This is a genomic window from Rhizobium sp. BK538, from assembly GCF_014197575.1.
GTDB lineage: Bacteria > Pseudomonadota > Alphaproteobacteria > Rhizobiales > Rhizobiaceae > Rhizobium.
The window spans coordinates 1-115030 of sequence record NZ_JACIFT010000011.1 but is presented as its reverse complement, the minus strand read 5'-3'; the positions used below and the strand labels follow the sequence as shown (position 1 = coordinate 115030).

The 115030-nt window shown below is 59.1% G+C and carries 105 protein-coding genes, 1 tRNA gene and 9 pseudogenes (1 of these 115 cut by a window edge); 56 read left to right on the top strand and 59 right to left on the bottom strand.

The window, feature by feature from the left end; translation table 11 throughout:
• Both ettA and FHX09_RS15385 read right to left on the bottom strand, forming a co-directional pair.
• Positions 1-757, bottom strand: partial view of an energy-dependent translational throttle protein EttA gene (ettA, locus tag FHX09_RS15390; RefSeq protein WP_007802357.1) — the start only. Its footprint begins 893 nt before the window's first position; the window shows 757 of its 1650 coding nt (coding positions 1-757); its start codon is at positions 755-757; its stop codon lies off the left edge, out of view.
• Between the two features lie 193 nt (positions 758-950).
• Complete coding sequence (locus FHX09_RS15385; protein ID WP_184450348.1) at positions 951-1685, bottom strand: ribonuclease; 735 nt, start codon at positions 1683-1685, stop codon at positions 951-953.
• Between the two features lie 157 nt (positions 1686-1842).
• Between FHX09_RS15385 and FHX09_RS15380 the strand changes: the two genes are divergently transcribed.
• Genes FHX09_RS15380 through FHX09_RS15365 form a run of 4 tightly spaced genes read left to right on the top strand, consistent with a single transcriptional unit; the run spans position 1843 to position 6621 of the window.
• Positions 1843-2772 (top strand): alpha/beta hydrolase, encoded by a 930-nt coding sequence (locus FHX09_RS15380; protein WP_183720470.1) that lies wholly within the window; start codon positions 1843-1845, stop codon positions 2770-2772.
• A 16-nt stretch (positions 2773-2788) separates the two neighbouring features.
• Positions 2789-3745, top strand: coding sequence for a DMT family transporter (locus FHX09_RS15375; RefSeq protein ID WP_132590685.1), 957 nt, complete (start codon positions 2789-2791; stop codon positions 3743-3745).
• An 18-nt stretch (positions 3746-3763) separates the two neighbouring features.
• Complete coding sequence (locus FHX09_RS15370; protein WP_183720476.1) at positions 3764-4966, top strand: CaiB/BaiF CoA-transferase family protein; 1203 nt, start codon at positions 3764-3766, stop codon at positions 4964-4966.
• Positions 4963-6621, top strand: a complete 1659-nt coding sequence (locus FHX09_RS15365) for a thiamine pyrophosphate-binding protein (RefSeq protein ID WP_183720479.1) — start codon at positions 4963-4965, stop codon at positions 6619-6621. Before FHX09_RS15370 ends, FHX09_RS15365 begins: the two co-directional genes overlap by 4 nt.
• A 38-nt stretch (positions 6622-6659) precedes the next feature.
• Here FHX09_RS15365 and FHX09_RS15360 read toward each other — a convergent pair whose 3' ends face one another.
• The 3 genes from FHX09_RS15360 to FHX09_RS15350 all read right to left on the bottom strand — a co-directional run bounded on the left by FHX09_RS15360 (position 6660) and on the right by FHX09_RS15350 (position 8325).
• Positions 6660-7004: a RidA family protein gene (locus FHX09_RS15360; RefSeq protein ID WP_007802370.1), complete on the bottom strand. Its 345-nt coding sequence runs from the start codon at positions 7002-7004 to the stop codon at positions 6660-6662.
• 73 nt (positions 7005-7077) lie between these two features.
• Positions 7078-7416 (bottom strand): TIGR01244 family sulfur transferase, encoded by a 339-nt coding sequence (locus FHX09_RS15355; RefSeq protein WP_007802372.1) that lies wholly within the window; start codon positions 7414-7416, stop codon positions 7078-7080.
• Between the two features lie 69 nt (positions 7417-7485).
• The gene (locus tag FHX09_RS15350) at positions 7486-8325 is read right to left on the bottom strand and encodes a DUF4432 family protein (RefSeq protein ID WP_132590679.1); all 840 of its coding nucleotides are present in this window, start codon (positions 8323-8325) and stop codon (positions 7486-7488) included.
• Between the two features lie 230 nt (positions 8326-8555).
• Between FHX09_RS15350 and FHX09_RS15345 the strand changes: the two genes are divergently transcribed.
• Positions 8556-9911 (top strand): L,D-transpeptidase, encoded by a 1356-nt coding sequence (locus tag FHX09_RS15345; RefSeq protein ID WP_183720482.1) that lies wholly within the window; start codon positions 8556-8558, stop codon positions 9909-9911.
• 70 nt (positions 9912-9981) lie between these two features.
• Here FHX09_RS15345 and FHX09_RS15340 read toward each other — a convergent pair whose 3' ends face one another.
• From FHX09_RS15340 to FHX09_RS15315, 6 genes are all read right to left on the bottom strand, one after another.
• Positions 9982-10695, bottom strand: coding sequence for a ParA family protein (locus FHX09_RS15340; protein WP_245505486.1), 714 nt, complete (start codon positions 10693-10695; stop codon positions 9982-9984).
• A gap of 230 nt (positions 10696-10925) precedes the next feature.
• A complete protein-coding gene (locus tag FHX09_RS15335; protein ID WP_007802381.1) occupies positions 10926-12077 on the bottom strand; it encodes an iron-containing alcohol dehydrogenase in 1152 nt (383 codons plus the stop codon).
• Positions 12074-13459 (bottom strand): aldehyde dehydrogenase family protein, encoded by a 1386-nt coding sequence (locus FHX09_RS15330; protein WP_007802383.1) that lies wholly within the window; start codon positions 13457-13459, stop codon positions 12074-12076. The genes FHX09_RS15335 and FHX09_RS15330 overlap by 4 nt, the downstream gene beginning before the upstream one ends.
• Positions 13460-13563: 104 nt before the next feature.
• Entirely contained in the window at positions 13564-14931 is a 1368-nt protein-coding gene (locus FHX09_RS15325) for a glutamine synthetase family protein (RefSeq protein ID WP_132590675.1), read from the bottom strand.
• Positions 14932-15075: 144 nt separating this feature from the next.
• Positions 15076-16623: an amino acid permease gene (locus tag FHX09_RS15320; protein ID WP_007802387.1), complete on the bottom strand. Its 1548-nt coding sequence runs from the start codon at positions 16621-16623 to the stop codon at positions 15076-15078.
• A gap of 126 nt (positions 16624-16749) precedes the next feature.
• On the bottom strand, positions 16750-17523 hold the full coding sequence (locus FHX09_RS15315; protein WP_132590673.1) for an N-formylglutamate amidohydrolase: 774 nt from the start codon (positions 17521-17523) through the stop codon (positions 16750-16752).
• 175 nt (positions 17524-17698) lie between these two features.
• Here FHX09_RS15315 and FHX09_RS15310 point away from each other — a divergent pair, with 175 nt between their 5' ends.
• The 6 genes from FHX09_RS15310 to FHX09_RS15285 all read left to right on the top strand — a co-directional run bounded on the left by FHX09_RS15310 (position 17699) and on the right by FHX09_RS15285 (position 23193).
• The gene (locus FHX09_RS15310; protein ID WP_132590671.1) at positions 17699-18571 is read left to right on the top strand and encodes a MurR/RpiR family transcriptional regulator; all 873 of its coding nucleotides are present in this window, start codon (positions 17699-17701) and stop codon (positions 18569-18571) included.
• Positions 18572-18752: 181 nt separating this feature from the next.
• The gene (locus FHX09_RS15305; protein WP_007802394.1) at positions 18753-19856 is read left to right on the top strand and encodes an ABC transporter substrate-binding protein; all 1104 of its coding nucleotides are present in this window, start codon (positions 18753-18755) and stop codon (positions 19854-19856) included.
• Between the two features lie 74 nt (positions 19857-19930).
• A complete protein-coding gene (locus FHX09_RS15300) occupies positions 19931-20824 on the top strand; it encodes an ABC transporter permease subunit (protein ID WP_007802396.1) in 894 nt (297 codons plus the stop codon).
• Positions 20821-21609, top strand: a complete 789-nt coding sequence (locus FHX09_RS15295) for an ABC transporter permease (RefSeq protein WP_007802398.1) — start codon at positions 20821-20823, stop codon at positions 21607-21609. The genes FHX09_RS15300 and FHX09_RS15295 overlap by 4 nt, the downstream gene beginning before the upstream one ends.
• Before the next feature lie 13 nt (positions 21610-21622).
• Entirely contained in the window at positions 21623-22684 is a 1062-nt protein-coding gene (locus FHX09_RS15290; protein ID WP_007802400.1) for an ABC transporter ATP-binding protein, read from the top strand.
• A gap of 203 nt (positions 22685-22887) precedes the next feature.
• A complete protein-coding gene (locus FHX09_RS15285) occupies positions 22888-23193 on the top strand; it encodes an NIPSNAP family protein (protein WP_132590670.1) in 306 nt (101 codons plus the stop codon).
• 54 nt (positions 23194-23247) lie between these two features.
• On the opposite strand, the gene FHX09_RS15280 is transcribed toward FHX09_RS15285, so the two are convergent.
• From FHX09_RS15280 to FHX09_RS15260, 5 genes are all read right to left on the bottom strand, one after another.
• Positions 23248-24249 (bottom strand): ABC transporter ATP-binding protein, encoded by a 1002-nt coding sequence (locus tag FHX09_RS15280; protein WP_132590668.1) that lies wholly within the window; start codon positions 24247-24249, stop codon positions 23248-23250.
• Between the two features lie 12 nt (positions 24250-24261).
• Positions 24262-25344 carry a Gfo/Idh/MocA family oxidoreductase gene (locus FHX09_RS15275; protein WP_132590666.1) on the bottom strand — a complete coding sequence of 361 codons (1083 nt, stop codon included), beginning with the start codon at positions 25342-25344 and terminating at the stop codon, positions 24262-24264.
• Positions 25341-26183: a carbohydrate ABC transporter permease gene (locus tag FHX09_RS15270; protein WP_007802408.1), complete on the bottom strand. Its 843-nt coding sequence runs from the start codon at positions 26181-26183 to the stop codon at positions 25341-25343. Before FHX09_RS15270 ends, FHX09_RS15275 begins: the two co-directional genes overlap by 4 nt.
• 10 nt (positions 26184-26193) lie before the next feature.
• On the bottom strand, positions 26194-27141 hold the full coding sequence (locus FHX09_RS15265; RefSeq protein ID WP_007802410.1) for a sugar ABC transporter permease: 948 nt from the start codon (positions 27139-27141) through the stop codon (positions 26194-26196).
• Between the two features lie 186 nt (positions 27142-27327).
• Positions 27328-28587 carry an ABC transporter substrate-binding protein gene (locus FHX09_RS15260; RefSeq protein WP_132590664.1) on the bottom strand — a complete coding sequence of 420 codons (1260 nt, stop codon included), beginning with the start codon at positions 28585-28587 and terminating at the stop codon, positions 27328-27330.
• 526 nt (positions 28588-29113) lie between these two features.
• Between FHX09_RS15260 and FHX09_RS15255 the strand changes: the two genes are divergently transcribed.
• The 3 genes from FHX09_RS15255 to FHX09_RS15245 are packed head-to-tail and all read left to right on the top strand — an operon-like array spanning position 29114 to position 31684.
• Positions 29114-29998 carry an N-acetylglucosamine kinase gene (locus FHX09_RS15255; RefSeq protein ID WP_184450346.1) on the top strand — a complete coding sequence of 295 codons (885 nt, stop codon included), beginning with the start codon at positions 29114-29116 and terminating at the stop codon, positions 29996-29998.
• A complete protein-coding gene (locus tag FHX09_RS15250; RefSeq protein ID WP_184450344.1) occupies positions 29995-30759 on the top strand; it encodes a GntR family transcriptional regulator in 765 nt (254 codons plus the stop codon). Before FHX09_RS15255 ends, FHX09_RS15250 begins: the two co-directional genes overlap by 4 nt.
• A gap of 49 nt (positions 30760-30808) precedes the next feature.
• A complete protein-coding gene (locus FHX09_RS15245; protein ID WP_132590660.1) occupies positions 30809-31684 on the top strand; it encodes a protein phosphatase 2C domain-containing protein in 876 nt (291 codons plus the stop codon).
• 89 nt (positions 31685-31773) lie between these two features.
• Here the strand turns inward: FHX09_RS15245 and metH are convergent, their stop codons facing one another.
• Positions 31774-35547: a methionine synthase gene (gene metH, locus FHX09_RS15240; protein WP_132590658.1), complete on the bottom strand. Its 3774-nt coding sequence runs from the start codon at positions 35545-35547 to the stop codon at positions 31774-31776.
• 172 nt (positions 35548-35719) lie between these two features.
• On the opposite strand from metH, the gene FHX09_RS15235 reads away from it, so the two are divergent.
• Both FHX09_RS15235 and FHX09_RS15230 read left to right on the top strand, forming a co-directional pair.
• Complete coding sequence (locus tag FHX09_RS15235; protein ID WP_184450342.1) at positions 35720-36979, top strand: AGE family epimerase/isomerase; 1260 nt, start codon at positions 35720-35722, stop codon at positions 36977-36979.
• Between the two features lie 163 nt (positions 36980-37142).
• Positions 37143-38396 (top strand): D-arabinono-1,4-lactone oxidase, encoded by a 1254-nt coding sequence (locus tag FHX09_RS15230; protein ID WP_183720533.1) that lies wholly within the window; start codon positions 37143-37145, stop codon positions 38394-38396.
• A gap of 119 nt (positions 38397-38515) precedes the next feature.
• On the opposite strand, the gene FHX09_RS15225 is transcribed toward FHX09_RS15230, so the two are convergent.
• The 7 genes and pseudogenes from FHX09_RS15225 to FHX09_RS15195 form a co-directional block, all read right to left on the bottom strand.
• A complete protein-coding gene (locus tag FHX09_RS15225; RefSeq protein ID WP_132590654.1) occupies positions 38516-39007 on the bottom strand; it encodes a heme-degrading domain-containing protein in 492 nt (163 codons plus the stop codon).
• Positions 39008-39094: 87 nt separating this feature from the next.
• Entirely contained in the window at positions 39095-39706 is a 612-nt protein-coding gene (locus FHX09_RS15220) for a flavin reductase family protein (protein ID WP_183720497.1), read from the bottom strand.
• Between the two features lie 3 nt (positions 39707-39709).
• Positions 39710-40453: an aspartate/glutamate racemase family protein gene (locus FHX09_RS15215; protein WP_183720500.1), complete on the bottom strand. Its 744-nt coding sequence runs from the start codon at positions 40451-40453 to the stop codon at positions 39710-39712.
• Between the two features lie 5 nt (positions 40454-40458).
• Positions 40459-41280 (bottom strand): ABC transporter permease, encoded by an 822-nt coding sequence (locus FHX09_RS15210; protein WP_007802433.1) that lies wholly within the window; start codon positions 41278-41280, stop codon positions 40459-40461.
• A gap of 1 nt (position 41281) precedes the next feature.
• Positions 41282-42112 (bottom strand): annotated as a pseudogene (locus tag FHX09_RS15205) (ABC transporter permease); the annotation flags it as partial.
• Between the two features lie 157 nt (positions 42113-42269).
• Complete coding sequence (locus FHX09_RS15200) at positions 42270-43568, bottom strand: PotD/PotF family extracellular solute-binding protein (RefSeq protein WP_132590648.1); 1299 nt, start codon at positions 43566-43568, stop codon at positions 42270-42272.
• A gap of 30 nt (positions 43569-43598) precedes the next feature.
• Entirely contained in the window at positions 43599-44681 is a 1083-nt protein-coding gene (locus tag FHX09_RS15195; RefSeq protein WP_132590647.1) for an ABC transporter ATP-binding protein, read from the bottom strand.
• A gap of 268 nt (positions 44682-44949) precedes the next feature.
• On the opposite strand from FHX09_RS15195, the gene FHX09_RS15190 reads away from it, so the two are divergent.
• On the top strand, positions 44950-45663 hold the full coding sequence (locus tag FHX09_RS15190; protein ID WP_132590646.1) for a GntR family transcriptional regulator: 714 nt from the start codon (positions 44950-44952) through the stop codon (positions 45661-45663).
• A gap of 51 nt (positions 45664-45714) precedes the next feature.
• Here FHX09_RS15190 and FHX09_RS15185 read toward each other — a convergent pair whose 3' ends face one another.
• Both FHX09_RS15185 and FHX09_RS15180 read right to left on the bottom strand, forming a co-directional pair.
• A complete protein-coding gene (locus tag FHX09_RS15185; protein ID WP_007802444.1) occupies positions 45715-46098 on the bottom strand; it encodes a hypothetical protein in 384 nt (127 codons plus the stop codon).
• A 247-nt stretch (positions 46099-46345) separates the two neighbouring features.
• Entirely contained in the window at positions 46346-47026 is a 681-nt protein-coding gene (locus tag FHX09_RS15180) for an SIMPL domain-containing protein (protein WP_245505485.1), read from the bottom strand.
• A gap of 218 nt (positions 47027-47244) precedes the next feature.
• On the opposite strand from FHX09_RS15180, the gene FHX09_RS15175 reads away from it, so the two are divergent.
• The 3 genes from FHX09_RS15175 to FHX09_RS29915 all read left to right on the top strand — a co-directional run bounded on the left by FHX09_RS15175 (position 47245) and on the right by FHX09_RS29915 (position 48213).
• Positions 47245-47320 (top strand) — tRNA-Ile (locus tag FHX09_RS15175).
• Positions 47321-47346: 26 nt separating this feature from the next.
• A complete protein-coding gene (locus tag FHX09_RS29920; protein ID WP_246699451.1) occupies positions 47347-47601 on the top strand; it encodes a hypothetical protein in 255 nt (84 codons plus the stop codon).
• A 93-nt stretch (positions 47602-47694) separates the two neighbouring features.
• Positions 47695-48213, top strand: a complete 519-nt coding sequence (locus FHX09_RS29915; RefSeq protein WP_246699450.1) for a hypothetical protein — start codon at positions 47695-47697, stop codon at positions 48211-48213.
• 250 nt (positions 48214-48463) lie between these two features.
• Here FHX09_RS29915 and FHX09_RS15165 read toward each other — a convergent pair whose 3' ends face one another.
• Both FHX09_RS15165 and FHX09_RS15160 read right to left on the bottom strand, forming a co-directional pair.
• Positions 48464-48730: a helix-turn-helix domain-containing protein gene (locus FHX09_RS15165; protein WP_097661065.1), complete on the bottom strand. Its 267-nt coding sequence runs from the start codon at positions 48728-48730 to the stop codon at positions 48464-48466.
• 10 nt (positions 48731-48740) lie between these two features.
• Entirely contained in the window at positions 48741-48959 is a 219-nt protein-coding gene (locus FHX09_RS15160) for a helix-turn-helix domain-containing protein (protein ID WP_097661063.1), read from the bottom strand.
• A 95-nt stretch (positions 48960-49054) separates the two neighbouring features.
• Here FHX09_RS15160 and FHX09_RS15155 point away from each other — a divergent pair, with 95 nt between their 5' ends.
• From FHX09_RS15155 to rlmJ, 6 genes are all read left to right on the top strand, one after another.
• Positions 49055-49465, top strand: a complete 411-nt coding sequence (locus tag FHX09_RS15155) for a helix-turn-helix transcriptional regulator (RefSeq protein WP_184450340.1) — start codon at positions 49055-49057, stop codon at positions 49463-49465.
• Positions 49466-50035: 570 nt separating this feature from the next.
• On the top strand, positions 50036-52066 hold the full coding sequence (locus FHX09_RS15150; RefSeq protein WP_184450338.1) for a class I SAM-dependent DNA methyltransferase: 2031 nt from the start codon (positions 50036-50038) through the stop codon (positions 52064-52066).
• Positions 52063-53979 (top strand): restriction endonuclease subunit S, encoded by a 1917-nt coding sequence (locus tag FHX09_RS15145; RefSeq protein WP_246699449.1) that lies wholly within the window; start codon positions 52063-52065, stop codon positions 53977-53979. Before FHX09_RS15150 ends, FHX09_RS15145 begins: the two co-directional genes overlap by 4 nt.
• Positions 53976-54593 carry a hypothetical protein gene (locus tag FHX09_RS15140; RefSeq protein ID WP_184450336.1) on the top strand — a complete coding sequence of 206 codons (618 nt, stop codon included), beginning with the start codon at positions 53976-53978 and terminating at the stop codon, positions 54591-54593. Before FHX09_RS15145 ends, FHX09_RS15140 begins: the two co-directional genes overlap by 4 nt.
• A complete protein-coding gene (locus FHX09_RS15135; RefSeq protein ID WP_184450334.1) occupies positions 54590-57592 on the top strand; it encodes a type I restriction endonuclease in 3003 nt (1000 codons plus the stop codon). The genes FHX09_RS15140 and FHX09_RS15135 overlap by 4 nt, the downstream gene beginning before the upstream one ends.
• A 126-nt stretch (positions 57593-57718) precedes the next feature.
• Positions 57719-58555 (top strand): 23S rRNA (adenine(2030)-N(6))-methyltransferase RlmJ, encoded by an 837-nt coding sequence (gene rlmJ, locus FHX09_RS15130; protein WP_184450332.1) that lies wholly within the window; start codon positions 57719-57721, stop codon positions 58553-58555.
• On the opposite strand, the gene FHX09_RS15125 is transcribed toward rlmJ, so the two are convergent.
• On the bottom strand, positions 58549-58842 hold the full coding sequence (locus FHX09_RS15125) for a hypothetical protein (RefSeq protein ID WP_097661042.1): 294 nt from the start codon (positions 58840-58842) through the stop codon (positions 58549-58551). The two genes, rlmJ and FHX09_RS15125, sit on opposite strands and share 7 nt — an antisense overlap.
• 245 nt (positions 58843-59087) lie before the next feature.
• Here FHX09_RS15125 and FHX09_RS15120 point away from each other — a divergent pair, with 245 nt between their 5' ends.
• From FHX09_RS15120 to FHX09_RS15110, 3 genes are read left to right on the top strand one after another with little or no spacing between them, the layout of a single operon-like run.
• Positions 59088-60980 carry a ribonuclease H-like domain-containing protein gene (locus FHX09_RS15120; protein WP_184450331.1) on the top strand — a complete coding sequence of 631 codons (1893 nt, stop codon included), beginning with the start codon at positions 59088-59090 and terminating at the stop codon, positions 60978-60980.
• On the top strand, positions 60959-61999 hold the full coding sequence (locus FHX09_RS15115) for an adenylosuccinate synthetase (protein WP_184450329.1): 1041 nt from the start codon (positions 60959-60961) through the stop codon (positions 61997-61999). Before FHX09_RS15120 ends, FHX09_RS15115 begins: the two co-directional genes overlap by 22 nt.
• Positions 61996-63111 carry a hypothetical protein gene (locus FHX09_RS15110; protein ID WP_097661036.1) on the top strand — a complete coding sequence of 372 codons (1116 nt, stop codon included), beginning with the start codon at positions 61996-61998 and terminating at the stop codon, positions 63109-63111. The genes FHX09_RS15115 and FHX09_RS15110 overlap by 4 nt, the downstream gene beginning before the upstream one ends.
• Before the next feature lie 49 nt (positions 63112-63160).
• On the opposite strand, the gene FHX09_RS15105 is transcribed toward FHX09_RS15110, so the two are convergent.
• The 8 genes and pseudogenes from FHX09_RS15105 to FHX09_RS15080 form a co-directional block, all read right to left on the bottom strand.
• Positions 63161-64420: a type II toxin-antitoxin system HipA family toxin gene (locus tag FHX09_RS15105; RefSeq protein WP_184450327.1), complete on the bottom strand. Its 1260-nt coding sequence runs from the start codon at positions 64418-64420 to the stop codon at positions 63161-63163.
• Positions 64417-64647 (bottom strand): helix-turn-helix transcriptional regulator, encoded by a 231-nt coding sequence (locus tag FHX09_RS15100; protein ID WP_184450325.1) that lies wholly within the window; start codon positions 64645-64647, stop codon positions 64417-64419. Before FHX09_RS15100 ends, FHX09_RS15105 begins: the two co-directional genes overlap by 4 nt.
• Before the next feature lie 208 nt (positions 64648-64855).
• Entirely contained in the window at positions 64856-66706 is a 1851-nt protein-coding gene (locus FHX09_RS15095; RefSeq protein WP_184450324.1) for a type IV secretory system conjugative DNA transfer family protein, read from the bottom strand.
• A 68-nt stretch (positions 66707-66774) separates the two neighbouring features.
• Positions 66775-67107, bottom strand: a complete 333-nt coding sequence (locus FHX09_RS29910; RefSeq protein ID WP_246699456.1) for a hypothetical protein — start codon at positions 67105-67107, stop codon at positions 66775-66777.
• Between the two features lie 3 nt (positions 67108-67110).
• Positions 67111-67611, bottom strand: coding sequence for a hypothetical protein (locus FHX09_RS29905; protein WP_246699455.1), 501 nt, complete (start codon positions 67609-67611; stop codon positions 67111-67113).
• 31 nt (positions 67612-67642) lie between these two features.
• Positions 67643-68077: pseudogene (locus tag FHX09_RS29900) on the bottom strand (relaxase/mobilization nuclease domain-containing protein); the annotation flags it as partial.
• Positions 68078-68355: 278 nt separating this feature from the next.
• Positions 68356-68838, bottom strand: a complete 483-nt coding sequence (locus tag FHX09_RS29460) for a MobC family plasmid mobilization relaxosome protein (protein ID WP_210301555.1) — start codon at positions 68836-68838, stop codon at positions 68356-68358.
• Positions 68835-69596, bottom strand: coding sequence for a helix-turn-helix domain-containing protein (locus FHX09_RS15080; RefSeq protein ID WP_184450320.1), 762 nt, complete (start codon positions 69594-69596; stop codon positions 68835-68837). The genes FHX09_RS29460 and FHX09_RS15080 overlap by 4 nt, the downstream gene beginning before the upstream one ends.
• A 294-nt stretch (positions 69597-69890) precedes the next feature.
• Here FHX09_RS15080 and FHX09_RS15075 point away from each other — a divergent pair.
• Positions 69891-70367 (top strand): annotated as a pseudogene (locus FHX09_RS15075) (DNA-3-methyladenine glycosylase I); the annotation flags it as partial.
• A gap of 354 nt (positions 70368-70721) precedes the next feature.
• Here the strand turns inward: FHX09_RS15075 and FHX09_RS15070 are convergent.
• The gene (locus FHX09_RS15070; RefSeq protein WP_348649173.1) at positions 70722-71309 is read right to left on the bottom strand and encodes an alpha/beta hydrolase; all 588 of its coding nucleotides are present in this window, start codon (positions 71307-71309) and stop codon (positions 70722-70724) included.
• Entirely contained in the window at positions 71288-71593 is a 306-nt protein-coding gene (locus FHX09_RS15065; protein WP_132595341.1) for a MarR family winged helix-turn-helix transcriptional regulator, read from the bottom strand. Before FHX09_RS15065 ends, FHX09_RS15070 begins: the two co-directional genes overlap by 22 nt.
• Positions 71594-71638: 45 nt before the next feature.
• Here FHX09_RS15065 and FHX09_RS15060 point away from each other — a divergent pair, with 45 nt between their 5' ends.
• Positions 71639-72763 (top strand): IS630 family transposase, encoded by a 1125-nt coding sequence (locus tag FHX09_RS15060; RefSeq protein ID WP_184450318.1) that lies wholly within the window; start codon positions 71639-71641, stop codon positions 72761-72763.
• A 264-nt stretch (positions 72764-73027) separates the two neighbouring features.
• Here FHX09_RS15060 and FHX09_RS15055 read toward each other — a convergent pair whose 3' ends face one another.
• Both FHX09_RS15055 and FHX09_RS30490 read right to left on the bottom strand, forming a co-directional pair.
• Complete coding sequence (locus FHX09_RS15055; RefSeq protein ID WP_184450316.1) at positions 73028-74791, bottom strand: adenylate/guanylate cyclase domain-containing protein; 1764 nt, start codon at positions 74789-74791, stop codon at positions 73028-73030.
• 189 nt (positions 74792-74980) lie between these two features.
• Positions 74981-75154 (bottom strand): hypothetical protein, encoded by a 174-nt coding sequence (locus tag FHX09_RS30490; protein WP_348649172.1) that lies wholly within the window; start codon positions 75152-75154, stop codon positions 74981-74983.
• A 324-nt stretch (positions 75155-75478) separates the two neighbouring features.
• Between FHX09_RS30490 and FHX09_RS15050 the strand changes: the two genes are divergently transcribed.
• Positions 75479-75757 carry a CrpP-related protein gene (locus tag FHX09_RS15050; RefSeq protein ID WP_184450314.1) on the top strand — a complete coding sequence of 93 codons (279 nt, stop codon included), beginning with the start codon at positions 75479-75481 and terminating at the stop codon, positions 75755-75757.
• On the opposite strand, the gene FHX09_RS15045 is transcribed toward FHX09_RS15050, so the two are convergent.
• Positions 75751-75930 (bottom strand): hypothetical protein, encoded by a 180-nt coding sequence (locus FHX09_RS15045; RefSeq protein ID WP_007789327.1) that lies wholly within the window; start codon positions 75928-75930, stop codon positions 75751-75753. The genes FHX09_RS15050 and FHX09_RS15045 overlap by 7 nt on opposite strands.
• Before the next feature lie 561 nt (positions 75931-76491).
• Between FHX09_RS15045 and FHX09_RS15040 the strand changes: the two are divergent.
• Positions 76492-76706 (top strand): annotated as a pseudogene (locus tag FHX09_RS15040) (cold-shock protein).
• Between the two features lie 192 nt (positions 76707-76898).
• Here the strand turns inward: FHX09_RS15040 and FHX09_RS15035 are convergent.
• Both FHX09_RS15035 and FHX09_RS15030 read right to left on the bottom strand, forming a co-directional pair.
• Positions 76899-77189, bottom strand: coding sequence for a hypothetical protein (locus FHX09_RS15035; RefSeq protein WP_245505597.1), 291 nt, complete (start codon positions 77187-77189; stop codon positions 76899-76901).
• A 92-nt stretch (positions 77190-77281) separates the two neighbouring features.
• Positions 77282-77638: a c-type cytochrome gene (locus tag FHX09_RS15030; RefSeq protein WP_245505598.1), complete on the bottom strand. Its 357-nt coding sequence runs from the start codon at positions 77636-77638 to the stop codon at positions 77282-77284.
• A 154-nt stretch (positions 77639-77792) separates the two neighbouring features.
• Between FHX09_RS15030 and FHX09_RS15025 the strand changes: the two genes are divergently transcribed.
• Both FHX09_RS15025 and FHX09_RS29895 read left to right on the top strand, forming a co-directional pair.
• Positions 77793-78155, top strand: coding sequence for a hypothetical protein (locus FHX09_RS15025; protein ID WP_184450313.1), 363 nt, complete (start codon positions 77793-77795; stop codon positions 78153-78155).
• Positions 78145-78349 (top strand): annotated as a pseudogene (locus FHX09_RS29895) (hypothetical protein). Before FHX09_RS15025 ends, FHX09_RS29895 begins: the two are co-directional and overlap by 11 nt.
• Before the next feature lie 214 nt (positions 78350-78563).
• Here the strand turns inward: FHX09_RS29895 and FHX09_RS15020 are convergent.
• Entirely contained in the window at positions 78564-79181 is a 618-nt protein-coding gene (locus FHX09_RS15020; RefSeq protein ID WP_184450311.1) for an isoprenylcysteine carboxylmethyltransferase family protein, read from the bottom strand.
• 34 nt (positions 79182-79215) lie between these two features.
• On the opposite strand from FHX09_RS15020, the pseudogene FHX09_RS15015 reads away from it, so the two are divergent.
• Positions 79216-79365: pseudogene (locus tag FHX09_RS15015) on the top strand (Tn3 family transposase); the annotation flags it as partial.
• 735 nt (positions 79366-80100) lie between these two features.
• Here the strand turns inward: FHX09_RS15015 and FHX09_RS15010 are convergent.
• The 3 genes from FHX09_RS15010 to FHX09_RS29890 all read right to left on the bottom strand — a co-directional run bounded on the left by FHX09_RS15010 (position 80101) and on the right by FHX09_RS29890 (position 81621).
• Entirely contained in the window at positions 80101-80442 is a 342-nt protein-coding gene (locus FHX09_RS15010; RefSeq protein WP_007789316.1) for a DUF2147 domain-containing protein, read from the bottom strand.
• Positions 80443-80602: 160 nt separating this feature from the next.
• Complete coding sequence (locus tag FHX09_RS15005; protein WP_184450309.1) at positions 80603-81112, bottom strand: universal stress protein; 510 nt, start codon at positions 81110-81112, stop codon at positions 80603-80605.
• 62 nt (positions 81113-81174) lie between these two features.
• Complete coding sequence (locus tag FHX09_RS29890; protein WP_246699447.1) at positions 81175-81621, bottom strand: hypothetical protein; 447 nt, start codon at positions 81619-81621, stop codon at positions 81175-81177.
• Between the two features lie 39 nt (positions 81622-81660).
• Here FHX09_RS29890 and FHX09_RS15000 point away from each other — a divergent pair, with 39 nt between their 5' ends.
• Genes FHX09_RS15000 through FHX09_RS14985 form a run of 4 tightly spaced genes read left to right on the top strand, consistent with a single transcriptional unit; the run spans position 81661 to position 87360 of the window.
• Positions 81661-83370: a protease modulator HflK gene (locus FHX09_RS15000; RefSeq protein WP_246699446.1), complete on the top strand. Its 1710-nt coding sequence runs from the start codon at positions 81661-81663 to the stop codon at positions 83368-83370.
• On the top strand, positions 83367-84377 hold the full coding sequence (locus FHX09_RS14995; protein WP_132595128.1) for a protease modulator HflC: 1011 nt from the start codon (positions 83367-83369) through the stop codon (positions 84375-84377). The genes FHX09_RS15000 and FHX09_RS14995 overlap by 4 nt, the downstream gene beginning before the upstream one ends.
• A gap of 2 nt (positions 84378-84379) precedes the next feature.
• A complete protein-coding gene (locus FHX09_RS14990; protein ID WP_132595129.1) occupies positions 84380-85420 on the top strand; it encodes a protease modulator HflK in 1041 nt (346 codons plus the stop codon).
• Complete coding sequence (locus FHX09_RS14985; protein WP_132595131.1) at positions 85417-87360, top strand: heavy metal translocating P-type ATPase; 1944 nt, start codon at positions 85417-85419, stop codon at positions 87358-87360. The genes FHX09_RS14990 and FHX09_RS14985 overlap by 4 nt, the downstream gene beginning before the upstream one ends.
• Positions 87361-87678: 318 nt before the next feature.
• Here the strand turns inward: FHX09_RS14985 and FHX09_RS14980 are convergent.
• Positions 87679-88179 (bottom strand): annotated as a pseudogene (locus tag FHX09_RS14980) (acyl-CoA dehydrogenase family protein); the annotation flags it as partial.
• A gap of 18 nt (positions 88180-88197) precedes the next feature.
• Between FHX09_RS14980 and FHX09_RS14975 the strand changes: the two are divergent.
• The 5 genes and pseudogenes from FHX09_RS14975 to FHX09_RS14955 all read left to right on the top strand — a co-directional run bounded on the left by FHX09_RS14975 (position 88198) and on the right by FHX09_RS14955 (position 90841).
• Positions 88198-88629, top strand: a complete 432-nt coding sequence (locus tag FHX09_RS14975) for a substrate binding domain-containing protein (RefSeq protein ID WP_246699445.1) — start codon at positions 88198-88200, stop codon at positions 88627-88629.
• 156 nt (positions 88630-88785) lie between these two features.
• Positions 88786-89204 (top strand): annotated as a pseudogene (locus FHX09_RS14970) (EVE domain-containing protein).
• Between the two features lie 152 nt (positions 89205-89356).
• Positions 89357-89794: a curlin gene (locus FHX09_RS14965; RefSeq protein WP_183719323.1), complete on the top strand. Its 438-nt coding sequence runs from the start codon at positions 89357-89359 to the stop codon at positions 89792-89794.
• Positions 89795-89858: 64 nt separating this feature from the next.
• Positions 89859-90254 (top strand): curli-like amyloid fiber formation chaperone CsgH, encoded by a 396-nt coding sequence (gene csgH / locus FHX09_RS14960; RefSeq protein ID WP_132595139.1) that lies wholly within the window; start codon positions 89859-89861, stop codon positions 90252-90254.
• Between the two features lie 173 nt (positions 90255-90427).
• A complete protein-coding gene (locus FHX09_RS14955; RefSeq protein ID WP_183719321.1) occupies positions 90428-90841 on the top strand; it encodes a curlin in 414 nt (137 codons plus the stop codon).
• Between the two features lie 534 nt (positions 90842-91375).
• Here FHX09_RS14955 and FHX09_RS14950 read toward each other — a convergent pair.
• From FHX09_RS14950 to FHX09_RS14940, 3 genes are all read right to left on the bottom strand, one after another.
• Entirely contained in the window at positions 91376-91885 is a 510-nt protein-coding gene (locus tag FHX09_RS14950; RefSeq protein ID WP_246699444.1) for a hypothetical protein, read from the bottom strand.
• A gap of 254 nt (positions 91886-92139) precedes the next feature.
• Positions 92140-95292, bottom strand: coding sequence for a multidrug efflux RND transporter permease subunit (locus tag FHX09_RS14945; protein WP_007789269.1), 3153 nt, complete (start codon positions 95290-95292; stop codon positions 92140-92142).
• 34 nt (positions 95293-95326) lie between these two features.
• Positions 95327-96517 carry an efflux RND transporter periplasmic adaptor subunit gene (locus FHX09_RS14940; protein ID WP_132595223.1) on the bottom strand — a complete coding sequence of 397 codons (1191 nt, stop codon included), beginning with the start codon at positions 96515-96517 and terminating at the stop codon, positions 95327-95329.
• A 396-nt stretch (positions 96518-96913) separates the two neighbouring features.
• Between FHX09_RS14940 and FHX09_RS14935 the strand changes: the two genes are divergently transcribed.
• From FHX09_RS14935 to FHX09_RS14920, 4 genes are all read left to right on the top strand, one after another.
• On the top strand, positions 96914-97690 hold the full coding sequence (locus FHX09_RS14935; RefSeq protein ID WP_183719342.1) for a DUF2092 domain-containing protein: 777 nt from the start codon (positions 96914-96916) through the stop codon (positions 97688-97690).
• Complete coding sequence (locus FHX09_RS14930; RefSeq protein ID WP_183719318.1) at positions 97687-98016, top strand: hypothetical protein; 330 nt, start codon at positions 97687-97689, stop codon at positions 98014-98016. Before FHX09_RS14935 ends, FHX09_RS14930 begins: the two co-directional genes overlap by 4 nt.
• 98 nt (positions 98017-98114) lie before the next feature.
• On the top strand, positions 98115-99203 hold the full coding sequence (locus FHX09_RS14925; RefSeq protein ID WP_348649171.1) for a DNA topoisomerase IB: 1089 nt from the start codon (positions 98115-98117) through the stop codon (positions 99201-99203).
• Between the two features lie 128 nt (positions 99204-99331).
• Positions 99332-100141, top strand: a complete 810-nt coding sequence (locus FHX09_RS14920; RefSeq protein ID WP_184450303.1) for a Ku protein — start codon at positions 99332-99334, stop codon at positions 100139-100141.
• Between the two features lie 21 nt (positions 100142-100162).
• Here FHX09_RS14920 and ligD read toward each other — a convergent pair whose 3' ends face one another.
• From ligD to FHX09_RS14900, 4 genes are all read right to left on the bottom strand, one after another.
• Entirely contained in the window at positions 100163-102676 is a 2514-nt protein-coding gene (ligD, locus tag FHX09_RS14915; protein WP_184450301.1) for a DNA ligase D, read from the bottom strand.
• Positions 102677-102678: 2 nt separating this feature from the next.
• On the bottom strand, positions 102679-103506 hold the full coding sequence (locus FHX09_RS14910) for a Ku protein (protein WP_184450299.1): 828 nt from the start codon (positions 103504-103506) through the stop codon (positions 102679-102681).
• A gap of 10 nt (positions 103507-103516) precedes the next feature.
• Positions 103517-103786 (bottom strand): hypothetical protein, encoded by a 270-nt coding sequence (locus FHX09_RS14905; protein WP_007789260.1) that lies wholly within the window; start codon positions 103784-103786, stop codon positions 103517-103519.
• A gap of 149 nt (positions 103787-103935) precedes the next feature.
• Positions 103936-104292 (bottom strand): hypothetical protein, encoded by a 357-nt coding sequence (locus FHX09_RS14900; protein ID WP_132595233.1) that lies wholly within the window; start codon positions 104290-104292, stop codon positions 103936-103938.
• Positions 104293-104573: 281 nt separating this feature from the next.
• On the opposite strand from FHX09_RS14900, the gene FHX09_RS14895 reads away from it, so the two are divergent.
• On the top strand, positions 104574-105590 hold the full coding sequence (locus FHX09_RS14895; protein WP_210301553.1) for an NAD-dependent epimerase/dehydratase family protein: 1017 nt from the start codon (positions 104574-104576) through the stop codon (positions 105588-105590).
• Positions 105591-105914: 324 nt separating this feature from the next.
• Here FHX09_RS14895 and FHX09_RS14890 read toward each other — a convergent pair whose 3' ends face one another.
• On the bottom strand, positions 105915-106940 hold the full coding sequence (locus tag FHX09_RS14890) for a substrate-binding domain-containing protein (RefSeq protein ID WP_184450297.1): 1026 nt from the start codon (positions 106938-106940) through the stop codon (positions 105915-105917).
• A gap of 313 nt (positions 106941-107253) precedes the next feature.
• Between FHX09_RS14890 and FHX09_RS14885 the strand changes: the two genes are divergently transcribed.
• The 6 genes from FHX09_RS14885 (at position 107254) to FHX09_RS14860 (ending at position 113437) form a co-directional block, all read left to right on the top strand.
• The gene (locus FHX09_RS14885) at positions 107254-108519 is read left to right on the top strand and encodes an ABC transporter substrate-binding protein (protein WP_007789254.1); all 1266 of its coding nucleotides are present in this window, start codon (positions 107254-107256) and stop codon (positions 108517-108519) included.
• 85 nt (positions 108520-108604) lie between these two features.
• A complete protein-coding gene (locus FHX09_RS14880; protein WP_184450295.1) occupies positions 108605-109591 on the top strand; it encodes a sugar ABC transporter permease in 987 nt (328 codons plus the stop codon).
• Positions 109591-110421, top strand: coding sequence for a carbohydrate ABC transporter permease (locus FHX09_RS14875; RefSeq protein WP_184450293.1), 831 nt, complete (start codon positions 109591-109593; stop codon positions 110419-110421). The genes FHX09_RS14880 and FHX09_RS14875 overlap by 1 nt, the downstream gene beginning before the upstream one ends.
• Before the next feature lie 12 nt (positions 110422-110433).
• A complete protein-coding gene (locus tag FHX09_RS14870) occupies positions 110434-111462 on the top strand; it encodes an ABC transporter ATP-binding protein (protein ID WP_132588714.1) in 1029 nt (342 codons plus the stop codon).
• Positions 111463-111533: 71 nt separating this feature from the next.
• On the top strand, positions 111534-112319 hold the full coding sequence (locus tag FHX09_RS14865) for a ThuA domain-containing protein (protein WP_132588715.1): 786 nt from the start codon (positions 111534-111536) through the stop codon (positions 112317-112319).
• A gap of 11 nt (positions 112320-112330) precedes the next feature.
• Positions 112331-113437, top strand: a complete 1107-nt coding sequence (locus FHX09_RS14860) for a Gfo/Idh/MocA family oxidoreductase (protein ID WP_007790161.1) — start codon at positions 112331-112333, stop codon at positions 113435-113437.
• A 60-nt stretch (positions 113438-113497) separates the two neighbouring features.
• Here the strand turns inward: FHX09_RS14860 and FHX09_RS14855 are convergent, their stop codons facing one another.
• Complete coding sequence (locus tag FHX09_RS14855) at positions 113498-114658, bottom strand: aminotransferase (protein WP_184450291.1); 1161 nt, start codon at positions 114656-114658, stop codon at positions 113498-113500.
• A 91-nt stretch (positions 114659-114749) separates the two neighbouring features.
• Positions 114750-114920, bottom strand: a pseudogene (locus tag FHX09_RS14850) (helix-turn-helix domain-containing protein); the annotation flags it as partial.
• Between the last annotated feature and the right edge of the window lie 110 nt (positions 114921-115030).

The following is a 115030-nucleotide window of genomic DNA, read 5'->3' as shown; positions in this document are numbered from 1 at the left end:
CCTCCTGCTGCATGCGCTTCGCCTTCGCCTGCAGGTAGGCCGAATAATTGCCTTCGTACGGGATACCACGGCCACGGTCGAGCTCGAGGATCCAGCCTGTGACGTTGTCGAGGAAGTAGCGGTCGTGGGTAATCATCAAGACGGCGCCCGGATATTCGCGCAGGTGCTTTTCAAGCCAGGCGATGGTCTCGGCGTCGAGGTGGTTGGTCGGTTCGTCGAGCAGCAGCAGATCAGGCTGGGCGAGCAGCAGGCGGCAGAGTGCGACGCGGCGCTTCTCGCCACCCGAGAGCTTTTCGACCGAGGACTCGCCGGGCGGGCAGCGCAGCGCGTCCATCGCCATTTCCACCTGGCTTTCGAGGTCCCAGAGGTTCTGGCTGTCGATGACATCCTGGAGCTTAGCGCCCTCTTCCGCCGTCTCGTCGGAGTAGTTCATCATCAGCTCGTTGTAGCGGTCGAGGATCGCCTTTTTCGGCGCAACGCCTTCCATGACGTTCTCAAGGACCGTCTTGGAGGCATCGAGCTGTGGTTCCTGCGCGAGGTAACCGAGCGTTGCGCCGTCGGCCAGCCATGCCTCGCCAGTATATTCCTTATCGAGGCCCGCCATGATGCGCAGCACGGTCGACTTACCAGCACCGTTCGGGCCGAGAATACCGATCTTGGCATCCGGATAGAAAGAAAGGTGGATGTTCTCCAGCACCTTCTTGTTGCCGTAAGCCTTGTTGAGGCCGGCCATATGGTAGATGAACTGACGTGCCATTGATAATTCGCTCCGCGGGGGATTTAAGTTTTGCCGCTATGTAGGCGAATTGCGCCAAAGGAGCAACGCGCGACGGCCAAAATCCGGAGGCTTTTGCGACCGTCGTCGGGATCGGAACCTGGCACGCTGTTCTGTTAGTCGCCTCGTATGGCCTAAAGGTCGACAGACCGGCCTTGGTTTTCGGTGAGCGGGATCAAAAGCCGGCGGCGTCCACGACGCCCTCATTGCAGCCGAACGACGTCCGCCCTGCCCCTTGGATAAGGTCGCGCAGGCTCGTTTCGCCATTCGATGTCGCGGCTTCCGAAAGACCGATCGTGAGTTCGCTGATGACGCGGTTTCCGCCGGCACGCCGGCAGCTCATCTTGACGCGATCTCCGGCGCCAGCGCCAAAGCTTTTATCAAATACGGCCTTGATCGCCTCCGCCGTCAGCGACTTGCCGATATTGGCCGCGAACAGATCGCGGACCGCCGAAGCATTGAGCTCGTCGATCAGCCGGACAGACGTGGCGAAATAGTCGTCGGCACTCAGCTTTGTGCAGGTACCGTGTTTGATCCACTCATGCCGCTCCAGGCCGGATTGCGTTCCAGGCATCGCCTTTGCGAGTGCGGTCTTGGTCGCAGCAGACAGCTCCACCACCGGCAGCTTGTTCCAGTCGCCGTCCTTGTCCGCGGCGCGCAGGTCGCCGGAGACGTCGCAATAATCCTTGCGCATCGGCCATAGCCCGTGCAGCGAGAAATTGGTCGCATCGAACCTGTCCTTGGTCTGGCTGCTGCATTCCGGTTTGCGCTGGTTGGTTTCGCAAAAGGCAGGCTGCCAGCTGGCAGCCAGAATGAAGCGCGTTCTTCCAGCGCCATCCTGGGCTCCCGCAAGGCCGGCTGCCGCGATCGCAATCAGGAATACTGCCATACGCAGAAATGGATTGCTCATTTTCATCCCCACAAGGAACAATTCATGAACAAGAAATCACGCCGGCTTTATTTTCACAACCCTCAATCCGTAGGATGCGAAAATCCGGTCGCATAAATATTTGGATGTGTTGCATTTCCCGGGCGATCTGATCTTCTCCCGCCAATGGGAGGATATGATGTTTGCAGATACGCAACGCCTTGAAACGGCGAACGCTTCGCTTGGATTTCATCACGAACCGGCGCAATCCGAGGTACGCGGAATTATCCTTGTCTCCCATGGACTGGCCGAGCATTCCAAGCGTTACGCCCGTTTTGCGGTGGCGATAGCGGCTCGTGGCTACCATGTCTTTGCCTTCGATCACCGTGGACATGGCGAGACGACCGCGGCCGACGCACCGATCGGGCGTTTTGCGCGCAAGGAAGGCATCCGGCAGGTGATCGATGATGTCGGTTCGGTCCGCGACCACGCCGTGACGCAGTATCCCGGTCTACCCGTCATTCTTTTCGGACATTCGATGGGAGGCCTCATTGCGCTTAACGCGGCGCTCACCCATCCGGAGAAATATGACGCCCTCGCGGTCTGGAACTCCAATTTCAACCCCGGCATATCAGGACGGGCCGCGCAAGCGATCCTGCTCGCCGAACGTGCACTGAAGGGCTCTGATGTTCCGAGCGGCATCCTGCCGAAGCTCACCTTCGGCACCTGGGGCAAATCCATCGCCGGCCGTCGAACCGACTTCGATTGGCTAAGCCGCGATCCTGCCGAAGTCGACAAATATATCGCGGACCCGCTGTGCGGCTTCGATGCCTCGGTGTCACTCTGGCTCGATATTTTCGAACTGACGTTTCGCGCCCCGCGAATGACGCATCTGGAACGACTGCCGAAGCAGACGCCGATCCATCTTGTCGGCGGCGGGCAGGATCCGGCAACAGATGGCGGAAAAGCGGTGATCTGGTTGTCAAACCATTTGAAAGCCCGTGGCTTCTCCCGTATCACGACGCAAATATATCAGGACATGCGCCACGAAACGCTGAATGAAATTGGAGCGGACGCGGCCATCGCTGCATTCGCTGACTGGTGCGACGAAGCGATCGCAAGATCCTGAACCGAAGGATTTCGCGATGGACAATGGCATCTCTTCCCGCCCCGCAGCCGCTTCGGAGGTGTCGACCGGCATTCTGTTGATGTTCCTGTCGGTGCTTGTATCCCCGATCATCGACATCTTTTCCAAGCTCGCAATAGCTACGATTCCCGCGGCAGAAATCACGGCCGCGCGCTTCGTCGTGCAGGCCCTCTGCATGCTGCCGATCGTCATCTGGCGCGCAAGCTGGAAGACCTTTTCCTGGCGCGCCAACATCTTTCATGCCATCCGAGGCGCCATCATAACCATCTCCATGGTCTCCTTTGTTACGACGCTGAAGTACATGCCGGTTGCCGATGCGATCGCGATTTTCTTCGTCGAACCCATCATACTGACGATCCTGAGCAGCATCTTCCTCAAGGAGACAATCGGTTGGCGCCGCTACACTGCCTGCGGCGTCGGATTTTTCGGCGCGATGCTGATCATCCAGCCAAGCTTCCAAGAGGTCGGCTACGTCGCACTTCTGCCTGTCGTCAGCGCGTTGTGCATCGCCATCTTCGCCTTGATGACCCGCGTGCTTTCGCATCGGGAAGATCCGTGGGCGATGCAGCTTCAGATGGGCATCTGGGGTCTACTGTTGTGCGCCATCCTGCTGGCTTTCGGCAGCGCGACGGGTTCCGACGTCTTTGACGCGGTGATGCCGGATGGCCGTGGCTATCTCTACCTGCTCGGCGTCGGTGTCACGGCTGCCGTCGCCGGCATCTTCGGCGTCTATGCCTACCGCGCAGCGCCCGCCTCGACATTGGCACCGCTGCAGTATTTCGAGATCGTGTCGGCGACCGTCTTCGCCTGGCTCGTCTTCGGCGACTTTCCGGATGCGCTCAAGTGGCTCGGCATCTTCATCATCATCGCATCGGGCTTGTACATCATCTGGCGCGAGCGACGCTTTGCATCGAAGCCGGTATCCGATACACCTCAATCGGCCCTGGCGCCCTGATCTGCTCGTGGGAGGAACATGACAGACAATCAGCCCCAAAAGCCGCCGCTGTCCGGCATACGCGTCATCGAGCTTGCGAGGGTCCTTGCAGGTCCATGGGCGGGCCAGATGCTGGCCGATCTCGGCGCCGACGTGATCAAGGTCGAAAACCCGGAGGGAGGCGATGACACCCGGCACTGGGGACCACCCTTTGTCGAGGGTGCCGACGGCGAAAACCTCTCCGCCGCCTATTACCACGCTGCCAACCGCGGCAAGCGTTCGATCACCGCCGACCTAAAGCGCGAAGAAGATCAGGCGCTGGTCCGCCGCCTCATCGCCACGGCCGATGTCGTCATCGAGAACTTCAAGCTCGGTGGGCTCGTGAAGTACGGTCTCGACTACGAGAGCCTGAAAAAGACCAACCCAAAGCTCGTCTATTGCTCGATCACCGGCTTCGGCCAGAACGGTCCCTATGCCAGCCTGGCAGGCTATGACTATATCGTTCAGGGCATGTCCGGCTTCATGTCGATCACCGGCGAGCCGGACGGACAGCCGATGAAAGCAGGCGTTGCGATCGCCGACATCTTTACCGGCATTTACGCGGTCGCAGCCATCGAGGCAGCGTTCATCCACGCGCAGAGGACCGGCGAAGGGCAGCTGGTCGACATGGCGCTGCTCGACGTCCAGTCGGCCGTGCTCGCCAACCAGAACATGAATTATCTCGTGTCCGGCCGCGCCCCGACGCGACTTGGAAACGCGCATCCGAACATTTCGCCCTATGAAGTCGTGCCGGCCGCCGATGGCTATCTGATCCTCGCGGTCGGCAATGACGGCCAGTTCCGACGCCTGTGCGCGATCCTCGGCCTTGAGGGCATTGCCGACGATCCGAGCTTTTCGACGAACAAGGCGCGCGTAGCAAACCGTGACGAGGTTCGCAGGCTGGTTTCGACCGAAACGTTGAGATGGCAGAAGGCCGACCTGCTGCGGGCCTGTGAGACGGACGCCGTTCCGGCCGGCGCGATCAATACCATCGAGGAAATGTTTGCGGATCCACAAATTCAGGCGCGTGGGTTGCGGGTAGATCTCGCCGACGCAAAGGGTACCGTCATTCCCGGCGTGAGGACGCCGGTCGTGCTGTCGCAGACGCCCTTGCGTTACGAGCGGCCGAGCCCGCGGCTGGGAGAGCATCAGGGGGAGGTTCTGGCGGAGCTCGCCGAACTGGAGGAGAAAAGATCATCATGAAAAGAACCGGCGGGGAACTGATCGTCGAGGCCTTGAAAGCGAATGGGGTGAAACGCCTCTCCTGCGTGCCCGGCGAGAGTTTCCTTGCCGTTCTCGATGCGCTTTATGACAGCGACATCGACGTGGTGGTCTGCCGTCAGGAGGGTGGCGCGGCCATGATGGCCGATGCCTGGGGCAGGCTCACCGGCGAGCCCGGCATCTGCATGGTAACGCGCGGGCCTGGCGCCACGAACGCCACGGCCGGGCTGCATATCGCCAGGCAGGATTCCATTCCGATGATCCTCTTCATCGGGCAGGTCCAGCGCGACGCCCGCGAGCGAGAGGCTTTTCAGGAGGTCGAGTTCCGCCGCGCCCTCACCGAATTCAGCAAGTGGGTGGGCGAGATCGACGATGCTGCTCGCATTCCCGAGTTCGTCACCCGCGCATTTGCGATCGCCACGTCAGGCCGTCCCGGCCCCGTCGTCTTATCACTGCCCGAAGACATGCTGCGCGACGAAGTGGAGGCGCCCCGCGCCAAGCGCTATTTGCGCGTCGAAGCGCATCCCGGTCGTCGTCAGATTGACGACTTTTACCTGCGACTGCTGAAGGCGGAGCGGCCGGTGGTCATCGTCGGCGGCACACGCTGGGATGCGGATGCGGTCGCCGATCTGAAAACCTTCTCGGAACGCTTCGCCCTGCCCGTCGGATGCTCGTTCCGTCGGCAGATGCTGTTTGATCATCTCCACCCCAACTATGCCGGTGATGTCGGCATCGGTATCAACCCCGCACTGGCGAAGGAAATCAAGGAGAGCGACCTGCTGATCCTGCTTGGCGGGCGCATGTCGGAAATGCCCTCCTCCGGCTATACGCTCATCGACATCCCCTACCCGCAGCAATCGCTTGTCCATATTTATCCCGATCCATCCGAGCTTGGCCGTGTCTACAGGCCCGACCTCGCAATCTGCGCGAGCCCGAGTGATTTCGTTGCGGATCTTGCTGATCTCGAGGCACCAAGCGAACTCAGATGGGCGGAGCGCACCGAACGGATGCATCAGGCCTACATTGCGTGGTCGACACCGCCGCAAAGCGGTCCCGGCCCAGTCCATATGGGACCGATCATGGAGTGGATCGAGGCAAATACGCGCCCCGATGCGATCTTCACCAACGGTGCCGGAAACTATGCCACCTGGCTGCATCGGTTCCATCGTTTCTGTCAGTTCAACACCCAGGCGGCACCGACATCAGGCTCCATGGGCTACGGCCTGCCGGCCGCGGTTGCTGCCAAGCAGCTCTTTCCCGAACGCGAGGTCATCTGTTTCGCCGGGGACGGTTGTTTCCTGATGCACGGCCAGGAATTTGCGACCGCCGTTCGCTACAACCTGCCGATCATCGCCATCGTCATCAACAACGGCATATATGGCACCATCCGCATGCATCAGGAGCGCGAGTATCCCGGTCGCGTCAGTGGCACCGATCTGACGAACCCGGACTTTGCGTCGCTTGCGCGCGCTTACGGTGGCCATGGGGAAACAGTCGAGACGACGGAAAGCTTCGCAGCCGCCTTCGAGCGCGCACGGGCGAGCGGCAAGCCCTCGATCATTGAGGTAAAGCTTGATCCGGAAGCAATTACGCCGACGCGTACGCTTTCCGAAATTGCCCAAACAAAAAGCCGGTGAGCGAACCCACCGGCCTTCGAAATCGCAATGCCGCCGACTTAGTCGAGGGCGGCTGTAACCGTGAACTCGACCTTGTACTTCGGCGCAGCAAGCTTGGCTTCGCTGGTCGCGCGAGCCGGCGTGTTGGCTGGATCGACCCAGGCTTCCCAGGCGGCGTTCATTTCGGCGAAGTAGGACATGTCGGAAAGATAGATCAAGGTCTGCAGGATCTTGGACTTGTTCGAGCCGGCTGCAGCGAGCAGACGATCGACTTCGGCCAGCGCCGACTTGCACTGTTCGGTGACGCTTTCGCCTTCGCCGACCTGGCCAGCGAGGTAAACGGTGTTGCCGTGGACAACTGCACCGCTCATGCGGGCGCCGGCGTCGATACGCTTGATGCTCATGATGTTCTCCTGTTTGCGAAACGAACGACGCCGCTGGAATCGAGCGGCGCCGGATTTGGTTTGCCGATCGGCACTAGGCGCGAATGTGGTGCGTCTTCTGATAGATCGCGGTCGAGCGGGCGCCGGAGCGGCAGTAGCCGAGCATCGGGCGCGCGAATTCATCGAGCGCATCAACCATCCCCGTGATCGCCTCTTCGGTAACACCCATCGGGCCGACCGGCACATGTGCGATATCGAGGCCGAGTTCCTTGGCGCGCGCTGCTACCAGTGCATATGGCGTCTGATCGGGGCTCTCGTCGTCGGGGCGATGGCAGACGATCGATTTGAAGCCCAGGGCCTTGATCTGATCGAGATCCTCGACCGAAATCTGACCGGAAACCGAATACTCGTCGTCGATCTGGCGAATGTCCATCGCTAATCCTCCTGAAATCGTGGGCTGAATGACTACGCCGCCCCATGCCCAGCGTCAACCGCAGATCACTCAAACGAAGGCGAAGCTGAGCGCATAATGTCGGCTCTCTCCGGGCTTCAGCATGACGAAATCGCCCGATGCCTCCAACTCCGAACGCGACACCCAGCGATGCGATACCGGCTCGATTCCAAGGACGTCGGCGGGCGCTTTCTGATTGCGCCAGACCTGCAGGTGCGGCAACGTCTCGGCAAGGACGCGCACTCGGAGAACCTTGCCGCCGATTGCGGCGATCGGCCCAAGCCGTACCTCGGCAAAGCCGCCTTCCGTTGCCGGCGCCTCGACGCAGAAGATACCAGCCGGCTCCTCGCCGAAATTCCACGGAAAGCCACCACCCTCGAGCATCTTGCCTTCGAGGCGCGTGCCGGCATCAAACCATTTGCCGCCGATATTCATGTGGTACATCAGGAAGGTCGGAACGATCTTGTCGCTCGTATTGACGACCTTGTCCGTGAGGCGCGCCTCCCCCGTATTGCCGTCGATGAACCACTGGCGTTCGATCCGGACCGACAAGCCCTCGACCGTCACGATATCAATATCCGCCCGGCACTCGGCATTGCCATTGTCGAACTTCGTCCAGAGAACCTTGGCTGCGTGCCCGGGCCCGGACCCGTGCAAAGGATAGACCTTTCCGTCCGCCCGTCCCGGAATCGGTTCGCGGTGACGGATATGGTCCGGCCCGCAGGTAAAGAGAAAGCCTTCGACCGAATGCGATATGCGCGCATCGCCGTCGTCGGGGACCGCCTTCTTGGGAGCGATGTCGACGCCATCGACGACACATCCGCCGATATCCATCAGCGACGTTTCGTCCAGCATCAGTGTCGGCCCTCTGGCGGCGGCAAATTCGATCATCGTTCAACGTCCTCCCGGTAGCGGCTTGCGCACCGTTATGTCTCGGCAGGGATTTCGTCAATCACGACGGCGCGCCTTGCCGCGTGGAACCGACTAGTCGCTCCAAATGTTCATGACTAAAGGAGAAATCACGGGATTTTTATCTTTTGTTCAGCACGATCTCATAAATTCCACACTAGCGTCAAAATTCGCAGGTGTGTGTCGGCCAAGTCACTGAAGGGTATGAAGACGTGAATCGCTTTGTAATAACGGGATTGTCTGCCGCATCTGCCCTGCTCGCCATCGCTATCGCAGCGCCATCTGCCGATGCGCAGCAGCTTTACAACGGACGCCAAGGCGACGTCGTCTTCGTGGCGCCCAACGGTGACATCCTCGACTATGTCCCGTCGGGCGCGGCTTACGCGCGTGATCGACGCGGCAACCGCGTGCTGGTCGATCCCTATGGCAATGTGATCGCGACCGAGATGCGGGCCCGCGGCTATTACCCACGCCCGCCGGTGCGCGACGCGTACAACAACGATGCCTATTATGGCGACGATCCCTACGGCGATGGTCGTTACGCTGAGCGGGGCGCCGTGACCGGCTCGATCCCGCGCAACGCTCCGGTCGACCGCCAGCCGCTCGATGACCAACCCTATCCGCAAAGCGGCGACGACTATGCGTCCATCGAGCAGGATCAGCAGACGCCCGAAATGTTGCAGCCGAAGCCGTCTCAGGAGCCGGTGATCACGCTCAAGAACAAGTCGAAGTCCGAGATCGTCGCATTGCAGGTATTCCTCGACCGCGCCGGAGTGTCCCCTGGCGCGATCGATGGCCACATGGGCGCGAACGTCACCAAGGCGATCTACGCCTATCAGCAGATGACGGGCGAGACGCTCGACCCAAACAACACCGACGCAATTCTCGAGCAGTTGCGCATGAGTGGCGGTCTGCCGCTCGTCAGCTACACCATTACGCCTGCGGATGCCGCCGGCCCGTACGTTGCGGAAATCCCGGAGGACTACGCGCATAAGGCTGCGATGTCATCGCTCGGCTACACCTCCACGACGGAAATGCTCGCCGAGCGCTTCCATATGGACGAAGGCTTCCTGAAGGAAATCAATCCGGGCGCCGATTTCACGGTGCCCGGCACGATCGTAAAGGTCGTCAATCCCGGTGAAGTGAAGGCCGGATCGGTCGCGCGCATCATCGCCGACAAGGGCCGCAAGCAGGTCTTTGCCTATGACAATGCCGGCAATCTCGTCGCCGCCTACCCCGCCTCAATTGGCTCCACCGATACGCCCTCGCCGTCCGGTACGGTGACCGTCGAGCGCGTCGCCTTCAATCCGGGCTACACCTACAATCCGAAGATCAACTTCCAGCAGGGCGCCAACGACAAGATCCTGAACATTCCGCCGGGTCCGAACGGCCCGGTCGGCACGGTCTGGATGGCGCTTTCCAAGCCGACCTACGGTATCCACGGGACGCCGGAACCATCGAAGATTGGCCGCACCCAGAGCCACGGCTGCATCCGTTTGACGAACTGGGATGCCACCGAACTGGCGAAGATGGTCAAGCCCGGCGTGACAGTCGAATTCACCGACTGATCTACCAGCCCGTTCCATCAAGAAAAAATGCGCCGCAAAGGGCGCATTTTTGTTTTGCTGACAGTTGTCGCTAGGCAGCTGAACGGATCAGCGGGCCAGTGCTGCGTGCCGGTTCCGGAAGCTTCACTGGAACCTTGCCCATGATCTCCTCAGCAAAACAGCGGGCGTTGTCCCGCGCCTTGTCGAGGTTGCTGACGCGAGCCGGATCGAGGGAATGCAGCGTGCCACCGCAGTCAAAAATATCGCGGAAGGCGGAGCGTTCGATGATCGCGGTGTCGAGGACCGGGACCTGACGCTCACTCAGCAACGACTTGACGATCGAGAGCGCTCGCGTCGTCACCATCGAATTGACGCGCGTCAGCACAACCGAGTGTCCGATACGGATACCCGCCTTCTCGTCGAGATACTGCAGCAACTCGAGGACCTGCGCTCCGCCACGGGCGTCCATCGCGCATCCCTGGATGGGAATCAGGACATGATCGGAAAGGCCGATTGCCGTCGCAAGCAGCGGATTGCGCGCGCCCGGAAGGTCGATGATGAAGTAGTCCGTATTGTGCTTGTTTTCCGATATGTGCAGCGGCAAGGACGCCGACGTGACGAAATCGATCACCGAGATATTCGCCACATGCCCGGATACTTCATGCCACCGCGTGATCCAGTGCTGCGGATCGGCATCGAGGATTGTCACCCGATAGCCCTTCTGGGCAAGCTCGGTGGCGAGAAGAAGTACGGCTGTGGTCTTGCCAGCGCCGCCCTTGGTGTTTGCGAAAGTGATGACTGGCATGTTCGGTCCTCGAAGGGAAAATGTGAGCCTTTCTATGGCTCTGCCGCGCACTCTCGGAAGCATCGTGCGGTTAATGCATCCTTTCTAATTATGGTTAACAACTCCTAAACGTGACACCTGAAATTGCGGCCAGCATTTCTTGCACTCTGGCGAAATCGCGACGCCCTTGAAAAAAAGCCCGGAAAGCCTAGGCTTTCCGGGCCAGTTCAGGTCCGCCGTCTTCTTTAAGTTCAGAAGCAATCCTTAAAGAGTGCCTTGGTATTTTCGAGTGTCATCTTGACCGGATTGCCGCCAGCACTCGGGTCCTCGATCGCCATTGCCGAAAGTTCATCGATTCGATCCGGCTTGATTCCCATCGCAGACAGGCTGTCGGGAACACCGAGCTCGGAGCGAAGCTGCAGGACGTAGTTATAGAAGCCGTCGAAGCCGCCGGAGATGCCGAGATAGGCCGCGGCGCGCGCAATCTTCTCCTCAATCGTCGAACGATTGAAACGCAATACCGCTGGCATCACGACGGCATTCGTCATCCCGTGATGGGTGTTGTAGACCGCGCCGATCGGATGCGACAGCGCGTGAATGGCGCCGAGACCCTTCTGGAAGGCGACAGCGCCCATGGCGGCGGCTGACATCATGTTGGCGCGGGCTTCAAGGTCCGTGCCCTCCCTGTAGGCGCGCGGCAGGAATTCTTTGACGAGGCGCATGCCCTCCAGCGCGATACCGGCAGACATCGGATGATAGAAGGGCGAGGAATAAGCTTCCAGGCAGTGCGCAAAGGCGTCCATGCCGGTGCCAGCGGTGATGATCTTCGGCATGCCGACGGTCAGTTCCGGATCGGCAATGACGACGCCCGGCAGGAACTTCGGATGGAAGATGATCTTCTTCACATGCGTTTCGGAATTGGTGATGACGCTGGCACGACCAACTTCCGAGCCTGTGCCGGCCGTCGTCGGGACGGCCACGATCGGCGCGATGCCTTCGACGCTCGCGCGCGTCCACCAGTCACCGATATCCTCGAAGTCCCAGACCGGCCGTGTCTGGCCGGCCATGAACGCGACGCACTTGCCGAGATCGAGGCCCGAGCCGCCACCGAAGGCAACGACGCCGTCATGGCCACCGTCCTTGAACGCCTTAACGCCAGCCTCGAGGTTCTTGTCGTTCGGGTTCGGATCGACATCAGCGAAGATCGCGCGGCCAAGGCCGGCATCTTCGAGAATGTCGAGCGCGGTCTTGGTGATCGCCATGGAAGCCAGGCCGCGATCGGTGATCAGCAGCGGCTTCTTCATCCCGAGGCTCTTGCAGGCGTCTGCCAGTTCCTTGATGCGGCCCCGGCCAAGCTTGAAGGCGGTCGGGTAGCTCCAGTTGGCTGTGATGTTGCTGCTCATGCTGTGACTTTCTTCAGATGGTAGGATTTCGGACGCGTCAGGTTGTGGAAGCCAATGATCGACAGCGAACCCCCTCGGCCGGTTTCCTTGACGCCGGTCCAGCACAGAGCCGGATCGAGATAGTCGGCGCGGTTCATAAAAACGGTGCCGGTCTCGATCTCGCGGCCGAGCCGCCCTGCCCGTTCCGGATCCTTCGTCCAGAGCGAAGCCGTCAGGCCGTACTGGCTGTCGTTCATCAGCGTAACGGCTTCGTCGTCGCTCTTCACCTTCATGATGCCGACGGCAGGACCAAAGGTCTCCTCGCGCATAAAGGCCATGGAATGATCGACGTTGACGAGGATCTGCGGTGCGAGATAGGCGCCGCCATCGTCCTGTGGGAACAGCTTGGGGTCAACGAGCGCCTTGGCGCCCTTGGAAACGGCATCGGCGATCTGCTCGCGCACGACCTTGGCAAAGCGCTTGTTGGCCATCGGGCCAAGCGAAGTCTCAGGATCGAGCGGATTGCCGAGTTTGTAGTTCGACACCCAGGCGACCGACTTCTCGACAAAGCTGTCATAGAGCGATTCATGCACATAGATGCGCTCGATACCGCAGCAGCACTGGCCGGAATTATAGGTCGCGCCGTCCATCAGCGTATCGACCGCCGCGTCGAGGTCGGCGTCTTCCATGACGTAGCCCGGATCCTTGCCGCCGAGCTCTAGCCCGAGCCCTGTGAACGTTCCGGCTGCCGCCCGCTCCATCGAGCGGCCGCCTTCGACCGAACCGGTGAAGTTGACGAAGTTGAAGCTGCCCGCAGCAATCAGCGCCGAGGTCGTTTCGTGGTCAAGGAACACGTTCTGGAAGACGTCCTCGGGAACGCCGGCCTCGACAAAAGCCTGCACCAGCCGCTCTCCAACCAGCAGCGTCTGTGACGCATGCTTCAGAACGACCGTGTTGCCCGCCATCAGCGCCGGCGCGATCGTGTTGATCGCCGTCATGTAGGGATAATTCCAGGGGGCCACGACGAACACAACGCCATGCGCTTCACGTTCGATGCGACGCTCGAACTTGTCGCTTTCCTCGACAACCAGTGGCGCGAGCGCATCGGCGGCGATCGAAGCGACATAGTTGGAGCGCTCGTTGAAGCCCTTGTACTCGCCGCCGTAGCGGATCGGGCGGCCCATCTGCCAGGCAAGTTCCGGCACAACGACGTCGGACATTTCATTAAGGCGCGCGACGCCCTTCAGTACCAGTTGAACGCGCTCTTCCAACGGCCGCTTCGCCCAGGCCTTCTGCGCCTTGCGCGCACGCGCCACCGCCTCTTTCGCCGCCTCTAGCGAAAGCGCCGGCCGCTCGGCGAAAACCGATCCGTCGATCGGTGAAATGCATTGGATCATTCCCATGATCTTCATCCTATGTTTTCGCGTGCCGAAACCGGCAGCCCCCAACAATCTCCTCAGATATGGAGATCATATGACAGGACGCCATCCGGCTTTGGCTACGCCTATTATGCTCTTTCGAAACCGCGCGCCACTTCCCAGTCGGTGATGCGACGATCGTATTCTTCCTGCTCCCACTGGGCAGCACGGGTATAGTGGTCGATGACGTCGTCGCCAAAGGCATTGCGAAGCATCTTCGATTCCGTCATGGCGACTGTTGCCGCGCGCAACGTACGCGGGATCTCGCGGACGCTGCGTGCTCCATAGGCGTCGCCGACGAACGGCGCCTCGAGCTCCATCTTCTGCTCTATGCCATCGATGCCGGCGGCAAGCAGCGCGGCAAAGGCGAGATGGGGATTAAGGTCGGAGCCGCCGACACGGCACTCGATACGAATCGCTTTGGTGTCGTCGCCGCAGAGGCGATAGCCGGCCGTGCGGTTGTCCTTGCTCCAGATTGCCTTCGTCGGCGCAAAGGTGCCCGCCATGAAGCGCTTGTACGAGTTGATGTAAGGCGCGAGGAAGTAGGTGATCTCGCCCGCGTGGGCGAGAAGACCGGCCACGTAGTTGTTCATCAGCGGCGACATGCCGTACTTGCCCCCCTCGTCGTGGAAGAGCGGCGTCTTGCCGTCAGCGCTCCAGAGCGACTGATGGATATGCGACGAACTGCCGGCGGCATTGTAGTGCCACTTCGCCAGGAAGGTGATCGCCTTGCCCTTCGACCAGGCGATTTCCTTGCAACCGTTCTTGATGATCGAGTGGCGATCGGCCATCGTCAGTGCGTCGGCATAGCGGACGTTGATTTCTTCCTGGCCCGCGGACGCCTCGCCCTTGGAGTTTTCGACCGGAATGCCGGCGCCCTGAAGGCCGGTGCGGATTGCCCGCATGACTTCTTCTTCCTTGGTTGTCTGGAAGATGTGGTAGTCCTCGTTATAGGCGCTGGCGAGCTTCAGGTTGCGATAGCCTGACGCATGCGCAGACTCGTAGGTCTGGTCGAACAGGAAGAATTCGAGCTCCGAGGCCATGAACGCCTTCATGCCCATGTCTTCCAACCGCTTGACCTGTTTCTTCAGGATCGCGCGCGGCGAGTGCGGCACCTCTTCATGCGTGTGGTGGTCGAGGAGATCGCAGAGCACGAGCGCTGTGCCTTCGAGCCACGGAATGCGGCGCAACGTCGAAAGATCGGGCTTCATCGTGTAGTCGCCATAGCCCTTTTCCCAACTCGTCGCCTTGTAGCCGGAGACGGTTTCCATCTCCATGTCGGTGGCAACGAGATAGTTGCAGCTGTGCGTTTCCTTCCATGCGCTCTCGAGGAAGTATTCAGCCTGAAAGCGCTTGCCCATCAAGCGGCCCTGCATGTCCACCTGGCACGCCAGAACTGTATCGATGCGCCCGTCGGCAACATCCTGCTTGAGATCGTCGAGGGTATAGATGCTCATATTGAATCCGCCTGACATTGAACTGAAATCGGGGCAACGAAAGAGCATACTGTGAGACGGGCCTGCCGCCTCTGATGCGTTTTCGTTGAGCCGGAAAGCGGGGCCGCCATCGCGGCCCCGCGGTTGGAGAGGGAAGTCGAAACCTCAGGCTTCGCCAACGGCCTTCTCGGCAGCTGCGATCTCGGCTTGACGACGCGCAACCTCGTCGCCGATCGGCGGGCCCTTGAAGCGGCGGCTTTCGAAGCCGAACCAGACGATACCGGTGAGGACCAGGAAGCCGACAGTGATGTAAAGCGCCCACTGGTTCGGCGGCTGAATGCCGAGGACGAAGATCAGCATCATCGCCAGGATCGACAGGACCGCAAACAGCTTGAACGTGCCTTCGCCGAGGTTCCATGGTCCCATCTTGTCCCACTTCGACGTGCCCCACGCGAAGAGACCGAGGGTGATCGGGATCGCGAAGGAGAAGAACAGGAAGATGACCGTGCACGAGACGACGATCGTGTAAACCGGGGTCTCGCCGATCGAAACAAGCGACGAGCCCCAGACGAACAGAACAGAGAGGATCGAACCCGTCCAGATGGCGGCAACCGGCGTGCGGTGCTTCGGGCTGACCTTGGCAAGAGCCTTGGATGCCGGCAGACCGCCGTCACGCGAGAAGGCGAAGATCATGCGGGAGACCGAGGTCACAGTCGCCAGACCACACAGCCATTGGCTGACGAAGATGGCGAGGTAGAGCAGATCCTTGACGACAGGATTGACCTGACTGTCCATGGCCCAGAAGAACACGTTCCAGCCCTGTTTGGCCGCATCGTCCATGTTCGGGAGCATCAGCACGAATGCGCAAAGCATGATGTAGCCGAAGAGCGCCGACCAAAGAACGGAGGCGACCATGCCGCGCGGAACGGAATGGGCGGCCTTGACCGTTTCTTCCGAGGTATGTGCCGAAGCGTCATAGCCGGTGATCGTGTAGATCGGCAGCAGGAGGCCGAGCAGGAACACCCAGGCGCCCGAGGTCGACGGCCAGACGTTGCCGCCGGCTTCGCCGGAATAGTTGGCGAAAGTGAAGAGACGGGCAATGTCGTAGGACGGCGCTGCCAGCAGGCAAACTGCAGCAAGGGCGATTGCCGTTACGAAGATCAGGTAGCCCGAGAAATCCGTGAGCTTCGCCGTCAGCCCGATCCCCATGTGGTTCACCAGCGCCTGGGCACCGGTAATGATCACCAGGAACAGGATGCGAACGGTGGTGGTATCGGTCAGCCCGAAATAGCTGGTGCCGAACGAGCCCATGAAGAAGTAGTAGGTGCCGACATTGATCGCGCCGAGAACCGTGACAAGACCGAGCAGGTTGAACCAGGCGGTCAGCCAGCCGGTGAAACGGTTGCCGAGGATCGAGCCCCAGTGATAGAGGCCGCCTGCAGTCGGATAGGCCGAGCTGATCTGCGCCATCGCGACAGCGAACACCAGCGAAACGAAGCACCCGAGCGGCCAACCGATGCCGATGGCCGCACCGCCAGCACCCGCCGTGGCTTGAGCCAGCGAGTTGATGCCGCCGGAAAGAATGCAGATGATAGAGAATGAGACCGCAAAGTTCGAGAACGAGCTCATCCGCCGTTCCAGCTCCTGGGCGTAGCCCATGGAGTGCAGGATGTGCATATCCTGCTTTTTGTCGTGATCCGTGTAGTCGGACATGACTTCCCCCTGTTTAGCGATCAGCCGCGGGATTGCGGGTGATCATCCAGTGCCAAAGTGCCCGCGACGTTTTCGCCTTCGGGCTGATCGCAGTTAGACTGCCCCCTGGGATCTTTTTCTTCGTTGTCAGGCGTCCAGGCTTTGCTGGAGAAGCCCCGTCAGATAGTCGGCCACGACCCCTTGACCGTCTTCGTCTGAGATGAGGTCGTTGCGGACCTCGATCATTACATTGCGTAGCCCGTTGGATAGCCCATGCAGGATCAGCGTGTGGGTCACGCCATCCGCAGGGCCATAGGGCTCGTTGCGTTCGATTTTGTAGAGAGGCGAGCCGGTCGATGCGGCGTTCAAAACGCTGTCGGCAAAGCGGCTGTCTTCGTCGTGCAGTATACCAATTTCCACGGTGCGCGTCTTCCCGTGGTACACCGGAGTGAAGCTATGGACTGTTGCAATCACCGTCTCCTGCCCCCTCGCCATGCGATCGCGAATCAGTGCGCGAATGGCGTCGTGGAAAGGAATATACAATGCTTCGGTGCGCATGAGGCGTTCTTCCGCGCTGAGATTGGCATTGCCCGGAATATCGTAGATTTCGCTTCTCGAGGGCATCGCCCCCGGAGACTCCGGCGGCCTGTTGCAATCATAGATCAATCGCGAGAACCGCTGGTAAATGAGCGTGGCATCGAGCGCTTGTGAAATCCCGCGGGCAACTGCCAATGCGCCTGGATCCCATGCGATATGACTTTCCAAGGCCTCGCCGGACAGACCGAGCGTTCCGTAGCGTTCAGGCAGGAGGCGGGACGCATGTTCGCAGATCACAAGCAACGGGCTCTTGCCGGTCGGCCGCTCGACCGAAACGCACCCCCCTTCCGTTTCGCTTAGGACCTTGAACTGAGCAGGCACCACAGCCGCATCCCGATCATTAATAAAGAATGTATAAGAAAAGAATTCTTCAGGTTCCGACGACTGTCAAGCGCATCCTGAAAATTTCTTTTCATGACGGTAGTTGACATGGATTGTGACAGCGTTGTTAACTTTCGGTGGGAAAGTGGCACAAGACCAATCCCGGGGAGCAGATCGCGTGACCGCTGCGTCGAAGACAGTTTCGGACGTAATCCATTCGCATTTTGGCACGCTTACGCGGGCCGAAAAGCAATTGGCTGAGAGCCTGTTGGACAACTACCCCGTCTCCGGACTGGGGAGCATCACGACGATTGCAGAAAATGCCGGCGTATCGACGCCGACAGTCGTGCGCATGGTCCAGAAGTTGGGCTTCAAGGGCTATCCCGACTTCCAGGCGCACCTTCATCAAGAGGTCGAAGCGACGATCTCGAACCCTATCACCAAGCATGACCGCTGGGCCTCCAATGCGCCGGGAACGCACATTCTCAACCGCTTTGCCGACGCAATCATGGGCAACCTGCGTCAGACGCTGAGCGGCCTGGATACGGCCACCTTCAACAGCGTTGCCTCCCTGCTGTCCGATCGCAAGCGCAGCCTCTACTTCGTCGGCGGACGCATTACCGGCGCGCTGGCCGAGTACTTCTTCACCCACATGCAGGTCATTCGACCGAACACGGCGTTGCTGTCATCGAACTCCAGCAGCTGGCCGCAATACGTGCTCAATATGAGTCCCGGCGACCTGCTGGTCATCTTCGACATCCGCCGCTACGAGCAGGAGATGGTCAGCCTCGCGACCGCCGCTCGCAAAAGCGGCGCCGAGATCGTCGTCTTTACCGACCAATGGGGCTCTCCTGCTGCCAAGCTCGCGCGCCACAGCTTCCGCGTGCAGATCGAGGCCCCATCGGCCTGGGACTCGTCTGTCGTCACTCTCTTCATCGTCGAAGCTCTCATCGAAGCCGTTCAGAGCTCGACTTGGGACCAGACGAAAGAACGTATGAAAACCCTGGAGGGCCTATTCGAGCAAACCAGACTTTTCCGCAAACTCAGCTAGGAGGGAAAATAAGACAGATAGATGACGTGAGACGGTCGAGCGAACAGCGTGTTGTAAATGAAACATCGCCGCCAACTGCCTGCTATACAAAGAAAAAAGAACGTCACCAAACTGTCACGAAAGCTTCACGTAACGTCAGTAACAGCATCGTCGGACACTGAAAACCCGAAGGAGAACAACAGTGATCTCTAATATTTCGAAAATGCTTTCGCTTTCTACTGCGATTGTCGTTGCTTCGACTGCAATCGCAGCCGCTGAGCCAAGCGCTGAACTTATCGCTGCCGCCAAGAAGGAAGGCACGCTGACGACGATTGCGCTTCCGCACGACTGGTGCGGCTACGGCGACGTCATTGCCGGCTTCAAGGCTAAGTATGGCCTCGAGGTCAACGAACTGAACCCGGACGCAGGCTCGGGCGACGAAATCGAAGCCATCAAGGCCAACAAGGGTAACACCGGCCCGCAGGCTCCTGACGTCATCGACGTCGGCCTCTCCTTCGGCCCCTCGGCAAAGGCAGACGGCCTGATCCAGCCCTACAAGGTCTCGACCTGGGACTCCATTCCGGACAGTGCCAAGGATGCTGACGGCTTTTGGTACGGCGACTACTACGGTGTTTTGTCGTTCGTCGTGAACACCGACATCGTCAAGGAAGTGCCGAAGGATTGGGCCGACCTGAAAAAGTCGGACTACGCCAACAGCATCGCACTTGCCGGTGATCCGCGCGCGTCGAACCAGGCTGTCCAGGCCGTTTATGCCGCTGGCATCGCAGCCGGTGAAAAGGATGCGACCAAGGCTGGTGAAGCCGGTCTCGCTTACTTCGCCGAACTCAACAAGGCCGGCAACCTCGTTCCTGTGATCGGCAAGTCCGCTTCGCTCGCTCAGGGCTCGACCCCGATCGTCGTTGCGTGGGACTACAATGGTCTCTCCTGGCGCGATACGCTGAAGGGCAACCCGCCGGCTGAAGTCGTCGTTCCGGCATCGGGCGTCGTTGCCGGCGTTTACGTCCAGGCGATCTCCGCCTTTGCTCCGCATCCGAACGCTGCAAAGCTCTGGATGGAATACCTTTACTCGGACGAAGGTCAACTTGGCTGGCTGAAGGGCTATTGCCACCCGATCCGCTTCAACGATCTGGCGAAGAACAAGAAGGTCCCGCAGGCACTTCTCGACAAGCTGCCGCCGGCTGCTTCCTATGAAAAGGCAGTCTTCCCGACGCTCGCCGAGCAGGCTGCTGGCAAGACCGCTATCACCACCAAGTGGGACAGCGTCGTCGGCGCCAACGTCAAGTAATCTCTGACGCAGCACCTCTCCGCCCTCGTGGCGGAGAGGTTTCATTCTTCATTGCCCCGATAAGGCTGTCGTCTATGACCACTGTTTCAACATCCGCGGCCCCAGCCACGCCCATGATAAACCGCGACAGGATCGTAGACTGGCTCGGCATCGCGCCGTTCATGATCTTTGCTGCGATGTTCCTTATCATACCGACGCTTTATCTGGTCGCAGGCGCGTTCCTGACGCCGGAAGGCGACCTGACCCTCAAGAATATCGTCGATCTCTTCACGCCGTCGATCCTCAGCGCCTACTGGATCAGTATCAAGGTGTCCGTGGCATCAGCCTTGGGTGGCGCGCTGATCGGCTTCTTTCTCGCCTGGGCGGTCGTGCTCGGCGGTCTGCCGAACTGGGTTCGTTCGGGCCTCCTGACCTTCTCCGGCGTCGCCTCCAATTTTGCGGGCGTACCGCTTGCATTCGCCTTCCTCGCCACGCTCGGGCGCACCGGGCTCGTGACCGTCCTGCTGCGCGACTGGTTCGGCTTCAATCTCTATTCCACCGGCTTCAACCTGCTGAGCTTCTTCGGGCTAACTCTCACCTACATGTACTTCCAGATCCCGCTGATGGTCCTGATCCTGACGCCGGCGCTCGACGGCATGAAGAAGGAGTGGAAGGAAGCCGCATCGATCCTTGGCGCGACCAATGGCCAGTACTGGCGCATGGTTGCCTTTCCGATCCTCTGGCCGAGCCTGATGGGCACGACGCTGCTTCTCTTCGCGAATGCCTTCGGCGCCATCGCCACCGCCTACGCGCTGACCGGTAGCTCTCTCAACATCGTGCCGATCCTGCTCTATGCACAGATCCGCGGCGACGTGCTTCACAACGCCAACCTGGGCTACGCGCTCGCGCTCGGCATGATCGTCATCACCGGCCTGTCCAACCTCCTCTACATCCTGCTGCGCATGCGCGCTGAACGGTGGCAAAAATGAAGACATCACGCCTTGGAGCCTGGATCGCCATCGCATTCGGCGCGATCTACTTCGTGCTGCCGCTCATTGCCACGATCGAATTCTCGCTACGCATGCGCCGCGGCGCCTACAGTTTCGATGCCTACGCTTCGGTTTTCTCTGAGGCGCAGTTCCGCGAAACCTTCGGCTATTCGATGCTGATGGCGCTGCTGACGATCGTCTTCGGTATGCTGCTCGTGGTGCCGACTGCCTATTGGGTGCGTCTGCGCTTGCCGCAGATCCGCCCGATCGTCGAGTTCATCACGCTGCTGCCACTGGTTATCCCGGCAATCGTGATCGTATTCGGCTATCTTAGAATGTACAACTCTTCCTCGATCCTGCCGCTGACGGGCTCGACGACAGGTACGAACATCCTGCTCGTCCTCTCCTACATGACGCTGTCGCTGCCCTATATGTACCGCGCCGTCGACACCGCCATGCGCGCGATCGACGTCCGCACGCTGACGGAAGCGGCCGAAAGCCTCGGCGCAAGCTGGACGACGATCTTGTTCAAGTGCATTTTCCCGAACGTCATGAGCGGCGTACTCTCGGGCGCCTTCATCACTCTTGCGATCGTCATGGGCGAATTCACCATGGCCGCGCTCCTCAATCGTCCGGCTTTCGGCCCATACCTGCAGCTGGTCGGCGCCAATCGCGCCTACGAGCCGTCGGCGTTGGCCGTCATCGCCTTCTCTATCACTTGGCTCAGCATGGGCCTGCTGCAACTCGTCTCCCGCTTCCACAAAGCCGCCCCGGCTAAGTCGTAAGGTATCTGGTTTCATGGCTTTTCTCGAACTCGCAAACCTCAAGAAATCCTTCGGCGCAACGCAGGTCGTGCATGACTTCAACATGCAGATCGAGAAGGGTGAATTCATCTCGTTCCTCGGCCCGTCGGGCTGCGGCAAGACAACGGTCCTGCGCATGATCGCAGGCTTCGAAGCGCCCTCGGCCGGTCGCATCGCCATCGGCGGCAAAGAGCAAAACAATTTGAAGCCCAACAAGCGCAATATCGGCATGGTTTTCCAGGCCTATGCGCTGTTTCCCAACATGACCGTTCACGACAATGTCGCCTTCGGCCTGAAGGTCGCCGGTGAGCAGGCGACGGAGATCGATCAGCGCGTCAAGGAAATGCTCGGGCTGATCAAGCTCGATCATCTTGCCGACCGCTATCCCTATCAACTGTCTGGTGGACAGCAGCAGCGCGTGGCGCTTGCCCGCGCCCTTGCGGTACGCCCGCAGGTGCTGCTGCTCGACGAGCCACTGTCAGCCCTTGACGCCAAGATCCGCGTGTCGTTGCGCGAGGAAATCCGCGCCATCCAGCAGAAGCTCGGCATCACCACCGTCTTCGTGACGCACGACCAGGAAGAGGCCCTCTCGATCTCCGACCGTATCGTCGTCATGAACGCCGGCCGTGCCGACCAAATCGGAACGCCATTCGAGATCTACAACACGCCGGCAACGCGCTTCGTCGCCTCCTTCGTCGGCACGCTCAACATGATCGAGGCGAAGGTCGTCGATCCGGCCGCCAACCGTATCCAGATCGGCGATCAGGGCGTGACCTTGAAGCAGTCGGTCGCCGCCTTCAAGGCTGGTGATACCGTCTCGCTGGCCCTGCGTCCGGAGGCCGGATCGCTGGCTGAGGGAACGCCAAGCGATACGAAGCTGACCGGTCAGGTCGTGTCCGCCCACTTCCTCGGTTCTGTCATCCGTACGCGCATGAACGTCGGCGGCAACGTCATCTCCTTCGACATGTTCAACAGCCCCGGCGTAACGCCCCCGGCCGCGGGCGAGACCGTTACGCTTCGCTTCATGGCGGCCGACCTCCTCGTCATCCGCGACTGACCACGCGGGCAGGGCCGCGCTCATGTTTTGCGGCTTTGCCACACTCGCTTCCGCATTTCCGGGCGCTGCATCTTGCGGCGCCGGAAATTGCTTGGAATAGCGACCTTGATGCGCAACGACAGCTGAAACGTTTTCGTTCAGCAAAGTCAGCACCATACCCCCTGCCATGACCGCACCGGCATGGCCTCAAACCGGATGTTTCAATGATTACCTGCTATCTGCGTTACACGATCGACCCTTACAAGATCGCCGAATTCGAGGAGTATGCTCGACTCTGGATCCCGATCGTCAATCGAATGGGCGGCACGCATCACGGTTATTTCCTGCCGTCCGAGGGCGCCAACAACATTGCTATCGCGCTGTTCTCGTTCCCGAGCTTCGCGGCCTACGAAGATTACCGTACCCGCATGGCAGCCGACCCGGAATCCCAGGCCGCGTTCGATCTCGATAAACGTAACCGAAGCATCATCAGCTACGAGCGCAGTTTCATGCGGCCCGTCCTTGGCTGATCGGTAGAAACGAAAGACCCCGCTCGATGGCGGGGCCTTTGGTTCGTGGCGGGCCTAGCGGATCGCCTTGTCATTTGCATCGAAGCGATGCATGTGGGCCGTATCCGGCGTCGCATAGACGAACTCATCGGGCTCGTACTTGTGCTCGCCAAAGAGCCGCGCGGTGATGAGACCGCACTGTTCGGATTCCAGATAGATGATCGTGTCCGCCCCGAGATGTTCGACATGGACGACCTTCGCCCGCCAAGTGCCATGTTCGCGCGAAAGGGTCAGATGCTCCGGGCGGACGCCAACGGTCTTTGCGCCGGCATCGGCGACCTTGTCGCCCGGAATGAAGTTCATCATCGGCGAACCGATGAAGCCCGCGACGAAGACGTTTGCGGGGCGGTTGTAGAGCTCCATCGGCGAGCCGACCTGCTCGACCGCGCCGGCATTCAGCACCACGATCTTGTCGGCAAGCGTCATCGCCTCGACCTGGTCGTGGGTGACGTAGATCATCGTTGCCTTGAGGCTGCGGTGCAGGCGCGCGATCTCGAGACGCGTCTGGACACGCAAGGCGGCATCGAGGTTCGACAGCGGCTCGTCGAAAAGGAAGAGCGCCGGCTCTCGGACGATCGCGCGGCCAATGGCGACACGCTGGCGCTGACCACCGGAAAGCTCGGCCGGGCGCCGGGCGAGATACGGTTCGAGCGACAGCATCGACGATGCCTTGTTCACCCGCTTGTCGACCTCGTCCTTCGGCGTGCCGGCCTGCTTGAGACCGAGGCCCATGTTGTCCTTGACCGTCAGGTGCGGATAGAGCGCATAGGACTGGAACACCATCGCGATACCGCGCTTGGCGGGAGGCGTCAGCGTCTCATCCTTGCCATTGATGAGAACGGCGCCCGAGGTGACGTCCTCCAATCCGGCAATGCTGCGCAGAAGCGTCGATTTTCCGCAACCCGAAGGTCCAACGAAAATAACGAACTCGCCGTCCTTGACCTCCAGGTCGATGCCCTTCAGCACTTCGTGCGTGCCGTAAGTCTTGCGGATGGATTTGAGTTGAAGCGATCCCACTCGTCGTATTCCTTATCGTTTGGCCGGCTCTTGGAGCTTGACGGCTTGTCCGGTACGCACGCTTTCGTCGGCGGCGAGGCAGATGCGCAACGAAGCGACGGCGTCTGCCATGTGGCGGTTGAGGTCGATGTCCTCGCGAATAGCCTTCAGCATAAAGGCCTGCTCGCGGTCGCAGAGTTCCTGATGGCCAGGTTCTCCCGCCATCGTCATATCCTCGTCCGGCCTGAGGAACTTGCCATCAGGTCCGGTCCCCGCCGTGTGCAGACGAATGACCGAGGTCTTGGTGTGAGCGTCGATGTCGTCAGACTTGGCGTTCGGGTCCATCACGATCGACACAGATCCCTTCGGCGACATGATGTCCTTCACGAAGAACGCCGTTTCCGAGATCATCGGGCCCCAGCCGGCTTCATACCAGCCGACTGAACCATCCTCGAACAGCACCTGCAGCTGGCCGTAGTTGTACATATCGGGCGCGATTTCGTCCGAAAGGCGCAGTCCCATGCCGCGCACCTCGACCGGCTTGGCGTCGGTGATCTGGCACATGACATCGACATAATGCACGCCGCAATCGACGATTGGCGACGTCGTCTGCATCAGTGACTTGTGGGTTTCCCAAGTGGGGCCGCTGGACTGCTGGTTGAGATTCATGCGGAAGACATACGGCCCGCCGAGCTTGCGCGCTTCCTCGATCAGCCGCATCCAGGACGGGTGGTGACGGAGGATGTAGCCGATCACCAGCTTCCGCCCAGCCTTCTTTGCCGCCGCGACCACACGTTCCGCATCGGCGACCGTTGTCGCCAGCGGCTTCTCGACGAAGACGTCGCAACCCGCCTCGAAGGCAGCGACCGCATAATCGGCGTGCGTGTCCGAGTAGGTGCAGATGGCGCAGAGATCAGGCTTCAACTCGGTGAGCGCCATCTTGAAATCCGAATGGATCTTGTAACCCCTCAGTTCCTCCGGCAGATCAGGCATCGAGCGGTTGACCAGCCCGACAATCTCGAAGCCGGGATTGCTGTGATAGGCCAGCGCATGGCTGCGTCCCATGTTGCCGAGGCCGGCAACCAGGACGCGGATTGGCGTGTCGGATGCACTCACTTGACCGCTCCCGATGTAATGCCGCGGATCAACTGCCGCGAGAAGATGACATAAAGGACGAGGATCGGCAGGATCGCCAGCGACAGCGCGGCAAGCACGGCGTTCCAATTGGTCACGAACTGCCCGATAAAAATCTGCGAGCCGAGAGTAACGGTCTTGGTTGCTTCGGATGGCGCCAGGATAAGCGGGAACCAGAGGTCGTTCCAGATCGGGATCATCGTGAAGACGGCAACCGTTGCCATGGCCGGGCGTACCAACGGCAGCACCAGCCGGAAGAAAATCGAATATTCCGAGAGCCCGTCGATGCGACCGGCATTCTTTAGGTCATCGGAAACCGTCCGCATGAATTCCGACAGGATGAAGATCGCCAGCGGAATGCCCTGAGCCGTGTAGACGAGGATCAGCGCCGTCAGCGTGTTGACGAGGCCAGCGGCTACCATGCCTTGGAGAATGGCGACTGTGCCGAGGCGAATCGGGATCATGATGCCGATCGCCATGTAAAGACCAGTCAGTGTGTTGCCCCTGAACTTGTATTCCGAGAGCGCGAAGGCCGCCATCGCTCCGAACAACAGCACGAAGAAGATCGAAACGACGGTTACGATGAAGCTGTTCTGGAAGTAGGTGGCGAAGTCGCCCTGCCCCAGCACGGTCTGATAACCGACAAGGCTGAAGGTCGAGGGCGTAGGTACCTGCATCGGCGAACGGAAGATCGCGTTGCGGTCCTTGAACGAGTTGATGATCGTCAGGAACACCGGGAAGATGGCAACAAGCGTATAGCCGATGAGCGCCAGGTGGACGAGGCCGGTGCGGATGGGGGATGTGCGTGCTCTATTGGACATGACACACTCCTCAGAATTGGTACCGGCGCAGGCGCCGCTGGATAGCAAAGAGATAGAACGACACGCCGGCGAGGATGATCAGGAACATGGCCGTCGCGATCGTGGCGCCCATTGAGCGGTCGCCGAGCTGGAGCTGGAAACCGAAGAAGGTGCGGTAAAGCAGCGTGCCGAGAATATCGGTCGACATGTCGGGGCCAGCAAGTGCGCCTTGTACCGTGTAGATCAGGTCAAAGGCATTGAAGTTGCCGACGAAAGTCAGGATCGAAATGATGCCGATGGCCGGCAGGATGAGCGGCAGCTTGATCTTCCAGAACTGTGCCCAGCCGGTGATGCCGTCGCACTCGGCGGCCTCGATCACTTCTTCCGGGATGCTGAGCAGCGCAGCGTAGATCAGCATCATCGGAATGCCGATATATTGCCAATTGGAGATCAGCGACACAGCGATCAGCGCCGGTCCGGATTGCCCGAGCCATGGGGCGAAAAGCGACTTCATGCCAACGAGGCTCATCAGCCACGGAGCAACGCCCCAGATCGGCGACAGGATGAGCTTCCAGATGAAACCGACGATCACAAAGGAAAGCAACGTCGGCAGGAACATCGCCGTGCGGTAGAACGCCACGAAGCGAAGCCGCGGCGTCGACAGCAGCGCGGCCAGCGCGATGCCGATCGGGTTCTGCACACACATGTGAATAAGGAAGAAGATGAAGTTGTTGACCAGCGCATTCCAGAAGTCGCGTGCCCAGCGCGCATCGCCGAACAACACCTTGTAGTTCGCGAGCCCGACGAAGGCAGGCGCGCCGTCGACGGTGTTGTAGAACGAAAGCCTCAGCGTTTCGATCAGCGGCAGGATCATGATCGCCGAATAGACGACGAATGCCGGGAAAAGAAAGACGCCGATGTGCCAGCGCACCGGGCGACTGATGGGAACGACATCGATAGCGGATTCGGCTTCGCTCATGGCTTTTGCCTGTTCTTCTTGGCTGCACCTGTGGCGCAGCGCGTCTGACACTGCGGGCAGAACGCCCGTCCCTCTAGTCGTCTCCCCGTCGCTTCGGGTTTCGAAGGCGGCGGGGAGAGGAACAGCGGATACGAAATTGGCTTTGAGCCGAAGTGAGGGACGGCTGGCGCCGCCCCTCAGCTTTCATCACTTGCCTGGCTTGTACCAGCCGTCGAGGCCCTTCTGGAGCTTCTCGGCAGCCACCTGCGGCGTATCCGTGCCGTTGACGACGTTCGCCGACTCAATCCAGGTCTCGTTTTCGAGGTTCGGCGTGCCGCGCCCCAGGATCTGATAGGTCGAGCGGATTGTCGACTTGTACGGGCCGCGCCAGGAAACGAACTCCTGAGCCAGCGGATCGGTCATCTTGACCGGGTTCGAATTCAGGCTGAAGAACCCCGGCAGCGAGTTCGCGTAGATGTCGGCGAATTCGCTGGAAGCAACCCAGCTCAGGAACTTCTTGGCTTCTTCGGCATGCGTGCTCTTGGCATTCAGAGCGACGCCGATATCCGGATGATCGGAGATATAGCCCTGGTCGCCGGCCTTCGGAACCGGCGGCGGGAAGGCACCCATCTTGAACTGCGCCTGGCTGTTGAACAGCGCGATTTCCCAGGAACCGGCCGGGTAGATCGCCGCACGACCGAGCGTGAAGAGGTTCTGGCTGTCAGAGTAGGTCTGCGCTTCGAAGCCGTCGCCGAGGTAAGGCTTCCACTTGGCAAGCTCCTCGTAGGGCTTGACCCAGCCGGCATCCGTCAGCTTCTGCTTGCCCTCGATCAACGACAAACGACCTTCTTCGCCCTTCCAGTAGTTCGGGCCGATGTTCTGGTAGCCCATGGTTGCGGCTTCCCAGAGGTCCTTCGTGCCCATGGCGAGCGGGATGTAGGTGCCGTCTGCCTTGATCTTTTCGAGCGCGGCAAAGAACTCGTCCTCCGTCTTTGGAACGGAGATGCCGAGCTTGTCGAACGCATCCTTGTTGTAGATGAAGCCGTGGATGACCGAGGCCATCGGCACGCAGAAAGTGGACTTGCCGTCGTCGGTCGACCAGGCAGCCTTTGCAACCGGCGTGAAGTTCTCCATGCCAGCCAGGCTGGTCAGATCGACGAGTTGCTTCTTCTTGAACAGTTCGAGCGATGTATCGAACGGACGGCAGGTGATGATGTCACCGGCCGAGCCGGCGTCGAGCTTGGCATTCAGCGAAGCGTTGTACTCGGTCGGCGCCGTCGGCGAGAAGACGATCTTGATACCCGGGTTCTTGGCTTCGAATGCCGGGATGATCTTCTCCTGCCAGATCTGCAGGTCGTCGTTACGCCAGCTTTCGACCGTCAGCGTGACGTCGGCGGCATGAGCAAAGCCCACGGATGTCAGCAGGCTCGAGGCCAGCAGGAAGCCTTTCAGTGCGGTGTTCTTCATTTCCCTCTCCTGTTTTGAGCGCCGATGAGGCGCTGTTCTTGACCTGAAACGAGCGGTTGCGTGCATGAGATGGCACCCACCGCCCCCTGAGGGCCGTCAGCAACTGCCGGCCCGAAAGCTCAAATCGGCTCGGCGGGCAAAGCACCCGTCGACCAGATAGCGCACCCGACCGAAAACCGGCCCGGCACAGCGACGAAAGGGAAAACTGATTGCGAAAAGCGACTTGAGAGCGACTGAGCCGCTACAGCCGGATCCACATTCCATCGAGTGGCCCGGCTTATCTTTATCCTGCCGGTTTATCGCTGCCCGATGCGCTGTTCCCTTTGATGGAATTAAGTCCAAAAAAATACCAATTGTCCAGCCAATTTTAACGTTTCGACGACAGAAAAACGCCATTAAAAATTTTATTATTTAAAATCAATATGATAATAAGATGAATTTTTAAGTCTCTTTGGGCTTGGTAAATGGTATTTTTTTGGTATTGTAATGAAAACAAGGGAAATGAGCGGATTTTTTTGGTGGTTCAATGACAGAACTTACGATCGGCATTGATGGCGGCGGCTCCAGCTGCCGCGCCGCAGTCACGGATGCGACAGGACGTATCCTGGGCCGTGGCACGGCCGGCCCATCGAACATCCTGTCCGACCTTGATAGCTCGCTGCTCAACATCGTCGCGTCGGCGAAAAACGCATTGAGCGACGCCGGTCTCTTGCCTGAAACCGCTTCCAGCGTTGCGGCCGTCATTGGCGTCGCCGGCGCAAATGTGGGCGACTATGCCGCGCGCATCGAGCGTGCCTTGCCCTTTGCCAGACGTCGTGTCGTCACCGATGCGACGACGGCACTCCAGGGAGCGCTCGGCGATTGCGACGGCGTGATTGGCGCCTTCGGCACCGGCTCTGTCTACAATGCCCGCCGCGACGGAAAGCTTTACGGCATCGGCGGATGGGGATTCGTTGTCGGTGACCAGGCAAGCGGCGCCCGCCTCGGTCGCGACCTTCTGGAGCAGTCTCTGCTCGCCCATGACGGTGTGCGCCCCCCCTCGCCGGTCACCCAGACGGTCATGGCCGAGTATGGCGATGATCCCGAGCGCGTCGTCGAGTTTGCCCATGTCTCCCGTCCCAATGACTTCGCCCGCTATGCGCCCGTCGTCTTTGAGGCTGCCGCGAAAGGCGATCCGGTTGCGACGGCGATCGTGCAGAACGCGGCAGCCTCGATCGGCGAGAGCCTGGATGCCCTGCTTTGGCCGGAATGCCACGCCATCTGCCTGCTCGGCGGCCTGGCCAAGGCTTATCGTCCGTGGATTGCAGAGCGCCACATCGCCTTGCTGCAAGAGCCGAAGGGCGATGTCCTGCAGGGCGCCATCGAGCTCGCAGTGAAGTTCTTGCGCGAGGAAGGAAGAGGCGCGGCATGACGGATGATTTTGCAAGCCTCCTTTCCCCCGAGCGCCTTCAGGCCGGCGGCACCGGCCCGCTTTACGTCAAACTGCGGCGCACGCTGGAAGATGCCATCCGCACGGGCACGCTCAGCCACGGCGATGCCCTGCCGCCCGAGCGCGACATCGCCGAATTTGCGACGGTCAGCCGGGTCACGGTGCGCAAGGCGATCGATGAACTCGTCGCCGACGGCCTGCTTGTCCGCCGTCACGGCTCCGGCACCTTCGTGACCAAGCCGGTATCGAAGGTCGAACAGCGCCTCTCGCAGCTCACCTCCTTTACCGAGGATATGGCTCGGCGTGGAATGACCTCGCGCTCCGAATGGCTGCACAAGGGCATTCATACGCCCTCGCCGGATGAAATGATGATTCTCGGCCTCGCGACCGATGTCAGGGTCTCGCGCCTTAGCCGTCTGCGCATCGCCGACGACCAGCCGCTGGCAATTGAAAACGCCAGCGTTTCCGGCGAATTCCTGCCGGATCCCTTCGTTGTGACAACGTCGCTCTATGCAGAACTCGAGCGTCGCCAGGTCCGTCCGGTGCGTGCCGTTCAGAGGATTTCGGCGACCAACATGAAAGAGGCCGATGCGCACTTGCTCGGCGTCCCCGTCGGCGCAGCAGGACTGTCGATCGAACGTATCTCCTATCTGGGCTCCGGGCGCGCAGTCGAATTCACCCGCTCGCTCTACCGCGGTGATGCCTATGATTTCGTCGCCGAACTCACAACCGGTGCGCCGTGATGCCTGGTCGGATTGAAGAGACGGCGATGCGCCTCTATTGATTGCACCCATGACATCTCGCATCAGGATCCTCGACACCATCTCCGATCCCGGAAATCCGGCAAAGCCGAACGACGACAGCTTCGGGCACAACGAGGCTTGCGCCTTCGTCATCGATGGTGCGACGGGCCTCGGCGATCGCCAATATATGGATGAGGCAGGCAGCGACGCCGCGTGGATCGCGCGGCATTTCGCACGCGGTTTTCAAGATCAGATCACCCGCGACACCGACATCTCGCAGGTTGCGCGCAGCCTGTCGCTGGCAGCCCGTGCGGAATTTCTCCGCCACAACGAGAATGTGCCGCGCTACGCCTGGCCGTTGACCGCCTTTGCCATGCTGCATCAAACACGCGACGGCTTCCATTTCATCGGCCTCGGCGACTCTTGTCTCTTTCTGCTGCAAGAAGATGGCTCAGCCACGATGTACATGGCGATCCCGGGTGCCTATGAATATGAGCAGAACCAAGCGCGAAAGCACATTGCGCGAACGGGCGGCATCACGAAGGAAGGTGGCGCGCTCGGCAATCCCGAGACCCTCACGTTGTTGCGCCAGCACCGCGAGCGGCAGAATACGCCAGAGAGCGGCGTCTGGACCCTCGGCCTCGTACCGGAGGCGGCCAACCACCTGGTCTCCGAGCCGCTTGATATTAAAGGCAGGGCGCACGCTATCGTCTGCAGCGACGGTTTTTCGGACCTCGCGGTCCTTTACGCGGCCTATGATTCGGCAGGCTTAGTGCGCACCGCACGCGAGAAGGGTCTGCGGCCAATGCTTGACGAACTCAGGCGCTTCGAACGCGAGATTGATCCTGAGGGGTTGCGCTATCCGCGCTACAAACAAAGTGACGACACAACGGCGCTGCTTGTCGAGTTAGCGCCCGACACGTGAGGCGATTTTCGATTCAGATTCAGTTCGTTGCGACCAGAACCTGAATCAATCTATCCGACACTTGAATCAAATACTGAAGACGCAGCCGATCAGGCCGCGTCTTCGATTTCCTCGTCACGCTTGCGCGGCACGTAGTTGAGAACCGGGCCGAGCCAGCGCTCGACCTCAGCAACGTCCATGCCCTTGCGGGTGGCGTAGTCCTCGACCTGATCCCGCTCCACCTTGGCGACGCCGAAGTAGTAAGCGTCGGGGTGACCGATGTAGATGCCCGAAACGGAAGAGCCCGGCCACATTGCGTAGCTTTCAGTCAGCTTCACCCCAGCCGCCTTCTCGGCATCGAGCAAGCCGAACAGCGTCTTCTTCTCGGTATGGTCAGGCTGCGCCGGATAACCCGGAGCAGGACGGATACCGGCGTATTCCTCGGTAATGAGCTGCTCGTTACTCAGATACTCGTCCTTGGCGTAGCCCCAGTATTCGCGGCGAACCTGCTCGTGCATGCGCTCGGCAAAGGCTTCTGCAAAGCGATCAGCCAGCGCCTTTACGAGGATCGACGAATAGTCGTCGTTGGCCCGTTCAAAGCGTTCCGCAATCGCGACCTCCTCGATACCAGCCGTGACGACGAAGCCGCCGACATAGTCCTGAACGCCGCTTTCGACAGGTGCAACGAAGTCCGACAGTGCGACGTTCGGCCGGCCATCACGCTTCGACAGCTGCTGGCGCAGCGTGAAGAAGGTGGCAAGCTCATCCTTGCGGCTGTCGTCCTTGAACAGACGGATATCATCGCCGACCGCGTTCGCCGGCCAGAAGCCGATGACCGCACGCGGATGGAACCACTTCTCCTCGATGATCTTCGCCAGCATCGCCTGCGCATCGGCCCACAGCTGGCGTGCCGCCTCGCCCTGCTTCTCGTCTTCCAGAATTGCCGGGAAACGGCCGCGCAGTTCCCAGGTCTGGAAGAACGGCGTCCAGTCGATGTACTTGGCGATCTTCGCGAGATCGTAGCCGTCGAAGACCTTGGTACCGAGGAAGCTCGGCTTGGTCGGCTTGTAAGCCGTCCAATCGACCTGCTGCACGTTTTCGCGGGCTCGTGCCAGCGGCAGACGCACCTTCTCGGCCTCGCTGCGCGCATGCGCGGCGGCCACCTTCGCATATTCGGCGCGGATATCGGCCACGTAGCCGTCGCGGCCCTCGGGCGACAGCAGCGATGAGACGACACCAACGGCGCGGCTGGCATCCGTCACGTAGACAGCCTGCCCCTTGTTATAGCCAGGATGGATCTTGACCGCCGTGTGAACGCGGCTCGTCGTTGCACCGCCGATCAACAGCGGCAGATCCAGTCCCTGCCGCTCCATTTCAGCGGCGACATGCACCATTTCGTCGAGCGACGGCGTGATCAGGCCGGAAAGACCGATGACATCGACCTTCTCGGCAACAGCCGTTTCGAGGATCTTCGTTGCCGGTACCATGACGCCGAGATCGATGATCTCGTAATTGTTGCAGGCGAGCACGACACCGACGATGTTCTTGCCGATATCGTGGACATCGCCCTTCACGGTCGCCATGAGAATCTTGCCGGCAGCCTTACGGTCGTCGCCGCCGTTCCGGCGTTTCTCTTCCTCCATGTAGGGAAGCAGCACGGCAACCGCCTGCTTCATTACGCGGGCAGATTTGACGACCTGCGGCAGGAACATCTTGCCGGAGCCAAAGAGATCGCCGACCACGTTCATGCCGGCCATCAGCGGGCCTTCGATGACGTGCAGCGGCCGCGCGGCCTGCTGACGGGCTTCCTCGGTGTCGGCCTCGATGTATTCGGTGATGCCGTTGACCAGCGCATGCTCCAGCCGCTTCGCGACGGGCCATTCGCGCCAGGAAAGATCCTGTGCCTTTGCTTCTCTTGTGCCAGCGCCACGGAAGCGTTCGGCCACCTCAAGTAGCCGCTCGGTCGCATCGGCGCGGCGGTTCAGCACCACGTCTTCGCAGGCTTCGCGCAGTTCCGGATCGATCTGGTCGTAAACGGCAAGCTGCCCGGCGTTGACGATCCCCATGTCCATGCCCGCCTGGATGGCGTGGTAGAGGAACACGGCATGCATCGCCTCGCGCACCGGCTCGTTGCCGCGAAACGAGAAGGACAGGTTCGAGACGCCGCCTGAGATATGCACCAGCGGCATCGTCTTGCGGATCGTCCGCGTCGCCTCGATGAAGTCGACGCCGTAATTGTTGTGCTCCTCGATACCGGTCGCGACCGCAAAGACGTTCGGATCGAAGATGATGTCTTCGGGCGGGAAGCCCGCCTTTTCGGTCAAGAGCTTGTAGGCGCGAGCGCAGATCTCGACCTTGCGCTCGTAGCTGTCTGCCTGCCCCGTCTCATCGAAGGCCATGACCACGACGGCCGCGCCATAAGCGTGCAGCAACTTTGCCTGGGCGAGGAAGTTCTCTTCGCCTTCCTTGAGCGAGATCGAGTTGACGATCGGCTTGCCCTGAACGCGCTTCAAACCGGATTCGATGATCGAAAACTTCGACGAGTCGATCATGACAGGCACGCGAGCGATATCGGGCTCAGCCGCGATCAAGTTCAGGAACTCGACCATCGCCCTTTCGGAATCGATCAGCCCCTCGTCCATGTTGATGTCGATGATCTGCGCGCCGTTTTCCACCTGGTCGCGCGCCACATCGAGTGCTGCCGTGTAGTCGGCATTGGTGATCAGCTTGCGGAACCTCGCGGAACCCGTGACGTTGGTGCGCTCGCCGACGTTGACGAACGGAATGTCCTTGGTCAACTCGAAGGGCTCGAGACCCGACAGCGACATAAAGGGGCGATGCTCGGGGATCGGACGCGGCTTGTACTTGGCGACGACTTCGGCAATCGCCTGGATATGTTCCGGCGTCGAACCGCAGCAGCCGCCAACGATGTTGACGAGGCCTTCGCGCGCAAAGCTCTCGATCTGCGCCGCCATCAATTCCGGCGTCTCGTCATACTGGCCGAACTCGTTCGGCAGGCCGGCATTCGGATAGGCGCAGATGAAGGTGTCGGCAACGCCTGACAGCTCCTGCAGGTGCGGACGCATGGCGTTGGCGCCGAGCGCGCAGTTGAGGCCGATCGTGAACGGATTGGCGTGACGCACCGAATTCCAGAAGGCGGACGGCGTTTGGCCGGACAGCGTACGGCCGGAAAGATCGGTGATCGTGCCCGAGATCATCACCGGCAGGCGGATTCCCTTCGCCTCGAAGCGCTCCTCGCAGGCAAAGATTGCGGCCTTGGCGTTCAGCGTGTCGAAGATAGTCTCGATCAGGATAATGTCGGCGCCGCCGTCGATCAGGCCGTCTATCTGCTCGCCATAGGCGATGCGCAGATCGTCGAAGCTGACGGCGCGGAAGCCCGGATTGTTGACGTCGGGCGAAATCGAGGCGGTGCGGTTCGTCGGGCCGATGGCACCGGCGACGAAGCGGCGGCGGCCATCCTCGCGCTCGGCGCGGACTGCCGCACGGCGCACGATCTCGGCGCCTTCCTTGTTGAGGGCGTAAACCTCGCCTTCCATCGCATAATCGGCCTGTGCAATGCGTGTCGACGAGAACGTATTCGTCTCGAGAATATCGGCACCGGCCTTGGCATATTTGTAATGGATCTCTTCGATCGCATCCGGCTGCGTCAGGATCAGAAGGTCGTTGTTGCCCTTCTGGTGGCAGGCACAGCCAATGAAGCGGTCGCCGCGGAAATGGTCTTCATCGAAGCCCAGCCCCTGGATCTGCGTGCCCATGGCACCGTCAAGAACAAGGATACGTTCGCTGGCGGCTTTCTTGAGCGCCGCAAACACTTCACTTCCGTCGCGCTTTGCCCCTTCGGAACCAAACAGAGTATCAAACACGGGCGGACTCCTTGACGTCGTTACAGGCCAATTGACCAAATCACATAAAGATATCTTTATGTCAATATATGCCTCGCATGTGGCACCTTTGCGGCGCTGGGCAGATGACAGACTCGGGTGGCCCCTATATAGGCGGTTGCGAAGGCTTTGTGCACGAAATCGGAGGAGTATCATGGCACATGCAATCGGCGACGCCGCGCTCGGAAACTGGACCACCCGCGCATACCACCGCAATTGGCTGCTTGCACAGGCAAACGGGCTCTTCGATTTCTTCCAGCACAACTCCGTCAACCCGAAGGGCGGTTTCTTCGATCTCGACGACACCGGCAAGCCGCTCAATGCCGCCGGCCAGGTCCGCCCGATCCATATAGCCTCCCGGGCCATTCACTGCTTTGCGATCGGCACCCTCCTCGGCCGTCCCGGTGCCGCCGGCGTCGTGGATCACGGTATGCAGTACATCTGGAAGCATCACCGCGACACCAAGAACGGTGGCTACTTCTGGTCACTCGACGACAACGGCCCCGTCGATTCAAACAAGCAGGGCTACGGCCATGCCTTCGTCCTGCTTGCAGCCTCCTCTGCCAAGACGGTTGGCCATCCGCTTGCCGACGGCATGCTTGCCGACATCACCGACGTCCTGAACACCAAGTTCTGGGAAGCCACGCACGGCGCCATCGCCGAGGAGTTTACTGCCGACTGGCAACCGCTCGACGGCGGCAACTACCGCGGCCAGAACTCCAACATGCACCTGACCGAAGCGCTGATGGCTGCCTTCGAGGCAACTGGTAACCGCGACTATCTGGCCAAGGCCGAAAGCATTGCCGACCTCGTCATCCGTCGCGCAGCCGGTTCTGTCGGCTGGCGCGTCGCCGAGCACTTCAGCACCGATTGGGGCCTCGACAAGGACTACTATCATCCGAACGAAATGTTCCGCCCTGCAGGTACTACCCCCGGCCATTGGCTGGAATGGACCCGTCTCATTCTTCAACTCTGGGTGCTCGGCAACAAGAAGCATGACTGGATGCCGGATGCGGCCAAGAGCCTGTTCTCGCAGTCGATCGCCCTCGGCTGGGACGACAATAAGGGCGGCTTCTTCTATACGCTCGACTGGCAAGACAAGCCCGCCAAACGCAACAAACTGTGGTGGCCTGCTTGCGAGGGTGCCGGCGCCGCGCATTTCCTGAACGAACATCTGCCGAGTGACTATCACGAGGAGCACTACCGCAGGATCTGGAACGTGATCGAGCGCTCCTTCATCGATCACAAGAATGGCGGCTGGCATGAGGAGCTAACGGAAGACCTAGTGCCTGCCCATACGATCTTCCCTGGCAAGGGCGACATCTACCACGCCCTGCAGGCCTGCCTGATCCCCCTCTTCCCGGCAACCGGCAGCCTGACCAAGGTCATTCCCGAAGCGGGCGGCAAGATCTGATTTGAAGCGAGCGCCACCTCAATGGCGCTGGACTATCATTTCAAGTGATATCGCGTCGGTGCCGTGACTTGAGCGGAGGGTTCGATGCGGCGCACCGGCGCAAACGACGACGCGCGTGGAATGGCTGTGCAATAGAGAAACAAATCGGTACGAGGTTTGGTTTATGAGGCGGATTCCAACGACCAATTGGGCGGCAAGCTTTTCCTATGGCTTTCGAGACTGCCTCTACCCGTCTTCTATGGATGCGGTTTGCGAAATCGTGGCCCGATCGCCAAAGATAAAGGCCGTGGGCTCAGGCCACTCATTCAATGCAATCGCCGATGGTGAAGTTGCCCTGTCGCTTGCCGAGCTACCGATCAACCCTGTCATCGAAGGCGATGGAACACAGGTTTCCATAGGCGCTCATTGCACCTACGGAGAGCTTGCGCTTTTCCTCCATCGCCATCATCTGGCCGTTCATAATCTAGCCTCGTTGCCGCATATTTCGATCGCCGGAGCAATTGCCACGGCAACGCATGGGTCAGGCAACGGGAACGGCAATCTGGCAACTGCGGTTTCCGGGCTCGAAATTGTTTCAGGCGACGGCCGCCTCGTAAACGTGGCACGCGGCGATGCCGATTTCCCGGGAATGGTGGTGCATCTGGGCGCGCTTGGCGTCGTTACGCGCGTAACGCTTGACGTCCAGCCAGAGTTTCAGGTCGCGCAGTGCGTCTACGAAGGATTGACCTGGGACAAGCTGTTGGCCAACCTCGATGAGATCATGGCCGCAGGCTACAGCGTGAGCGTGTTCACGCAATGGGGTCAACAAGCGGGATCGATTTGGGTCAAGAGAACAGCATCAGCCAATGAATGGCCCGCCGCCATCTATGGCGCAGCACGAGCGATGGTCAAGAGGCATCCCATAAGCGGATTGGATGCGCAAAATTCCACGGAACAGTTGGGGCAGTATGGCCGATGGTCCGATAGGCTCCCGCACTTCAAGATGGGGTTCACGCCCAGCAGTGGTGAGGAGATACAGTCCGAGTTCCACCTTCCACGGGAATATGGAGTGGCCGCCATCGACGCGTTGCTGTCAATCCGTGAAAGGTTTGCGCATCTGGTGCAAGCAGCGGAATTCCGAACGGTCGCAGCGGATGAGTTGTGGCTCAGTCCTCAATATCACCGCGACACCCTGTCGATCCACTTTACCTGGATTCGGGATCAGGAGGCCGTGAACGCGGCTGTGGAGCACATTGAGCAGACCCTGTCGCGTTTCATGGCCCTGCCGCACTGGGGTAAGGTCTTCACCCGGCGTCACATCGGGGCCAAATATGAAAAGCTTCCCGAGTTTGTCCGCCTTCGAGACAGGATGGATCCGGAACGGACGTTCTCTAACCTATGGTTGGAAGATGCGATACTCGGCTCGAGTGGAAACTGAGCTCTGCCGCGAACGAGGTTGTCTACGTCGGCTCGCTCGACTGCAGCCGTCCGCCCCATTCAAGAAAATTGCTCGTAGCGTAAACCTGGTGTGTCAAAACACACCAGGCGAAACCGCAGTCATGCCAGGCGAAGTGCTTCGATGTCCTTCGCCAGCATCAGTGCCAGCGCCTCGACCGCAAGATTGTGGTCGTCCCGTTGCGGCAGTCCAGATACGGTGACAGCGCCGATGCAACCAGTACCCTTCACATTGATCGGGAAGCTGCCGCCGTGCGGAGCATAATCGGCATCGGCGAGACCATTGTCGGCAACCGTCTTGCCCTTCTGCTTGAGATCGAGACCGATCGCATAGCTGCTCCTGAAATAGCGCAGCACCAGATTGCGTTTGCGCCGCACCCATTGAACGTTGTCAGGCGTGACGCCGGGGAGAGCAGCATAAAAGACCGGCATTGAATGCAGCGTGACATCAATCGCGATGCCGAGACCGCGCTCGGTTCCAAGCTCCTGCAGGAGCTTGCCGAGCTGCCATGCGGTCGTGAGATCGAAGGCGTCGAAACTCAACACCTCTTCCTGTTCTGCGATCCGGTTGAGGTCTTCGTCGGGCATGGTCACGGGTGCTTCCTCTCCTGCAATGCTTTTTCCTGAACAAATGCAAGCGGAATGGAAAAGTAAAGCGGAATCGTGGCGATGCCCGGGAGCTTACAATTTGGGCGTCAGCATTTCGAAGCGGTCGCGGATCGTCGAACAGGTATCACCGCCAAGACGCGCAATGGCATCGATCTCTGCGGGATCGACGCGCAGCCGGTCGGGGTCAACGACGCCGTCGCGATAGTGCGCATAGACGATTTCACCCATGATGATCTGCCGCGACTTCCCGAGCTCCAGCGTGACGTGGCGCCTGCACTCGAAGGCTGCTGGGGCTTCCGCGATCCATGGCGAGGCTACCTTCTGGCCAGGCATCGCCGTCAGTCCCGCCTCCTTCAATTCGTCGACACCACGCGGATATTTCGACCCGCAGACATGCATCGCTTCGGCGATGGCAAAAGACACGATGTTGACTGTGAAGACCTCGGTCATGCGGATGTTGTGGCCAGTATCCTTGAAAGACATATCCGGGTTGTTCTCGACGCCGAGCGCCAGGATCGGCGGATCGGCGGACAGGCAGTTGAAGAAGCTGAAGGGTGCCGCATTGATGCGGCCATGCTCGTCCACTGTCGTCACCAGCGCGATCGGCCGTGGAATGATCGTAGCGATCATCAGCTTGTAGCGCTCGCGCTCGGTGAGCATCTCGAAATCGAAAGAGACCGACATGGATCAGCCTGCCGCCCTTATCGGCCCAAAAGCGCCCATCGCGCCTGTATAGGGTTTGGCCAAAGGAGATGCATACGAGCCGCGCTTGCTGGTTGACAAGCCGAGCGACACCAGCGCTTCCGCCTGCTTGACCGCCGCGGCCACCCCGTCGACAACAGGCACGCCGTAAATATCCTGCAGCTCGCGCGCCAGATCGGTCATGCCTGCGCAGCCGAGCACAATCGCTTCCGCGCCATCTTCGCAAAGCGCTCGTTCGATCTCGGCCCGCAGCTTGCCGATGGCACCCGACGCAGGGTCATCGAGCTCGAGGACGGGGATATCCGAGGCCCGCACCTTCGCACGTCCGCCCATGCCGTAGCGCCGCACCAGATTGTCGATCAGGACCCGCGAGCGCTCCAGCGTCGTCACCACAGTAAACCGCTGCGCCAGGAATCCGGCCGTGGCGACCGCGGACTCGCAAAGCCCGAGAACCGGCACATCGGCAAAGGTCCGGGCAGCATCCAGGCCCGTATCGTCGAAACAGGCGACGACGGCGGCATCATAACCGTCGGTCCTCCGCTCCTTCAGTTCGGCGAGAAGCCCGGGGATTGCTAGCGCACCGTCATAATGCCCCTCGATCGAGACCGGCCCCATGCGAGAGGTGGCGGCGATGATATCGGTGCCGGCGGCCGCGACCGCGCGGGCGGCAACGGCCGCCTTCTCGGTCATGGATGTCGTCGTATTGGGATTGACCAAAAGAATGCGCATAGGGGTCAGCTTGTCTTTGCCTGGCGCCGGCGCAGCATGAGCATGATGCCGAGCGCGACGAGAATGATGGTGAAGGAAAACAGCGTCGTCACAGTGCCCAGCGCATAAAGCACCGGCGTCGTGACGTTGGTGGTCATGCCGTAGATTTCGAGCGGCAGCGTGTTGTAGCTGCCCGATGTCATCAGCGTACGAGCGAATTCGTCATAGGAGAGCGTGAAGCCGAAAAGGCCGACGCCGATCAGGCTCGGCGCAATCATCGGCAGCACGACATGACGGAAGGTCTGCCAGGAAGTCGCCCCGAGATCGCGCGCCGCCTCTTCATAGGCCGGCGAGAAGCGGTTGAAGACGGCAAACATGATGAGCACGCCAAACGGCAGCGTCCATGTCAGATGCGCGCCGAAGGCAGAGGAGTACCAGGCCGGCTTCAGCCCGCCCTGCTGAAAGACTACGCCGATCCCAAGCGAAATGATGATCGATGGCACCACGAGACTTGCGACGGTCGCATAGAAAAGCACGGTCGATCCGCGGAAGCGGCGGCGAAACGCCAGCCCCGCCAGCAGCGAGACGACGACGGTGACGACCATCACCATCAGACCCAGCGTAAACGATCGGCGGAACGAAGCACCGAAATCGCCCACCGCCTGCTTCTCGAAAAGGTTGTAGAACCAGTGAACGGAAACGCCGTTGAGCGGGAACGTCAGGCCGCCGTCTGGCCCCTGGAAGGAAAGGATCAAGATCGCCGACAGTGGCCCATACAGGAACAGCACGAAGACGAGGAAAAAGGCCGCGAGCACATAGAATTCGAAGGTGCGCTTCTCGTGGTTCATCTCACAGCTCCTTGCGGATATCGACGATGCGCAGGATCGCAGCGACCATCAGGAGGACGACGACCAGCAGCACGACGGCACTTGCGGCAGCCGCCGGATATTGCAGCAACGACATCTGGTTCTTCATCATCAGCGCCACCGAAGCGCTCTGCCCGCCGGACATGACCTGCACCGTCGAGAAATCGGCCATGACGAGGGTGACGACGAAGATCGTCCCGATCGCCATGCCGGGCTTTGCAAGCGGCAACACGACATTCCAGAGGATCTGCCAGCCGCTGGCGCCGGCATCACGCGCCGCCTCGAACAGCGAGCGATCGATGCGCATCAGCGTGTTGAAGATCGGCGTGACCATGAACAGCGTGTAAAGATGCACCATCGCGAGAACGACGGCGAAATCGGAATAGAGCAGCCATTCGATCGGCTGCGGCACGATGCCCATTTGCACCAGCGCCGAGTTGACCAACCCGTTGCGACCAAGCACCGGAATCCAGGAGATCATACGGATGATGTTCGACGTCATGAACGGCACGGTGCAGACGAGAAACAGGATCATCTGCGTAGTCGTCCGGCGGACATGGAAGGCGAGGAAATAGGCGACCCAGAAGCCGATGAAGAGCGTCAAGCCCCAGACGATCACCGTGAATTTCAGGGTGTTGAGATAGGTTTTCCAAGTAACCCATGAACCGAGCGTGTCGGTGTAGTTCATGGTCAGAAAGGCCGGATAGAGACCCGCAAAATCGTAATCCCAGAAACTGACAACCGCGATCATGGCGATCGGCAGGATGAAGAAGAAGCCGAGAATGAGGATCAGCGGCGTCGCCTGCAGATAAGAAGCTGCCCATGCCGGACATCCGATTCTTCGACGGCTTATCTGTTCCGATTGTTGCTCGGCCTGCGAAGACGCGATCGTCGCCATGTTCCGGTCTCTCCGTTGTTGACGCCCTCTCCCCAAAGGAACTGGGGAGAGGGCCTGGCAGAAGCGGTTCGCCTTAAGCGGCGATGAATTCGTTCCAGCGGCGAACCATGTAGCGGTCTTCGTCCATGACGGAGTTCCAGCACGCGACGTGACCCATGCGCTCTTCGAACGAACCACCGTCGCGAACGGCGCCGGCCTTCTCCATGACCTTGCCTTCCGGCGAGAGAATATCGCCTTGCGCCGGCTTGCCTTCGATCCAGTAACCCCATTCATCGGCGGTCATGAACTTCTTGGCCGTCTCCATGCAGGCCGAGTAGTAGCCCTGGCGGTTGAGATAACCACCGACCCAGCCGGAGGTGTACCAGTTGATGTACTCGTAAGCGGCGTCGAGCTGCGCGCCCTTAAGGTGCGAAGCGAGGCCGAGACCGCCGCCCCACGAACGATAGCCTTCCTTGAGCGGCTGATACTTGCAGGCGATGCCCTTGGAGCGGACGGCGGCAACGGCCGGCGACCACATGGACTGGATGACGACTTCGCCTGATGCCATCAGGTTGACCGACTCGTCGAAGCTCTTCCAGAAGGCACGGAACTGGCCGTCCTGCTTGGCCTTGATCAGGAACTCGATCGTCTTGTCGATCTCTTCCTTGGTCATGTTGCCCTTGTCGGCATACTTGATGTTGCCGAGCGCTTCCATGATCATCGCGGCATCCATGATGCCGATCGACGGGATGTTGAGGATCGAGGTCTTGCCCTTGAACTTCGGATCCATGATATCGGCCCAGGTGGTGATATCGCGACCGACGAGATCCGGGCGAATGCCGAGCGTATCGGCATTGTAGATCGTCGGCATCATGGTGAAGAGTTCGGTCTCGCCCTTGGCGAAGGTCTTGGCATCCGCGCTCTCGACGTAGCCGACCGTGTGCGGCGCCGTGCCCTGAGCGATGACGCTGTCCGGCTTCAGCTTGCCGGTCTTAAACAGCGGAACGACCTTGTCGTAGTACTTCAGCTTCTTGACGTCCATCGGCTGGATGACGCCAGTCGGATAGACCTTCTTCAGGATCCAGTATTCGATGTCAGCGATGTCGTAGCTGTCGGGCTGGGTCACGGCGCGCTGGGCAGCGGCGTCGGAGTCGGTCGCGGTCATCTCGAGCGTGATGCCGAGGTCCTTCTTGCACTGCTCGGCAATGGCGTTGATGTTCGAAACGCCGGTGCCGAACTGGCGAAGCGTGATGTTCGACTGCGCCCAGATGGTCGGAAAGCCCGTGATCAGGCCGGAGCCGGCGGCGGCACCGATGGCGGCGGCGCCGGTCTTGAGCAGGCTGCGGCGGGAAATCCCCGCTGCCGTCTTGGTCGTCTTCTTTTCGGTTGTCATGTCAGTTCCCCTTCTTTTTGCTGGTGAGGTTCATGCACGGCCAAGGAGGACCGCGTCCTCCAGAGCCCAACTCAGAGACACCGCATCGCCGACCGATACGGGCTTGGCGAAGTAGTCGCCGTCATTCGCGATGACCGTGAAGTCGTCACTACCCGCGCCGACAACGGTGATCTTCACCGACGCGCCGCGATATTCGATGTTGGAGACGAGGCCGTTGAAGCCGAGCGTCTTGTCGGCGGCCGTGTCGAGGCGCACGCGATCGGTGCGGATGCCGATGTCGACACCCTCGCCGATCTGCCTACCGTTGCCGCGCACCGCAAAGGTCTGTCCCTCCCGCACCTCAAGCGTCGTGACGCCATCCTGCGAGGAGACGACGCGACCGGACAGGACGTTATGATCGCCCATGAAGCGTGCGACGAAAGCGGTGGCGGGCTCCTCAAACACCTTGCGCGGGGTTGCCGCCTGCTCGATCTTGCCGTCGTTCATGATGACGATGATATCGGCCAGCGCCATCGCCTCTTCCTGGCTGTGCGTGACGTGGACGAAGGTAATGCCGAGCGTCTTCTGCAGCTTCTTCAGTTCTGCCCGCATACGGATCTTCAGAAACGGATCGAGCGCCGACAGCGGCTCGTCGAGAAGCAGCGCTTCGGGATCGGTGATCAGCGCACGCGCCAGCGCCACGCGCTGCTGCTGGCCGCCGGAAAGCTGCGCAGGCCGCCGCGTCGCATAGGCGTCCATATGCATCAGCTTCAGCATCTCGAGCGCCTTGGCGCGACGCTCTTCCTTCTCGACGCCCTTCATCTTCAAGCTGAAGGCAACGTTGTCGACGAGGTCAAGATGCGGAAACAGCGCGTAGGACTGAAACATCATCGCCGTGCCGCGCTGGGCCGGCGGAAAGTCGGTGACGACCGTGTTGCCAAGCCTGACATCGCCGGAGGAAATGCTTTCGTGTCCGGCAATCATGCGCAGCGTCGACGTCTTGCCGCAGCCGGAAGGCCCGAGAAAGCAGCAGTAGGAACCGGCCGGAATCTTCAGGCTAATGGAATTAACCGCCGTGGTGGCGCCATACACCTTGGAAATGGATACGATATCTATCTCTGCGGCTTTCGACATTGGTCTTCCTCTGTTTGAGAAAGCCAATGCATCCGCCGTGCCAGTTTCTATTGCAGCGCATCCAGCGTCGGCAAATCAAGGACTTGCTACCAAGATTGCGGCGCATTTCAGAATTCAGGCAACGTGCCGATATGCACACAAAATAGGCTATCGTTCGCAATTCGTGCAAATGATCGTATACAATTTAGCCGTCACTTTGCGCGCAAATTCCATTTAACTTTTGCGCGAAACGCAGATATCATTTCCCGGTCAGAAGGTATCCGAGTTCATGAAGCCCACCGCAACCGCCCTGCAGACCGCAGACGATTCAGCCGATACAGGCGCACAACAGATCCGCGACGCGATCCGCGATGCGATCGTGGAGCGGCGCCTGTCGCCGGGAACGAAGCTGTCGGAGGGTGATGTCGGCAACCTTTTCAATGTCAGCCGGACGCTTGCTCGCGCCGCCCTGCAGGCGCTTTCCTACGAGGGCCTTGTCAGCGTTGAAAAGAATCGTGGGGCGTTCGTCGCCTACCCCTCGCCGGAGGAAGCACGCCAGATATTTGCTGCCCGCCGCCTGGTCGAGCCAGGAATTTTGCGCGAGGCGGCAGCCAGAATTAAGCCTTCACAGATCCAGCACCTGAGGCAATTGCTGCTCGAGGAAGGCCGACTGATCAGCGAGCGGGGCCAGACAGCACGGCGGGCCGAGATCAAAGCTTCCGGCGACTTTCACCTGACGCTTGCCTCAATATCCGGCAACGCCATCATGCAGCGTTTCATGGATGAATTGGTTGCCCGCTCGTCGCTGGTGATCGCCCTTTACGGCCAGTCGACGATATCGAGTTGCGGCCATTCCGAGCATGGCGACATCGTCGCCGCGATTGAGCGAAACGATCTCGACGAGGCGTGCAGGCTGATGCTGCACCACATCGCGCACATCGAAGCAGACCTAGATCTGCGCGAACGCAAGAGCGTCGGCCTCAAGGAAGCTTTCGAACTATAGCAATTTTCGTTTGGGAAGTGGGATTGCGGCCTATGACCGCAATCCACCAATTCAATTGCCGGAACGGCGCTCGGTGGTCTGTTCCGCAACGGCGACGATATCAGGCGTGCCGTTTGCAAGCAGGCGCTTGCGGACGAGTACGCCCATGACGCGGGCGGCGGTGGAGAAGCTCATCTGGTCGAGCGGTCCTTCGCCCTCCCATGGCTTGGTAAGCCGTTCGGTGACGGCCCCGACGATGTTCATCGGAACGATATCGTCGCACAGACGCATCGCTTCGAAGACCTGGCTGATGGGTACAACGCGTCCTTCGAAAGTGACGATTGGTTCTGTAAGTTCCGTATCCCACTCTTCGAAGGCATAGAGGGCTTCGCGGAAGAGTTCCTGAAGGGTGAACGGGGCGTGTCCATTGTGAAGCGGCGGCAAGGCATTCGTCATGTCTGTCTCCTCTTTAGGGCTAGTGCCATTCCTCCTCTTCGGCCAGCAGGAACATGGGAAACAGAACTCAGAATTCCCCTGCGGACCGAAAACACGATCAATGTTATAGTGTAATATATGCGTGATAAAGCGTTTTGTCGCCCAGAGGCTCCACCGCGCCCAGCAAAAACAAACAGGCCATTGAATTTGCAAAGAATATCAATGGCCTACTCGCTATAAAATTAACGGCAGTCACGCTGCCTTGCGATCACTGCGCGATCGAAAACGTCACGTTGACGGTAATGTTGTAGCTGGTTTCACCGCCCTGGATGGGCACCGCCGAGTCGGCCGTCTCCTTCATCATCGCAGCCCGTGCGACGGGAACTGGCTGTGGACGCGGCGACGTTTCACTGATCTCGATCACCCGCCCGAGCTTGACATCGGCCGCCGCGGCGAGGGTCTTCGCCTTCTCGATGGCGTTGGCGACCGCATTCTTGCGGGCCTCCTCCATCGCCGTCTCCGGCTTGTCGTTCGTGAACTGAATATCGCCCCCCTGATTGACGCCGAGTGTGACGGCTTCGTCGAGAATTGCACCGAGCTTGGACAGGTCGCGGACGCGCACGCTCAACGAGTTGGACACCTGGTAGCCCACCAACTGCGGGGTCTGAGGCTGACCGTCGTTGGACTGTGGATAGCTGAATTGCGGCTGCACCGAAAAGCCTGAAGTCTGGAGATCCCGCTCCGCGATGCCCGCCTTCTTCAACGCGGCAAGGACGTCGCTCATCGACTTGTTGTTTTCGTTGAGCGCTTCACGTGCGGTCTTTGCCTGTTTCACGACGGAAAGGCTGAGGACCGCCATGTCGGGCGCGACGCTTGCCTGCCCCTCGCCGCTAACGGAAATCACGGCCTCGCGCGGCTGCGAATCAGCGGCCAGCGCCGGCAGCGCCATGGCACCTGCGGCCGTAAGGCCAAGCAGAAGGCTGAAGGCGATTGTTCTGGTGTTCGGCAGCACGGTGTTTCACTCCCTGATTGTGAAGTCTCAATTGACGTCTTGCCGATTGATTGTGAAGCTATTGCGGCAGTCCCTTGTGACCGCAGAAGAATTGCGTTAGAGCGAAAAACGTTCCGGGGAACCATTGCGCCGGACACGGCAGCTATGCTGTCTCCGGGCCTGTAGCTCAATGGTTAGAGCCGGCGGCTCATAACCGCTTGGTTGGGGGTTCGAGTCCCTCCGGGCCCACCATTTCCGTTTTCGGACGTTGTTTTTCCATGGTTTTTTCCTCGATTTGTCTCACCGGAATTCCGGCTCGACGAAAGTGGGACATTTTTGCGGGCCACGTAGGTTTTGCGGCGCTCGAAACCGGCATCAATGATGCGTTTGGATTGAGCGGCCTTGGTGTAGTGCTGCGCCATCTTGGAATCAGACCAGCCAAAGATCGCCATCAACTGATGTTCCGTTGCGCCCGCCTCGGCGAGGATGGTCGCGGACGCCTTTCTGAGGCCGTGCGACGAGCATTCCGGTAAATCGGCATCGTTGCACCACTGGCGCATCTTGTTGCCGAAGCCGTTCCCGCTGAACGCTTTGCCGTATTCGGTGATAAGGAATGTCGGCTGATCATGTGTGATCGCGTCCAGCGCTTCACGCAGCTCGTCCGTGACGGGCAAGCTAAGCGACTGCGCATATTTGCCGGAACCCTTTTCCGGCATGAATTCGATGCGGTCGCCGACCAAGTTCCGCCAGCCGAGCTTGACCAGGTCCGAGCGTCTGACACCCAAATTCAGCATCAGTTCCATTGCAAGCCGGGCCATGGAGCCGAGCGGATAGGCTGCGCGATAGCGCGCCAGCTCGGCTTCGCTCCAGGTATGGAAACCGGGAGACTTATGGATTTTGGTCACGCCGTTCGTTGGATTGAATGTCGCCAACTCCGCGCCGATGGCCCAATTGAAGAGCGCCTTCAGGTACTTCACCAGCTTGTCGGCCGCGCCGGGAGTATCACGGCGTTTCATCTGGCTCTTCTCGATGTCGCTCTTGCGCATTTGCTTAAAGGGGTAATTTCCCACCACCTCACAGTAGCGATTGAGAACGCTCTTTTTGTCCTTCTGCGTGGCAGGCGAGTAGCTCTGGAAAGTCTTTGATTGGTAGTAGGTCTCGACCAGCCAGCGAACAGAGCCGGGCTCCAGTCTTGAAATCGGGGCCGTCTTTTCACCACGATCGCCGGCCAGAACGCGATGATATTCCTCGGTAAACGCCTGGGTGACGCTGCCGGCCTCGTCCAGATAGGCGGACGTCATCCGGTACTTCGGCATGCCTGGCAGGCGGAGATAGAACCGCTCATTGCCGTGCCGATCGACATCCCGTGAGCAGAATTTAAAGGGGACGCGCTGATTACCCGACCGCGTGATCAAACGGGTTTTCGCCATCGTCTTCTTCTCCGCTCAAGCCCTGTTCTTTAATGTCGTACCAGGACGCGCGGATTTCCTCGGCATCCCAACGGCGCAACGCGCCAATCTTCACGCCTTTCGGCATAAGGCCACGGCGAACCCAGTCGTCAAAGGTGCCCGTAGAGACGTCGAGAAGTTCCGCCGCTCGGACACGGCTGACCGCGAATTTGTAGAGCGGTCGTGGCGCTAGCGCTTCAGCTTGCTGCTTCATGTGCTGCTCCTCATGCTCTGGAGGCACTATCAGCAAGCGCCAAAGCCTTCTGCTTGGGCTCGACCATATTCGCCGCAAGATACTCATCCACGGCGTTTTCTGGCAGGAAGAGGCTTCCGCCTATCCGGACATGACGGATTTCCTGCTTGGCGATCAGGTTCCGGATGCGAGCGACCGGCCATCCGGAACGATCGGCCAATTGCTTCGGTGATAAAAGCTGAGATTGCATAACTGCTCAACTCCATAGAGATAATTCGACACGAGACAGAACGAATCATATAATCGCGCTGGGAACAACATATTTATCGCATTTGAGATATTTTGATGCAAGACGGATTCATGGAGGCAATGGGGCAGCGGCTAGGGAAAATCCGGAAGGATTCCGGGTTAAAGCAGGTGCCCTTTGCCGAAGCGCTTGAGGTATCGCAAAGCGCTTACAACACCTATGAGCGCGGAAATCGCGAGATGCCGGCGAAGCTTCTCCGGCTTCTGCATGTCAAATTCAATGTAAACCCCGTGTGGATGCTCACGGGGGAAGGAAGCCCGTACAATCGGGACACCGTCGATCTGTATCACCAAGTCACGGGGGCGGTTGACGCTTTCATCGCAAAGGAAAACTGTCAGGTGGAACCGGATAAGCGCTTGAAGCTCATCCGGTTCCTGATCGACTACGCCGAACAACACGGCGAATTCACAGAGGAAATTGCAGAAAAATATCTGAGGTCAGCGATATGAGTAAATCGAGCTTCGAAGAGCAGATAATGCAGGGTGTATACGTGCTTGGTCGCCAGCGCGATCAACTGGCATCCGAAAAGCGAAAGTTGGCAAGGCAATTGCGCTATGCCCAACATTCGGCCCGGCTCGCGAGCCTTTCAAAGCAATACGACTTCGGGATGGTCTTCTTCGCTGCAATGGGAGCCGTTTCGCTCATTTTGTTCGATGCAAACAGTGGATCCGATGCTTGGGTGAACCCTGTGCTGAGCTTGTCGCTGATGCTGTTCGCCTGCGGTAGCGCCGTCAGAGGCCGAAGGATGGTCAGCCGGATCAGGTACGTCCATGATCGGTTCGGAAAATGGTCGATGTAGCCTTGTGCAGGGCAAACGGATAAGAACGGCGATGCGCGAGTCGCGCGTTTCCTTGACTCCGTGCAAAAAGATGTGATTTCCTACACCATGTGTGGGAGCGAAACGGTTACTTAACCAAAATTCGCTAAAGAATACAGAAGTCTGGCCGTTCTGTGTCTGGCGGACGACTGCAAGGTCTTGTTCTGTGACGCGGAATTTGCGTCAGAAGACAGGATCGGGAATGGACGACAAGACCATACAGCAAGCGAAGACCCTCGCAAATTTCGTCTGGCAGATCGCCGAAATTTTGCGAGGCGACTTTAAGCAATCTGAATACGGCAAGGTGATCCTGCCCTTCGTGGTGCTGCGCCGCCTTGACTGCATCCTAGAGCCGAGCAAAGACGCCGTCCTGAGGGCGCAACTGTCGTTGCCTCAGGGCATCGACGAACAAACCCGTGACATGATGCTTTTCGGGGCAATCGGCGGTGGCATTCGGGTTTACAATACCAGCAAGCTTACGTTTGCGTCGATCAAAGCGCAGAACCCGGCCCAACTGCACGACAATCTGATCGCATACATCACGAGCTTTTCGACGTCGGTTAAGGATGTCTTCCTCGATAAGTTTCTCTTCACCGATCAGCTCAAGCGGCTGAGCGAAGCCGCAATTCTCTGGAAGGTGTTCGAGCAGTTTGCCGCGCTCGACCTGAAGCCACAATCGGTTTCGACGCTGGCCATGGGTTACTTGTTCGAAGATCTGATCCGTCGCTTTTCGGAAATCTCCAATGAGACGGCTGGCGAGCATTTCACGCCGCGTGAGGTCATCCGCCTAATTGTAGACCTTCTACTGGTCAACGATGCACAGGCGCTCACTGGTAAGGGCATCATCCGCCAGGTCTACGACCCGGCATGTGGTACAGGGGGAATGCTGGCGCTCACCGAAGAGGGCATGAAGGATTTGAATCCGGATGTCCGCGTCGAACTCTTCGGGCAGGAGCTGAATGGCGAGTCCTTTGGCATCTGCAAGTCGGACATGCTGGTCACCGGTCACGACCCAGAGAACATCGCATTCGGCAACACGCTGACGCACGATGCGCACAAGGGCCGCAAATTCCACTACATGCTGTCCAATCCACCGTATGGCGTCGACTGGAAGAAGTATCAGGAGCCTATCAGGGCTGAAGCCGAGACGAATGGTACGGACGGGCGCTTTGGCGCAGGTTTGCCGCGTATCTCGGACGGGCAGTTGCTCTTCCTTCAGCACATGATTTCCAAGATGCGAGACGACGAAGCCGGTTCGCGCATAGGCATCGTCATGAACGGCTCACCGCTCTTCACCGGCGGCGCGGGATCGGGCGAAAGCGAAATTCGCCGATGGATGCTTGAAAAGGATTGGGTCGAGGCCATTGTCGCACTTCCGACCGATCTCTTCTACAATACCGGCATCCAAACCTATGTATGGCTTCTGACGAACCGAAAGCGCAAGGAGCGGCGTGGAAAAGTCCAGCTCATCGACGCATCGGGCGAACGGTTTTGGAAACCGATGCGCAAAAATCTCGGCTCAAAGCGCCGTGAGATCCGCGACGACGCCCGCGAGACCATCGCGCGTATTTTCTCCGAGATGGCGAATGGCGGCGGGCCATGGGCGGAAGTCTCGAAAATCTTTGACACGACGGACTTCGGTTATCGCGAGATCAAGGTCGAACGGCCGTTGAGGCTTAATTTTCAAGCCTGTGTCGAGCGCATCGAGCGGTTGAAACTGGCCAAACCTTTCATGAAGCTGGATCCTGCGGACCAGGAAGACGTGTTGAACGTCGTCACGAACCGCCTGTCTGATGCGCTGTTCAAGGATCGACCCTCGTTCGAGGTTGCTCTCGCCAAAGCGTTGAAGGGTGCCGGCATCAAGATTGGCGCGCCCGTTAAGAAGGCGATACTTGCGGCACTTTCCGAGCGAGATGAAACCGCTGCCATCTGCCGTGACGGTGATGGCAACCCAGAGCCAGACCCAGAACTTCGGGATTACGAACTCGTACCGTTTAAGGAGGATTGGCGGGCGTATGTCGCGCGCGAAGTGACGCCCTTTGTGCCGGATGCCTGGGTGGACGAGGCCTACCGGGACGACGCTGACCGAAGCGTGGGCCGTGTCGGGTACGAGATCAACTTCAATCGCTACTTTTATCGCTATACTCCTCCACGCCCGCTCACCGAGATCGACGCGGAATTGAAGGCGCTGGAAGCTGACATCGCGGGCCTCCTATCGGAGGTCGCAGGATGACCGCCTTGGATGTTAGCACACGATGGCCCCTCAAACCTCTTCGTCGGTTGGCGACAATAAAATCCAGCAACGTTGACAAAGTCATGGAAGAAGGCGAGCAGACCGTTCGCCTCTGCAACTATGTGGACGTCTACTACAACGACCGCATCACCGACGAGATCGAGTTTAATACAGGCTCCGCGAAGCCGCAGGAGATTGCAAAATTCACGCTTCGCGCCGGGGATGTGATCATCACGAAGGACAGCGAGACGCCGGACGACATCGCTGTTCCTGCTCTTGTAGAGCAAAGCGCCGAAGGCGTCGTTTGCGGATACCATTTGGCGATCTTGCGCTCAAAGCCTTCAGAGGTCTTCGGACCCTATCTCTTCTGGGCGCTGAAGGCGAAACCAGCACGCGAGGCGTTCGCCAATGCTGCGCAGGGAGTCACGCGCTATGGGCTGACGCTGAACGGCATCGGTTCAATTGATATTTCCCTTCCCGATCTCGACACCCAGAGGTCTATCGTCGCCTTTCTCGACCGCGAAACTGCCCGCATCGACGAACTAATCGCCAAAAAACAACGACAGGTGGTGCTTCTAGATCAACGCGCCCGGCAAGCTGTCATCGAGATAGTGATGGGTCATGATGGTCGGGCTGGTTCAAGCGTTGAAACCGGCCTCGAATATATGCCTCGCATTCCCGCACACTGGATGATGAGGCGCGCGGGCCACCTCTTCCGGCAGGTTGGCGAGCCAAACACTGACGACCTCCCAGTCCTGTCCGTCTCGATCCATACCGGCATATCAGATCGACAACTCGACGACGAGGAGCGCGACCGCAAGGTGAATCTGATCGAAGATCGGTCAAGCTATAAGCGTGTGCGGCCTGGCTATCTTGCATACAACATGATGCGCGCATGGCAAGGAGCCGTGGGGGTTTCGACTGTCGATGGTGCTGTAAGCCCGGCGTATGTCGTGGCAAAGCCAATTAGCGATCTTTACAGCCCTTATTATCAGTTCCTGTTGCGCACCCCGCCTTTCATTGAACAGATGCGGCAGGGCTCGAAAGGCATCACCGACTTCCGTCTGCGGCTATATTGGGAACAATTCAAACTAATCATGCTTCCCGTGCCACCCCTGGACGAACAGAAGCGTATAGCCCAGAAAGCCGAACACGAAATCAGCTACGCTGCCCAAGTTGCGGCGAAGGTCAGTTTGTCTGTGGAACGCCTCAAGGAACGTCGCGCCGCCTTGATCACTGCCGCGGTCACTGGCGAACTGGACATCCGTCAGACCGCCGTTGTCACCACGACGAAAGCCGACCGCCTGAAATTTCGTGTGGTCGTCGGAGCGGAGATCATCCACCGACATCAGGATAATCCGAGGTTTGGGCGGGTGAAGCTGCAAAAAGAGCTTTACCTTGCCGAGGCCCATGTCGGCATCAGCGAGCTACAGGGCAACTATCTGCGGGAGGCTGCAGGCCCGCTCGACCGCGCCCTGATCGATGAGACGGAAAAGGCTTTGGAGACCCAGGGGTTTTATTGCGCTCGCCAGCAGGACGGAATCGGCGGGGCGGTTCGCTACACTCCCTTGCCGAAGGCCGGCCATCATGTCGTCGATCTGACTTCCATTCTCGGCCCACGCATGGAAGCACTGCGCAACCTAATCAGCCTTTTGAGTGATCTCGATCGCCGTCAAGTCGAAGCCGTCGCCACGCTCTACGCAGTTTGGAACGATGCGCTGATGGACGGCGAGCAGCCGGACGACGCCGCGATCATCAGCGGCGTGTTGACGGAATGGCATGCGGAGAAAGGGGAAAAATTCAGCGAAGGCGATCTTCGTGTTCGGCTTGCATGGATGAAACGTCAAGGGCTCGTGCCGCGCGGCCAAGGCCCGAGAACCGCCCACACGATGACGCGGGATATGTTTTCATGAGAGCCGCATCGGAAACCCCCACCAAGGAAGCCATGACTCGCCCGCTATTCGAGCCGCTGTCGGAAAAGCACGAGCGGCCCGACGAATGGTCCGGTCCTCTTGGTTTCGTAATCGGAGGCTTCGCCAGGCCGTCGATGCTGGCGGAGCGCGACGGAGCGCTCGCGGAACAGTATTTCGAGGCTGCAAACGCCTTGATCGAATCCATTCTGGACAAGCGTGTTGCCGATTATCAGGTCGCAAACGCGGCGCTCTTTCTATTCCGCCATTGTTTCGAGCTTTTGCTGAAGGCAGGCCTTCCGCCCGCTGTCCGGGTGAAGAAAGACATCCATCACCTGGGCAACCTGGCAAAGAGTTACGCACACCACAAGCAGCATGCGGGCGAAGTTGTGCCTGCTTGGATCATCAAGCGGTGCGAAGAACTGGCCTCTATTGATCCCGGTTCCGAGGCGTTCCGATATGGTGATTATGGGATGCCCAAATCGACGGATGGATCGACAATCGAGGATGAAATCCACGTCGATCTTCTGCATCTGAAGGCGGCAATGGCCGCACTCAACGCCGCTTTGGTAGAGCGGAATTGGCTCATTCGCATGGCAAAGGGGGAACGGCCATGAACTACGAACAGCCACCAACTCCGCACCCTTATGCCAAGGGCTTCTCGGAAGATAACGTCCACCGCGAAGAGGTGCTGGAAGTTCATCTCTGTAAAGCGCTGGTTGATCAGCAGGGCTATCGCGCACGGGCACCGGAGGATTACGACCGATCATCGGCTCTCGATAAAGCAGTTGTGTTGGATTTCATCAAGGCGACGCAGGGCGAGGAATGGATCAAGCTCGAAGCTCATTATGGCGCGTCATCAGAGGTTGAATTCTTCAAGCAGGTGGAACAAGGACTTAAGCAGCGCGGTACGCTGGACGTACTTCGAAATGGCGTGAAACTGGTTCCAAATCTCAAGTTTTTCCTTTGTGCCTTCAAGCCAGCGTCTAGCCTCAATCCAACACTTATGCGCCTGTTTGAGGCGAATATTCTCAGCGTCATCCGGCAACTGCGTTACAGCACCAAGAATGAAAACGCGATTGATGTAGCGCTCTTCATCAACGGGCTGCCCGTTGCTACATTTGAGTTGAAGAATACGCTGACGGGTTCGACCTTTCGTCATGCCGAGCTTCAGTATCGCAAGGACCGCGCACCCGCGAACGAACCGCTTTTGACTTTCAAGCGCGGTGCATTGGTCCACTTTGCCATGGATCAGGACAACCTATCCATGACCACGCGGCTTCAGAACGGCAAGACCCGCTTCCTACCCTTCAACCGCGGCCATGATGGTGGTGCGGGCAATCCTGATATTGAAGGCGAGTTCCGTGTCGCCTACCTGTGGGCCGATCAACCCGAAGAGCGTGCTGTTTTATCGCGTGACATTTTGCTCGACATCGTCGGTCGGTTTGTCCACCTCGACACGACGGATGGCAAGGAAGCGCTCATCTTTCCGCGTTTTCACCAGATTGACGCGGTGTTTAAAATGATCGGGCATGCCCGCGTTCACGGCGGTGGATGTAACTACTTGGTTCAGCATTCGGCAGGTTCGGGAAAGTCGAATACCATCGCCTGGACGGCCCATCGGCTCGTGACTTTGCACGATGAATCGGACAGGCCCGTGTTCGATACCGCAATTGTGGTCACGGATCGCGTTGTCCTGGATCGGCAGCTTCAGGGCACGATCGCTCAATTTGAGCAAACGCCCGGCGTTGTCCGCAAGATTGACGGCACGTCTCGGCAACTGAAAGCCGCCATCGAAGGCCAAGCGAAGATCATCATCACCACAATTCAAAAATTCTCGACGGAACATCTGCGGGTGATTTCCGGACAAGGCACCCGTCGCTTTGCTGTTCTGATTGATGAGGCCCACGGGTCGCAGTCGGGGAAGAGCGCGCAAGCGTTGAGCGATGCGCTTAGCCGTGACGACGAAGCCACGACATCGGACGAGATTGAGGAACTTATCGCTGAATATCAGCGCCAGCGTGGGCCGCAGCAAAACATCAGCTATTTTGCTTTTACTGCCACGCCTCGCAATGTCACGCTTGAGCGGTTCGGGACGATGGGCGCGAATGGCCTTCCACATCCCTTCCATATCTATTCGATGCGGCAGGCCATCGAAGAGGGATTTATCCTCGACGTGCTGCAAAACTATATGACCTACAAGGCCTACTACGCCTTGGAGAAAACCATCGATGACGATCCAGAACTGGATACTCGCCGCGCGCAACGCAAGGTCGCTCGGTTTGCCTCGCTTCACCCCACGGCACTGAATCAAAAGATCGAAGTCATCATCGAGCACTTCAGGCGTCACGTTAGGTCGGAGCTGGATGGCCAGGCGAAGGCAATGATCGTGACGTCGAGCCGCGAAAGCGCCTTACGGTACTTTTTCGCCCTGAAGGCTTATATCGATGACAAAGGTTATCGGGATTTGAGAGCGCTGGTCGCCTTCTCCGGTGAACTGAATATCGATGGGCAGACCTACACCGAGGCAGAGTTGAACACGTTCAGCGAGACAGAACTACCGCGCCGTTTCGACACCTCCGAATATCAAGTTTTGATTGTCGCCGAGAAATATCAGACCGGTTTCGATCAGCCAAAACTCTGCGGAATGTATATCGACAAGAAATTGGCGGGACTTCAAGCAGTACAGACGCTCTCTCGCCTAAACAGAACATTCCCCGGCAAGGAACGGACGTTCATCCTCGATTTCCAGAACACCATGGAAGACATAAAGGAAGCATTCCGCCCGTTTTACGAAGTGTCCAGCCTCGAAGCCGTTTCAGACAAGAATCAAATCTACCAGTTGGAAACGCGTATCCGCACATTCGGCTATATCGATAGCACCGAAGTTGAACGTTTTGCTCTCACCTTCTTCAAGGGAACGCTTTCTACTCATGACCGGGTGAGCCTCGAAGCGCTCGTTCGTAACGCCGTGGGCCGGTTTGAGGCGGAAGAGGACGAGGGGCGCCAAGAGGAGTTCCGTCAACTTCTCAGGAGCTATAAGCGGTTCTACAGTTTTGTTGCCCAGATCATACGGCTTGGCGATACCAGCCTCGAAAAGCTCTATGCCTATACCGACTGGTTGGACAGGATGTTGCCGAACCGCGAGCAACCTCCGGAGGTTGAAATTACGGATGAAATGTTGCGACTTCGCGCCTTCCGCGTCCAACAGAAAGAAGCTGGTTCAGCCTCCTTGCAAGCCGGCGAGGCAAAGCCCCTGACAGCGATCAGCGAGTTCGGAGCGAAGCCCTACACGGAAGACGAAGCGAAAGCACTTTCGGAAATTGTCAGTTCATTTAACGAGCGCCATGGGACCCAATTCACCGAGGAGGACTTCATCCGCCTTGAGCAAGTGAAGCGAAAGGCGCTTGATGAGGAGATGACCGCTGTCCTGCGCAATAATCCACCGGACGTTTCAAGGCCTACTTTCGTGCGTCGGCTTTTAGAAGAGACTATTAGACAATATCAGCGCGACAGCAGCCTTCAGAATATCATTATGACAAATGCGGAAGATCGAGACCGGATTTTCAGTCATCTGTTCAGCCGTGCGTTGCGGGAAGTTAGAGAAGAGGCCTGACAATCTGATTTCGATCTGGCCTGAAGCGCGTTCTGAACAAGATGCCGTGGTAAGGTGAGCAATGCGGCAAGGGCGGACAGTTCCCGTCTCAATCTCACAAGACAACTATAAATAGAGCTCGCCTAGATGAACTATAGACACGCCTATCACGCGGGAAACCATACTGAGGTGTTCAAGCACGCAATTCTCGTTATGCTTCTGGAACATCTAACGCAGAAGATGCAACCTTTCATGGTGCTGGATACCCATGCTGGCGTCGGACTTTACGATCTCGAATCAGAGCAGGCTCAGCGGACAGGTGAGAAAGTTGATGGCGTAGAAAAAATCTACGATGTTGGTATTCCATCTTGTCAGAGGTATTTCGATATCATCAAGTCAATAAACCCAGGTAAGCTCAGGCATTATCCGGGTTCTCCCGAGATTTCACGCCATATGCTTCGGCCCACCGATAGGCTGATCGCCTGCGAATTGCACCCCGATGATTATCTTGAGCTTGAAAACAGATACCGCTTTGATCGGCGTGTGACTGTCCAAAATAGGAGCGGATATGATGCCATCAACGCTCTACTGCCACCTGTCGAAAGACGAGGTCTTGTTTTTGTCGATCCACCATTCGAACAAAAAGACGAAGTTCAAAGCATGATATCCGCCTTGAAAAAGGGGCTTCGCAAATGGTCCACGGGTATCTTTTGCTTTTGGTATCCAATCAAAGATTCAAAAATCGGTGACGCGCTGGCGGATGCCGTCGTCAGTGCTCAGTATCCAAAGGCTTTGCGAATTGAATTCCTTCCGTTCAAGAAAGACGGAATGAATTTAGCCGGAAGCGGCATCATTATTTGCAATACACCATGGAAAATGGATGAAAAAGCCAAGCTTCTTTGCCGCGATATCGCTCCGAAATTGGGTGACGGAAGGGGTACATGGTCGATCAAATGGCTTACCGAAGAAAGAGAGCCTCAATGAACTCGATCGTTCGGCTGGACCTCATCTTCAGTCATCGCATGAATTGCTACCATAAGGTCACGCAAACGATAGCACATAGCGATGTCCTTGCGGGCGTAGCTTCTCTCAGCGCGCTCATCCAGAAGTTCGAGCGCCAGATCTGGACCGTAGCGCCTCATCATACGAACACCACGAAGCCAGGCTGAGCGCCGAATTCCGTAGTCATGGAGTCGCGATTGATCGTTGATAATCAGCTCAACGGACAGCTCGTAGTCTCCAAGGTCGTAGGTCGACTTTTCTCGTTTCATGCCCTGTGCGTCCTAGCGGTGTCACAATAATATTGCAGTGTGTCGTTCGAATGTGAACTCGCAACGATTAGCCATTCAAGCTACTGTGTTTTCAGTAGACTCACAATCTGTAAAGCCAAGATGACGATTGCAACAGGAACGCAGAGAGGAACCATAGGCCTCTCGATCAAATATGGGAAGTCGGGAAGCTTTAATCCGGTAAAGATATGGGCTGAGTGCGCGCCGCGCATAGCTTTGGAGTTCTGATGCCGGACGCACGTCGTAAGTCTGCGATGACCCCGCCTGTGCTTCGTCGTCTGCCTCCACTTCTGAAGGAACAGTTGGCACTTTGCGCTTCTTATCCTGACCAGGTGCTATTCCTAGATATCGAAACGACTGGTCTCAGCCACTACTACGACGAAATCACCGTGGTTGGATGGGCTTTTAATGGAAAGGCCTCGACCTTTGTTAAGGGTGATGATCATCACAGCCTATTGGCAGACGCACGCCATGCGAAAGCAATGGTCACCTTCAACGGCATTCGCTTTGATCAGCGGTTTCTTCGTCAAGAATTTCCAGACGTTCGATTGCCAGAAACACATATTGATCTGATGTACCTCTGCAGGCGCGTAGGACTGACGGGAGGCCAGAAGTCGATCGAGAAGCAGATTGATTTGAATCTTCGTACGGAACTCTCCGACGTCGATGGATTTGCAGCGGTGCTGTTGTGGCATCGCTACTTAAGGGGCGAAATCAGTGCGCTGGAAAAACTAGTCCGATACAATCGTTTAGATATCGCAGCCATGGGAGCAATCTTCGATCACGTCTTGGCGCAATTTGAAATTCAACCGGACCTTTTTACTCAAGCGGTCGGCTTCATCAATTGGTCCGCGCCTGATGGTTGGCAGGATTTGCCGAAATTTAATCCGGCCGGAAGCTATCTAACGAAGGCTCCTCATTTTGATGATGTTTTGGGGCGGGGGCCTGCGGCCAAGGCAAAGATCGTCGGAATTGATTTGACTGGTTCGGAAGCACGAGGGACAGGTTGGTGTGTTCTCGACGGAAATCATGCGACGACCGCAACGCTATTTTCTGACGAGGATATTTTAGCACGGACTTTGGAGGCCAAGCCCGACTTGGTATCGATTGACTCCCCTCTGTGCTTGCCGTTCGGCCGGTTGAGCGTCGAAGACTCTGATCCTGGCAGAGACCTATATGGCATTATGCGACAATGCGAGCGGGAACTGAAAAGGCGGGGTGTCAACGTATACCCTTGTCTGCTTCCGAGCATGCAGAAGCTAACCGCCAGAGGCATGAAACTTGCCAACACGCTCCGACAAAGCGGAGTCGCTGTCATCGAGAGCTATCCGGGGGCAGCACAAGATATCATGCGCATCCCTCGTAAAGGCGCGGGAATTGAATGGCTAAAGCTGGGTCTACATGGTTTTGGTATCTCAGGCGACTACGTTGAAAATGCTGTGACCCATGACGAACTTGATGCCATAACATCGGCCTTGGTCGGCACGTTCCATATGGCAGGATTGACTGAGGCTCTGGGCACAGAAAACGAACCGCCTTTGATTATTCCGAAACTTGATGCCGTTGCGAATCCGATAGTTGTCGGAGTAAGCGGCCCAATTGCTGCGGGAAAAACGACGTTTGCCGAAGAACTTCAGTCACTCGGCTTCTCATATACGCGGTTCAGCCTGGTGATCGATGATATGCTGCGCGAAAGCGGAGTCGAGTTGACTCGCTATAATCGTCAGGAACTGGGACGAGAAATCAATGCGACGGGGCGTCAACGGTGGCTGGCCGAAAAGACCATACAGCGGGTCTCAGATGGGGTTGCGATTGTCGTCGATGGCCTGCGCTTTCCCGAGGATCACGCATATCTTGTGGAGCGCTTTGGAGCCAATTTCCATCACATATACATCGAAGCCGCAGAGGATGTAAGAAAGATCCGGTACCACGAGCGGATGAGTGACGGTAATTTTGAGCAGGCTGCAAAGTCCGAGGTTGAGGGTCGTGTGGGGGAACTCCGATCGCTGGCTCACGAGATTTTCGTCAACGACTCAGATAAATTAACACTCAAAAATCGCGCGAGTGAACTTGCACGCAAACTGACTGAGGGGAAATCATGCCTGTTTCAATCGTCGTAGGGGGCCAGTTTGGCTCTGAAGGAAAAGGCAAGGTCGCTCTGGAAATTGCCCGCAAAGCTAAAGGGCCTGTGACAGTAATCCGCGTTGGCGGGCCAAACTCGGGTCATACTGGGTACGATCGAAGCGGTAAGAAGTGGGCTCTGAGGCAGATGCCGGCGTCGTGCATCGATAAGAACGTAGATGTCGTATTCCCGGCGGGCTCTTATATCGATGTCGAACTTCTGCTTTCTGAGATTGAAGAGCTGCAGTACCCAAAGAAGCGCGTTTTCATAAGTCCATATGCTCGAATCATCCTGCCAGAACACAAAAACTGGGAGAGACAAGCTGGGCTCACAGGCGCTATCGGCTCCACAGGCTCGGGTGTTGGCGGTGCTGTGATGGCCGCAGTGGCCCGCGAAGCCTCAAATTTTCCCCTCTCATCTCCCGATGCTGAACACTTTGCTCCACTTCAAGGGTTTGTAACTGATGTGGCTACCTTGCTGCGCATGCAACTAGACAAAGGATTTCGTGTTGTAATCGAGGGTACTCAGGGCTTCGGCTTGTCGTTACTTGAGGGCGGCTATTGGCCGAAGGCTACATCTCGCTGCACCACGGCCGCCGGCGCGCTTGCTGAGGCTGGGTTAAGCCCGCTCGATGTTGATGACGTTACCATGGTCATTCGATCCTATCCTATACGAGTAGCAGGAGAATCCGGCCCTTTGTTAGGGGAAACCACTTGGGAGGAAATTGCGTCCAATATCGGAGGCGAAGATATTCGGGAATATACAACAGTCACCCAGAAGCTTCGCAGGGTCGGAAAATTTGACCCTGATATTGTTAATCGAGCAGTTTCAGTGAATTCACCAACGCGTATCGTAATGAACCACCTGGATTATTTGGGGCATGTTTCAGATCTCGATGACAGCAATACCGAGATTGCAAGATTTATATCGCGAATTAATAGTGCGATTGGCAGAAGTATTGATTGGTTTGGGTTTTCTCCATTTGGCGTATTGTGTGCAAAAGAGTATTCAAAATGAGTGGTGAGGGGGACGAAGCTAGCGTCGAACAGTGCTTGCTTACTAACGAGGCCGCAGACCAGTTGGCGAGAGACAACGATGGTAAACCGGATGCCTTAAAAGCAAAAAAAATTCCTCCATCGCTGCTTTCTGCGGAGCACATAAAAGATTATGTGTTGGCGACTGGCTTGATAAGCCCTTTCTATTTTGGCGGTGAAAAACCAAGACTGAAAAAAGCCTCATACGAAGGCCGAGTTGGCAAGGTCGTTTATACATTTGAAGATGGAAAGATTAAAAGCGTTCCCTTTAAGGATGGAATGCTCAAAATTAAAGCAAATTCTATAGTTTTTGTTGAGTGCGATCTTAATTTTAGACTTCCTGAATACATAGCTCTTCGTTTTAATCTTCAGATAAAGCATGTGCATAGAGGACTTTTGCTTGGGACGGGACCGATCGTCGATCCCGGATTTTGGGGTAAGTTGTGTATCCCTCTTCATAATCTGACCTCGGAAGACTATTATATTTCCGAAAACGAAGGCCTCATCTGGGTCGAGTTTACCAAAACAACATCGACTGTGTCGAAATCTACGGCAGTTGGAGTGCGTCCGAGCACGTCAGGGTTTTGGGATATAAAGAAGTTTATTCTGAAAGCAGTTGAAAGTAATGGTGATGGAAAACTGATTGAGATTCAAAGCTCAATCAATCGAGTTGTCTTAGATGCAGAAAATCAAGCTGCAGAAGCGAAGACCATCGCATCGAGATCAGAGGGAATCGCAGACAAAGCCAATGGGCGCGTCAATAGAATTGCTTGGGGAGCTGGTATAGTTGGCTCTATTTCGGTTTTAGCAATCGCAGTTGGATTGGCAACACTCGTAGTCAATCAACAGTCATTCTACGACTCTCAACATCAAATATATAAGGACTATGTCGATGAGGCCGCCTCTCGCATTGATAATTTTAATAAAAAGGCGGAAAGCTTAGGCGAGGTCTCTACTGATATTCAGATGAAGCTTTCCAAGTATGCGGCAATTGAGCAGAGGTTGTCAGAGCTTCAGCGAAAAATGGAATCTTTGGAAAGCGAAAATGAAGCTTTAAGGCAGAGCGTAGCGAAAATTAATAGTTCAAGTAAATAGCCGCGATGCACGCTTCTTTGATTCGTTGGCGCAGGCCTCATTAGTTGTTCTATGTTAATCTGGCGAGCTTTGCTCGGGCAGTCACTAGCTCAGCGATTTCGAAGATTGATGTTGAATTGGCAGATGAGTGAGTAAGCTTTTCCGCCACGCTTCCGGCCGATTCTACAGCGCTATCACAAAGCTCTGTGATGCGACGACGAAGCAGAGGGAAGCCGATGCCTGCTTCCTTCGCGAACATCTGCCACCCATCAGCGTCCATCTCGGCGAGAGTAGCGCGTTTGCCGATCCTCATGGCCATTTTCGGTGAAAGGTCTGGATAGGCAACAGTGGAAAGCAGGTCGTACAATGGAGCCATTCGCGGCCCCTGATCGTCATAGAGTATCGAGAAGTTTTTGCCATGAGCGTCGGCATTCCCGACGATAAGATTGAAAATTGCGGCGTCCAGCAGCTTCAGGACATCCGTGGCCGGTCGCGCTGATACCCGCCGCAACAGCTCGAAACAGTCCTTGAAGGTCGGTCCGCCTTCGCTAGCGTATTTCGTTTCCGGCGGTACGCCGAGCGCCTGGCAAAAGTCTTCCTGGTGGATGCGGCGCACGAGGCTGCTGGCATCGCGGATACGGTCATATCTTTCGACCAGGAGAAAGGGGCGTCCTTGCGCGAACCTCGGTTCGACGGGTGCTACGTCGAGGCCGATTGCGGCAGCGAGCATCATCACAAGGGCTTCATTTTCGGTCGTCCCTGGGAAGCGCGCGATCGGCGGCTTCAGTATGTGCGTGGTCGCTTGGCCGTGAAGCGGAAGCGCGATCTGGCCGTCAATCAGAACAACCGGCACCTTGGATTGCGCGCCGGCCAGCGATAGTCTCAAGCCTTCCTCGCCAGCCAGTAGCGGCCGCATCGGAAGTGCGTCCAGCACCCGAACGATTCCTGCGTCATCCAAAGGCGGCGGCTGCTGGTCTGAAATCGGTCCTGTCTCTACGGGTTCCTGATCTTCCGGCAGGAGTTGAAGCGCGCCGGCAACGTCGCCGCCCAGGCGGTCGAGAAGCGCAAAGTCGTTCGCCGGCGAAACACCCAATGCCTGGGCGGCGACGAGACGCTGGCTTTCCTCAGGCAACAGGCCGCCGAAAAACGGCCGGCATTCTCGACGGGAGAACCGCTCCGATCGCTTTGGAAGAGAGGCAGAAAGCGGAAGCGCTTTGTCGTCATCAAGCCAAGCCTGAGCGTAGGCAAACCCGATATCGCCATGCCGGTCTTGCGTGAACTGACCGACAACGCGACCATCCCACCAGACATTGAGAACCTTTGCCGTCATTGTCCGCGCTCGCCGGGGGGCAGAATATTGATAGAACAGCCGAGCGTTTGCAGAACCTGCAAGACTTTTCCAATCTGAGCTGTGGGCTTGCCGGCTTCGAGATCGACAATGAACCGCAGCCCGACTCCAGCGACGCCGGCAAGCTCGTCCTGCCGCAAGTTTTGCTCCTTGCGTGCGCTTCGGACCAGGGCGCCGATATCGGCTGGGCTTCTGACTTGTTTTGCCATCATTGTTTTCCCGATCGGGAAAGTAACAGCATATCGGACCCTTTGTCGAGAATAATTTTCCCGATCGGTAAAATCACCAACGCCGGACGATACTTACGCAAGTGAATTTCCCGATCGGGAAATTCCTTTAGACCCCGTACCCTTGACCTTCGGCAGATTGGGAGTGGCAGCAATTTTTATCCCAAGCGATAAACCTTGTGCAAGCAAATCACACCATCGGATTCCGGTCCAGCTTCCGCCGATATACCGGATGCCGGTGCGAAACGATCGCGTCAACCAGCGCAGGAGGTTTCGAGCCCGTCAGCAACAGCATCTTGCCGGTCTTCATTTCCAGGATCTGATCAGCAGTCATCAGCTTCTGGCGCTGCTCGGCGGTGGACGTCTTGCGGCTCTCGCCGAATTTCGCGGAGGATTGCTTGGTGCGGGTTAGCACCGTCTGATCGCCGAGCGCGTTTGCGGCCCAATTGGCGGTTTCGAACTCGGCGCGGCCGAGACCGAAAATGCGGGTGGTGACGCAGGAGCCGAGAATGCTGGCGGTGTCGCCCTTGCCATAGACGCTTTCGATCTGGCCCTTATCCTGGGTGATGAACAACGCCTCGATGCCGCAGCCGGCGGCGACGTTGGCGATGTTGATCAGCTTTTCCATCCGGCCGAGACGGACAAACTCGTCCAGCACCAAAAGCACGTTCTTTTTCGGTTTTTTGGCACCCTCAAGGCGCACCGCCATGCCGAGAATGATGTTCGTCAGCAGCCGGAGAAAGACGGCCTGGGCGTCCACCTGGTCGAGCGGCACGACCACGAAGAGGTCGGCGCGGCCCTCAAACAGGTTTTCAAGTGAGCATGTGGAGGCGCTGAGAAAGGCCCGCAGTTCGTCGGAACGCGCCCAATCGAAGGCCTTCTTGATGGTCGTTTTGATTGCGCCGCGCTCGTTCTCTCCGGCAGCAAGGAAGGTGGCAGCCGCCGCCGCCGGGCGGGTGCCGAATGTCTCCGGCGCTCCGGCCCATTCTGTCAGCGTCTTTTCGAAGCCAGCGGAAAACAGCAGGTCCATGACGGTGATCAGGTTGCGATCGGCCTCAGTATGCCTGCTCATGACGACCTCGATCACGGCGGCGATCATGGATTTCGCCATTTCGGCAAAGTGTGCGCCGTTACCGCCTTCCGGTCGAACAAGGCCTTCGGCAATGACCTCGATATCCCGGACCAGGTGCGCCTGCCGGATATAGTCGAGCGGGTTGAAGCTGTCCTTCGACGGCTCAATGACGCCAAAGGGGTTGAGAACCACGACCTGACGGCCGAGCGACTGCCGATATCGGCGCGTCACGGCGAAGTTCTCGCCCTTGATGTCGAGGACTGCGACTGGCCCGTCATGGTCGATGATGGCGGGAATGACGACGGACACGCCTTTCCCTGCGCGCGTGCCGGCGATGGCGACATGATGGCCGGCGCGCCATCCGGTCTTGGGGTTGGGGCGATAGCGCAGCATTGCGCCGCCGGAGAGACCGAGCGGCAAGCCGCTGTCGTTGTGCCGGAGCTGGCGCAACTCCTGGCGGTTCATCCACCGGGCGCGCCATGGGCCCTGTTTGGAAATCCGGCTGGATGATGCCGGCGCTGCAATCGAGATCGCCCGCAGAATGAGGAACAGGGGTACAGGCAGGCCGATTGCAAGGCTGGTTTGCAGACCCAGCCTTTGGGCTTCGGTGAAGCGATCCCATGTCAAAACCATGCCTCGGATGCTCTCGATTCCGGAATAGCCGGCATTGCGCCAAGCCTTGAAGCTGTCGAGCAGGACGCCTGCCGCAATGGTCGGGTCGGTAAGGGCGAGAGCAGACGCGGCAAGGAGGGCAGCCCCCACAGCTAAGCCCGACGCGCTGCGGATGCGGCCCTGGGTGTCTCCCGCCAATGTCAGTAGCGCAAACCCGCAAAACATCACCAGGATCGCGGCGCGGGAATTTTGGTAGATGGGTGGCCAGAACAACGGTGCGGCTTCCATCAGCAGGAAGCCTGCCGCAATTACAGCGATGGAAAGAGCATAGCGGTAAGGCTGAATGATCGAATTCATGGGTCAAAAAACTCCAGACGGAAATGAAAATCAGTTGCGGCCGCGACCGGGCGCTGGCGATCGGGCCGTCACGTCGGCGGCGCGACCGCTTCCAGCAACGCTTCGGCCTGCTCCAGCAGGGCGAACGCTTCCGTCAGCTCGGTCGAGGCCGTGCCGCTGGAAGGATTGCCGGAGGCGAGCCAGGCGTTCATGAAGGTAGCCTGTGACGCGATGAGCGATTTCAGCGATCCTTCCAAAGCGGCTTGTCGGCTTTCGATCATGTCGGTCGAGCGCTTCTCCAGCGCCTCGAATTGCGCGGTCCCGCTCTGCAATGCGCTCATTAACGTCTCGACGTAACCCAGCAACTCGCGCTCCAGAGGCGACAGGGTCTCGGGCATCGGCGGTCTGGTGGCTTTGGTCATAGGTCAATCTCCCTGGACGATCTTCAGGCATGGGGTTTTGTCGGTCCCGACTTGGCAGGTGATCAGCTGAAGGCGGTTGACGTCCCAGGTCAGGACTTTGCCGTTGCCGGTCTGGTTGATCTGCAAGCCCATCTGCCCGAGGCTGGCGCTCTGGGCGCGGTCGATCATCAGCCCCGCCCAAAACCAGCTCGCGGTGAAGCTCAACAGGACGATCAGCAGTGCCATCGCGCCCATGGTCAGGAAGAATGGCTGCACCATCGACCGGAGCCGGTTCACGTCCGCCTCGGTCATCGCTAGTGCCTCGCTCAAGTGCTGGCGGTTCGCGTCCGTGAAGCTGCGGATATCGGTCTCGATTGTAGCTTGCGCGCGCTTCAAGGCTTCGCTCCAATCGGTCTCGAAGCTCGTCGAGGGCAATGGCGTCGAGCCGGCTTCCTGAACCGCTGGGCTCGCCAGCCGATCTTTCAAGCGCTCGCTCAAAGGTATTCTCTCGGGTCCAGTCTTCACGGAACAGGTCTCCTTTTAGGCGCCAGCGCTCGTCCGTCTCCGGATCACGCACGGTGATGTAGTTCTTGCCGGCACGCGGCAGGTCGAAACCCGCCGCCGTCAAGGCTTCGGCCATGCTCGGACGGTCATGGATTTGACCGGTCTCGATGCGCTGGACGATCCAGTCATGGATCAGCTCGCGCGCATCGCCGCGCCGCACGTTCTCTATGAGGCTCACGGTCTCGCGGGCGCGCTCCGGCGCCATCGGATCGTTCCAGCCGTGTTCCTTGTTCAGGACATCGCGCAGGGCGTCGTAGTCCTTCTGGTAGCCAGGCGGTGCGATGTTGAGGCTGCGCCCGCTGACAAGCTCCATGCGCGGCGTCACGAAATGCAGCTCGACGCGGCCCTCATGGGTATGACGGACCCACAGCATATCGCGCTGATCGGCTTCGAGACCGGCAAAGGCAAGGTTCTCGAAGGCGTCCATCACCTGCCGTTGCTGGAAAAGGCTCGGCGCGTCTTCCGCCGTGAAGGCGATGACGCCGGCGCGATAGGTCCATTGGTGCGGGCAGGCGTCGATCAGCGCGCGCATGCGCTCGGTGTCGCCGCGCAGCACTTCAGGCAAGGGCTCGCGGGCAAACAGCATGACCTCGCCGCGTTCATCGCGGATCGCGTTGCGGTTCTGGTCGTAAGCGACGACGTCGCGCTCGACCAGATAGTCAACCGGTCCCGATCCGCCGCCCTGGCCGTTTCGGAAAAACTTGATCAGCACGGCGCGCCGTCCTTGGCCGTGAACTGCTCAAGGGTTTCCGATAGCGCCCGCTCGATGGCGACCAGGCGCGCGGCAACCGTGATTGCGTCGATGGCGGACACCTGGCCCTGAACCTGGGCCGCGTTCAGCCATCGGGCAATCTGGTTGAGGTTGCCACCGATCCGGGCGACGGCGCGCACCAGTTCCGGGTCCACCTTGGGGACCGGACGGCGGCGGCGCGCCTCGGTGAGGCCGAGCGCTTCCCGCATCAGAGTGGCGAAGGGCAGACCGGCCCGCGCCGCACGTGCGGTCAGCGCCTGCTTTTCCGATGCGGTGCAGCGGAAAACCACGACGGCATTGAGGTCGCCCTTGGGCGGTCGCCGCGTGCTCTTGGTGGGGTTTGAAGGGGAGGCTTGCCTCCCCTCACAAGGCTCCCTGTCAGAAGGCTCGCCGTATGACAGGGGTCGCCTTGCTTCCTTCAAATCGCCAGCCGTCATGACGCCCTCCGAAGGTCGGTTTGTCGGGCGGTCTCATCGGCAATATGGTCGCGGCGGTGGCTGAAGAACGCGATCCAGTCGAGCGCACTCGGGCTTGCCTCGTCCGGTGGCCAGTAACCCGGCAAGGCATACCCCGGCTTGCCGGTTTTTACCGTTCGAAGGCCCAAGGCGTTGATCGAGGGAAAGCCGTGATGGCGCAACCAGGAGCGCCACTGCTCGACCTGATCCGTCTTCGTCTCGGCCACGAAAACGAGCGGGACGGCTCGCCGCGTCTCGACGCGGGGCGTGGCGTCCTCGCGCGGGTTAGGTTTATTTATTTTTTCTTTCTCTGGGTTTGGTGGACATATTTGTCCCCCTTCGCCGGACACATCTGACCGCCTTTCCGGACGAATTTGACCGCCTTTGTCAGGGTAAAGGGTGACAACTTTGTCCGTCTTTTCGCGGGCCTTCGATGCGCGTAAAATCGATGCCGCTGAGGGACGATATTCCGTGTTGTGCCCGACGCCATTTCCGCGCTGGACCTCGAACCATCCTTTGACCTCAAGTTCACGGACGGCGCGCTGAATAGTCTTGACGCTCTTGCCGGTCGCGTCGGCAATCGTTTGATAGGACGGCCACGCCTTTTCGGTGTGGCCGTTCAAATGCGTGGTGACGATATAGAGCGCCACGGATCGCGCGCTGTCGCTCAAATCTTTGTCGCAGCTCAACTGCTGAAGCCATTGCAGCTTCACGTCCCGGAAGGGCCGCGCCCCGCTCATGCGCGCCTCCCTGTCCGCAATACGACCGGGAAAGAAGGGGCGAAAGTTGCCGGAAAAAGTGGGACGGCGGCTTTGTTAAGCCATTGATTTTTATGAAGCGCTGTTTTCGTCCCACACGGGGTTAAGCGGCTGATTTTGTTCGAATTCGGCAGGCCCTCCGGGCCCACCAGTTCCTCCAGGGATTTCGCCGCGCCTGCCCGTTTCGCCCGTCGTTCCTGGCCAGCGAATCGAAACCTTTATCGGGCCCGCCGCCAAGCGCACCGTTTCGGCCTTGGATTTTCTGAACGCGGCGACATGAGCACTACCGTCCCTGGCCCGGATGGTCGCCCGCGCTGCCGCTGGTGTGCGGCTGCGCCTGAGCTCTTCGCCTATCATGATCACGAATGGGGCTTTCCCGTTACAGACGACATACGGCTGTTTGAAAAGCTTTGCCTCGAAAGCTTTCAGTCGGGCTTGAGCTGGCGCACCATCCTTGCCACGCGCGAGAATTTTCGGGCTGCTTTCGATGGCTTCGATTTCCGCAAGATGGCGCTATTCGATGAGGCTGGTGTAGCGCGGTTGCTGGCTGATAGCGGGATCGTCCGCCATCGCGGGAAAATCGAGGCCGTCACTAACAACGCCCGCCGCGCCTGCGAACTGGCTGAGGCCCAAGGCTCGCTGTCTGCGTTCTTCTGGCGGTTCGAGGCAAATAACGGCGACGCACTGCCCCAAAGCCGGTCAACCACGCCAGCATCCGAGAGGCTCTCCAAGGAGCCGCGCAAACGTGGCTGGAAAATTCGTTGGCCCCACCTCGGATACTTCAAAGAGATCATGGACGGGGGACCTCTCGCTGATAGCCGGGCGGCACAGGATCATCACGATCATCACCGATGCCGCAAACAGCCACAGAAGCGTTATTCTATTTTTCTGCTGGAATGGCTTTTGAACCGTCGCCATTGTTATCTTTCACCGCGGGCACGCCGTAGTTGCTCTGATCGAACGCAATTGGCCCCGACATTCTTCGGGTGGCAAGACCTCGAATGCCTGGTTTTCCGTCTTCGCGGCCTGGGACCCAATGGTGGACAAAACCTATCCTCGCCAGAAGCTAAGCCAGCTGGGTTCGAACGCCGTTGCCAGTTCGCACGGCTAGCGGGGCGCGCGGTCCTTCACCTTCTCAAGCCAAGGTATGATCGCACCGGTTAACGCTTGAGGCTGCTCGATCGGTATCATGTGTCCCGATCCTTCAATCACGATAAGGCTAGAACCGACAATGCCGTGAACCAGTTCGCGAGCCTCATCGAGGGTGCGTAGTCGATCGCCATCAGCGGCGATGACGAGACTTGGACACGTTATGGCGTGCAACCTCTCCAAATCCCCGCCTCTCGCTTCGTTGGCATGGCGAATGAAACCATCCGCGCCAACATGCTCGCTCATGGTGCGTACTCTTTGGATCATCGCCTCGTCCGAAGAGCGGCTTTGGTGCAACGAGCTAATGATGGCACCTCGGCTCAGACCATGGAAGCGCTCAGGATCGACCAATTTGACCGAGAGCTTCTTGCTTTTCGCCTGCTCGTCCGTGTCACCTCTGGCAGATGTTGCTATCAATATCAGAGCCGTGACCCGTTCCGGCGACTTGTGCACCACTTCGCGCGCAACATAACCGCCCATTGAGAAGCCGATCAGGACGAATGTGTCCGGCCCCTCGGCAAGGACTAGTACCCCTGCACAGAGGATTTGACGTGTTGGTTGGGTTGCAGCGTGGGCAGGCTGTTGTGGTCGACGAGCAGTTCGATGCTTCGGGCGACTCCGGGCTGCCTTCGGATCAAGCCGGCGTGCTCGAGGGTGCGCACCATCTGGTGGACGGAGGGTGGGGTGACTCCGAAATAGCGTTGCAGGTCGCGTTCGGCAGGCGCGCGTCCGTTGATCTGGCTGTAGGCCCAGATGAAGGCGAGGTACTGGCCCTGCTTTTCGGTGAAACCGGGTGCTGCTGGCGTCTTCCCGTCAAGTAATTGATTCATTTTTCGATTCATCCGGAACCTCCGCAACCGAAGGAGGCTTTCCGGATGAATGTACGCTATCGCGTCGATCTCGACCAACCCGAACGCGACGCACTCACGGCGTTGCTGCGCGGCGGCAAGCATCCGGCGCGAAAGCTCAAGCGGGCGCAGATCCTGCTCGCCGCCGACGCGGGCCTGAGCGACGCGGCCATCGCCGCGACGGTGACGGTCGGCGGCTCCACCGTCTACCGCACCAAGCGTCGCTTCGTGGAGATCGGCCTGGAGGCGGCGCTTAGCGAGGAGCCGCGCCCGGGCGCGGAGCGCAAGCTGACCGGCAAGGAGGAAGCTCTGCTGGTGGCCACCGCCTGCTCCAGCCCGCCGCCGGGCTGCGCCCGCTGGACGCTGGAACTCTTGGCCAATGAGTTCGTCAAGCTGACCGCGCATGAGCAGGTGTCGCGCGAAACGGTGCGCCGGCGCCTGGCCGAGAACGATCTCAAGCCATGGCGCAAGGACATGTGGTGCATTCCCAAGATCGACGCCGAGTATGTCGCGCGCATGGAGGATGTGCTCGACCTCTATGCCGAAGCCTCCGACCCGGCGCGGCCGGTGGTCTGCTTCGACGAAAGCCCGACCCAGCTCGTCGGCGAGGTGCGCCAGCCAATCCCGGCCGAACCTGGAAGGCCGGAACGCTACGACTACGAGTACAAGCGCAATGGCACCGCCAACCTGTTCGTCTTCCTCGACGCCCATCGCTCCTGGCGCAAGGTGAAGGTCACCGAGCGGCGCACGGCCGACGACTTCGCCCACTGCATGCGCGATCTCGTCGATGTCCATTATCCCGAGGCCGACTGCATCCGCGTGGTGCTCGACAATCTGTCGACCCACACACCCGCCGCGCTCTACCAGGCCCTGCCGGCCGAAGAGGCGCGCCGCATCCTGAGAAGGCTGGAATTGCACTACACCCCCAAGCACGCCAGTTGGCTCAACATGGTCGAGATCGAAATCGGCGTCCTGCGCGGCCAATGCCTCGACCGCCGCATCGAAAGCCGCAGCCGCCTCGTTGCCGAGGTCGAAGCCTGGGAACGCCGACGCAACGCAAGCGGCGCTCGCATCAATTGGATGTTCTCTACCGAGCAAGCCCGCGTCAAACTCGCCAAAGCCTATCCAAACCCAACCGCCAAAGAGTCATAACCTCTGTGCAGTGGTACTAGGTCTGCCATTTCAGCCATGGTAGTCGTGCCGCTGAGATCGATCGCTTTCACGCGCGCGATGGCCTGCAATGTCGGGAGGAGGTCATCCCAAAGGGATGCATCTGTCATGAAACCAGGGAGGAGTATGATGTTCATTCCGGACCTGCCAGTTTTGCAGGCACGGTCTAACATTTCCATGGCGTAACGGCCAACTGAACGGGCTGTGGTAACAATGCTTTCGAAGGCAAGTCACTCTAGACTGGCGTCAGCGCTCCGGCAATCCTGCTTGCCGCAAGCCGTTAGTCATCTCATCTGCCCATCCCGGTACGTCCCGAAACACAGGACGGGTCATGTAACGCTCGATCGTAAAGTCCGGCTCAGCTGCCAACAGCCTCTTTGCGGCCCATCGGGCCGTTTCATGGTCGCCAGCCATGGCCGACCAGGCTGTCATCATCCGGTAGGGCCAGGTCACCTCTGGACGTCGGTTGACCACCTCACGGGCAATGGACACTGCCTCGGAAAGGGAGCCTGCCAAGGCCAACGAGAGAGCGAACCCCATTCTCATGTTGAAGGCTAGCGGGTCCGCTGGACTAAGCGTCATCGCTCGCTCGAACCGCTCCCTGGAGCGATCGGGCTCGCCTTTGTAGCTTGCAACCCAGCCAAATCTGGCCCACGCCCATGAGCTGTTTGGATCGAGTGCCAGCGCTCTTTGCAGGAAGGCCGCCGCTCGCTCCTGATCGCCGCAGTGGCTTAATGCGCCCCCGACCGCAGTCAAAGCAGTCGGATCGTCGTCAATCGACGGCGTTGCAGCGTCGACGGCGCTCATTGCGAGTTCCAGTTCCCGTTCCGGCTCCTCGGTCCAAATATATCCGACGTTCTGGGCGTGGCACCACGCCAGGAATGCGTGGGCTCGGCCGTAAGCCGGGTCAATGGCAATGGCACTTTGCAGCAATGGAATTGCCAGTTTGATGGCGTCCTTATTGTGGCCCCAGAGGTATGGGTAGGCGCGCATGACAAAGTCGTATGCCCGGAGACTGCTTGGCGGCTTGCGCTTCGACAGCTCGATTTCTGCGCTGCGGATCGCCGGATGTATTGCGCCCGCGACCTGCGCCGCGATCCTGTCCTGGAACTCGAAGAGGTCCTTGGTCGCGCCCTCATAACGCTCAGACCAAAGCTGAGTCCGCCGCTCGGCGTCGACCAATTGGACGGAAATGCGAAGCCGATCCCCTCCCCGGCGGACAGTCCCCTCGACCACGTAAGTGACGCCGAGTTCCCTGGCAACGTCACGCACATCGACGAAACGCCCCTTGTACGTGAACGCGGACTGACGCGCGATCACGAAAAAGTCTCGAACGCGGGACAAGGCCGCGGTGATCTCCTCCACCATTCCGTCAACGAAATACTCATCGCTGGGACCACTCAGGTTGTCGAAGGGCATAACCACGATCGACGGCTGATCTTTCCCGAACCGCGTCGCGAGCAAGGGTGCAGGCCCATCACCGCCCTGATCAGGCATATCTCGCGACCAGTCGACCCGAAAGACCCAGATTGGCCGCGGGATGTTCTTCAAAGCCCGTTCGCCAAGGCTGGTCAGCGTGAACGGGACCTTTCCATCCAGATGCTCGCGCACTGATCCGGATATGCAAATGCCTGTGGGGGCGGCCATTTCCTGCAAGCGAGCCGCTATATTGACGCCATCTCCCAAAAGATCGTCGCCTGACACCACGACATCGCCTAGATTCACGCCGATCCGGAACTCCAGGCGACGTTCTCGTGGGAGGTCCAAAAGGCCGGGAAGTTGACGTTGGATCTCAACCGCGCAACGGACGGCCTGAACAGCACTCGGGAATTCCGCAACAAGTCCGTCACCCGCGCTGCCAAATATACGACCGCCGTGCTCGCGAACCAACGCAGCAATCCGATCGTGGCACAAGCCGAGCGCGCGAACCGTGCCCTCCTCATCCAGCGCCGCAAGGCGGCTGAAGCCGGCAACGTCTGTGGAGAGGATGGCTGCAAGCTTTCGATCCACTGAAGTGCTCGCTCCTGCGGTACAAAATTGCCAGAGCAAATATTCTCACATTTTCGCTGAATTCAATAGAAGCGCCCCCGATCTGCCTCGCCTCAACTACAATCCATCAAGGCCACCGCAACCGGTCTCCCCGGAAATTAGGACTGCCACATACCGACCATGTCTCCGAGTAGAGACACCTGACGAGCATTAAACAAAGACGTTCTGCCGTGTTTTACGCAGTGACATCCGGCTCGCGACACGTAGTCCTGGCGGCAGCAGCCTTGCGCGCGCGATCTCGACGTAGTTAAGCTGTTGCTCAATCAGGATTGAATTCCATCCAAGCCTATTACAGGACGCGCCGACGGTGCCCGACCCCGAAATAGGGTCGAGGACCGTTATGGCCGGGTGCCGTGTAAGCCTTCACCAATCTATCGACGAGTTCCTCCGGGAACTGGCATGGGTGTGAGGTCTTTTCGGGATGAGGCTCGATGGCGAGAGCGCATTGGATGGATCGCACTGAGACCCACTAGCTCCTTTCCGGACGTCGACCAGCAAAGACCAGCAAGGAAACGACTTGCGAAAGCGGTCTAGTTTAGGAAACATCCGGGAAGTGTCGCCGCCGCCGAACGCCCATAGCGACGATTTCTACTTTAGCAAACCATTGATCCAGCAAGTAGCGTACTTGCGGGGCGTAGGGAGTATTGGATGACAATAGAAGAGTTGATGGACCTGCAGGAGATCGGCTCCAGGGCCCGCATTCTAGGTCTCAAGGCACACCAAAATCCATACCTAAAACCGGAACGTCTGCCGAGTGACGCAATTGCGCTTGGTGATTGGATGGCGCGTCACGACGCTTGGAAGTTCGGCTGGGAAGCCGAAGATGCCAGCCGCGAAGGCAGGATCGCGAAGTATTTCCGCGATCTTCTTCGCTCCCCGAGCAGATCGCTCCGGGCCGAAATCCCGTCTTTTGATACTCCTCAGTGAATAACTGTTGCTACGTGCTCGCCCGTTCTTGCCGGCGCTTTGTGCGTTTCCGTCACCGCCCATGCCATCACCGCAACGGCGGCAACAGCAACGTACATAAAAGCTCCCTTGAACGGACGAGCAGTCGAAACGCAATCTCTTGTCGCTTCCAACGAGTTCAGCTTCTTTGTCATCGTGTTCCTTCGATTCTGGCCGCGGTGATATAGACGATTAGCGCCAGCTAAAGAACAGCGGGAATGGAGCACCTGCCCTGCGACCTGCGAATACCCGCCGCATTTGCCTTAGCACTCCGGACTGGGAAACCAACCTCGCGTCAGGCCTCTGCTCATGCATTTCTGAGCGGTATCGAGTTGATCTCTTAGGTGCCTGCAGTCTTCGATCAACGTGGAAATCGTAGCTCTCAAATCACCCGAATGCCATGCAATCGCTTGTTCCACGGCGTCATACTGGGGGTCTGGTCTTCTCTCGGCAGCTGTCATCGCTTTTCCCTCTTCGGTTTGGCTTAGACAGGATCATTCGCAGTCGTCGCGCTCCGCGCACAACGTTGACGACTCGATCCGAACTCAACGGAACGTAGGGATCGTGGCAGAGCCCGGTGATTCCTTCAACCGGACACTCGGTCGAATTTTATCGGCCCACGCTGTAGGTTCTGCGGAGTTCCGGATCAGAGCGGACCAATGTCATATTGCTCGCGCTGCCGCGTCGAGACGAGCATTAGCCCACGCGAGAGTGAAATGGCTTCGGGTGCGACAAAGTTCTTCAATGCCGAAAAAGGTTTCGGTTTCATCACGCCGAACGGCGGTGGAAGTGACATCCTCGTCCATATAACAGCGCTGCAGGTTCCGGCGTCACCGACCTGCGGGAGGGTCAGAAAGTCTCGTTCGATACCGAACCAGACCGAAGGGGAAAAGGGCCGAAAGCAATCAACATCAATCTCGAGTCAGCCTGACAAGGATCGCCCGCGCGCCGGTTCCAGGGCCGGCGCGCGATGAATCCCAAGCTCGGTGGCTCGCTATCCAATAGCAGCTATCTCTTCTTCGAACGCTCGAATCCCGTCATGGCCTTCTCCCGCGGGCATACGCCCGAACTTATCATCCTCTCGGTGCACACTTTGAACAGCTTGAGGTAGGCCTTGCCCATGTCATTGAGGATGCCGTGGGCGCTGTGCATCTGCCCGGACAGGAACATATTCGGCGATCATCATGCTTGTCGCATCGGCCGCAGACCAACCGCTCTTCAATATCAGGTCTGTTGCGAAAGTACCCTGAGTAGTTAGTCGTCTAAAAATCTCGTGCTCAATGGTATCGAAGGCCTTTTCATCAGAGGCCCCGTTCCCTCGATAACGGATGCGGAATTTCTCTACTTCGGCCCAAAGCAACTGGACTTCTGGTGAAAACGGCGCGTGTTTCTTTCGCTTAAAAAAGCCGAACATTCTCACCTCGCGCGTCTTTCGAAAGCAATCGCCTTCACTAGTCGGTGGAATCCGAAGCTGATTCACCGGGTGCGTCCAATCACTCCCCCGCTCTATGGATTTGCCTCGAGATAGCTGACCAAGTCATCGATTTCGATGCCCCACAAGCCCGAATACCGCATCGTCGTTCCAGGTAGCTTCCTGCTTGGCTTTGAAAGGAATTCGGACAGGTCCTTGGCTATCCAGACCAAGCCTTCCTCTCCGGCCTTTCGCATCGCCGGAGAATAGTTGTAACCTTGGAGACTGCCGGCTTTCCTTCCGACGACGCCCTTGAGTGACGGACCGAAAGTGCTGCGCTCGTTATCGACGACGTGGCAGCTTACGCAGGCTTTGAAAAGCCTCGCTCCCCGCTCCAAATTCGCGCCACACGCGTGATCTGCGGCGGCGGCTAAACACGCTGTCACAATCATCCATCGGATTGCCGACCGGCGGAGCCAGGAAACGAAATTCTCCATTTGGTGAGACCTGAGATGAGTTTCCGCTGCGCCCTTCTACCCGAATGTTGACTCTGCGACAAAAGGGAACATAATGGGAACATCCATTATTTGAAGAGGAAAGACGGCTATGAAGAATATGCCGATCGCACGGGCGTGCCCGGAGGAATACCCTGGCGTTTATTGGACGACGCCGACGAAAGCGACGATGGCTGAAATCCATCCCTTGCTGATAGCGGTCATAATCATGATGCCAAACCATAGGTCTTGGTGCCTCCACTCGGCTGACGTCTACGAGATGAACTCCGGAGGCCCTCTCGGCTATTTCGATATCGCGTTTGATCCGCCCACCCGCAGGGCCTGTGGCTACTACGGCGCGATCGGGTCTCAAGTCGTAATGCGCTCCCCGATCTGGTTCGAATGCGCCGGAGACGTCGACGACGTTATGCGGGCCTTCCATGCACTCGTTAGAGAAGCAGGTCATGTCGACTAAGCCCACGAAACAATTGGACCCCAGATTTCGAGGTCGAAGCCGCCCTCGCCTTCCATGACAAGGATGCCAAGGCAACCATCGCCACTCTTCTTGGAGATATCAAACATCTTCGTATGCAGCTGGCATTGGCCGAAGCCGCGATGAGCCGCGGCATGACCCGTGGATGGATACCCAAATTCGAACGGGAGCTTTGATGTGCTGGACCGAGCTAGCAGGCCAAGCCGAGTTTCGAGACGACCTTCAGGAAATGGTGGATCGCCCAAGGACCGAACTTTGGAAGCCGGGTCGATGTAAGCGCCGCCAAGACGATTTTCCGAGCCGGATACGCATCCGGTCGCAGAGCAAGCGCGGGTCCTGCAGAGCAGTGTGGTATCGTGGAGCAAGAGGCATCCGCTCACCAGAACGTGACTATGGAAGGTGAAACAGGGTGACCGTCAGTTCATTGACGTGCAAATATTCGAGCAGTTCCAGCGCAGGATAGAGCATCACGAAGAAAATTGCGTCTCGAAAGGTCCTCGCCAGGGGGCGTGTCGAGAATGTCACTTCCTTTTCGGATTTGAACAGCCTGAAGTCCGGCCAGAAGAACGGCACGGTTTCGACATATAGCCCGTATCGCGCCCCAAACAAGCTTCGCAGATCGTTTTCTTCCCTTTTTGCTGTGTAGTAGGACACGATGCAGGAGCCAGCGCACAGAGCGACGGCGAGAGCGATCGACCCATAGAAGAGACCAGCGCCGGTGACGGCGATCGTGGAGAAAAAATACAGCGGGTTTCGTGTCACGGAATACGGTCCCGTCGTCACCAACGAGACGTTTTTCTTGTTGCCGATGTACAGGATCGACCAAAGACGGCCGAACACCCCGGTCAGTACAAGCAGCAATCCGGATACTTCAAAGAGATCATGGGTGGGGGACCTCTCGCTGATAGCCGGGCGGCACAGGATCATCACGATCATCACCGACGCCGCAAACAGCCACAGAAACGTTATTCTATTTTTCTGCTGGAATGGCTTTTGAACCGTCGCCATTGTTATCTTTCACCGCGGGCACGCCTTAGTTGCTCTGATCGAACGCAATTGGCCCGACATTCTTCGGATCGCCGCCACCATTGCGGCCGGCAGCGTCGCACCCAGCCAGATATTGCGCAAGCTCGCCTCCTATCCGAGGCAGAACGAACTCGCTACGGCCTTAAGAGAGGTCGGCCGCATCGAGAGCGACAACCACGCCGGCCGAAACTTGATTGCGTCGCTGGTGCGGCTGTAAAGATCGGATCGTTGCTGGGTTGGCTTGCTGCTCATCTTCGAACCTCCGTTTAAGGTCGCGACCATCGCGACCTGCTACGGCGGTCCTAAAGCCGGGCTGCAAGCGCTGGCCTGCACCCGATAGGGCCGCAACGGCAGTGGAGGACGGCAAAGCCGTTGCGGGGCAGCGTGGGCCGGCAGGACCTCGAAGCCGGGCAGGACGCGAGGCGCGGGCATCACCGGGATGTTCAACGGCAGGCAGGCAAACCAAAGATCGGCAGACGGGCGGCGGAACAGTGAGGGTTATCCGAACACGGCCGCCCTTACCTTCCCGGCCGTGCCAACGACCGAGCGATATCGACGATGTCATCGCGCGAGGCGGTCGGGTCTTAGCGGCGACCGCGACGGAACAGATAGATAGGTCGCCTTGAACGGATATGAACCGCCAACAATCCAATTGCTAACCTCAGCGCTATAACAATGACTTAGCTCTGGGCGACTTCCCTCATTCGAGCAAAGAGTTGAAGAGCTCCCGTAGATCGTCATCCGACATGTGATCTGGACTGTTCTTTTCTGACCAGAGTTCGAACGCACGCTCCCGATCGGTATCGTCGCTAGAATCTGAAAGATCGGCCAAGTGCTCCCTAGCAGTCTCAATATCGGGATCGCGCGCGCGTCACGAGCGCGGCCGCCGCGCTTGGCCATCTCAGTTCAGGCGGGTCCAAGTCTGTGTCTTGCACAATACTTTCGTTGCACAGCCCCGAAGTTTGAGGCTGTTTCCCGACACGATGAGCCTGCCGCTATAGGTTGTTTTTGTCCTCGGATCTGTGAGTCTGCCGGTATATGTATCGCCCGCACCTGAGAAGAAACCGATTTGCTGTCCCGCATATCGCCCGCTCTTTGCCACAATGCAATAATTCGATCCGCAGTGGTGGATCGCCGACGTCTCGCCGTTTTCTGTTTTCCAGGTTCCCACCACTGTATCGGCACCACTCGCGGCGCTGGCAATTGATATGAAAACTGTTGCAAAAACAGACCTGATCGTCATGTGGAAACTCCACTACGGCCCCGTCGTTGCGCCATTACGAAGACGGCAGGGACGCGAGCTGCACAACTACGGCAAATACAACGAGGGCGACACGGGATTGTTCATAGAGCAATCCCGTTGCCACGCTGCCGACCAACCATCCCACACGCAAGGCTGCGATTTAGTGCGACATCAGGACCGGCATTGAAACGTTTTTCAGCAGATCGCGGGTCGCACCGCCGAACATATCTTCGAAAAGCGGCGAGTGGCCATAGGCGCCGCAGACGATAAGATCTGCGCTCTCACGGTCGAGGCCGGCAAACAACGCGCTGGTGAAATCGTTGTCCCCCGTGTTCCGCCATCCTTCCAGGGCCACCCCAACTCCATGCTGTGTCGTTACCAGAAGGTCCGCGCAATGGGAAAAAAACTGCTCTGCGCTATGAGCCTCCGGTCGTGCCGCGTGATATTGGTAGTCGAGGCCAGCCTTCTGAGCCGCGGCCTTGAATTCGTCTTCAATCGCGAGCGCGAGATCGCGGCTTTCCCCCTTCAGTGCTTCTTTCGTGCTGACGTCGACGCCGATCAGCCTGGCGTGGTGCCTGCTACGGCGGTCCGCAAGCCGGGCTGAAAGCGCTGGCCCGCACCCGATAGGGCCGCAACGACAGTGGAGGACGGCAACGCTGTTGCGGGGCAACGTGGGCCCGGCAGGACCTCAAAGCCGGGGCAGGACGCAAGGCGCGGGCATCACCGGGATGTTCAATCGCAGGCAGGCAAACCAAAGATCGGCGTCAATACCTTTATCACGGCAAAGTCTTGCAGATAGAAGGATGATACGTAATAACGTATCCCCACACCAAAAATGGCTGTGGTGCTGGCGAGACAGATACGAAACCTTTCTTCAAAGCTCCACGGAAGAGCGCATACAGTATGGCAATACCGAAAACGAATTCCAACAATATCCAGCAGCTTCCTGAGATCAAAGACCGAGCAGAATTCCAACTTGCGGCGGCTCAAGCGCATGACCTTGCGAGTCACGGCCTCGGCATCTCGATTTTCGTGGCCCTGTTTTTGCTCTGCGCTCTGATTGCGAATACCTTCAGCCTGAACGCAATCTGGGTCGCCTTCTTCTGCAGTAACGCGGCTGCACTTATCCTGTTCGGTGCTGGGCTGCGATCGGCCTACGACGTCGTCAGATGGCGTCAAGAAAAAGCCGGTCTCCCCAGCATCCCGCATGGAAGGCCGATGCGATGGCTCGTTGCTTTTCTAACCTCGTTGTGGTCCCTGCAGGAAATCGAAGAGCCGGACCACATCGACCGTTTGAGCGAAAGTGTCTTTGTTGCAGGAAAGTCGCTCGTGTCGCGCATCGGCACCCGCCCGCTCTCAGTCTTGAGCCTTTCCCTTTTCGCATGTTTGATCGTCTATGCCGGTTGGAGCCTGAAGGCGGACAACATAACGATCGGAACGATGACATTCCTCATCATTGCGGTCTGTATGGCTTTCGCCTTTCTGCTGTTGGTGACGGAGAGGCGGCTTGCCGCGATCGATGCGGAGGAATGGCCCGAGGCGAACGCGATTTCGCAATTGGCGCGCTTACCTATTTTCGTACTCGTCCTGTCTTCCTTCGGCCTGTTCCTGAGCGCGCGCGGATCCGGGCTCTCCATCAAACTCCTGGCGGCATTGGGTGGCTTTGTTGCCCTTGTCGGGCTTGAGTTTCTGCTGCGTGCGGTCGCCGCCATGTTCCGCCCGCAAGACGACAGCCGCGAGCCACCATTGATCGCCACCAGCCTTGTCGCAGGCACTCTTCAGTGGCCGCCTCAGCCTTTGATCGGCATCCAATCTGAATTGCGGACGAAGCAGGGCATCGACCTTCGGCAGATCTGGGCCTTTTCGTTCATTCGAAAGACGGCTCCGACCATCATGCTCGGAACGTTCCTTCTAGGCTGGCTGTTGAGCGGCATACGCGAAATTCCGATGACCGGCCGGGGCGTGTACGAGCGGTTCGGCAAGGCCGAGGGCATCCGGCACTCCGGCCTGCACATTGGCCTTCCATGGCCGTTTGGTCGTATCATTCCCATCGAGAACGGCACCGTGCACGAGCTGGCAACTTCCGTTAGCACGAACGGCAACAGCGAACCGCTGGCCGATGCCGAAGGGCCAGCGCCGGAAAGTGCGAACCGGCTGTGGGATGCCTCGCATATCAGCGAGAAATCGCAGGTGATCGCGAGCGGCACCAGCGGCGGACAAGGTTTTCAGATCGTCAACATGGACGTGCGCTTCGTCTACCGCATCGGTCTTTCGGATGAGGCGGCGATGAAAGCGGCCTATCGGGTCGCCGATCTACCGGCCTTGATCGAAAGTACCGCAAACCGTGTACTGGTCCATGACTTTGCCAGAAGAACGCTCAACGATGTCCTCAGCGAAGGCCGGTTGTCGCTGGCAAACGATATCGCCTTAGCAGTCCAGAAGAACATGGATGAGCTGAACAGCGGCATCGAAATCCTGGCGGTCGTCGTCGAGGCCATCCACCCACCCGCCGGCGCGGCCAACGCCTTTCACGGGGTCCAAGCAGCGCAGATCAGCGCGGAGGCGCTGGTTGCGCGCGAGCGGGGAACGGCGGCCGAACAGACGAATGAGGCGCAATTGAATGCCAACCTCCAGCAGGACAATGCGACGGCGGCGGCAACGGAAGGCATAGCGGCTTCAGAGGTCGCAAAACTGCGCTTCCAGGCTGAGCAATCGGCTTTCCACGAGGCGGGGCAGGCGTTTCTGACAGAGGAGTACTTCAATCAACTGACGATGGGACTATCCCACTCGAAGGCTCTCGTCCTCGATCACCGTATCGGCGGAAATATCGCTCCGACCCTCGATCTCCGGAGCATGACGGTGCCGGTCGATCCCGTGCCGACGCCTGAGCCTAACACTCCATACCAAAGTGAAGAAACCGGCCCATGACTGATACGCACGCCCATCCGAACTTAGACCATCATGTTCACGACCATCATCATTCTCACGGCGATGGTCACAACGAGACGATGCCATTTCGGTCGTCCCGCCTGATCGTCGCGATAATCGTCGTGGCCATCATTCTGATCGCCGCCTGCCTCGTGCAGGTGCGATCGGGAGCCGCAACCATCATCACCAGATTTGGCAATCCGGCTCGCGTTCTGATCGATCCAGGCCTCGCCTTGCGGCTTCCCATTCCGCTGGAGAAGACCATCGACGTCGATCTTCGCGCCAAATCGACGTCCAGCGGCCTGCAGGATGTCGGAACTAAGGATGGGCTGCGGATCATCGCGCAGGCCTATGCCATCTGGCAGGTCCCGCCCGATCCGGATGCCATCAAGCGCTTCGTCCGGTCGGTTCAGAACCAGCCGGACCAGGCAGCGGCACAAATCCGCACGTTCCTCGGATCGTCGCTGGAGACCACGGCCAGCAATTTCGAACTGTCGTCACTGATCAACCCCGATCCGGACAAGCTCCGGATCGATGCCCTGGAGACGCAGCTCAAAGCCCAGATCGCACAGCAATTGTTGGATACCTACGGCTTGCAGGTTGTCGATGTCGGTATCGAGCGCCTGACCCTACCTTCGGTGACGTTGAGCGCCACCGTCGACCGCATGCGGGCCGAGCGTGAGACCATCGCCACCGAGCGTGCTGCGATCGGCAAGCGGCAGGCCGCGGAAATCCGCTCAGCAGCTGAACGCGACGCGAGAGTACTGCAGGCGGACGCGACCGTGAAAGCCGCCGGTATAGAAGCCAAATCACGGGTCGAAGCGGCACAGATCTATGGAGCGGCTTATAAAAGTGCGCCAGAACTTTACGAACTGCTCCGCTCCCTCGACACGCTCGGCTCGATCGTCAGCTCCAATACGCGCCTTGTCCTACGAACCGACGCCGCACCTTTCCGGGCCTTGGTCGATGGGCCACCCGGCGCCGCGTCGGCTGGTGGAGCACATTAGAGATGGGCACCATCAGGGATAGGAATTCAACGGCGCAACATCAGGCTATTCGTCTGGTGTCCATGCTGCTCTCCGCGATCATGGTGCTGGCGGCGGTCGGCTGGGCAATATCCAATATCCGGGAGATCGCTCCACAAAACCGAGCTGTTGTCCTCCGGCTGGGCGCCCTGAACCGGGTGCAGGAATCCGGCCTGTTATGGGCTTTGCCCGCGCCGTTCGAAAACGTCTTGCTTCTGCCCGACGCCGCAACGGTTCTGGAACGCCGGATTGATGGATTGCTTCGCTCGCCAGCCGCGCAGGCCAGCGAGGCCAACGATGAGACAGAGAGCGATACTCTGGCAGGATCGGGATATCTGCTGACCGCAGACGCGAGTGTCGTTCAGCTCGATATCCGTGTCTTTTATCGGGTAACCGACCCCTTCGCCTATGCCCTGCAAGAGGAGCATGTCCTTCCGGCGCTCGACCGCCTCGTGACCCGTAGCGCCGTTGTGATCTGTGCTTCACGCGATCTGGACAGCATTCTCGTCGCGCGCCCGGAACTGGTCTCTGCCGACAGCGATACCGCCGAGCGCCGCGAACGGTTGCGCGCCGACCTGGTGAACAGCATCAACGCCAGCCTGGACGCGCTGAAATCGAAGGGCATGGGTCTTGGAATCGAGATCGACCGTGCCGACGTTCAATCCGCGCTTCCGGCAACGGCCGTGGGCGCGTTCGATGGGGTGCTGACGGCAAGCCAGCAGGCAGAACAGGCGATCGCGTCAGCGCAGAATGATGCGGAGAAGGACAGGCAGACCGCCGATCAGGAAGTCGACCGGATTGTGCAGATGGCGGAAGCCCAATCGAGCGAACGTCTGGCAAAGGCGCGCGCCGACACGGCAACCATCACCGGCATTGCAAGCGCGCAGGGATCCCATAGCGATTCCGGTCTTCCCTGGCGCCTTTATCGAGATCGCGTTGCCAAAATCCTGTCGCAAGCAGGCTCGGTAATCACTGTCGACCCCAGGGACGATACGCGCCTCATTCTGCAGGGAGCCGACAAATGAGCGTCGCGACCGATCATTCGCACGGCTCCCATGGCCACGCGCACCATCACCACCATGTCCTTAGCGCAGGCCTTCTGACCGCCAACGAAAAGCAGGCGGCGGCCGTTCAGCTTACCTTGGCCATGATCGCATTGAGCCTGCTTGTGCTCGGCATTGCCTGGCGCTGGCTTGCGCCGGACGAAGAGGGCGTCGGTCAGCTTCTGCTCGCAGCGGCCTCGCTCATCGTCGCAGTTCCGGTCATCCGCTCCGGTTGGCACAGTCTGCGCCATCCAAGCCTGCATGGCATCACCGACCAGTTAATCGCTCTTGCAATGCTGGCTGCCTGGGCGACCGGCGATCTGCTGACCGCGGCCCTCCTCCCGATCATCATGATATTCGGCCATGTGCTGGAGGAGCGCAGCGTCATTGGATCGAAAGAAGCGATGGAGGCATTGGCGCGCCTGACCCGTAGCCATGCACGGCTGATCACGCCGGATGGTGGCACGCGTGAAGTCGATAATATCGCGCTCAAGCCAGGCGATCTGGTGGAGGTGAGAGCGGGAGACCGCATTCCTGCCGACGGTCGCGTCCGGGAGGGACAGGCGAGCCTCGACACTGCGCCACTTACTGGCGAATCCATACCTCTCGAAGTCTCCGCAGGCACGGACGTCTTCGGCGGCGCGATCAATCTGGATGGCCGCCTCGAGATCGAGGTGACCCGAATCGGCGAAGATTCGACACTCGGAAGAGTCATCGCGCTGATGCAGCGGGCAGAAAACTCGAAGCCACCGATCACGCGGCTGCTGGAGCGCTACGCCCAGCAATATCTGGCCTTCGTGCTGACGATAGCGGCCATCGCCTGGTTCCTCACCTACAATGACCAGATCATGCTAGCGATCCTTGTCGCGGCCTGCCCCTGCGCCCTGGTCCTGTCCGCGCCGGCAACAGCGATTGCCGGTATCGCGGTTGCAGCGCGCCACGGCATCCTCATCCGCAGCTCGGCATTTCTGGAAGAGCTGGCCGATCTGACCTCCCTGGTCATCGACAAGACCGGCACCCTCACCTTCGGTAGGCTTCGGCTCCAGGAGATCAGGCTTACGAGCAATAGGGATCGGGAGACCGTTCTGGCCCTGGCCGCCTCTCTGGGCGCCGCCAGCAGTCATCCAGTCAGCCGGGCCCTGGCCTCGCTCGTCACCCATGATACTTACCATCCGATGACGAACGTCCGGGAACTTCAAGGGCTGGGCGTCGTTGCGGGCACGGCAGCGGGCGAAGTCGCCCTCGGACGTCCCGAATTGTTTGAACGCTTGTCCGTCATCGCTCCCTTGGTCCCCTCGCATGACGGTCCGCTCGCGGGCATTTCCGTAGGTGGAGAGTTTGTCGCCTGGCTTCTCCTGTCGGACACCGTCAAGCCGGAGGCAGCGGTTGCGATGACGGAATTGCGGGCGCTTGGGCTCAACCGGCAGCTTCTGCTGACTGGTGACCGTCAGTCGGTCGCGCATGCCCTTGCGCGAGAGATCGGCATAACCGATGTCGCGGCCGAGGCCCTGCCCGCCGACAAGCTGAAACGCGTGTTAAGCGAGACAGAAAGCGGCTTCAAACCCCTTGTCGTCGGCGACGGGATCAACGACTCGCTGGCCCTCAAGGCCGGTGCCGTCGGTATTGCGATGGGTGCGGGCGGTGCCGATATCGCGCTCGCCTCCTCCGACATCATCCTGATCGGCAGCGACTTGCGGCGGCTCGGCACATGCATCCGCCTCAGCAGGCTCTGCCGCCGGACATTGAAAACCAACGTCATCATCGGCCTCGGCTGGACCGTAGCGATCGTCGCATTGGCGGGATTCGGTTTTCTCGGAACGGCGGGCGCAGTCGTCGCTGCCCTCCTCCATAATTTCAGCACTTTGCTGGTGCTCGCCAATGCCGGCCGGATGATGCGATACGACGAACCACTCACGGCGTAAACAAGACTCGCAGATCGTCGCGACAAGACTGAAGCTCGCCGTTAAGATAGACCACCATGTATGAGCGTGCTGCTCTCCGAACTCCTGGATTCGATGCTGTCGAGGCACTTCAAACTATTGCGCAAATTCCCTCGCCTTGACCTGGAACGAACCTGCATCCAGGGGGTCTAGTTATAGAGGCTTTTTGAGAGGGTTCAGCCAGGCGGCCTGAGCAATAGCGGTCCGACATAGACAATTGAATAGCGGCAAACAGTGGCGATAAAGTCCTTCTCGCCACCGTAATATTCTGATTTTTAAAGCGCCGAATGGCAGCCCTGCTTAGCTCCAGGCGTGTAGCGGCGGCTTCTCTCCGTTGAGGAAGTATTTGCCGAGGATCGAGTATTTCCACCGTACCGGATCGTGCAGCGTATGCGTCCGGGCATTGCGCCAGTGCCGGTCGAGATTGTGCTCAGCAAGCGTCGAGCGCGTGCCGGCCAGTTCGAATAGCTTGTTGGTGGCCTCGATAGCGATCTCGGTCGAGAGAATTTTGGCCTCGGCAGTGACGATCTGCGATTGTGCTACGCTATCGGCATTGGGATTGGCAACCGCGCGGTCGATCGCAAGTCCCGCTTTCTCAAGCAATGCCTGCGCCGCATGCAGTCTGAGCTGGAGGCCACCGATCGCTTGGATCGTGTAAGGATCATCCCAGGCGTGGTCGAGGCCGCTGTCGACCCAGGCGCGCGACTTGGTGCGGACGAAGTTGATTGTCTCCTTAATCGCCGCCGATGCGATGCCGGTGTCGACAGCAACCTGGATGATCTGGAAGGTGGCGCCGTCCGCTACCTGCGGCCGTCTTCTTTGATCGCAAGAAGGATCGGCACCTATCGCTTCGTCTGCTGCGCCTCGCCCGGCTATCTCGGTAAGAGCGGCGTGCCGACCCATCCCGAACAGTTGGAACAGCATCGCTGCATCCTGAGCCTCAATCTTGTCCCACGCGATCAATGGCATTTCGAAGGTAGGGACGGACAGATGCTGGCGGCAAAGATCAACAGCAATATCGCCATCGACAACGGCGAAGCCATGCGCGTTGCCGCGGTGGAAGACGCTGGCATCATCTACGCACCTGAGGTTCTGGTAGCGGACGACATCACCGCCGGGCGACTGACCGAGGTGCTCGCCAGTTGGGGCAAGCACAGTCTGCCGATCCACGCCGTGCATCCGTCACGGCAATTCGTGCCACGACGGGTCAAGGCAATCGTCCACTGGATCGCCGGGGATCTCCGTCGGTAGAGATCCCCGCCAGGCCAGCTATTGCAGATCGCGCACGGAGGTTACTTCCATTGCGTTCCGTCGTCGGCAGCGCAGCCGCGCTGTGGCAAGGAACCGGTAAAGGTGGTTTCGAGTTTGGCGCATCCCCATGGGTTGATCGGGCTTGGCATATTGTTGTTGAGCATAATGTGGATTGCCGTAGCCTCGGCCGAGCATGTGCGGATCGGTCGTGCGGCGGGCTTCATGCAGGTCTGTCACGGCAAGGGTGGACCGCTACGGCGGACCGCCCCTGGCGACACCGTCATCTACTACTCTCCCTCCGAGGCCTTCCGCGGAAAAGACCGCCGGCAGGCCTTCACTGCAATCGGGATCATCACCGACCGCTCACCCTATCAAGCGGAAATGTTTCCCGGCTTCGTACCCTGGCGGCGGGATGTCGACTGGCGACCAACAGCGGAGGTGCCGATCCGTCCGCTCCTCGGTCAGTGGCGTTCACCCGAAGCGGCAACTGGGGTGATCAATTGCGGTTCGGGCTCTTCCCCATCGAACCAGAGGATTCCGCGCTCATCGCAGCCTCCATGCAGGACGATGGCTGAGGGTGCCGATGGCCGATTAATGGGATCAAGGCCAGGGCGCCGATCTCTGCGAATGAACCCCGACTGAATGGTGCCTTCAGCTTCTGTTCCAAAGGGAGCGTCCAAAAGAAAGACGTTCAACCGCGGTCTTATCCGCCTGAGGAGACACAGTCATGATCCGCACGTCTTTCATTGCAACCGCACTCGTCGCTCTCGTTGGCCTCACCGCCGCAGCCCCCGCCATGGCCAACGATGTGCGTATCGAACAATATGGCTGGTCGAACTCTGCCGGTGGCGCGCAAGAAGGATACGGAAACCGGATCAGAACCTATCAGAACGGGGGCTACAACCGGATTATCGGCCATCAATATGGTCGTCATAACCTTTCGGCTGTCGGTCAGGAAGGCAATGACAACTATGGCGCCACCTATCAGAACGGCGTCCGCAACGTCGCCGGCATCGGCCAGTTTGGCTCCAACCACACGACGATCCTTACCCAGGACGGCAATGGCAACATCGCGGCTGGCGTCCAGGTCGGCCATGGCTGCAACGCCAATGTCAGCCAGGGCGGCAACGGCAATGTCGCGGCCTTCGTCCAGGCCTGCCCGTAAGCGGCTCCGCGATGACGTGAAAGAGGCCAAGATCGCAACAGCAGACCACTAGGGGAGACGACCCATGCCATATAGCGTCAAACATCTACGCCGCCTGACGGCCATTCTTGCGCTGGTCCTTCCCGTCGGCGCCATTGCGGCCATGACGACTGCCAACCAATCTGACGAGGCGCAGCTTTGCGAAATCAAGGCAACGCCTGGAGCAGGTATGGTAAGACTGGATGCGCTCGTCCACGCCGACAAGCATATCAGCGGGACTTACACCTTTCATGTCGTGAAATCAGGGGGCGGTGGAAGCTCCACGAGCAGCCAGAGTGGCGATTTCGATGCCATAGCGGGACATGCGGCAATCCTCAGCTCCGTCTCGCTCGACTCCAAAGGTACCGAATACAAAGTCACACTGGATGTCGTGATCGGGGACAAGAGCTTCAGCTGCACGAAGCAGATCGGCGGCAACTAATCGGCCTCCACACTCTGCGAATCCCTTTAAAGGGGCGCCGGTTTCTGGCGCCCTTTTTCGTTCGATCAGGCCGAAACGACTGAACGACAACTGAACGGGCAATTGTGACTGGGTTCAGCTGCAAGATGCGAAAGTTGATCATCGGCCAACACAGCTGGCAAATGGAGATCAGGATGAGTCGCAACGTGTTTAAGATCCTTACCGTCACTCTTCTTGCCGGGAGCATGGGGCAAGTAGCCTTGTCTGTGCCAGCCTATGCCGGCGGCCGGATCTCGTTCAACCTCGCGCCGGACAATGCCGAGGATGCGGGTCTTTTCTCAACCGGACTGCGGGTCTATTCGCTCTACCGCGGTCTGAAAGACGCCGACATCCGGCAGCTGGGCCGGGGTAATGCGGCTGGCATCGCTCAGGCTGGCCGTGGCAACCTCGGCTTCATCCAGCAACGGGGCAGTGGTCATTCCGCAACCTTGCGGCAGAATGGCAACAACAATGCTTATGGCATTTTCCAGTATGGGCGAAATACTGAAACCGACGTGGTGCAGGATGGGGATAACGGCAGTGGCGCTACCTTCAGCTACGGCTGGTAAGACAGTTCACCCCAGTCCCGAAGGCGATGTCACGTTGTTTCATCAACGCCGGTTCGCCGCTTTTCCCGCAGGCGAACGCAATGGCCATCACATACAGAATCGCTCTGACAAGCCGAGAACCACTTCCAGATGCAATAATGCCCGGTCGCCACAGTCAGGTGTTGCCCTGGACGAGGAGAGCCGAGAGGTCAGCCTACCCGTTGGTGACCTCTCAAGCCCTCTCAGGGGACCGAAGGTGCCCCTGCGTGTCCTTTTTTGGCGGAAGGACAGGGCCAACTTAGGCAGAGGCTGCGCACTTGGAAAGTTGGACCAAGGTCCGACCGCAAGGAGGGAGGCTGCGGGAGGGTTTGTCCGCGACATCCCAAAGCCTCCCTCATCCTTCGGGGCAGAAGGACAAGGTCCAGTTAGCGCAGGCGCACCGATTGGGTAGTTGGACTAAGGTCTGACGAATTCACTGGCATTTTGCGAATCAGACCGGCACATCCGGCCCCCCATCACGGCAGGCATGCCGAAGTCCGTGAAAGCAAAAGAGAATCACAGCCCGTGAGCCAAGACCTTTTGGCAAGCCGGGGACAACCGCGCCATGTTTTCCCTAAGGCAGGCGATGCCGCGTCCGCCGCCGAGCGGAACGGCACGGCAGTAAGATCGGAAGTCCGGCCCACAGGCCTCGCGGGCAATGACCATCTCCTCCCGCGGCGAAAGCTGTGGTGCGGCCGTCGTCGCCGGCGCGGCGGCCTTGGGTGTGCCGGCATCCGGCGCCGCCGGCGCGGTCGACGCCCCTGAAGACGATTTCGGGGCGGCAGCGTTGCCGCTTGCGCCAAGTGCGCTGATTGCCTGTTTGCATCCCGACGAGAGCGACGCTTCGTTGTGTTGCAGGCAGGCAAGCGCCTCCTTGCCGCCCGGGGTGACGCCGGAACAATTGGATAGGAAATCGCTGCGGCAGGCGGACTTGATCGCGTTGCGTTGCGCGTCGGTCGGCTGCTGCGCCAAGGCCGCGCCCGCGAACAGGACGATGCCTCCCAGCACGGACAAGCCAAGTCTCATTCTCCACATGCCACGTTTCGCGGATGCGATTTCCAGTGATGACGAGAAATTCTCCATAGTTCCTCTCCCTTCGGAAATCACAGTGTCGACCATGTCGGCATCGTGAGGCTGCACCTAGCCCTCTTCCTCCGAGGGCGCTCCATTGCTTATCCGCAGGGCAGACGATCAAGCGCAACACGCCATGCGTTCCCTAGCCGAGAATAGCAATTCTCAATGCGGTATCCGCTCTGGCCAACAGCGTGTTGTCGCATCACCTACGTCTGCGCGTCGGGCACTGCCACTGGACGGCGCTTCCGGTATTCCTCGAAATGCTGCAGGATCACGTAGAAGGACGGCACCAGCAAAACCGCCAGGCACGTCGATGCGATCATACCGCTAAAGACAGAAATACCGATCGATCGGCGGGCGTTGGCGCCAGCCCCCGTCGCCAGAACCAACGGCAGCACGCCCAGGATAAAGGCGAAAGAGGTCATCAGGATCGGGCGGAAACGCAGTCGCGCCGCAAGCACGGCGGCAGCGGCAATCTCCATGCCCTGCATGCGTTTTTCCCGCGCATACTCAACGATCAAGATGGCGTTCTTCGAGGAAAGCGCGATGAGCAGAATGAGACCGATCTGCGTGTAGAGATTGTTCGCCACCCCGAGCGCCGTCAGTGCGCCGACAGTCCCGAGCAAAGCAAGAGGAACGGCGAGAATAACGGCGAACGGCAAGATCCAGCTTTCGTACTGTCCGGCCAAAACGAAATAGACCAGCAGAATGGCGAGGCCAAAGACGTAGTAGATCTGGCTGCCGACCGCCCTTTCCTGATAGGACAGCGCCGTCCACTCGAAGCCGGCGCCCGGCGGCAACGTCTGATTGGCAATCTGCTCCATGACATCGAGCGCCTGCCCCGAACTGAAGCCGGTGGCAGGCCCGCCGACGATCGTGGCAGTGGGATAGAGATTGTAAAGGCTGATCAGCGTCGGGCCCGGCGTGCTTTTCACGTCGATCACTGTACCAAGCGGGACCATGGTGCCATCGCCAGCCTTGACTTTCAGATTGCGGATGTCATCGGGCCGCACGCGGAAATCTGGGGCCGCCTGCACATAGACCTGGAAGGTGCGGCCGAACTTGTTGAATTGGGTAACATAGCTCGATCCCACGTAACCCGAGAGGGCGGAAAACACCTGCCCAACCGTGACGCCGAGCGTCTCGGCCTTGATGCGGTCGACCGAAACCTCGAGCTGGGGAGCGTCTGCGCGGAACGACGTCTGCAGCCGCTGTAGCGAGGACTGCGAGTTCCCGTGTTCGACGATCGTGTCGGCCAGTGTCTGCAGCAGCGGGAAATCGAAGCTACCGTCCTTGAGCAGCACCTGCATGGTAAAACCGCTGGCATTGCCGATACCCTGGATCGCCGGTGGGACCATGACCAACGTATTAGCCTGCATGACACTCTCCAGAGCGCCGTTCAGATGCCGGTATATCGACAGCAGATCCTGGCCTTTCTCCTTTCCGCGCACGTCCCAGTCCTTGAGAACGACATAGGCGACACCGGCATTCGGCAGGCTTGCACTGTTGTCGAGGACCGAAATGCCGCTGATCGTCAGAACCTGGTCGACGCCCGGCGTTGACTCGGCGATCTGGCTGACCTGCTGCATCACGGCATCGGTGCGCTCCTTCGATGCGCCATCCGGCAACTGTGCGTTGATCAGGACGTAGCCTTGATCCTCGATGGGGAGGAAGGCCGTCGGAAGCCGGGTCAATCCCCAGAAAGCGACACCGATCAGCCCGAGCCCAACGAGAACCGCGATCGCGCTGTTGCGGACGAGGCCGCCAACAAGCCTGGAATAGCCGTTTTCCGCCGCGTCGTAGATTCGATTGAAGCCGCGATAAAAAAAGTTACGCTTTTCGGGCGGCACGGGCGGCCGCAGCCAGAGAGCGCATTGTGTCGGTTTCAATGTGATCGCGTTGATTGCGCTGATCAGCGCGGTCGCGGCGATGACGAGCGCAAATTGCCGGTAGAGCTGTCCGGTTAGCCCCGGCAGGAAGGCAGCCGGAATGAAGACCGCCATGAGAACGAGCGTAATGCCGATGACGGGACCGAGAAGTTCATCCATCGCCTTCTCTGCAGCCTGCTTGCCTGGCATCCCCTCCTCGACGTGACGCGCAACCCCCTCGACGATGACGATCGCGTCATCGACGACGATGCCGATCGCAAGCACGATCGCAAACAGCGTTGACAGATTGACGGTGAAACCGAGGGCTGCCATCGCGGCAAATGCCCCGATGATCGTCACCGGAACGGTTGTCGCCGGCACGAGCATGGCCCGCCAATTCTGCAGGAAGAGCAGGATCACGATCAGGACCAGGACACCGGCCTCGATCAGCGTCACGTAAACCTCGCGGATCGAGGCCCGGACGAATTTCGTCGTGTCGAACGGCATGCTGTATTCAAGGCCGGGCGGAAAGCTCTTTGAAAGCTCCGCCATCTTCGCCCTGACGGATTCGGCTACCGCGATGGCATTCGCTTCCGGCAACTGGAAAATGCCGATACCGGTCGCCGGTCGCCGGTTCTGCAGGAAGGACTGGCTATAGGTCTGCGCCCCGAGCTCGACACGACCGATGTCGCGGACACGCGTGATCCGGCCGCCGCCTGTGGAATCGACCTTGACGATGATGTCTTCGAAGTCAGGGGCGTCGTTCAGCCGACCGCTGACGTTCAGCGTATACTGGAAGTCCTGCCCGTTGGGCACCGGCGGCAACCCCACCTGCCCTGCCGTGACCTCCTGGCTCTGCTGCTGCACCGTGTTGATGATATCCTGCGGCGTCAGCCCGCGGGCTTGCAGGAGATTCGGATCCATCCAGATCCGCATGGCATACTGGCCGGCGCCAAAGACGCTGACATTGCCGACGCCGGGGAGCCGGGCGAGTTCGTTCTGCAGGTTGATGACCGCGTAGTTCGATAGAAAGAGGCTGTCGTAACGGCTGTCCGGTGAGGTCAGGCTGACGAAACCGAGGATCGATGTCGACTTCTTCTGCGTCGTCACGCCCTGCACCTGCACCGCCTGCGGCAATGATGGCATCGCGATCGCAACGCGGTTCTGGACCAGGACCTGCGCCTGATCGGGGTCCGTACCGATGGCAAAGGTCACCGTCAGCGAGTAGGTGCCGTCGCTAGCGCTCGTTGACTGCATGTAGAGCATGTTTTCGACGCCGTTGACCTGCAGTTCGATTGGCAACGCAACGGTATCGACGAGGGTCTTGGCGCTCGCGCCCGGATAGCGCGTCGTCACCTGTACGGTGGGCGGAACCACGTTGGGATATTGAGCGACTGGCAGCTGCAGAAGCGCCACCGCGCCGATCAGGACGATGACCAGCGCGAGAACATTGGAGAGCACCGGCCGCTCAATGAAGAAGCGCGAGATCATCTGCTTCGCCTCCTTGATTGGGCGTGGTCTCGGTTCATGGGACCTTCGATCCGCTGGGATCCCCTGTTGCCGCGGCAGCGTCTATCGTGATTCTCTCAGGCGTGACCTTCATATCGGGCACGGCCCGTTGAATGCCGGCCATGACCACCCAGTCGCCGGCATCGATACCGGACTCGATAACGCGCATGGACCCGTCGCGCTGACCGATCTTGACGGGTCGCTGCTCGATCACATCGTCCTTGCCAAGCACCAGTACATAGTTGCCCTGCTGGTTGGTGCCGATCGCGTCGTCGCGAACGAGAAGCGCCTTGTCCTTGTGGGCGACCGGGACACGAACGCGCACGAAGAGGCCCGGCAGGAGCGCATGGTCCTTGTTATCGATAATGCCTCGAACCGAGAGCGTGCCTGTCGAGGCATCGACCTGCGGAGCGACATAGTCGAGGTGGCCCTTGTGTGGGTATCCCTCTTCGTCGCCCAACCCGATCTCGACCGGTATGCTCGGAAGATCAGTCTGGGTCAGCTTACGCCCTGCCTTTGCAAGGCTCTGCTTGATCATCAGCACCTGCGATTCGCTGACGTTGAAATAAACGTAGAGCGGGTCAGTCTGAACGATCGTGGCAAGCTTTGTCGGGCCGGACACACCGACCAGCGCACCCACATCAACAAGATGGTCGGTCACCGTGCCGTCGAAGGGCGCCACCACGTCCGTGTATCCGAGGTTGATATTTGCGAGATCGAGGCTCGCCTGCGCGTTCAGAATGGAGGCGTTTGCCTCGTCGAGCGTCGCCTTGGCGCTGTCGACGGCCGTCTGCGTCGTCACCTCCTGCTTCATGAGATTGACCTGCCGGTCGTATTCCTGCTTCGCTCCAACCTGCGACGCCTGCTGCGAGGCCAGCTGCGCCTGGGCTTGGTCGACCTGCGCCTTATAGGTGTCGCGCTGGATGCTGAAGAGCTTGTCGCCCTTCTTCACGGCAGTTCCATCCTTGTAGTCGATGGTCTCGAGAAAGCCTTGAACTCGCGCTTCGATGTCGACCGCATTGATCGCGTCTGTATTGCCGGTCAGCTCGAAATATTCAACCACCGGCTGCTGCAACGGCTGTGCAACATTCACCTTCGGGGGTGGCGGTGGCACATACGCATTGCTGCCGCTGTCGCACGACGACAAGCCGGCGGCCATTGCAAGAATCCCGATTAGGTATAGCCCCCGATACGATCTGCCACGCATTTCCCCTACCTCGACGGATGCACGAGCTTTGGATTTCATGCGTGCCCCGCAGTGGATCCCAACGCACCAAACGCCGAGGCTAAGTATAGTATGGGACAATGTTTCCGCGAAAAGCAATAGCAACGCAGGCGATAAATAGTGACCGATGCAAGCTGCGATGTGCGACAAGGATGAACCTACAGTTACATTTCGGCCGCGAAAAAGAAACGTGCAGTAGCTGTGCTTCCGTTCGATCGACAGAAAGGTGCCAAGCCGTTCTTGAGTGCCCCAAGGGCATGTCTAAGGGATACCTCGCTACGCCCTTCTATCGATGGCAATGCCGCCAGCGACGTTAGCGTACCCAGCATTCAACGCGTACCCAATCAACCGTTGTCAAAGTGAGGGCCGAAATTCCCACTGCCGACGCGCTTCAAGGCACTGGTTGCCGCGTGCGCGACGACCGCCGGACTAAGCGGCCCGACCGGGGCGTGGGCCGACGATTCGAAGGCACTTCTGAAGGCGATGTCCGACTACATGGCGGCGCAGAAGACGTTCTCCTTCGACTATGTCTCGTCGGTGGAGGCAGTAACGCCAGCTTTCGAGAAACTGCAATTCGTCAGCTCCGGCACTGCCACCATCAGCCGACCAGACAAAATCCGGGTAACGCGTGTCGGTGGCTTTGCTGACTTGGATGTCGGCTTTGACGGGACGAAACTGACCGTACATGGCAAGAATCTCGACGCGTACGCCCAGATCGACGCGAAGGGGAGCCTTGATGAGCTTTTTGATCGGCTGCAGAACGCCGGCCCAGAGATTCCCGGCTCCGATCTCCTGCTCTCGAACAGCTTCGATACGCTGATGGACGGCGTCACCGAGGCCAAGCACATCTCAAGCGCGGTCGTCGACGGCGTCGAATGTGAATACCTGACTTTCCTGAAAAATGACATCGACTGGCAGATTTGGATCGAGACAGGATCGACGCCGATCCCGAAGCGCTATGTCGTCACCAGCAAACATGTCGTCCAAGCACCGGAATACATGCTTGAAGTCCGGAATTTCCGCACGGGAGAAGATGTGAAGGTCGCAAACTTCGCGATCGAGATTCCGGGCGATGCAAAGAAGGTTGATTTGAGCGAACTCGGTCAGATCGATGAACTGCCGGCGCCGACAGGCATGATGGGAGACGCACAATGAAAACCGTCGTAAGGATTTTCGCCTTTGCGCTCGCAGTCGCCTTCGCATCCCTTGACGTCAGCATGGAGGGCAGTGACCTGACGACCCTGACGTTCAGGGCATCTACCCCGGCCGAGGCGGTGATCGGGCATCCCCCGACACCGCTCTCCTACGCGGGTGTTGCCCGTCGGACCACCCGCCGTGTCGTCCGAAGAACGAACGTGTACATCAGCACTCTGCCGGCCGGTTGCGTCTACGGTGCGTACTACGGCGGCTATTATTACCGCTGCGGATCACACTACTGCGCCAAGAGCGGCGCTACCTACGTTCAAGTGGTCATTGAATAGCAGGCTCACCGGGCTTCCTGGCAGCCGTCAGCGGAGGTATTAACAGTTACCATCAATGCATCGGAACCTACCGGGGGCAACGGCGTTTCCCGGTCACTGTGGACCAGAGAGCGACCTATAAATGCGAACTTGACGAGAAACTGGCGGCTGCGCTCAGCGAGCCACCGGCAGTCGGCGGTCTGGTCTTTGTCGCGAACCTGGAAACCGGCATAACGAGGCGAGCCGGCAAGAATGGATTTCTCTATTACGACACCAAAGGCACGCGCATCAGCGATCCGACGGAACTCGAGCGAATCTCGGCTTTAGCCATTCCGCCTGCCTATACCGAGGTTCTCATTTCCGCGGATCCGAATTCCCACCTGCAGGCCACCGGCCGCGACGCACGCGGCCGCAAGCAGTATCGTTACCATCGCGAATGGACTGCGGAGAGGGACAGAAGCAAGTTCGAGCGGCTTGCCGATTTCGGCTCGGCGCTCCCTGCAATCCGCAGGACGGTGGATTCCGACCTCAGGCGTCGGGCGCCCGATTTCGACAAAGCGCTCGGGACGATCGTCTGGCTGCTGGATAATCTCTATATCCGTGTCGGCAATGCAAGCTACGCTTCGGAAAACGCCTCCTACGGCCTGACGACGCTGCGCAACAGGCATGTGAAAATATCGGGCTCGAGCATTCACTTCCGCTTCAAGGGCAAATCTGGGAAGGAATGGCGCCTCAGCCACAGCGACCGGCGCATCACGCGCGCCGTGCGCATGCTCCAGGAACTGCCGGGCCAGCAGCTGTTCCAGTATATCGACAACCATGGCGCCTCCCATCCCATCCAGTCGCAAGATGTCAATGCCTACATAAGACAGGCATCCGGAGCCGATTTCAGCTCCCGGCAATTTCGCACGTGGGGTGCAACGCAAATGGCCGCGATAGGGCTTGCGGCGCTCGAACCGGAGCAAAGCCGGCTTGGGCGCGCGCGACAGATGAACGAGGTCATCGATGCGGTTGCCGCACGCCTCGTCAACACGCGCGCCGTATGCAGATCGTCCTACGTCCATCCAAAGGTGTTCGAAAGCTTCGAAACGGGCGAGCTGGCCAAGCTCGCTAGCGCCCGGCCGAGCAGAAACGCCAGGTTGCTGCGCTGGATGGATCAGGGTGAAATCGCCGTGCTACGCTGGCTGAAAGGCCTCAACGGCTGCTGACAGCGACTATTTCCCTGTATGCGCACGCTTCGCGACGCTTGCAATGGAACCAAACTGCAGCTCACGCCGTTATGAGGAATTGCCGCGAATGCGGCCACGGGAGATGGCGCCAGGGCGCCAGGGCGCAAATGGCACGTCAGACCTATTGGAAGGGCTATCTCAAACTGTCACTCGTTACCGCAGCGGTATCGCTGACACCGGCGACGACAGACAGCAACCAGCTTCGATTTCATGTCCTGAACCGAAAGACGAAGAACCGCGTCGAAAGCCGCTACGTCGACAGTGTCACCCACAAGCCGATTGCCAATAAGGATCAAGCCCGGGGATATCCGCGCGGCGAAGACGACTATGTCATTCTTGAGGACAAGGAGCTCGATGAAGTCGGGCTGGAAAGCACGAAGACGATCGACATCGATACCTTCGTGCCGCGCGGCTCGATCGACTGGATCTGGTACGACAAACCACATTTTCTCACCCCGGAGGACAAGGTCGGCACCGAAGCTTTTTGCGTGATCCGGGAGTCGATGAAGGCAAACGATGTCGTCGGTATCGCCCGACTTGTTCTCTACCGGCGCGAGCGGGCAGTTCTGCTTGAGCCGCAGGGCAAGGGCATCATCCTCTGGACGCTACATTTCGGCGACGAGGTTCGCCCGCCGGCAGCGACACTGGACAGCCACAGCAAAGTGGATGACACCGTGCTCTCCATGATGAAGAAGCTGGTGAAGGACCGGACCGAGGACTGGCAGCCTGCCATGGTGCAGGATCCGATCCAGAAACGGCTGAGGGCGATGATCCGGGCGAAGCAGAAAAGCCTCGTCAAAGCCACACCGCCATCCGCCAAGCGGCCGGCACCGAGGCCGACGGGCAACGTCGTCAATATCATGGACGCTCTGAAAAAGAGCCTCGCCAAGGAAACAGGCCGTCCGAAATCTCACTGAGGCACCGCAACTAGCAGTCCGTTATTTTCGCCTCTCGAGCGGGACGGCGGCAGCAAAGAAGTCCACCCACGGATCGCTCCTCAGGGTATCGAGACGCGCGGGCGCGTTGTCGACCGTGAAATAGGCCGGACCTATTTCCTCGGTCAACTCTTTCCACTCAAGCGGCATGGAGACGGCAGCCCCCGGCCGCGCACGCGTCGAATAGGCGGCGACTGCCGTGTTGCCGCGCCCATTGCGCAGGTAGTCGATGAAAATCTTGCCGGTCCGCTTCGCCTTCGTGGCGGTCGCGAGATATTTGTCCGGCTGATCTTTCGACATGCCATCGGCGAGTGCCTTGGCGAAGGCCTTGACCTGAACCCAGCTCGCCTTCGGTTTCAGCGGCGTCACGACATGCAGTCCCTTGCCACCGGAGGTCTTGACGAAGGCCGCGAGACCGGCCGCTTCCAGACGCTCCTTCAGCTCGTTGGCGGCGGCGATCACATCTGTCCAGCTGACACCATCGGCCGGATCGAGATCCATGGTGATCATGTCGGGTCGTTCCCAGCTGGCTGTCGTGGCACCCCAGGGATGGATCTCCAGCACGGCGGATTGGACAAGCGCAATCATCCCGTCGAAGTCCATTATGCGCAGCAATTTCTCGCCGCCTCTGTCCTTCGGATCGGTGATCTGTTCGATGCTTGAGTTCATGCCCTTCCAGGCATGCTTTTGGAAAAACCGCTGCCCGCCGATACCATCAGGACAACGCAGCAGCGCCAACGGCCGCTTGGTCACGTAGGGTTCGATGAAGCGCCACACCCGCGCATAATAACTGGCCAGCCCCTGTTTTGTGATGCCCTCCTCCGGCCAATAGATGCGATCCGGGTGCGTGAGCGTGACCTTGGACTGAGGCAGTTCCTGAGCAGTTGTATTTGTTGCTTCGGGCATCACATCCTCTGGCGCCTTGTCTTCCCTTAACCCACGAAACGCGGCGTGCCGCAAATTGTGGTCCGCCGACCATGCCTGAAACTCGACCTCGGCAACAAGCTTCGGAGTGACATAAACAAGCCCGCGTCGTTCCTCTGCGGTGAGCTCATCGTCGAACGAACTCTCTCTCTGTTCCATCGCCGACAGCGTCTCATAGAGCTCGTGCGCGATATTGACGCTGAAACCTGTTCCGACCCGGCCCACATGCTCCAGCTTGCCATTGCGGTAGACGCCCATCGCCAATGAGCCGATCGCATTCTTCATCGAGGTCGAAGGCACATAGCCGCCGACTACGAATTCCTGCCTCTGCAGGCACTTCGATTTGACCCAGTCGCCGGTGCGCCCGGACACATATTCGCTGTCGGCCATTTTCGAAATAATGCCCTCGAGACCGAGCTTGCGGGCATGCTCCAGCACCACGGCACCCTTCTCGGCGAAATGCTCGCTGTAGCGCAGCCCTCCGTCAGCATCTGCCAGCAGCCCCTGCAGCAACTCCTTACGTCTGGTGAGCCGCGCTTTCTGCAGGTCGTATCCGTCGAGATAGAGCAGATCAAAGGCGTAAAAGACGAACCGATCGTGACGCCCTTCGCTGAGATCGTTCTGGAGGGCCGAAAAATCGGAGGCGCCGCTTTCCCGCTCGACGACGATCTCTCCGTCCATGATCGCCGACTTGGCCGGCAGTGCCGCGAAGGCGTCAACGATCTCCTGGCCGAACTTTTCGGTCCAGTCGAGCCCACCGCGCGTCGACAGCACGGCCTTGCCGTTCTCAAGCCGCACCTGCAGCCGGTATCCGTCGAACTTGATTTCGTGGATCCACTCTTCGCCCGACGGTGGTTTGGCCTTGAGCTTGGCAAGCTCGGGCTCGACAAAGGCAGGCATCGGGGCCTTTTCGGCGCCCTTCGGCCACTCATGTCGTTTCGGCTTCGCCCGGGCCGCTACAGGCTTCACAGAGGCCGGCTTTGATGCGCCCTTGGGTCGGGAGTTCCAGGTGGCGTCAGGGTGCTTGGCCACCTCTTCGATCTTGCGGCCGCTTTTCACCGATTCCGGCCGCTGTTTGAGAATGTCGCCTTTGTGGCGAGCCTCCGCGTCTTCTGCCTTGATGAGCAACCAGTTTTCCTGCCGTTCACCCGGTTTGCCGTGCATGCGCACGAGGTGCCAGCGACCGCAAAGCTTCTCTCCGTCGAGGTCGAACTCCATGTGGCCCTTTTTGTAGCCCTTGTGCGGATCGCCATTCGGCGTCCAGGTGCCCCGATCCCAAACGAGCACCGTGCCGCCACCATATTGCCCCTTCGGGATGATGCCTTCGAAGTCGCCATAGTCCAGCGGATGGTCCTCGACGTGAACGGCAAGCCGCTTTTCATCAGGATTGAGGCTTGGCCCGCGAGTGACGGCCCAGCTCTTCAGCACGCCATCGAGCTCAAGCCGGAAGTCATAGTGAAGTCTCGTCGCATCGTGTTTCTGAACGACGAAGCTAAGCGCTGCTGGTACTGGAGACTTGCCGCCACGCCGGCTCCCCCGCGGCTCGGGCGTTACCTGGAAATTGCGTTTTGCCTGATAGGCCTCCAGAGCCATGGTTAGCTCGCCTTCGTCTGCCCGCTAGCGGCGCGCTTGCCGGCCCGTGGCTTAGCACTCAGCTTGGCGCTCTGACGCAGGGCATCCATGAGATCGATGACCTTGCCCTGAGGCTTTGGTTTCGCTTTCGGCAGCTCCCTGCCCTCGATTTTCGCCTTCACCAGCTCCGAAAGCGCCATCTCGTAGCGATCGTCATACTCCTGTGGATTGAAGGTGCCCTTTTTCGTGCCGATGATATGGCCGGCTAGTTCGAGCATTTCCTCATCGAACTTCATCTCCGGAATATCCTTGAAGACCGTATCCGGCTTGCGGACCTCGTAGTCGAAGCTCAACGTCGTCGCGACGACATGGTCGTCCTGCGGCCGGATCAGGACCGTGCGGTTGCGGCGGAAAAGCACCGCCTCTGCGATCGCCGCAACCTTCTGATCGCGCATCGCCCGAGCGATCAGCCCGAGCGCCTCCTCGTCATCGTCGCCCGCCGGCGCCAGATAGTAGGGCTTATCGAAATAGAGCTTGTTGATTTCGTTGTAGGGCACGAAGTTCTGGACGTTCAGCACTTTGTCGCTCTCCGGCATGACGCCGGCAATCTCATCGCCCTCGATCACGATGTATTCGCCGTTGTCCAGCTGGTATCCCTTGACCTGATCATCGCGTTCAACGGCCTTGCCGGTCTCGCTGTCGACGAACTGCCGCTCTACGCGATGACCGGTCTTGCGGTTGATGATGTTGAATGAGATGCGGTCCGATGTGGACACGGCGGTATATAGTCCCACGCCGCACACGAGGTCCCCGACCTTCAGATGGCCTTTCCAGCTTGCCCGAGCTGCCATGACATTCCCCTCAGTTGTCGTTCTGCAGTTTACGCCGGCGCCTTTCGTCCAAGGCTATGATCTTCTCAACGGATGCGACATCGTCGCTCGTCACCACCGGAACCGGGTCGGCAGCGATAGCTTCGAGCACATCCTTCGACAGTCCTCCGTTGCGGATCACCCATTCAAGAGTTTCGCGGGTCTGGCGTTCGGCCTTGAGCTGCGCGTAGAGCGCAATAATCAGCCGGTCTCGGGCATCTATCTGCCCGCTCTTGCGATCGATCTTTCGGATGTGAGGCACGTGATCACCCGCCCGCGTTTGCAACGAGAGGATTCAACAGATTGGAGGCGAAAAAGTTCCGGGACCCCGCGGGTTTGGCGCTCTTTTTTGCGTCGATGGCAACCCTGGAACCGCAGCACAGCGGATGAAACGATCTTCTCCTTGCCCTCTCAATGTTTTGCTGGCCCCCTCGAGATCGTGGAGCCGGTTGCCGAAACCGGATCGCTCGCCGGAAATGTGCCTTCCAATCCCTCATCGAGCTGTTCTTCTATGGCGTTGCGATCGCCTGCTGCACGGGCGCTCAACCGCGCCGTCGGTCCATCAGAGTTGACGTCACCGGCCTCGGCGGCAGCCATCTCCAACATGACCGCCTTGGCCAATTCGACTGCATTCCTTGAGTTGACGGATTGCGTCTCGTCATTGCGCAACAGCACGGAAACCACCTCCCCGCCGTCGCCTACGAATTCCACCGTGAAGCCCAGCTTGCCGCCCATTTCGGGAACCACCTGTGTGCCGACAATCTGCATGACGCTCTCCTTCAGCTCTTTCCTTCAGGGAAAACGGGAGCCACAAGCGAATGTTCCGAGGTGCTTCGGCAGGGCGATGGGCACAAAATACGGAACAATCAAATGCGACCGGCCATCTTGCGAGGCTGACGGCGGCCATTGCGCCGACTGCGGTCACTTACGGAGCGGAAAAGTCAGCTGGTCATACTACCTTTTGCGGCAATGTGGCGACGTCGTGATTTTAGTTTGTAGTGGAGCCACCTGTCTCTAAGCTGGTGATGTTGCGAACTCTGGTGAATCCAATGCGACAAGCTGTGATCGTCGGCGGAACGGGCCAGATTGGCCAAGCGGTAGGACAGAGCCTACTTCGAGAAGGATGGCGCGTCACGGCTTTGAGTCGTTCTCCTGCGGCTTTGATGCGCGACTGCAACCATGTCGAAGTTGACGCGCGTGATACTCAAAAGCTGACCGCAATTGTTGGCGACAGGACCGATTTGCTGCTCTCGTGCGTTGCATTCGACGAACGTGACGCCGAGTGCCTTATACAGGCGGGCCGCGCGGCAGGACGGATCGTTGCGATTTCAAGTGCAAGTGTCTATTGCGACAACGATGGGCGAACACTCGATGAGGCCTTCGAATGCGGATTTCCAGTTTTCGAATTACCGCTTAATGAGCAAAGCCCAACCGTTGCCCCCGGTTCTAAAACCTACTCGACACGCAAAGTCGCGATGGAAAATAAGCTTCTAACGGGCGCGTCATGCCCGGTTACTATTCTGCGTCCTTGCGCCATTCATGGACCTCAAAGCAAGCACGCACGGGAATGGTGGTTCGTGAAAAGGTTGTTGGACGGTAGAGCCGTTATTCCGCTGGCGTATCAGGGACGTAGCCGTTTCCAAACCACATCTGTTTCCGCCATCGCTGACGCGATTTTGAAAGCAATGGCCGGAAAATTGCCAGCCGTTGCAAACGTCTCCGATGCGGATAGCCCTGCCGTTTCAGAGATCGGTCGCGCGATCATGAATGTGATGGGCGTGCAGGCAGAGCTAATGGGTCTGCCTGAGACGGCGTCATACCCTCCAGAGCTTGGCGCGACCCCTTGGTCAATCCCTAGCCCTATGATTTGTTCAGGGGCGGCAACAGCGGCGATGACCTATGCCCAGTCTGTTGAACCGACGGTAAGGTGGCTTGTTAACACCGTAGACAGCAATAATTGGTGCGAATACCTGCCACAGTTAGCAGCATATCCAAGAGACCATTTCGACTACCGGTCAGATGAAGATGCCTTAAGGTTACAGGGTACCAAATCGTTGGCCGACTAGTATTTCTGCGATAGCCGGGAGACCGCCTGGTCTACGATCTGTCTCTGCGGCACTTGCGAACTAATGCCAAAAAAAAGCCACCGCTTTACACGGTGGCTAGAGTATGAAGGTCAAGAACCTCCAGAGGGAACAGTTGCTCCTCGACCGGGAGGATGGCCGACATGCGTGAGCAACCGTTGTCAATATGCGGTTTTGGCGCCGTCCGCTCAATCAACCAAGCACCGAAATTCCGCTGACGCAGAAATCATCTTTCCAGCGTTTCGGAAAACCGCGCGATATTGTACCTGCAGCCCGCTCCGTAAACACAGCATCCGGATATTAACATCAGGACAAGGACTGCCTCGCCGGCCCCGTCGATTCGCGCAGGATCAGTTCGACAGGCCACAATTCGTGGATCTCCAGCGGAGACCGCCCTGACAACAGCTGCAGCACGAGATCGGCACATCGCGATCCCGCCGCACGCATCGACGACCGCGTTGCCGAAAGCGACGGCACCATGTTGTCTGCAGTCAGATATGGAAAGACATCGTCATGCGCGACGACCGAGACATCCCGGCCAATCTGAAGCCCCAGCGACCGAGCCGCACGATAAACGCCGAGCGCCGTCATCATTGATCCCGCAACGAAGGCCGTTGGCGGGTTGGGCTGTTCGAGGAAAGAGCGTGCGAATCGGAAGCCAAGCTCGTCGGTGAAGTTTCCACTCGCCATCAGCTGCGGATCAGGCTCGATACCGTGGCTCTGGAGAGCCTTGCGGAAGCCACTGTCTCGATGAAGGGCATAGGTCGCGCCCGGCCGCCCGTTGATCATGGCAATGCGCCGATGACCGAGATCGATCAAATGCGATGTTGCCCGCTTGATCGCACCTTCGTTATCGATGTCGAGCCAGGCATGCGGCACGTCGATGGCAGATCGGCCATGCACAAGAAACGGCATGCCGAGTTCGTGGAGCAGCGCAATGCGCTCATCGTTGGGCTTGGGCGAGTGGACGATGATCGCATCGACGCGCCGGCTCTCCACGAGTCGCCGGTAGAGCTGCATCTCGTCTTCATGATTCGGATCCGCCATCGGGATGACGAGAATGTCGGTCTCATCCGCGACCAGTCGCTCCGCCATGCCGGCCATGAACTCGGCGAAGTGGAATTCGCCGGCACGCCCCATCACCACGCCGATTGCCCCGGCCCGGCCGGTCTTCAGCCGCACAGCATTCACGTTCGGACTGTAACCCAACCTGACGGCGGCTTCCGCAACACGCGCGCGTGTCGTCTCACTCACCTCGGGATAGCCACTCAGGGCACGACTGACTGTTGTGGGGGACAATCCCACTTGTTTCGCGAACTCTTTAAGCTTCATGCGACATTGCGTCTTTCGTGCTGATCCAGCCGGCTGCGCCAGCAAATGCTGTCTTCCCTTATGGCCTAAGCATAGCAGCATACAAACAGCCAAACCGTTTTCAATTTTAGATATTCCTCGGCCGGAGATCCTGCTCTTTTCCCACAACCGAATTCAGCGACATCCCTATGATTTTGCTTTGCTATCAATATTTGATCGCGGTTGTACGACTTTGACACGAGCACCCGCTTGACTCAATATCGAGCTTCTGACAGTTTTTTCCAGCCAAACCGTTTTCAATTTTTCCAATGTTTGGTTCTTTTGGGAGGAAGATATGACGTTTCGTTTCACAGCGGTCGCCGTCGCGGCCGCGCTGATCGGTATCGCACAGCCCTCGTTCGCGGCCGATATCAGCATTTCCGCAAGCTCGACCGGCAAGAATCTCGACCTGTTCCGCAAGCAGCTCGATGCCTTCGAGAAGGCGACCGGCAACAAGGTCAGCATCGTGACCATGCCGTCGTCGTCCACTGAACAGTTTTCGCAGTATCGCCTCTGGCTCGCCGCCGGCAACAAGGACGTCGACGTCTATCAGACGGACGTCATCTGGGCGCCGCAGCTTGCCGACCAGTTCGTCGATCTGAAGGATGCGGCAAAGGACGTCGTCGGCGATTTCTTCCCGTCGATCATCGCCTCGCAGACCGTGAACGGTCGCCTCGTCGCCATGCCGCTCTATACCGATGCGCCGGCGCTCTTCTACCGCAAGGACCTGCTCGACAAGTACGGCAAGCAGCCGCCGAAGACCTGGGACGAAATGGCGGCGACCGCCAAGGAAATCCAGGAGAAGGAACGCGCTGCCGGCCAGAAGGATCTGTGGGGCTATGTCTTCCAGGGCAACGCCTATGAAGGCCTGACCTGCAACGCGCTCGAATGGGTGAAATCGTCGGGCGGCGGCCAGATCATCGAAGCCGATGGCACGATCTCCATCAACAACGAAAACGCAGCAGCAGCGCTTGACCGCGCCAAGGGGTGGGTCGGAACGATCTCGCCCGGCGGCGTGCTGGCCTACCAGGAAGAAGAGTCCCGCGGCGTCTGGCAGACCGGCAATGCCGTCTTCATGCGCAACTGGCCCTACGCTTACGCTCTCGGCAATGGTGGAGACAGCGCCGTCAAGGGCAAGTTCGATGTGACGACGCTTCCGGTTGCCAAGGAGGGCGACACGCCGTCCTCGACGCTCGGCGGCTGGAACCTTGCCGTCTCCAAGTACTCGCAGAACCAGGACGCCGCGATTGCCCTCGTCAAGTTCCTGACCTCCAAGGAAAGCCAGAAGCAGCGCGCGATCGAACTCTCCAACCTGCCGACGCTTGTGGCGCTTTATGATGACAAGGACATCGCGGCCGCACAGCCGTTCATGCCAAACTGGAAGCCGATCTTCCAGAACGCCGTTCCGCGGCCGTCGGCATCCGCCAAGGTCAAGTACAACGAGGTCTCCTCGAAGTTCTGGACCGCCGTTCACAACTCGCTTTCGGGCAACGGCACCTCCGCAGAAAACCTCGAGCTTCTCGAAGCCGACCTGACGACGCTGAAGGGCGAGAACTGGTAATCGACGGCATCGGCAGCGGCGGACGTCCGCCGCTGCCTTTCCCTGAAGACGCCATCGTCAAATCGCCTCAAGAAGCGGGTACCTCATGACAGAAGTCGCAGTTTCCCAAAGCGTCGGATCGCGAGCGCGCGCCGTCAATACCTCGTCGGACTTGCGCGCCGAGCGCGTCCGTTCCGCCTGGATGTTTCTGGCCCCCACCCTGTTCATTCTGGCCGTCGTTGCCGGATGGCCTCTCTTCAGGACGATCTATTTCAGCTTCACGAACGCATCGCTCACGAGCCTCGGCGACGCGCAGTTTGTCGGCTTCAAGAATTATCTCTCCTGGATCACGTTGAAGAGCGGGCGAACTGTCTATAGTGGCCTGCTTGCCGACCCGAACTGGTGGAAAGCGGTCTGGAACACGATGAAGTTCGCGTTCCTGTCGGTGACCATCGAAACGATCCTCGGCCTTGTTGTCGCCCTGGTGTTGAACGCGAATTTCCCCGGTCGTGGCATCGTACGCGCCGCCATTCTCATTCCCTGGGCGATCCCGACGATCGTTTCCGCCAAGATGTGGGCGTGGATGCTCAACGACCAGTTCGGCATCCTGAACGATATCCTGCTCGGCCTCGGGCTGATCAGTCAGAAGATCGCCTGGACGGCCAATCCCGACACCGCGATGGTCGCGGTCCTCATCGTCGACATCTGGAAGACAACGCCCTTCATGGCACTGCTTATTCTCGCCGGGCTGCAGATGGTCCCCGCCGATATCTACGAGGCGGCCAAGATCGACGGCATCAACCCGATCCGCGTCTTCTGGCGGCTGACGCTGCCGCTGGTTCGCCCGGCCATCATGGTCGCCGTGATCTTCCGTATGCTGGACGCGATGCGCATCTTCGACCTCATCTTCGTGCTGACGCCGAACAATGCGCAGACCAAGACCATGTCCGTCATGGCGCGCGAAAATCTCTTCGACTTCGACAAGTTCGCCTATGGGGCGACAGCCTCGACGGTGCTCTTCCTGATCATCGCGACGATCACCGTGCTCTACATGTGGCTTGGTCGCGTCAAACTCGGTGGGAGCGATCGCTGATGCTGCTGACCCTGACCAAGAACACACTCTTCTACCTGCTCGTCACCGTTATCGTCGTCGTCGCGGTCTTTCCGTTCTACTATGCGATCCTGACGAGCTTCAAAGCCGGCACCGCCCTCTTCGAAGTCAACTACTGGCCGACCTCGATCTCGCTCACCAACTACACGACGGTCCTCACCACAGGCAGCTTCATCCGCAGCCTCGGCAACTCCCTACTGGTTGCCATCCTCGTCGTCGCAGCCTCGCTGCTGCTCGCCGTCACCGCATCCTATGCGCTTGCCCGCGTCAATTTCCGCGGCCGCGCGCTCCTGATGCTGACGATCCTGTCGGTCTCGATGTTCCCACAGATCGCGGTGCTTGCCGGCCTTTTCGAGCTGATCCGCTGGATCGGCATCTTCAACACGCCTTTCGCGCTGATCTTCTCCTACATGATCTTTACCCTGCCCTTCACGGTCTGGGTGCTGACCACCTTCATGCGCGATCTGCCGATCGAAATCGAGGAAGCGGCAATCGTTGACGGCGCCTCGCCCTGGGTCATCATCACCCAGGTTTTCATGCCGCTGATGTGGCCGGCTCTGGTGACGACGGGGCTGCTCGCCTTCATTACGGCCTGGAATGAATTCCTCTTCGCCCTAACCTTCACCTCATCGGACGCTCAGCGAACAGTGCCGGTTGCCATCGCCCTGCTTTCGGGCGGCAGCCAGTTTGAAATCCCATGGGGCAACATCATGGCAGCCTCCGTCATCGTCACGGTACCTGTCGTTGTCCTGGTCCTGATATTCCAGCGGCGCATCATCTCCGGCCTGACAGCCGGCGGTGTCAAAGGTTGAAGAAAGCACGATATGGCACAGATTCGACTCGATAATATCCGCAAGAGCTTCGGTGCGCTTGACGTCATCAAGGGCGTCTCGCTTGATATCCGCAAGGGCGAATTCATGGTTTTCGTCGGCCCGTCCGGCTGCGGCAAGTCCACGCTGCTGCGGTTGATCTCCGGGTTAGAGGACATCACCTCGGGCACGCTTTCCTTCGATGGCGAGGCGGTGAACCGCTACGCTCCTTCGAAGCGCGGCATTGCCATGGTCTTCCAATCCTATGCGCTCTATCCGCATATGACCGTGTTCGAGAACATGGCCTTCGGCATGAAGCTGTCGGGACGCACCAAGGACGAGTGCAAGGCCCGCGTCGAGCAGGCAGCCGGCATGCTGCAGCTGTCGCCTTATCTGGAGCGTCTGCCACGTCAACTGTCGGGTGGTCAGCGTCAGCGTGTCGCGATCGGTCGCGCCATCGTCCGCGACCCCAAGGTGTTCCTGTTCGACGAGCCCCTATCGAATCTAGATGCCGCTCTGCGCGTCGCAACGCGGCTGGAGATCGCAAAGCTTCACCGCAGCATGCACGGCACGACGATGATCTACGTCACCCACGACCAAGTCGAGGCAATGACGCTTGCCGACCGCATCTGCGTGCTCCGCGACGGCGTTGTCGAACAGGTCGGCACCCCGCTTGAACTCTACGAGACACCGAATTCCGTTTTCGTCGCCGGCTTCATCGGTTCGCCGAAGATGAATTTTCTGACGGGCGAATTTTCGGCACCTTACAACGCCCACACCATCGGCGTGCGGGCCGAACACATCGAGATCGTCCAGCAGGCGCCCGCCTGGACGGGAACCGTCATCCATTCCGAAATCCTCGGCTCGGATAGTTTCGTCTATCTAGACATCGGCATACCGGAACCGCTCGTCGTTCGCGAAACGGGCGTATCGAGCCATCAACCCGGCCAGAAACTCGGCGTCGCACCGGTTCAGGGCTACGTTCACCGCTTCGACCAATCCGGACGCGCGCTCGAGAGGATGCCCCTCAAAGGCGCGGCCTGACACCATCAAACCACAGGATCCGACCGCTTTCCCATCGGTTTCGGTCCGCTATCGCATGAAGGAGCAGCAACTTGGCTATTCGTACCATTGTCTGGGGTGAAAACATCCACGAAACAACCAATGCCATCGTTCGGGGCATCTATCCCGAAGGCATGCACACCACCATCGCCAATGCGCTGAACACCGATCCTGGTATCAGTGCGACGACAGCGACGCTGCAGGAGCCGGAACACGGCCTGACCGAGGCGCGCCTCGCCGAAACCGACGTGCTCACCTGGTGGGGCCACAAGGACCACGGCGCCGTTTCCGACGTCGTCGTCGAACGCGTCGCCAAGCGCGTCTGGGAAGGCATGGGCCTCCTCGTGCTGCATTCCGGCCACTTCTCGAAGATCTTCAAGCGCCTGATGGGCACGCCCTGCGCGCTGAAGTGGCGCGAGGCCGGCGAGCGCGAGCGTCTTTGGACGATCAACCCGCGCCACCCGATCGCAGCCGGCCTCGACGAAAACTTCGTGCTGGAGAACGAGGAAATGTACGGCGAGCAGTTCTCGGTGCCGGAGCCGCTCGAAACGGTCTTCATCTCCTGGTTCCAGGGCGGCGAAGTCTTCCGCTCGGGCCTGACCTGGCGCCGCGGGGCTGGTAACATTTTCTACTTCCGCCCTGGCCATGAAACCTATCCGACCTATCATGATGCCAACGTTCAGAAGGTACTCATCAACGGCGTGAAATGGGCCTATAACCCGCAGGGCGATCTGAAGAGCATCACCGATGCCCCGAATGTTCCGGTCGAAAAGGCCCTCGAGCCCATCGTCGAACGCGGCCCGCGGCTGCATCAGGCCGGCGAAGCCGGTTACCGCTGAGGAGCACACATATGCGACTACTCGTTCTTGGCACAGGCACGATGGCCAAAAACCAGGTTACCAACTTCCTCGCCATCGATGGCGTGGAAGTGGTCGGCGCCGTCGATACCGACCCGGCGCGCCTTGCCGAATTTGCCGATCACTTCCACATCGAGAAGCGTTTTCAGACGCTCGAGGAAGCGATCGCCTGGGGTGAATTCGACGCGGCCACCAACGTAACGCCGGATCGTATCCACCACCCGACCAGTCTGGCGCTGATCGCCGCCGGCAAGCATGTGTTTTGCGAAAAGCCGCTGGCGGAGCACTACGCCGATGCGCTGGAGATGACGGAGGCCGCGGAAGCTGCCGGCGTCATCAACATGGTCAACCTCACCTATCGCAACGTGGCTCCGCTGCAGCGCGCCCGCGAAATGGTGCTGGCCGGTGAACTCGGCACCATCCGTCACGTCGAGGCCTCCTACCTGCAAAGCTGGCTGGTCTCGCGCGCCTGGGGCGACTGGCGCACGGAATCGCGTTGGCTGTGGCGTCTGTCGACCGGCCACGGCTCGAACGGCGTGCTCGGCGATGTCGGCATCCACATCCTCGACTTCGCGGCCTATGGAGCAGCGACCGATATCGACCACGTCTTTGCCCGCCTGAAGACCTTCAACAAGGCACCGGGCGGCCAGATTGGCGAGTATCTGCTGGATGCCAACGACAGCTTCACGATGTCGGTCGATTTCACCAACGGTGCTCTCGGCGTCATCCACGCCACCCGTTGGGCGACCGGCCATCTCAACGAGCTGAAGCTTCGTATCTACGGCGAAAGGGGCAGCCTGGAAGTGATCCATCGTCCGGACGGTTCCGAACTGCGCGGCTGCTTCGGCGAGGACATCGAGAATGCTATTTGGCGTGATATCGAGGTCCCTGCAGTGCTGACAAATTACCAGCGCTTTGCCGAAGCGGTCAGAACCGGAAAGCAGGACGACCCGACGTTCCGCCACGCCGCAAACCTGCAGAAGGTCATCGACCTTGCGATCGTGTCGGAGAAGGAGCGGCGGGAGCTCAATCTGCTGGAGGCCTCTGAACAGGATAACCCAGCAGACAAGCGGATACCACCGCTGACGGTCGTCGTTTGACACAAGGCAACCAGCCGGAAGCGATAAAGGCCCGCTCATGCGGGCCTTCATCATTCGAAGTTACCGTAGGCGATCTGCGAGCAGACCGATCGAAGTTGCATCGGCATTGGCGAAAGCGAGCCGGAGATAGTGCTCCTGCCCTTTTCCGAAATAGCTTCCCGGCAGGCAAACGACGCCCGCTTCCTTCGCCAGACGCTCTGCGACAGCGGCTGAGCTGAGATCCTCGAAGGGATGGCGGATAAACGCGAAATAGGCGCCGACCGCGCCGATCTCCCAGCCTGGCAGTCCCGACATCACGGCCCGCAAGGCATCGGCACGGCGCGCGATCTCCAGGCGGTTTTCCGCCCGCCAATCCGCAAGGATCGGCATCGCCGCGGCAACGGCAACCTGCGCGGCGCGCGGCGCGCAGATCTGCATGTTGTCCATCACCTTGGTGATCTCGGCGAGCACGTTGACCCCAGCCGTAATCGCTCCAAGACGATGGCCGGGAATGCAGAAGGACTTCGAGAAGCTATAGAGCAGGATCAGCGTGTCTTCCCAGCCCGGGATCGTCAGCAGCGGATGCGGAGCGCCGTAGCCCTTGGGAAGGAAGTCGCGGTAGGTCTCGTCGACGATCAGCCATGCCCCATGCTTGCGGCAGAGCGTGAACAGCTCAAGCAGCAATTGAGGCGGATAGATCGCCCCCGTCGGATTGTTCGGCGTCACGACCGCCAGCACCTTGGCGCCGCCGACCAGAGCCCTTTTTGCCGACTGAACCTCGGGCAGGAAGCCATTTTGCGCGTCGCAGTCGACCAATACACGCTTGATGCCGAGCATCGACAGCGTCGTCTCTTGATTGAAATAGAACGGATTGGTCAGCGCCACCGTATCGCCCGCGCCGGCAAGCGCGATTGCCGCTGACATGAAGGCTTGGTTGCAGCCCGCGGTGATATGAATGTTGGCGGCGGAAACCGACGCCCCATAGACATCAGACATATGCTGGGCATAGACGTCTCTCAGCACGCCCTCACCTTCGATCGGACCATAGCCCGTCGTCTTTGGCGAAGATGCCGCTTCGCCAAGCAACCGCAGCATTTCGGGATGGGCTGGATAGCCGGGCACCGCCTGCGAAAGATCGACCGGGGACCCCTTGGCGCCCTTGTACTCGCGAGCCCAGGCAAGAACCGAGGGAATGGGTGGCGGAGACAGGCGGGAAACAAGCGGATTGGCAAAGGCAGACATGCAGATCTCTTATCGAACGAGGTGAACCGTCACTCCTGCACGGAATGGGCCTGCTCGGCAACATGCATTCAAGAATGTCGCACAGGGATCTTCACGAACCGCAGCAGGCCTTGAGTTTCGATAACTTCGGCACCTTGATATGTCTGTTGGCGATGATCGAGATCACGCCATCAGCTTTCAGTTTCGACATCTGGCGGGAGACCGTCTCGATCGTCAGCCCCAGGAAATCGGCAATATCGGCTCGCGACAGCGGCAGGTCGAATTGGCGCTTTTTTCCCACATGGGGTAATCGCGGGAGCGAGTCGCCCCTGATGGCCAGAAGTGGTCACGCTCTTGAAGAGCAGGTGGTTGTTCCCCGATAGGATGGAAGTA

Bases quoted from the DNA above. Each gene is read 5' to 3' on its own strand.
- FHX09_RS15385 (WP_184450348.1), bottom strand. From the start codon at position 1,685: ATGAGCAATCCATTTCTGCGTATGGCAGTATTCCTGATTGCGATCGCG.
- FHX09_RS15380 (WP_183720470.1), top strand. From the start codon at position 1,843: ATGTTTGCAGATACGCAACGCCTTGAAACGGCGAACGCTTCGCTTGGA.
- FHX09_RS15375 (WP_132590685.1), top strand. From the start codon at position 2,789: ATGGACAATGGCATCTCTTCCCGCCCCGCAGCCGCTTCGGAGGTGTCG.
- FHX09_RS15370 (WP_183720476.1), top strand. From the start codon at position 3,764: ATGACAGACAATCAGCCCCAAAAGCCGCCGCTGTCCGGCATACGCGTC.
- FHX09_RS15365 (WP_183720479.1), top strand. From the start codon at position 4,963: ATGAAAAGAACCGGCGGGGAACTGATCGTCGAGGCCTTGAAAGCGAAT.
- FHX09_RS15360 (WP_007802370.1), bottom strand. From the start codon at position 7,004: ATGAGCATCAAGCGTATCGACGCCGGCGCCCGCATGAGCGGTGCAGTT.
- FHX09_RS15355 (WP_007802372.1), bottom strand. From the start codon at position 7,416: ATGGACATTCGCCAGATCGACGACGAGTATTCGGTTTCCGGTCAGATT.
- FHX09_RS15350 (WP_132590679.1), bottom strand. From the start codon at position 8,325: ATGATCGAATTTGCCGCCGCCAGAGGGCCGACACTGATGCTGGACGAA.
- FHX09_RS15340 (WP_245505486.1), bottom strand. From the start codon at position 10,695: ATGCCAGTCATCACTTTCGCAAACACCAAGGGCGGCGCTGGCAAGACC.
- FHX09_RS15335 (WP_007802381.1), bottom strand. From the start codon at position 12,077: ATGAGCAGCAACATCACAGCCAACTGGAGCTACCCGACCGCCTTCAAG.
- FHX09_RS15330 (WP_007802383.1), bottom strand. From the start codon at position 13,459: ATGGGAATGATCCAATGCATTTCACCGATCGACGGATCGGTTTTCGCC.
- FHX09_RS15325 (WP_132590675.1), bottom strand. From the start codon at position 14,931: ATGAGCATCTATACCCTCGACGATCTCAAGCAGGATGTTGCCGACGGG.
- FHX09_RS15320 (WP_007802387.1), bottom strand. From the start codon at position 16,623: ATGTCCGACTACACGGATCACGACAAAAAGCAGGATATGCACATCCTG.
- FHX09_RS15300 (WP_007802396.1), top strand. From the start codon at position 19,931: ATGACCACTGTTTCAACATCCGCGGCCCCAGCCACGCCCATGATAAAC.
- FHX09_RS15295 (WP_007802398.1), top strand. From the start codon at position 20,821: ATGAAGACATCACGCCTTGGAGCCTGGATCGCCATCGCATTCGGCGCG.
- FHX09_RS15290 (WP_007802400.1), top strand. From the start codon at position 21,623: ATGGCTTTTCTCGAACTCGCAAACCTCAAGAAATCCTTCGGCGCAACG.
- FHX09_RS15285 (WP_132590670.1), top strand. From the start codon at position 22,888: ATGATTACCTGCTATCTGCGTTACACGATCGACCCTTACAAGATCGCC.
- FHX09_RS15270 (WP_007802408.1), bottom strand. From the start codon at position 26,183: ATGTCCAATAGAGCACGCACATCCCCCATCCGCACCGGCCTCGTCCAC.
- FHX09_RS15265 (WP_007802410.1), bottom strand. From the start codon at position 27,141: ATGAGCGAAGCCGAATCCGCTATCGATGTCGTTCCCATCAGTCGCCCG.
- FHX09_RS15260 (WP_132590664.1), bottom strand. From the start codon at position 28,587: ATGAAGAACACCGCACTGAAAGGCTTCCTGCTGGCCTCGAGCCTGCTG.
- FHX09_RS15255 (WP_184450346.1), top strand. From the start codon at position 29,114: ATGACAGAACTTACGATCGGCATTGATGGCGGCGGCTCCAGCTGCCGC.
- FHX09_RS15250 (WP_184450344.1), top strand. From the start codon at position 29,995: ATGACGGATGATTTTGCAAGCCTCCTTTCCCCCGAGCGCCTTCAGGCC.
- FHX09_RS15245 (WP_132590660.1), top strand. From the start codon at position 30,809: ATGACATCTCGCATCAGGATCCTCGACACCATCTCCGATCCCGGAAAT.
- FHX09_RS15235 (WP_184450342.1), top strand. From the start codon at position 35,720: ATGGCACATGCAATCGGCGACGCCGCGCTCGGAAACTGGACCACCCGC.
- FHX09_RS15230 (WP_183720533.1), top strand. From the start codon at position 37,143: ATGAGGCGGATTCCAACGACCAATTGGGCGGCAAGCTTTTCCTATGGC.
- FHX09_RS15220 (WP_183720497.1), bottom strand. From the start codon at position 39,706: ATGTCGGTCTCTTTCGATTTCGAGATGCTCACCGAGCGCGAGCGCTAC.
- FHX09_RS15215 (WP_183720500.1), bottom strand. From the start codon at position 40,453: ATGCGCATTCTTTTGGTCAATCCCAATACGACGACATCCATGACCGAG.
- FHX09_RS15210 (WP_007802433.1), bottom strand. From the start codon at position 41,280: ATGAACCACGAGAAGCGCACCTTCGAATTCTATGTGCTCGCGGCCTTT.
- FHX09_RS15200 (WP_132590648.1), bottom strand. From the start codon at position 43,568: ATGACAACCGAAAAGAAGACGACCAAGACGGCAGCGGGGATTTCCCGC.
- FHX09_RS15195 (WP_132590647.1), bottom strand. From the start codon at position 44,681: ATGTCGAAAGCCGCAGAGATAGATATCGTATCCATTTCCAAGGTGTAT.
- FHX09_RS15190 (WP_132590646.1), top strand. From the start codon at position 44,950: ATGAAGCCCACCGCAACCGCCCTGCAGACCGCAGACGATTCAGCCGAT.
- FHX09_RS15185 (WP_007802444.1), bottom strand. From the start codon at position 46,098: ATGACGAATGCCTTGCCGCCGCTTCACAATGGACACGCCCCGTTCACC.
- FHX09_RS15180 (WP_245505485.1), bottom strand. From the start codon at position 47,026: ATGGCGCTGCCGGCGCTGGCCGCTGATTCGCAGCCGCGCGAGGCCGTG.
- FHX09_RS29920 (WP_246699451.1), top strand. From the start codon at position 47,347: ATGGTTTTTTCCTCGATTTGTCTCACCGGAATTCCGGCTCGACGAAAG.
- FHX09_RS29915 (WP_246699450.1), top strand. From the start codon at position 47,695: ATGTGTGATCGCGTCCAGCGCTTCACGCAGCTCGTCCGTGACGGGCAA.
- FHX09_RS15165 (WP_097661065.1), bottom strand. From the start codon at position 48,730: ATGAAGCAGCAAGCTGAAGCGCTAGCGCCACGACCGCTCTACAAATTC.
- FHX09_RS15160 (WP_097661063.1), bottom strand. From the start codon at position 48,959: ATGCAATCTCAGCTTTTATCACCGAAGCAATTGGCCGATCGTTCCGGA.
- FHX09_RS15155 (WP_184450340.1), top strand. From the start codon at position 49,055: ATGCAAGACGGATTCATGGAGGCAATGGGGCAGCGGCTAGGGAAAATC.
- FHX09_RS15150 (WP_184450338.1), top strand. From the start codon at position 50,036: ATGGACGACAAGACCATACAGCAAGCGAAGACCCTCGCAAATTTCGTC.
- FHX09_RS15145 (WP_246699449.1), top strand. From the start codon at position 52,063: ATGACCGCCTTGGATGTTAGCACACGATGGCCCCTCAAACCTCTTCGT.
- FHX09_RS15140 (WP_184450336.1), top strand. From the start codon at position 53,976: ATGAGAGCCGCATCGGAAACCCCCACCAAGGAAGCCATGACTCGCCCG.
- FHX09_RS15135 (WP_184450334.1), top strand. From the start codon at position 54,590: ATGAACTACGAACAGCCACCAACTCCGCACCCTTATGCCAAGGGCTTC.
- rlmJ (WP_184450332.1), top strand. From the start codon at position 57,719: ATGAACTATAGACACGCCTATCACGCGGGAAACCATACTGAGGTGTTC.
- FHX09_RS15125 (WP_097661042.1), bottom strand. From the start codon at position 58,842: ATGAAACGAGAAAAGTCGACCTACGACCTTGGAGACTACGAGCTGTCC.
- FHX09_RS15120 (WP_184450331.1), top strand. From the start codon at position 59,088: ATGCCGGACGCACGTCGTAAGTCTGCGATGACCCCGCCTGTGCTTCGT.
- FHX09_RS15115 (WP_184450329.1), top strand. From the start codon at position 60,959: ATGCCTGTTTCAATCGTCGTAGGGGGCCAGTTTGGCTCTGAAGGAAAA.
- FHX09_RS15110 (WP_097661036.1), top strand. From the start codon at position 61,996: ATGAGTGGTGAGGGGGACGAAGCTAGCGTCGAACAGTGCTTGCTTACT.
- FHX09_RS15105 (WP_184450327.1), bottom strand. From the start codon at position 64,420: ATGACGGCAAAGGTTCTCAATGTCTGGTGGGATGGTCGCGTTGTCGGT.
- FHX09_RS15100 (WP_184450325.1), bottom strand. From the start codon at position 64,647: ATGGCAAAACAAGTCAGAAGCCCAGCCGATATCGGCGCCCTGGTCCGA.
- FHX09_RS15095 (WP_184450324.1), bottom strand. From the start codon at position 66,706: ATGAATTCGATCATTCAGCCTTACCGCTATGCTCTTTCCATCGCTGTA.
- FHX09_RS29910 (WP_246699456.1), bottom strand. From the start codon at position 67,107: ATGACCAAAGCCACCAGACCGCCGATGCCCGAGACCCTGTCGCCTCTG.
- FHX09_RS29460 (WP_210301555.1), bottom strand. From the start codon at position 68,838: ATGACGGCTGGCGATTTGAAGGAAGCAAGGCGACCCCTGTCATACGGC.
- FHX09_RS15080 (WP_184450320.1), bottom strand. From the start codon at position 69,596: ATGAGCGGGGCGCGGCCCTTCCGGGACGTGAAGCTGCAATGGCTTCAG.
- FHX09_RS15065 (WP_132595341.1), bottom strand. From the start codon at position 71,593: ATGAATCAATTACTTGACGGGAAGACGCCAGCAGCACCCGGTTTCACC.
- FHX09_RS15060 (WP_184450318.1), top strand. From the start codon at position 71,639: ATGAATGTACGCTATCGCGTCGATCTCGACCAACCCGAACGCGACGCA.
- FHX09_RS15050 (WP_184450314.1), top strand. From the start codon at position 75,479: ATGACAATAGAAGAGTTGATGGACCTGCAGGAGATCGGCTCCAGGGCC.
- FHX09_RS15045 (WP_007789327.1), bottom strand. From the start codon at position 75,930: ATGACAAAGAAGCTGAACTCGTTGGAAGCGACAAGAGATTGCGTTTCG.
- FHX09_RS15035 (WP_245505597.1), bottom strand. From the start codon at position 77,189: ATGTTCGGCTTTTTTAAGCGAAAGAAACACGCGCCGTTTTCACCAGAA.
- FHX09_RS15030 (WP_245505598.1), bottom strand. From the start codon at position 77,638: ATGATTGTGACAGCGTGTTTAGCCGCCGCCGCAGATCACGCGTGTGGC.
- FHX09_RS15025 (WP_184450313.1), top strand. From the start codon at position 77,793: ATGAAGAATATGCCGATCGCACGGGCGTGCCCGGAGGAATACCCTGGC.
- FHX09_RS15020 (WP_184450311.1), bottom strand. From the start codon at position 79,181: ATGGCGACGGTTCAAAAGCCATTCCAGCAGAAAAATAGAATAACGTTT.
- FHX09_RS15010 (WP_007789316.1), bottom strand. From the start codon at position 80,442: ATGACGATCAGGTCTGTTTTTGCAACAGTTTTCATATCAATTGCCAGC.
- FHX09_RS15000 (WP_246699446.1), top strand. From the start codon at position 81,661: ATGCGATGGCTCGTTGCTTTTCTAACCTCGTTGTGGTCCCTGCAGGAA.
- FHX09_RS14995 (WP_132595128.1), top strand. From the start codon at position 83,367: ATGACTGATACGCACGCCCATCCGAACTTAGACCATCATGTTCACGAC.
- FHX09_RS14990 (WP_132595129.1), top strand. From the start codon at position 84,380: ATGGGCACCATCAGGGATAGGAATTCAACGGCGCAACATCAGGCTATT.
- FHX09_RS14985 (WP_132595131.1), top strand. From the start codon at position 85,417: ATGAGCGTCGCGACCGATCATTCGCACGGCTCCCATGGCCACGCGCAC.
- FHX09_RS14965 (WP_183719323.1), top strand. From the start codon at position 89,357: ATGATCCGCACGTCTTTCATTGCAACCGCACTCGTCGCTCTCGTTGGC.
- csgH (WP_132595139.1), top strand. From the start codon at position 89,859: ATGCCATATAGCGTCAAACATCTACGCCGCCTGACGGCCATTCTTGCG.
- FHX09_RS14955 (WP_183719321.1), top strand. From the start codon at position 90,428: ATGAGTCGCAACGTGTTTAAGATCCTTACCGTCACTCTTCTTGCCGGG.
- FHX09_RS14950 (WP_246699444.1), bottom strand. From the start codon at position 91,885: ATGAGACTTGGCTTGTCCGTGCTGGGAGGCATCGTCCTGTTCGCGGGC.
- FHX09_RS14945 (WP_007789269.1), bottom strand. From the start codon at position 95,292: ATGATCTCGCGCTTCTTCATTGAGCGGCCGGTGCTCTCCAATGTTCTC.
- FHX09_RS14940 (WP_132595223.1), bottom strand. From the start codon at position 96,517: ATGCGTGGCAGATCGTATCGGGGGCTATACCTAATCGGGATTCTTGCA.
- FHX09_RS14930 (WP_183719318.1), top strand. From the start codon at position 97,687: ATGAAAACCGTCGTAAGGATTTTCGCCTTTGCGCTCGCAGTCGCCTTC.
- FHX09_RS14920 (WP_184450303.1), top strand. From the start codon at position 99,332: ATGGCACGTCAGACCTATTGGAAGGGCTATCTCAAACTGTCACTCGTT.
- ligD (WP_184450301.1), bottom strand. From the start codon at position 102,676: ATGGCTCTGGAGGCCTATCAGGCAAAACGCAATTTCCAGGTAACGCCC.
- FHX09_RS14910 (WP_184450299.1), bottom strand. From the start codon at position 103,506: ATGGCAGCTCGGGCAAGCTGGAAAGGCCATCTGAAGGTCGGGGACCTC.
- FHX09_RS14900 (WP_132595233.1), bottom strand. From the start codon at position 104,292: ATGCAGATTGTCGGCACACAGGTGGTTCCCGAAATGGGCGGCAAGCTG.
- FHX09_RS14895 (WP_210301553.1), top strand. From the start codon at position 104,574: ATGCGACAAGCTGTGATCGTCGGCGGAACGGGCCAGATTGGCCAAGCG.
- FHX09_RS14890 (WP_184450297.1), bottom strand. From the start codon at position 106,940: ATGAAGCTTAAAGAGTTCGCGAAACAAGTGGGATTGTCCCCCACAACA.
- FHX09_RS14885 (WP_007789254.1), top strand. From the start codon at position 107,254: ATGACGTTTCGTTTCACAGCGGTCGCCGTCGCGGCCGCGCTGATCGGT.
- FHX09_RS14880 (WP_184450295.1), top strand. From the start codon at position 108,605: ATGACAGAAGTCGCAGTTTCCCAAAGCGTCGGATCGCGAGCGCGCGCC.
- FHX09_RS14875 (WP_184450293.1), top strand. From the start codon at position 109,591: ATGCTGCTGACCCTGACCAAGAACACACTCTTCTACCTGCTCGTCACC.
- FHX09_RS14870 (WP_132588714.1), top strand. From the start codon at position 110,434: ATGGCACAGATTCGACTCGATAATATCCGCAAGAGCTTCGGTGCGCTT.
- FHX09_RS14860 (WP_007790161.1), top strand. From the start codon at position 112,331: ATGCGACTACTCGTTCTTGGCACAGGCACGATGGCCAAAAACCAGGTT.
- FHX09_RS14855 (WP_184450291.1), bottom strand. From the start codon at position 114,658: ATGTCTGCCTTTGCCAATCCGCTTGTTTCCCGCCTGTCTCCGCCACCC.